Source organism: Undibacterium sp. TC9W (assembly GCF_049339865.1).
Lineage (GTDB): Bacteria > Pseudomonadota > Gammaproteobacteria > Burkholderiales > Burkholderiaceae_D > Undibacterium.
Map to the genome: position 1 here is coordinate 114,774 of NZ_JBMPPJ010000003.1, position 115,343 is coordinate 230,116.

Consider the following 115,343-nt stretch of genomic DNA (forward strand, 5'->3'; position numbering starts at 1 on the left):
GAACTGCCCTATGACTCGGATGAGGATGTGCGAAAATTATCCCGAAAAATAAAACGCCAGCGCAGTGCTGTTGTGATGAATCAGGATAAGACGGTTTGATCCCGGTTTGCATGCATATCCAAAATGCATGCAAACCCAGTTTAGTTCGTTAACTCAAGCGGCGATAGCTGCTCTGAGTGCGCTTCTTTCCTGCTCAGTAAAGTCAAGTGCCGTCAGATCATCATTGAGCAGGACGATATGTGGTGAGCCAGTGAGCCTGACGGCCAGTGCCATATCTTCCTGATGCGGCAGGAACAGAGGACTTTCTTTTTTGCGCATGATATGACGGAGTTTTTTCTTTACGCCATCTATATCGGTTTCAAAAAATATCGTACGTTGGTTTTGTATGTCTTTGACTTTGACCATCACCGGCAGCAAGCCCGGTTTTGTTTGTATCAGACGATTAAAGAGATGGCTTAGCCAGGCCGCGTACAGGCAACCGAAAGTCATGAAACCAAACAGCAGGGCAAAAGTCAGTATCATGAAAAAACGATTGGTGATATGTTCGGTCGCCATGGTCGTTGTGATCATGCCGGGATTGGATCGAGACCTGACGGCTTCGGTGGACATCGACGGTTGAAAACTGACAAACCAGAAGCTGTGTTTGATCTCTTTTGCTACGGTATCTTGTGGTGTTGGCAGGTAGCGAATTTTGACGTCGCAGTCGATAAAGATGACTTTGCGGCTCTTGCAGCTACCGTGGATTTCTGCGCGTTCATCCACGACAGGGTCTTTGGATACTTTGTAGTCATATAAAAAATCCGGCACCGTCATATAGACCAGGCCGACCAGGAAAAGCAGCCCGGCCATGGACAGGCCTATCAACATCAGCACCCCTTGTTTTCCGGTTGCGAGTATCTGCATGCGTCGCTTGGGGAAGGCAGCGTTGATGGATGCAAGTTGTGCTTCCGCAGTTGTGCCGCGTGTTTGAAATTGTGTCTGGGACATGTCTGGTTTTCCTGGCAGTATAAAGATACTTCTGCATGTATCTTTGACAAGCTGGCAGTATCTGAAAACCAGACAAACGGGGGTAGGATTATTTCAATTTTTTACACGCAGGTTCCTGGCCTGAAATTGTGATTATCATTCGGCAGCCCCTTGTTTGCCTGTGGGCAAATGGAAAAGTGTCAGTGTGATCAAGCTGCTCCTGAAAGGCCCATTTTTGCCCGAATGTTTTTTGAGGCAATGGAGAAAATCAGCCTGATACCGGTCGCATGCAAGAAAATTTCTTCATTGCTAACTGACCGTCATCGCTCTGACCAGGCCATTCGAGCGGTTGACTTCCACCAGCCGCCCTGCGCGGTCAAACAGCATGATGTAATCACGCTGCACATGTACCCCAGGATGATCAGCAGAGGGTAAGGCCAGTTTTAACAGGGTTTTCCCCTGTGCCAGTTGCCTTATCTCCCACATGCTCATACCGTCATTGCTTGATGCAACAAAAATCATGCCATCTTCGAGGTGAACTTCAGGGGCTTGTGCTGCTGCACCTGTATTCACTTCGAAAGAGGCAACCATGCTGGATTTGGCCAGCAGTACTGCATTGCTGGTTTCATTGCTTTTCAAATAGAGCCTGGCGGGCTCGTCAGCATTCTCGACTGGCAGGATGCGCCATACATCTGAATCTGGCAGGGCCCAGGAATCACGCTGGTTGAGGCGACGGCTGGGCAGCAGGTAGCGCCATTGCTCTATGCCGTCGTGCGCACCTATCAACAGGGTTTGTGCCTGGGCGCTTTCTGAATAGGCAAAAATTTTTCCTGGCAGGTCAGCAATTTGCCAGACTACCTGCAATTTATCGACACTGGTATCGATGGCCAGCAGGCGGTTATGCATGACCACATTCCAGTGTATGCCATCATAGCGGCGTGACCAGAATGAGACTGGCAGGGTCAGCCAGTCAGCAACACTACGGCTGGCCAGGTCTATGCGGCTGATGCGCATGGTGTTATCCCTTTTAGCCAGCACCAGTGCCCTTTGACCATTGTCTGACAAGACCAGATGATGTGCCGGTACGGGATAGTGCGCCAGTTGCTTGCCGACCTGGTTGACTATACTGACACCACTCTCACCCAGGGCCAGCAGGTAATGCGCATCTGGCAGGCGACAGGCATCATGGATGCGCATGAGACCACGCTCTTCAAACAACATTTCAAGCGGAGTCGATCTGGCATTGAAAGGCGCGAGATACACATCATGAGGCAGATTCAGTGCAGGCAGATCAGTGCGCATGACGGCGGCATCGGCAAATTCAATCAGGCGGGTGATGTCCTGCTTCTGTAATTGATTCAGGCCTGCCGAACGCTCCGCCAGCACATGACGCAATACTTCTGCCGCAAGCCTGGTACTGGCGGGCGAGCGTTCTTTGAGTGTGATTAATTCCTGCGCCAGCCGGGCGCGCAATTGTGCTCCCGGTTCACCGGCCATATTCAGTATATGCCTGATACTGGCTTCACTCTGTTTCAAGTCGGAGACTTGTAGCGACAACTTCCTCGTCAATGCGCGTACGCCCAGTATGCCGCCCGCACGTTCAGCCTGGGATAGCCAGGACAGGGCTTGCTCACGTTCTTCTTCCAGTGGCCAGAGAATTTCAGCGGCATCCGCCAGGTCACCCCTTGTTGCCACAGCGTGTGCCCAATGCTTGCGTAATTCCCGCCCTTCTGTCGCCTGCTTTTTTTCCAGTAAATGCACTGCTTCTGCAAAGCTGTTGAACAGGCGTGCAAGCTTTGCGGCCCGTAAAAAATCACCAGCCAGCCACCATAGCCTTACCCTAATTTCCGGTGATAATTCCAGGGTATCGGCCAGTTCAGCGGCTTGCTTTATCCTGTCTTTGCTTTCCAGATAATTGACCGCTTCTGTGCCTGATTTCAGCAATTCTGCCAGGACAAATACTGCTTCATCGATTTTTCCTTCACGGTCCAGGCGTTCAAAAGTACGGCGATACAATTGCCGCAAATGCTCTTGCACATCGCTGGCAACGTGGATGCTTGATCCCAGTCCGCTACTATTGCTGATGCTGAGATTGTCGCGCCTTCTGGGTGTGCCAAATGCCTGGCGGGTATTCTTTTTTTGCAAGGAATCCAGGGGCACGGCGTGGCGCAATGCTTCGTTCAAATCGCCACGTTCAAACATCTCCATCATTTCGCGCAGGAATCTGGCCTGGCGTTCGCCCAGCAATTTTGACATCCTCGTCATATTCGCGATTTTTGCGGCAAAATTGGCGAGTTTTTGCGCCAGAGGGGAGAGCTTTTCCGGAGCACCTGAGTTACCCCATGCGTGTTCTTTGGCCGGTCTGCGAAAATCAATCAGATTGCTGAGCCAGCTGGCTATCAAACCCAGGGCGCCAAGCGCAACAGGCCCTGCTCTTTGCGACCAGGATTTTTTCTGAGTAGCATCAACCGGGAGCTTGCCTCCTTCAATGAGCTCTGCCGCTTCATCAAGAAAGGCTTTTTGTTTGTCACTGGCCTGCGGAATGGCATCGCCCAGGATGTCACGTATATCTTTGCCTGGCGCAGGTTCATCTATTCCGGATGTTCCTCCCGCTGTGGGGAATTTCAAGGGCTTGCGCAAGCTGATTGCACTCAGGTCCAGCCATGCCGATGGATCAATTCTGTCAGACTGTGTCAGCCTTGCCGTCAGAATTTGAGCACCGGCTACCAGGCAGAAGCTATTACCGGAAATGGCCGCCAACTCGTCCTCGTGCAAAGGCGCACTGCTCAAGATGCCATTGATTTCTGCGATGGCCAGGCCATCCAGCCCGGCGCAATGCAGGTATTTTTTTTCTGGAAATTCAAGAAAATATCCTTTGAGCACCTGGTACAGGCGTGAACCTGGACGCCAGTGGTGCAGGATGCGTGACCGTGCCTGGCTCTCACCGATGAGCTCAGGGTCGAACCAGATGCCGCGCAATTCGCGCATGCCATCAAACAAGGGGCGTCGTACAGTTGGCATCATACTGACACTCCATCTGCAGTGACTTTAAGTAACAGGGCTTCTTCATCCAGACCCCGTACCTTGATATCCAGGGTATTTTGCAAGATCCAGGCCAGACGGCTGCTGACAGAATCCATGCTGATTTTCGCGATGGGCTCTGCTGAACGGTGAATTTCTATCTGTTTTGCCTGCCCTATGAATTGTATGCTGTGCCTGTCTGCGCTCAATACGACCAGGCCAAATTCGTCTTCACCGTATTGCCGCCTGTTGGTAACGCCCAGGACTTTTACAGAAGCAGGGACAGATTTTTTTATATATGACTTTGAAGTACCTATCCACCATTCATGCTCACCGATTTGCAAAGCCAGTAGCCCGTGCTCAAAATTGTTGACATGAGTCCAGGATATTTCATTGCCAAAGAAAATAGCCTGGCCAGCATGGGAAATATTTGCAACAGCCAGAGGCGCATTTTCGTGTGCATGCCAGCGGAAAATTTTTGTACTACCATTTTCACTGACTGCGTATAACAGGCGCTGCCCAAAAAAGTCCGAACCTATGACATTGCTGGCAATGGGTTTAAAGTGTGGTTCTGACGGTTCCGGCCTTGCGCTTGTTGGTTTGCCTGCCGCCTGTGGTAATTCCAGACTTGATTCCCAGCAAACCAGGTGCTGGTCTATGTCCTGCACGATGACCCTGGCCAGGCTGCGTGCGTTTTTTCTGACTTCCATGAAGTAAGCCGGCAGCCAGCGCGTACCACCGGTCGGTGCCCTGAAATACTTCATTTCTGGTCTTTGCACGACTACTTTTTTACAAGAAAAATGCTGGCTGGGGAAACCATGAAAACTCAGGTCCGTTCCATCGGCTGAAATATAAGCGAGGTTCTTGCCCATCGCCGCTGCAGCCAGGATACTGCCTTTAGTTGGCTGCCTGATCGTGCGGAATTTGCCTGGCGCAGCCCGCACGGATTGAGGTACGTTGTAGATGATGATGTTACCATCGAGTTGTGGTACTGCCAGCCAATAGCCCTTGCTGGCAAAGCGTGGTGCCTGCTTCAGTGAAGGGCGGTTTTTTGCATTACGCACATGGGCCAGGCCATCGATACGTTTGAATTGCTCACGCAAGATGCGTATCGCCACATCTTCCGCAGGCAAATCAAGTATGACATCACGCTGGTTGCTGCGCTGGCTTAACTGCAGGTGCAGGCGGCGGTTCTGCTCATCACTGAATAGATCAACATGGCTGGTAATCAGGCTGGTGGCGCGCTGCAGGCGTGCCGTGTGCGTCCCTGAAATTTGCCAACAATCACAGGTGTTCTTGTCCTGCTGTTTTAGCAGGGTATCCCAGCTATCCAGCTCAACCGTAGTGGCGTTGCGCAAGCTCTTGCTGTTCAGCAGGGCTTTCATTGCCTCGCGTCCCTGGGTTTCATGCAAGACACCTGGGTGTTGCAATATCCCCCACTTGAAATGGGCACCCGCTTCTTCTGCGCGGCGGGATAGCAGGATGAACAGCGCGATATGGGCCAGGCGCGGTTCGCCCAATTGCATGGGGCCTGCATCAAACAGGGCGATGCACAATTGCGAACGCAGACGTATGTCAGGCTCCGTGCCCAAAAACAAGAGTTCGTTGCTGGCAGCACGCCGTATGAATTCATCCGGTTCGGCCTCGGCGTACAGCCACTCTGTCATGAGTAGGCGGTCATAGTTCCCACGTTGCACGATATTGCCTATGCCTACGGGTTCATCATTGGTCCTGTGGGATGCAAATTTCAGGCGGCCAACCAGAGGGTCAAGCCGCAACAGCATCTGCCCTATGGCATCTGTCAATTCGGGCGGGAACAGGGTCAGCCAGTCACGCCAGGCTTCCAGTGCCTGCGGTAGTGCTCGCGGTGCTGACTGTGCTACTGACTGCGGTACAGTCTGTGTTAGTGGCAAACTTTGTGATGTCATTCCAGCTCCTGCAGTAACCAGAGCAACATATCTGCGGACAGATAAGCAGCGTCAGCGAGCGGGATGATTTGTTCCGGCTCATTCAACAAGAGCAATGCTTGCGTACCCAGGCGCCGTGCCAGCGCAGCCTGCACCAGATCACAGGAGAGAGCCGGACCAGTATGGGTAGGCAACCAGAGATCACGCGCCTGCGGATGTGGGGCGCAATATTGCACGCCATCCAGCCATGGCAAAAGCTCAGGCGGTCCCATGAGCACCAGCAAGTCACGGCTGGCGACCACTGACAGATGGCTCAGCTCATCGGCTGCCAAAGTCTGCAGTTTGTGCAGCAATTGCCTGGCAATACCGGCGCTGGCAATCAGGCCCGCCGGTGAGGGCGCATGCTCACTGGCCCGCCATTCCAATACGGTCATCAGTCTGTTTCCAGGGCGGCGATCAGTTGCGTGCGGCGTTCTTCCAGCTCGGCTGGCAATTCTGCCTTGACAAAATTGGCATCAATCTCGCGCAACAGGGCTTCTGCTAATTTCTGAAAGTCTTCGCTTTCAGTGTTCGTCAGTAAACTGTCTGCCGTTTCTGCCAGTCGTGTTATACGGGCCAGCGGCTGTTGTACGGCTTCTTCCACCACAGCCTGTAATAAGGGATGACGGGCCTGTGCCAGCAAGTCGCGCAATACTTCACGGGCATTGCGCTGGCCAGCTGCGGTGGGAATGACATACACCAGTGGCCATAAGTCTGCCCTGCTCGCGACCTGACGGCCAGCCAGCACGGTTGCAGCGGCGATCAATTGTTGCGCCTTGACGATGCGGCGGTCGGATAATAAGACATTCGCCTGGCGCAATTGGCGTATTGCCTGGGCCAGGTCGCCGCGCACTTCTGCCATATTTACCAGCGGCACTGCACGATTCAAAATGTCCAGGCTGGACAGGTCTGCCCTGGCTGCCACGGGACGGTGATTGACTTGCCAGCCACCTTCCAGCAAATCTTCCAGGCGCGGGTCTGGTACCGGTTCTACAAATACATGCAGCAAGAAACGGTCGGCAAAAGCTGCCAGGCCTTCATCTTCAGGCAAGCCATTGGCTGCGCCTACACAAATACGCAAGGGGCATTTGACGCGTGTATGGCCGCGCTTGAACTGACGTTCATTGAGCACACCCAACAGTGTGTTAAGGATGGCTGTTGAACCAAGAAAGACTTCATCCAGAAAAGCAATCTCTGCTTCCGGCAGCATGCCTGCGATATCGGTTTCTACCGTGCCTTCACGCAGTTTTGTCAGATTGACAGGGCCAAACAATTCTGAAGGTTCAGTAAAACGGCCCAGCAGGTATTCAAAATACTGCCCGCCCAGACTTTGTGCAACCCGTCGTACAACGGCACTCTTTGCCGTACCCGGTGGCCCAACTACGAGCAAATGTTCTTGTGCCACTGCTCCCAGTATCATGAGTTCTGCAAGTTGGTCGCGGTCTATCAAACCCGTAGTGGCTTCGCGGATGGCATCTCTGATGCGTGACGAAGCCTCCTGCGTTGCTTCACGTATTCTTTCCTTCAGACTTGCTGTTGACTCTTGCATGGGTGGATTTACTTTGCTAAGGGATTGGCTGATGCCAGGGATGGCTGATTATAAACCTTGCAGTGCCGGCGCTTTGACTGTCCGTTATACCTTGACGGAGTACCAGCCTACATTTGCTGGAACAAATGCGTGTGGTTACGGCTGACTTCGAGTTTTTCTGCATGGCCTTTCAGGCCTATCAACTGGCGGCCACGGAAATCACGTGTGACTTCGGCAATCGCAGAGACGCGCACCAGGGTAGAGCGGTGTATGCGCCAGAATTCTTTGGGGTCGAGTTCGTCTTCGAGCTCTTTCAGTGATTTGCGTATCAGGTACTCTGCCTGCTCTGTCTGCACCAGCGTATATTTTTCATCAGAGCGGAAAAATAAAACCTCTTTGGTGCTGACCATGCGCAGGCTGCTGCCTACGCTGGCCTGTATCCAGCGCAGGTATTCACGCTTCTGGCTTTGCTGCTGCATTAATTGCGTCAGCATTTGTTCGACCTGCTTTGCCTGATCGCTGGCGGCATTAGTTGGCGCTGTCTTTTCTTGCTGGCGTTGCTTTAATCTTTCTTGCAGGCGCTGGCAGGTGCCTGCCAGTCTTTCGGTCTCTACCGGCTTCAACAGATAGTCCATGGCACCGCGCTCGAAAGCCTGTATCGCATATTCATCATAGGCAGTCACAAACACTACCAGTGCCTGCTTGGCCAGTATGCTTGCAGCTTCTATGCCGTTCTTGCCCGGCATGCGTATATCGAGAAAGATAATATCGGGGTGCAGTTCTTCTGCCTGTTCTATGGCGACTATGCCATTCGCAGCTTCAGCAATGATGGACAAGTCTGGCCATGCTTGTTGCAGGCGTGCGCGTAGCTGATCGCGCATCGGGCTCTCATCATCGACTATCATTGCCGTTGCTGCTGTTGTTGCTGCAGTTGCTAATGCTGGCATGCTGTTCCCTGATACAGGATTGTGGAATAAGCAATAAGAATAATGTTCTTATTGTTTCGTGTCTATAGGCACCATTATGCCGACCACTGCGCCACCAGCCTGAGGTGCTTCAATGACCAGCTGTGCCTTGCCTGAATACAGCACTTTCAGGCGTTCACGTATATTCGTCAGGCCCATGCCATCATCTGCATGCATGTCAAAACCCATGCCATTGTCGCTGACTTCGACCAGCAATTGCCCATCGACTTTCTTTGCCGTGATGCGGATATGCCCGCCTGTGGTCTTGGGTTCCAGGCCATGCTTGATGGAATTCTCCACCAGGGTTTGTATCATCATCGATGGGAAGGGTAAAAATTCCAGCTCGGATGGCAAGTCTATCTCGTAAGTCAAACGCTCTTGCATGCGTGCCTGCATGATATTCAGGTAGGCACGGCACATGTCCATTTGCAGGCCCAGCTTGCCATTGCCCTTGTCACGCATTTGCGGCATGGCCGAGCGCAGATATTTGATCAGGTGCTGGTGCACGATGGTGGCTTGCGCCGGATTGGTTTCGATGAGCTGACCTATCAGTGCCAGGGTATTGAACAAGAAATGCGGCTCTATCTGTGCCTGCAGTGCTGCCATTTCTGCTTCCAGCAAGCGGCGTTCCAGTGCTTCGACATCGGCACGGGTTGCAGCAGCAGTGGCGGCTATCTCGGCACTACGCTTGCCGCCTGCCAGGCTTTTGATGATGAAAGATGCGAATACCAGCGCGGGCATCAGGCCACCCAGGCCCAGGGCACCACCTACTATCATGGCGACCAGCGAGATGCCCAGTAAAGAGGACCAGGGCACTACTGCCAGCCAGTCAAAGAACTTCCACCAGACCACGGTCACCGTGTCGGTGATATCCATGATCAGGTCGAGTACCTTGTTATCGTCGCGATGTTTCATACCATTTCCATTCGCCGCCAGTTTTGCCAGGCCGCTTATTCAGTTTGTGGGTTGCTTGCTGTCTTGTCTTTATCAGCAAATATTTTGGCAATGATAGCGCCAAACACCAGGCCATTTGCCAGTGATGATAAGTGCAGTATGCCGCCAGTGATCAAAGTCAGCAAAGAAGTCAGCAAGAGCTTCTTCCATGATGCCTGCAATATCCAGTCAAGAGCATGGCGGCCTGCATAGACCAGCGTGTCTGCCAGGTTTTTGGCAAAGTCCAGAACCGGGTTGTGGTTTGTGTTGTTCATGTTATCGCTCCTGTTAGTTGTTGTTTCAACGGTGACCAAAGTGTTTTCTGTTTGCGTATGCATTTTTCTCTCCTGTCTGCCGGATGATTTTCTTCATCCATGTACGCAGAATAGCAGGCACTTTTACAAGGCCGTAGCCGGTTGCGACTAACAGTAACTTGACAGGGTCTAACGGCTATTTATGGGGATGAATGGGACAAGAAACTTGAAAGAAGCTCGCCGCACCAATGCTCGGCAAGCTTCCTTTTTAGGGTGGATTTTATGTATTACACAACATCAGCCTGTCAAAACCCAGGCCAAAACCTATGCCCTGCTGATAGCTGCCACCGCCTACCACTTGCTTCTGCGCGCCTAGTGCAGGAACAGAGATTTCAAAACCAGCTTCAGTGTAATAATCCAACCCACGTTTGACTGAGCTAGCGACTTCATAAGCACCGGTTTTCAAAGCCACCATCTGTTCAGCCATGGCCAGCAACTCTGCACGACAGGCAGGATTGTCAGGATTGATGATTTCCACACCAAACTGGAAAAATTCGCGGTAGCGTCCTTCCTGTGGTTTTTCATAGCGCCAGCAACGTTCGAAATACCAGAGCTTCAGATTTTTCTTTTGCTTGAAGTGTTTGTCGGCGAGCAGTTGTACTGTCGCCGTCGCTTCGGGGCGCAGGCACAGCGACCTGCCCTTTTTATCCGGGAAGACATACATCTGTGACAGCACTTCAGGGCCAGCCTTGTTGACATAGATATTCGCCGGTTCCAGCGATGGCAACATGATTTCGTTAAAACCATTAGCTTCAGCGATACCGATCAGGGCGTTAAGGAGACGGCGTCTTTCCCTGACTTCGTCACCTGCCAGGATGCGTACACCCCTGCTTTGTTCTTCTATCCTCAATTCCATATTTCACTCCATCATTGCATTGCACTAGCCGCCACGCACTGATTCAGGTTTGCATGCGAGCGGAAACAAAAAAGCCCTCTGTGCAGGCTGAGAGGGCTTTCTTGGTGATGGGGCTTAACATTCATCCAGGCAATAGCTCTCCCAGCCAGCGATGTGACTGATGTTGCGCTGCATGCAAAACGGATGTGGAAAAGGTATTCATGCTCTGAGCATAGAGTTGCTTGCGGACTATGTCAACAGCGGCGATGAACAGAAAACAAATAAAATTTTGCGACTTAAGAAAATTCAATCTTGTTACGTCTAATTACAACTTTTCAAAACATTATTCTTTCCATTTAATCATTCAAAACTTAAAATTCCGCCCTGCTTAACAAATGCCCAATTTTCTGGCTTTGTTAAAAATGATCTAGATATTTATAAAATATATTACTAATATATTTCAACCAAGTCATAAGCAAATTTAGTAAATGCGATTTGGTTAATGCAGTATCCGGCGCTATTGAATAGGGAGCTGACGGATATTGCTAAAGGGAAGCAGAAGCAGCGGCATGCGCATGCATGTCTGCTGCTTCTACATATATGGGGGCTGGTAAAGACCTTCTTTGAATTATTCGGGCGACGACAGCTTGCAAGCTGGCGGATGAAAAAGCCTGAAGGGGATGGTATTGCCCAAAACTCTACAATCATCAGGGAGACGTATTACATGTTATATCCACATAAAATAGCAAGCATGGCGGGGCTGATGGCCCTTAGCTTCACAGGTCTGGTTCAGATGGTGCATGCGGCGGATGCCGAAGACCATACACGTCTGAAGCAGGCGCCTATGCCACATCAAAGGCAAAGTTTGCCGCCAACGGCAGAACAAAAGAAATTCAATCTGCCACCAACCAATGCGACACGCCTGGATCTGGGCATCGTCAACAAGCAAAAAAATCTGATGGCACCACCACCATCAGATGATTGCAAAAACATGGCGACGCTGGCGAATTACAGCGGCGATGCATTGGCGACTTACATCGTCAACTTGCCCAGCTATGAATGCCACTATGGTCTGTTTTCGTTGAATGCTACTGATGCAGCGAAGGTGTATTCACCAGCCAATTTTACTGCTGTCATCAATCGCTTTGCGCAAGAGGCGACCAACTACAACGCCACCAATATGGCATTGGTCAACCTCATCATTTACCTGCGCGCCGGTTATTACCTGGCAGGCAGCAATACCATACCTGCACCATCGGCAAATTACCTGACAAGCATGCGTGGGCCCATCAAGCAACTGGTCGATGGCAATCAGTTGTTCAAGACCAACAACGTTGGCCCAAGCACCGCAGCTGAGACCTTGAAACTGGTGACCAACCTGCATGATGAAGCTTACTACCTGAGCAGCGTCAAAAACATCATCACGCGCTACACGAATACTTCATCCAATCCGGCAGCAACGGATGCATTGAAGTCTTCCACTGTTGCTGACGCTTACACGGCTGCATTGACCATCCTGTTCTACGGCCATTCACGCCCAGATGCCTTGCCTATCTTGCGTAACGATATATCCTACGCGACTGCACTGAACAATTTTGTTGTCAACAACAAGGCAGCATTGCTGGGCACCAGTCTTGAGTATCAACTCAGCGATACCGAGAATGAAGCTTTCCGTTTCATGCAGTATGCCAACCTGCAGCCTTCGGTCAAACCCATGGTCAAGTACCAGCTCAGCCATTCGAGCATGACAGGCAATGACAGCATGTTATGGCTGAATGCAGCATCTGCCGTCAAGTACTATGACACAGCCAATTGCGCAGAATATGGCACCTGTAATTACGAAACAACGCTGGCCAATACCATCCTCAAAAACAACTATACGTGCAGCCCCAGTCTGAAGATTCGTGCCCAGGACATGACCACGGCACAGTTGCAGGATTCCTGCTCCATGCTGGCAACCGAGGAAAATTATTTCCACACCATGCTGCAAAGCAAGCGTCAGCCAGTAGCAGGTGACAACAACACCGCGCTCGAAGTAGTCGTGTTTGATGACTATACCAACTACAGCAAATATGCATCCATCCTATACGGTATCGACACCAATAATGGCGGCATGTATCTGGAGGGTGACCCTAGTGTTGCTGGCAACCAGGCCCGTTTCGTCGCACATGAGGCGTCCTGGCTGCGCCCGGCTTTCCAGGTCTGGAATCTGCAACATGAATACGTCCATTACCTTGATGGCCGCTTCGACATGAAAGGTGATTTTGGTGCAGGCACTGCCAAGCCTACCGTCTGGTGGATAGAAGGCATAGCCGAATACCTGTCACTGAAAAACAATAACCAGAAAGCCATAGACGTAGCAAAAACCGGCACCTACAAGTTGAGCCAGATTTTTGGCAACACTTACTCCATGGCTGACTATGTAACACGCGCCTATAGCTGGGGTTATATGGCGACCCGCTTCATGATGGAAAAACACCGCAGTGATGTAGATGCTGTCATCGCCAAATTCCGCGTTGGTGATTATGATGGCTACCAAACCTATATGGCCAATATAGGCACACGTTACGACAATGAGTTCACAGCCTGGGTTGCTGCCGCAACTACAACAGGTGAGCCACCATTGCCAGTCGATAACAGCCTGCCTGATTGCCCTGCCGGTAGCTATCTGGCTAAAAACTGCGTGAAGCGTAATTTTGCTTCCAGTACCCAGGCCTATACCTACATCATGGTTCCAGCCGGTGCGAAGAATCTGAAACTGACAACCAGTGGCGGTACCGGTGATGTGGACTTGTATGTATCCATGGACAAATACCCAAGTACAGGTATCTACGACTACGGTTCAGTCAAGAGCGGCAATGATGAAAGTGTGACCATCGCCAACCCGGTTGCCAATCGCTGGTACTACATCATGCTCAACGCCAGACAGAGTTTCTCCGGCGTGAGTGTGTCAGCGACTTACGACTGATAGCAATCAACTGAAATTGCGTAAACAAGGCTTGCAAACCAAGGCCTGTAAACACAGATAAGCCACCTATAAACAAGCAACTGAGTGTTGGGGCAGACGTGCAAAATGTCTGTCCTTTTTTTATTTGCCAGAAGGTGAAAAAGTACGCCAGGCCAACATCCTGTTTTTTTGCTATTCTTTGTAGATGCCTGAACTCGCTCAGATACACAGAATAAACAAATCACAGGAGATCAAGATGCATAAAAGTCGATTGGCATGTTTTGTGATTGATTGCCAGGTGGATGATATTGAGCCTGGAACCAATTTCTGGGCCGGGGCCTTGGGTTATCCTGCGGGAGATGCGGATGAGAAATACGCGGTACTGGATGCCACCCCTACCGGCCCGAAAATGCTGGTGCAAAAGGTTGAACACCCCAGCCGCATACATCTCGATATAGAAACCGACAATAAGGAAGCTGAGGTCCAGCGTCTGGAAAAACTCGGTGCTAAAGTCGTCAAAGTCATGGAGCGCTGGGTCGTCATGGAAGCACCGACGGGACACCGGTTTTGTGTTGTCAATCCCCAGCGCCCCGATTTTCATACAGCCAGCGATGTCAATATCTGGGAGTAAGCTTAGACTTGGATCAGGGCTGCGGCCAGATCTCGGCTATCCGCAATAGATTGGTGGAGCCGGGCTGGCCAAAAGGCACGCCTGCGGTAATCGCGATCTGTTCACCGACTTGTGCCAGGCCTTCCTGCCACGCAGTGCGGCAGGCTGTGGCGACCAGCATGTTTTCATCCGGTACAGCATCGCTGACGGTGGAATGCACACCCCAGACCAGGGCCAGACGGCGTGCTGTCGCTGGCCTCGGGGTGATACTCAGTATCGGTGCCATCGGTCTTTCGCGCGCGGCGCGCAGGCTGGTGTGACCGGAACTGGTATAAGTGACCGTGGCAACTGCACCGACTATTTGAGTCACTTTACGTAAGGCTGCGCAGATGGCATCGCCTTTGTTGTTCTGTGGTGTCTCATGCTGGGCCGCGATCATGTTTTTGTACAGCGGGTCGCGCTCTACTTCGCTGATAATACGGTTCATGATTTCAACTGCGGCAACCGGGTAGGCGCCACTGGCAGATTCTGCCGACAGCATGACCGCATCGGCCCCATCATAAATCGCACTGGCGACATCCGAGGCTTCGGCGCGTGTGGGTACTGGTGCGGCTATCATGGATTCCAGCATCTGGGTGGCGATGACGATGGGTTTGCCATGGCTGCGGCAAACGCGCAGTATACGTTTTTGTACGCCGGGTACGCGTTCTGGTGGCAATTCCACACCAAGATCACCGCGCGCCACCATGATGGCATCTGAGACGGCGACGATTTCTTCCAGCCTGTCCAGCGCTGCCGGTTTTTCAAGTTTGGACAATACTCCGGCACGCCCTGCTACCAGTGTCTTTGCTTGTGTCACATCTTCCGGCCTTTGTACAAAAGACAGGGCGATCCAGTCTGCGCCCATATCCAGCGCGAAAGCCAGATCACGCCTGTCTTTCTCAGTCAGCGCCGGGATGGGTAATACCGCATCTGGCACATTCACGCCTTTACGGTCAGACAGGCTGCCACCGACAATCACACGGGTGCGTATGCAGTGGACATCACTGCCCAGGACTTGCAGGCGCAGCTTGCCATCGTCCAGCAGTAGCGACTGCCCGGCAGTGATGACGGCAAACAATTCAGGGTGAGGCAAGCAAACGCGTTTGACGTCACCAAGCGTGCTGTCACTATCAAGTACAAACTCCTGTCCCGCAGTGAGTATCACCCTGCCATTGTTGAACTGGCCTACGCGCAGTTTGGGCCCTTGCAGATCGGCCAGGATGGCGATAGGGCGGCCCAGTTCAACTTCGATCTCACGCACGATATTGCAACGCAACTGATGGTCAGCATGGCTGCCGTGGCTGAAGTTGAAACGGAATACATCGGCACCGGCTTCAAACAATTCCTTGATGATTTCTTTGCTACTGCTGGCAGGGCCCAGGGTAGCGACTATCTTTGCTTTGCGGTTGCGGTTCATGGCTTGCTTTCATTTGTTATAGACGACAGCCATCCCGGCGCGTTGCGCCGTGATTCTTGCTGTCTTTGAATATTTGGGTGAGAGCTACAGTATTAGAATGGCGCGGAAGTCGTTGACATTGGTGCGCGTAGGACCACTGACGACGAGGTCATCGAGTGCGCTGAAAAAACCATAGCCGTCATTGTTTTCCAGCAGGCTGCGCGCACGTATCTGCTTCGTTGTAGCGCGGGCGATGGAATCCGGCGCATACAGTGCCCCGGCATTGTCTTCCGAACCATCTATGCCGTCAGTATCACAGGCGATGGCGTGGATATCTGCGTGACCGTCGAGTGCCACAGCCAGGCTCAGCAAAAATTCTGCATTGCGGCCACCACGACCTTTGCCGCGTACGGTGACGGTGGTTTCACCGCCTGAAATCAATACGCAAGGCTTCTGGAAGGGTTGGCCATGCTTGGCCACCTGCTTGGCCATTGCCGCATGTACCAGGGCGACATCACGGGCTTCGCCTTCTATGCCATCGGACAAGATATACGGCGTGATACCAGCTGCACGTGCTGTCGCAGCTGCGGCTTCGAGTGCTTCCTGTGCCGTAGCAATCACATGATGGCTGTGACCGGCAAAACGCGCATCATCCGGTTTGGGTGTTTCGCCCTTGCCGCTTTCCAGATGCTGCAATATTTCTGCTGGAATAGCGATGTCGTATTTGCGCAAGATCGCCAGCGCTTCTGCGCAAGTCGTGGCATCGGGCAAAGTAGGGCCGCTGGCGATGATGCCAGGTTCATCACCAGGTACATCGGAGATCAGCAAGGTCACCATGCGTGCCGGGGCACAGGCCAGTGCCAGACGCCCGCCCTTGATGGCCGACAAATGCTTGCGCACGCAATTCATTTCAGAGATCGCTGCACCGCTTTTCAACAAAGCCTTGTTGATGGCCTGCTTCTGTTCGAGGCTGATGCCATCCGCAGGCAGGGCCAGCAGGGCAGACCCACCGCCAGAGATCAGACAGAGCACCAGGTCATCCTTGCTCAGCCCTTGCACCATCTTCAATATACGCGCTGCAGCCTGCTTGCCTGCTTCATCAGGTACAGGGTGAGCAGCTTCTACTACTTCTATCTTGCGGCAGTCTGCACCGTGGCCGTAGCGGGTGACGACCAGGCCTGAGAGTTCACCCTGCCAGTGATCTTCCACTACCTTGGCCATGGCTGCCGCGCCTTTACCTGCACCGATGACCAATGTTCTGCCTTTTGCTGGTGGTGCTGGCAGAAAGGCGGGCAGGCATTTCTCGGCGCTTACGGCAGCGACGGCGCTGGTGTAGAGGTCGAGCAAAAACTGGCGTGGGGCTAGGATGGTCATGTCGGGGCTTTCGTGAAAAACTATGTATTGCTTCGTAAATCGTAGGTTGGGCCTGGTCTCGTAGGTTGGGCTACGTTTCATCAGCCCAACACTCGGCGGTTCAATGACGTACGTGTTAATTCAAGGCCCAGTGTTGGGCTGGTAAACCGTAGCCCAACCTATAAGATAATTTCAAATCCAAGTATGCCTTCAAACAGCTTATCGCCACGTGAAATTTTTTCGTGCATCCAATGTTGAAGGCTAACAACGATCAAACCTTGGCTATCTCGTGATTAGACATGATCTCTATCGCCCGGCACAGGGCTGAGTGATCAAGGCCGCGCATACCATTGGCCGAGCAGGCATTCATCAATTCCTGCGCGGTTGCCGTGTTTGGCAAAGAGACACCCAGAGCTTTTGCCCCTTGCAAAGCTAGGTTCAAGTCTTTTTGATGTAGCTCTATCCTGAAGCCGGGATTGAAGGTGCGCTTGACCATGCGTTCACCATGCACTTCCAGTATGCGCGATGCTGCAAAACCACCCATCAGTGCCTGCCTGACCCTGGCTGGATCAGCACCGGCTTTCGATGCAAACAGCAGGGCTTCCGCCACGGCTTGTATATTCAGCGCAACGATGATCTGATTCGCAACCTTGGTGGTCTGGCCATCGCCATTGCCACCGACCAGGGTGATGTTCTTGCCCATTAGCTCGAACAGGGGTTTGACTTTGTCAAAGGCAGCTTCCGGGCCGCCGACCATGATGGTCAGGCTTGCTGCCTTGGCACCTACTTCACCACCGGACACTGGCGCATCAAGGTAATCACATTTCAGGGCATTGATTTTCTTGGCGAAGTCCTTGGTGGCAATCGGTGAGATGGAACTCATATCGACCACGATCTTGCCAGCGTCGAGGCCTGCAGCAACACCGTTTTCACCAAACAGCGCAGCTTCTACATGCGGTGTATCCGGGACCATGATGATGATGATGTCCGCACGTCTGGCGACTTCTTCGCCGGAAGTACAAACGGTGGCACCGCGTTCTATCAATTCAAACGGCGGGTTCTTGATGTCGTGCAAATACAGCTTGTGCCCACCCGTCTGCAAATGCCCGGCCATAGGTGCACCCATGATACCCAAACCTATAAATCCAATTTTAGCCATGATAGTTCCTGATAATGTTAATAGTTTGCTTAAGACCTTTGTGGGTAATGGTCTTGATCTCAAAGTCCGTGCGATTTAATCCAGCCCAAACCAGCGACAGTGCCGTTCTGCGGTTTGTATTCGCAGCCTACCCAGCCCTGGTAGCCCATGTCGGCCAGTGCGGCGAAGATGCTGTGATAATTGATTTCGCCTGTGCCCGGCTCAAAGCGGCCCGGGTTGTCGGCCAGTTGGATATGTTTGATCTTGTCCAGATTGATCTTGATGGTATTAATCAGTTCACCTTCCATGCGTTGCATGTGATAGATGTCGTATTGCACGAAGATATTGTCTGAACCTGTAGCAAGTATCAGATCCAGCGCCTGTTGTGTGCCGGATAAAAAGAAGCCGGGTATGTCGTAGGTATTGATGGCTTCGATGAGCAGACTGATATTCGCTGCCTTCAGTTTGTCAGCCGCATAACGCAGGTTGGCAACCAGGGTTTGCTCTGCTTCTTGTGCACTGACATTTGCCGGACGTATGCCGACCAGACAATTCAGTTGCGTGACATTCAAGGCTTTTGCATAAGCGATGGCTATGTCGACACCCTGGCGGAATTCATCGACACGGTCAGGGTGGCAGGCGATACCGCGTTCACCGGCTTCCCAGTTGCCAGCGGGCAGGTTGTGCAGTACCAGTTGTAGATTATTTTCCTGCAGTTTTGCTGCGATCTGTTTCACTTCAAATGCATAGGGGAATAAAAATTCCACAGCTTTGAAACCTGCCTGTGCGGCAGCGGCAAAGCGGTCTAGGAATGCATGTTCGGTAAACAACATACTGAGATTGGCGGCCAGTCTGGTCATCGCATATCCTTGTAGATGAGTGACCGTAAGCCTCCCGCAGGCATGCTGCGGGAGTTCACGGGGTGCCAGACGGGGAGGCCCGGCACCTGAAAATTTTTCGCTAATTGTTTAATCGAGCAGGGCGATAGCCGTTGGCGCATGAGCATCTTCCGTCGCCAGCTCTTCAAATTCATTGATATTGCTGATCTCGGTGCCCATGGCGATATTGGTCACGCGCTCCAGTATGATTTCCACGACAACCGGCACGCGGAATTCCTGCATCCAGCGCTGGGCCTGGGCAAAGGCATCTGCAATGGCACTTGGTTCCGTCACACGTATGGCCTTGCAACCCAGTCCCTCGACTACGGCGATGTGATCGACGCCGTAACCATTCAGCTCTGGTGCATTGATGTTTTCAAAAGCCAGTTGCACGCAATAATCCATGTCAAAGCCACGTTGCGACTGGCGTATCAAACCCAGATAAGAATTGTTGACGACCACGTGCAGGTAAGGCAGCTTGAATTGCGCACCAACGGCCAGTTCTTCTATCATGAACTGGAAATCATAATCGCCAGAGATGGCAACCACCTGGCGTTGCGGGTCAGCAGCGCAAACGCCAAGGGCTGCCGGTATGGTCCAGCCGAGAGGACCGGCCTGGCCGCAATTGATCCAGTGGCGTGGGTAATACACATGCAGGAATTGTGCAGCAGCGATTTGCGACAGGCCTATTGTGCTGACATAGCAGGTTTCGCGGCCAAAGGCTTTGTTCATTTCTTCATACACGCGTTGCGGTTTCACCGGCACATTATCAAAATGCGTGCGGCGCAACATCGTGCGTTTGCGTTGCTGGCAATCGGCTACCCAGGCAGAACGGTCTTTGAGTTTGCCTGCTGCTTTCCATTCTTTGGCAACTTCGATGAAAAGTTTTAATGCCGCGCCTGCATCAGAGACGATGCCAAAGTCCGGGCCAAACACACGGCCAATTTGCGTGGGTTCTATGTCGATGTGGACAAACTTTCTGTCTTTGGTAAACACATCAATGGAACCAGTGTGACGATTCGCCCAGCGATTACCTATGCCCAGCGCAAAGTCAGATGCCAGCATGGTGGCATTGCCATAGCGGTGGCTGGTTTGCAAGCCGACCATGCCTGCCATCAAAGGGTGGTCATCTGCTATTGCACCCCAGGCCATCAGGGTAGGAATGACAGGCACGCCAGTCAGTTCGGCAAATTCCACCAGCAAGGCTGAGGCATTGGCATTGACGATGCCGCCACCAGCGGTGATCAGCGGGCGCTCTGCATCATTGAGCATGGTGAGCGCTTTTTCTATCTGGGCGCGGGTGGCCTTGGGTTTATACACTTCCAGCGGTTGATAGGTATCCGGGTCAAATTCTATCTCGGCCATCTGCACATCAAATGGCAAATCAATCAATACTGGGCCAGGGCGGCCAGAACGCATGATGTGAAAAGCTTGCTGGAATACCATGGGCACGAGAGCCGGTTCACGCACCGTTACCGCCCACTTGGTGACAGGTTTGGCAATGGATTCGATATCCACCGCCTGGAAGTCCTCCTTGTACAACCTTGCCCGCGGTGCCTGGCCAGTAATACAGAGTATGGGTATGGAATCTGCTTGGGCAGAATACAGACCGGTAATCATGTCAGTACCCGCCGGGCCGGAGGTGCCTATACAGACACCGATGTTGCCAGCCTGGGCGCGGGTATAGCCTTCTGCCATGTGGGAAGCACCTTCGACGTGGCGCGCCAGTATGTGTTTGATGGTCCCTTGCTTCTTCAAAGCCGCATAAAACGGGTTAATCGCCGCACCCGGCACCCCAAATGCCTGATGCACGCCTTCTTTTTCCAACACATAAGCCGCCGCTTGCGCAGCCGTCATCTTTGCCATTTTGTTCTCCAGTTTTGCTATTAGTCGTGTGTATGCAGATGTTGAAACACATGCTAAAGGCAAAAAGGGTGGCTGATAAGAAGACAAATTCTCGCTGTATTCGATACTATAAGTATGGAATAATAGCTCTTCAAAGATTTTCTCAGTGTCCCCTCTGTGGTGTAGCAGGGAATTCATGCGGCATGCCGCACGCCTGCGAAACGGAGACTTCTTGCAAGAAGTCTTTCCTTCCTCTGTGCCTCTGTGGTGAGGGGTTTCTCGCAAATTACGCCGGAACCAAAAATGGACAAACTCACCCAAATCGAAGCCTTCGTCGATGTCGTCGAAAAAGGCAGCCTGGCCCGTGCCGCGCTGGGCCAGAACATCACCCCTGTCATGCTGGGGCGCCGCATCGATGCGCTGGAAAAACGCCTGGGCGTGAAGCTCATGCACCGCAGCACCCGCCACCTGACGCTGACCGAGCAGGGCACGGTGTATCTCGATCATTGCCGTAAATTGCTGGCAGACCTGGGTTATGCCGATCAACTGGTATCCGAGGGGCGGCACAAGGCTACCGGTCATCTTATCGTCTCAGCCCCTGCTGCCTTCGGGCGCAAGCATGTGGCACCGCATGCACCGCAATTCGTGAAGGCCAACCCTGCCGTGCAGATTTCCTTCAACCTGACAGACAGGGTGGTCGATCTGATACGTGAGGGTTATGACCTGGGTATACGCATAGGCGGCAATATCGATCCCAACTTCGTTGCAGTGAAGCTGGCTAGCAACCGCCGTGTGGTTTGCGGTACTCCAGCCTATTTTGAGCGACATGGCATACCGCGCACGCTGGAAGACCTGGCCCAGCACAATTGCCTCGCGTTTAACTTGCAAGGCGGGCAACAGCGCGGCTGGTATTTCCAGCAAAACGGCAAGCCTGTGACCATCAAGGTGGCTGGCAATCTCGATTGCAATGATGGTGAATTGCTACACCGCTGGGCTTGTGAAGACCTGGGTCTGGCCTGGCGCTCTTCCTGGGAGATACAGTCGCAACTGATCTCTGGCGAGTTGATTACCGTGCTGGATGACTATGCCCTGCCGCAATACGACATCGTTGCGGTGTACCCTCAACAACGGCATTTGCCTGTGAAGACGCGGTTTTTCATAGATACGCTGAAGGCGATTTATGCACAGCCAGATTACTGGTTGAAAAATTGATGTGGCCGGGCACATATTCAAATTCAAATAGCATCTATAGAAATTCCTTAGCCTTGATATGGAAATAATTGCGCTATCGTCTTTTCACAAACAAAAATTGGATTATCCATAATCAAGGAGACAAACGTGTTAACTTCCGAGCAAATTCCGGCTGCGCAAGATAGCAACAGGCCTGTCAATCACAGCCCTGTGCAGCTTTCCTTTCTCGACAAATTTTTCAAGTTAAGAGAAAACGGTACCGATGTACGTACAGAATTACTGGCAGGTCTGACGACTTTCCTGACCATGGCGTATATCATTTTCGTCAACCCATCTATCCTGGGTGATGCTGGCATGCCCAAGGATTCTGTCTTTGTCGCCACCTGCCTGGCTGCATCGATAGGGACCATGATCATGGGCCTGTATGCCAACTACCCTATGGCATTGGCACCAGGCATGGGTTTGAATGCCTACTTCACTTATGCAGTCGTCAAGGGTATGGGCATACCGTGGGAAGCAGCACTGGGCGCAGTCTTCATTTCCGGCTGCCTGTTTGTTGCCGTCAGTGTATTTAAATTACGCGAGATGATCGTCAACGGCATACCACAATCGATACGTACTGCCATCACAGTGGGCATAGGTCTTTTCCTTGGACTGATCTCGCTGAAGAATGCCGGTATTGTCGTCGCCAATCCTGCCACCATGGTAGGCATAGGTGATATACACAAGGCTCCTCCCATTTTGGCGGCGCTGGGTTTTTTTTTGATTGTCACGCTGGATAAATTCAAGGTGCGTGGTTCCATCCTCATTGGTATTTTGACGGTGACGGTGTTGAGTTTTTTCTTTGGTGGCAACACCTTCCATGGCGTGGTATCCATGCCACCTTCTCTCGATCCTACGCTGTTTAAACTCGACATCATGGGAGCATTGTCAGTAGGTATCCTGAACGTGGTACTGGTGTTTTTCCTGGTGGAGCTGTTTGATGCAACCGGCACGCTGATGGGTGTCGCCAACCGTGCGGGCTTGCTGGTGAATGGCAAGATGGAAAGACTGAACCGCGCTCTGCTGGCCGACAGTACTGCAATTGTTGCCGGCTCATTCCTTGGTACCTCCAGCACCACTGCTTACATAGAAAGTGCTGCCGGTGTACAAGCTGGTGGCCGCACAGGTCTGACAGCTGTGGCAGTTGGTCTGTTGTTCCTGGCTTGCCTGTTCATTGCACCACTGGCTGGCGTTGTGCCTGCTTATGCGACAGCGCCAGCCTTGTTCTACGTCGCCTGCCTGATGTTGCGTGAACTGGTAGAGATCGACTGGAGTGATACCTCTGAAAGCATACCTGCAGGTATCACTGCCCTGTTCATGCCGTTCACCTACTCGATTGCACACGGCGTAGCGTTTGGTTTTATTTCTTATGCGACACTGAAGTTATTTACAGGTCGTGCCAAAGAAGTGAAAGTGATAGTCTGGGCGATAGCTGCGGTGTTCTTGTTCAAATTTATTTATCTGGGTGTTGGCTGAATTATTGTTTCAAAAATCCATGTAGAAAGCAGTGCAAGAAATTGCACTGCTTTTTGCATTCTGAACCCAGAAGTATGATCCAGATAACATATATGTCCAAGTCAACTCTCATACAAATTTCATGTCTCACCCCATCTGTGGCATCATCCTGAACATGGCGAAATTCAGGGGAATTCATGTTGGTTGTAAGAAATGCACAGCAAGCTGATAATGTACGGATACGCAACATAGTACTAACCTCACTCAGTGATTTTGGTATCGAAGTCGAATTCGATGGGTTGGATGCCGCAATTGGTTCAGCAGGTTTAGCCGACGCAAAAAATGCCATAGAACTGGTGGCGGAATTTGATGGGCGTATCTGCGGCTGCATCGCGTTGGAAGCTATGCATGATCAGCAAGGGAAAGTGTTTGGTTTTCATGTCGATAAAGGCCTTCGTGGCAAAGGCATAGGCCGCGCGTTGATGGTGCAACTGGTCGAGCGCGCCAAACAATGTGATTTGAAGATCTTGCATCTGGATACCTGGGACACGATGTACAGCGCGGTAAGGCTGTACACGTCACTGGGGTGGGTGGCCGCACCAGACCCATTGCCAGAGTCAGGTGCAAATCGATCTTTCCGTCTGGAAATAGGCTGATCTGTTTTTCAATATTTCTGATCGTTCGCTCATTATGTTCACTTTCCTCTTTGCACCCGCGTGGTGGTTTGCATTTCATCCATTTGCCTGTGGTTTTGTGGCCCTGCTGATGAGCTTCACAGCGTGCCTTAATAACTACCGCAAGAGCAGCCGCCTGTTGTTTGCTGTCACTGCTTTTTTCTGGTGGATTTTTACATACACCGAAGCGACGTTCACTGTGCATGCCATGCGAGTTGATTTGGTATTCATGGCACCGGTTTACCAGATTCTTGCGCTTTGGAGCTGCTGGAAAATATATACAGATCCTGCTGACCGACATGTAGCCGAAAAACAAACAGATCAGGACGAGTAGATGTGTGAAGTTGGCGACCTTGCTTGCGCGGCAGCCGCTATGAAAATGTTATAGATGCGGTTCAGTTGAAGCAGCACAAAAGGTGCAAACAACAAGAATCTCTATCATTAAATTTTTATTTATTTGACCGCTCATTATCTTTGCGTAAGGCCTCAACGGTTTCGCATTTGCTGGCTAAATGTAGTAGCGCGTCATTGTGAATAATAGAACAATTATTTTCTGGCGGTGTTGCTACATGAAGCGAGTGATTGATTTGCCGGTTATGCAGGAAAAACGTCAGAAATGTGTTGCTCGCGCCGGAAATGCGACTGCTACGGTAAGGGGCAATGCATCCAAATCATCAGTTCGCGGATGTTTCGTCCCATCACTGACATCAGTTTGCCTTTCTCGTATCGAGTACCAATATGTACTGAAATTCTGTTAAAAAGAATTTGGCCTGGACAGGATTTGCGCTAAAGTAACTGGCGCTATTAACTTGAACTGTACATGAAGAAGATGTCAATGCGATTGCAAATATACGCACTATTTTTTGCCACAATTCTTTGTAGCCCGATAGCTGCAAGTGCCAGCACTGAAGCGCGTTGGGTGCACGGTTCATGGGTGAATGTCAGGGAAAAACCAGAGGCCAACGCGCAAGTGGTGGCGCATCTGGTGACTAATACTCCGGTACAGCTTGATACATCAGCGCCTAATGGAAAATTTTGTGCAATTACCTGGGGTCAGGGACAGCAGGGTTTTATTGCCTGTAATTTATTGGGTGAAAAGGCTTTGCGACTAGAAGACTTTGTCGATAGCTATCATCGCAGCAGTGAAAGCACGAATTACTTCCCGGCACGTGCTTTCTGGATGGCGCCCAGCTTCAGACGTTTACAAGATGCCGGTTCCTATTTCCAGGAAACCATGCTGAGTCCACAACAAAAAGCGCTGGAAACGGTAGACAGTAATTTTGTGTGGGAAAAACGGCCAGCGCTCAAGCGCTACCCTATCCCTGAATTTGAAGCCATGAAGCATCGCATGATGGCCGGTATCATCGAGCCAGCTTCGCCTTATTTCCAGCCTCCGGCTCCATGGGAAGCATTACTGAAGCTGGCAAAGTCTGAGGAATTACCCGGCAAAAAGACCACAGAGGTTGCTGCCCGTTTGCATTCATCCCTGTTTTATCCCGGCGTGCTGGTCATGTTACGCCAACTGAATTTACCTGCTGCAGCACCCTCGTATTTCAAATCACTGGATGAACTGGGCAGACCGTCTGCCAGCCCTGAAGAAATTTCCAGGCAATATCAGATACCGTATGCCATCAAGCCCCTGAGTGGCCCGTATTGGGATAACTATGAGCCTGCAGGCATCAATGTCATAGGCTGGTGGGACCTGGGCAAGGTTGAGGTGTTTTTGCAAAGACTTGTTATCAAAAACATCTTGATGCTGAATGGCCACATCAAATCGGCAAGCTCGGATTTGAAATATAGTCTGGGTGTGGATAGTTGCCAACAGGGTTTTCGTTTTATAGGACCTGGAGATCAAGCTGAACCTGTAAAAAGCCTGGCGCAAAGAAGACTGGAAAGTTTGCAAACCAAGGCGAAAGATGAAGCGATCCTGCATTTTTATTCTCGTAAGGAGCTACCGTCATTGAATAGTCCTGCGAAAGTGACGACACAGGCACCGGTCAAACTGCAATACGATAGCAAGGCAAAATCGAATACCTTCGAGCATTTCTCTCAGGCCAGTATTACCAGTATAGACATGGACAATGATGGCATCGCTGATTTTGCCATTGCTGAAGCCTGGCATCGTGGAGCCATGCTGGAAAGCGCTACCCATCAGCCTGCTTACAGATTGATATTCGTCAATGCGGGTGGACGCTGGTATTTATTCGACATTGACCAGTTCCTGATCTGTGGCTGTTAAAACCTGTGTTGCAATAAACCTTCTGCCAGAAAATCAAACACCGTCCGTATACGCTTGCTGGACTTGAGTTCGCGATGCGTGGTAAGCCATACCGGCAGGGATGGCAGTTCCTGTTCGGCCAGCACCTGTTCCAGGTCAGGATTTCGCTCAGCCAGCCATTGCATGGCGATGCCTATCCCCAGGCCTTGCTGTATTGCCTGCCAGTTGACCAGATAGTTATCGCAACGGAAGTCGAAGAAACTGCGGTCTATTTGTATGCCCGCCGCGCGAAAACCAGCGATAAACTGGTCAGACTGATCCAGCCCCAGCCAACGGAATTTTTGCATCAAGGCCAGTGTGGCTGCCTGGTTTTTTGAAGGTAGTGCAGGCAGGCCTGCCAGATAATCCTTGTGACCATACATGCCTATGGGCCAGTCTGTCAGGTGACGGGCAATCAGGGCAGACTGTGCTGGCCGTATCATGCGTATGGCGATATCGGCTTCACGTTCGAGTAAATTGCTGACCTGATTACTGGCGACCAGTTCTATCTGGATTTCCGGATGCAACTGCGCCAGCTCGCGCAGCAGCGCTGGCAAGACAAAGCCGGACACCATCTCGCTGGCGGTGATCCTGACCGTACCTCGCAAGCCATTATCCTGGGTCGCTGCAGCCATGCCCAGTGAGCGCGCCGCCGCCATCATGTAACGGGCAGGTTCGACCAGGTTTTCACCAGTACTGGTCAATTTCAGACCACGCGCTACTCTCTCAAACAAGGCTGCACCCATGCTGCCCTCCAGCTCCGCGATCTGGCGTGACAGGGTAGGCTGGCTCAGACCCAATACCTCGGCAGCACGCGTCAGCGAACCCTGTTCTACGACCGCAACAAAGCTGCGTATCAGGTTCCAGTCAGTCTGGCTTGGGTCGAAAGTGAGTTTGGACATGTGATTCCATCATGGGGACAGGTCAAAAGATACGCAAAAATTTGCAAGTCAAAGTATTCAAATTTGAATAGGACTTATGTATTTATGTCGATTGTAAATACATCCTGCCAGATTGAAAATGCCTGCATTACTTATTTTTTCTGACACGCACATCACCGGAGCCTCTCATGAATTTTGCATCCAAAGCAAACAATGCTCAATCACCCTCAGTGCTGGTACTTGGTGCCAAAGGTCGCCTCGGGCAGGCTGCGGTTGAGGCCTTTGCCGCAGCAGGCTGGCGCGTGATCGCTCAGGCACGTACAGCCAGCCATGACAGGCCGGAGCAAAATATAGAGTTCCTGCAATGTGATGTACTTGACACCGCGAGCATACTGGCTGCAGTACCCAGGGTGGATGTGGTGGTGCATGCGGTGAATCCCGACTATACCCGCTGGGACAGCCTGTTGCCACCGACCACAGATGCCGTCATACGCATTGCCACCGCCACCCGGGCCTTGCTGATGGTGCCCGGCAATGTGTATAACTTTGGGGCTGATTTGCCTGCAGTGCTGGCAGAAGACACGCCTTTTGTCGCCAATACCCCCAGGGCGGCACAACGCATAGCCATGGAAGAAAGCCTGGCTGCTGCCACCCAGCAGGGCTTGCGCTGCGTGATTTTACGCGCCGGTGATTTCATTGGCGGCACCGGCACCTGGCTGGACATGGCGATCACCAAGTCACTCGCCAAAGGTGTGGTCACTCACATGGGGCCAGATGATTTGCCACATGCCTGGGCTTACCTGCCCGATCTGGCCAGGATATTCGTGCGCGTCGCAGAGCAGCGTGATCGTTTGCCTGCTTTCGAGGTCATGCATTACCCTGGCATTACTGCCAACGGCAAGGACGTGCATGCCGCACTGGAGCAATTGAGTGGCCGCCCACTCAAAGTCAAAGCCATGCCCTGGTTGCTGATGCAGGCCATCAGCCTGTTCTCTCCCATGCTGCGCGCTGCGATCAAAATGCGCTACCTGTGGCAGCGTCCGCATCAATTGCAAGGTGAAAAACTGGAAAATTTACTTGGCAAGATAGCGACCGGCAGTCTGCAGGATGCCCTGCGTAGCTATGTGAAGAAACCACAGGCAGGCAAAGATTTCTTGCTGGAGGCCGATATAGGCAAGCGAAGCTGATTTTGACGGGTGCAGGCAGCATGCTCGCATATTTTCTGCGGAGGACTGCTCTGCAAGAAATGCCATAGCGGAGTATATTCAGCTTTCTTTCTTGTTGATTGTGTATCGCAACCATGCCTGAAACCCGCACCGTTATTATCGTTGGCAGTTCCAGAAGCACGGGCAATACTGCTGAACTCGCCATCGCTATTGCCAGCAAACTCAAAGCCAGTGTCATCGATCTTAATCAATACCAGATAGCTCCCTTTGATTATGAATTCAGGAACCGCGATGATGATTTCCTGACGCTGATGAAGCAGGTACTCAGCTTCGACCGCATCATACTTGCGACCCCGATGTACTGGTACTCTCCCAGCGCCATCATGAAAACTTTCATGGACAGGATTTCTGACTTGCTGAAAGTTGAAAAAGACCTGGGGCGGCAATTGCGCACAAAGAAAGCTGCACTGCTGGGCACGGGTTACGACGCCATACCCGCCGCCTGTTTTGAGCAAGTGTTCCAGCATACTTTTGACTATCTCGGCATGGGATATGAAGGCATGTTGTATGCAAGCTGTCAGGATGATTTCATTCATGCCGAGCATGCGCTTGCGATAGAAAAATTCACGGAGGCCCTGCATGCTGAATGAAGCACAACTTGATGCCTATATGCACAGGCTCGCCTATCAGGGCTCACGCCATGCTGATCTGGCGACACTGACCGCATTGCATCAGGCACATATGCAAAAAATCGCTTTTGAAAACCTGGATATCAGCCTCGGTAAGAAGCTGGATTTATCGACCGATGTCTTACTGGATAAATTATTGCGGCAAGGCCGTGGCGGTTTTTGCTATGAGCTGAACCAGGCCTTTGCTCTGTTGCTGGAAACCCTGGGCTTCACTGTCAGCCGCTTGTCTGCCCGAGTGCATAATGGCAAGGACTATGGGCCTGATTTTGATCACATGCTCTTGCTGGTACATGTGGATGGGCAGGATTATCTGGCTGATGTCGGTTTTGGTGATTGCTTCCGTACACCGCTGCAATTAGGTGGCGAGGGTGTACATGAACTGGGCTTGCACTATTATCTGCTTGCGGATGGTCAGCATCATTATGTGCTCATGCAGGCCAGGGATGCTGGTGCAGGGCATGCACAATACCGCTTCAGTTTGCAGGCGCATGCGATCAGCGATTTTTTTGCAATGTGTGAGTATCAGCAGACTTCGCCTTTATCGCATTTCACGCAAAAATCAATATGCTCTATTGCCACCGCCAAGGGGCGCATCAGCATATCCAACAATAAATGCATCATTACCGATGAGCATGGGCGGCATGTGCATAGCATCCGTGATGAAGATGAATACCGCACCTTGCTGTTGGAGCATTTTGGGATGAAATTGGCGGGGGATGTGAATGTTCGGAAGTTATTGGTGAGGCGGGCGTAGGAACTGTCTTCTTCAATTCCTGACAATTTCATTAACGTCAGTCCTGAGTGCTTTTGGCAGGAATCCAGCGGCGTTTGTGGCATACTGTAAGGTAAATTAATTTCAGATACATCATAATTGCATATCTGATTTTAATGCCCCTATACGTTATTTAAGAGTGCCGGCCGGGGGTAGCCCGGCAGCTACTCACTTTTCTTGTCTCGCCAAGAAAAGTAAGCCAAAGAAGGCGACCGAGGCGTCGCTGCCCCCTAAAGGGGGTTCCCTTTGCTGCAAGTCAAAAAATGGGAAATACCCGAAACTCGCTTCGCTCAGACAACGTTCATTTCTTTATCCATTTTCTGCCTTGCAGCAAAGGCATCGACACATCGGAACTGCAAAAATCAAAAACAACTTCAAAGTCAACAACAGCGGCAACGTCAAAAGCAGACCCATAACACCATCAATCAACAATCCGCATCCTGAATTGCCTGCCCTTGATATTGGTACGGCTCAGCCTATCTACCGTTTTTTCAGCAACCTGCCTGTCTATGGCGACGTAGGTGACAAATTCCGAGACATTGATTTTGCCTACCTGTTCTTTTTTTAAACCCAGATCAGCAGTCAGTGCGCCGAGTAAATCGCCGGGGCGGAGTTTGTCTTTTTTGCCGCCCATGATGCATATGGTCATCATCGGGGCTTGCAGGTCTCTTTCCGGGCCTGCTTCAATTGCGTGGATATCGCCCCAACTGACGGATTCACCCTGATACTCTTCGATCAGTTTGACCCACTTCTTTTCACCGGGTGTAGCCAGGCTCAGGGCCAGGCCTTTTTCACCGGCGCGGCCTGTGCGGCCGATGCGGTGGATGTGGACTTCGGTGTCTTTGGATACATCGACATTGATGACGGCACCCAGCGTTTGTATGTCGAGACCGCGGGCGGCGACGTCGGTGGCGACGAGGACTGAGCAGCTTTGATTGGCGAAACGTATCAAGACCTCGTCGCGGTCGCGTTGTTCAAGGTCGCCGTGCAGGGCCAGGGCGCTGATGCCCTGAGCGTGCAATTCTTCTGTCAGTTCGCGGCAGTGTATCTTGGTATTGCAAAAGGCAATCGTGGATGTCGGCTGGTAATGATGCAGCAGCGTGGCGACAGCGGTATTGCGTCCCTCAGCTGTGACCAGGTAAAACATTTGTTCGATATGATTGGCGGCATGCTGGGATTCGACCTTGATCTCCACCGGGTCGCGCAGCAGTTGTTCGCTGGCCTGGCGTATATCGTCCGGGTAGGTTGCCGAGAACAGCAGGGTTTGCCGGCGCGTAGGCGTGGCGGCAACGATGTCGTAGATATCATCATAAAAGCCCATATCGACCATGCGATCGGCTTCATCCAGCACCAGGGTTTGTACGGTTTTCAGGTTGATGGTGTTGCGGCTGATATGGTCGATCAGGCGACCAGGTGTGCCGACCACGATGTGGGCACCATATTCGAGCGAGGCAATCTGCGGGCGCATGGCCGTGCCACCGCACAGGGTGACGATCTTGACGTTTGGCATGGTCCTGGCCAGACGGCGCAATTCATTGGCGACCTGGTCAGCCAGCTCACGCGTCGGGCAAATCACCAGGCCCTGGACGGCAAAATAAGTGGGATTAAGCTTGGCCAGCATGCCTATGCCAAAAGCAGCGGTCTTGCCGCTACCGGTCTTGGCCTGGGCGATCAGGTCTTGCTGCTGCAGGATAATGGGCAGGCTGGCTGCCTGTATGGCTGTCATTTCCTTGTAGCCCAGGCTGTCCAGGTTGGCAAGCATGGGGGCGGATAGCGGCAGGGTGTTGAAGGCGGTGGATTCTGACATGGGATGTATTTTGTATGAAGACGACGACAGCAGGCCGCTCTTTCATGAGCAGCCCGGCGGATATGTCGTCATTGTAGGGTAAGCTGCCGCCAGCGTGGCGGGCTTTGAGGTATGAAAGACTGAAAGTGGCTATTACTGCGTGTTTATGCAGGCCAGACCAGGTATTCAATGCCATTTTGTATAGAACCTATGACCAGAGCCTGGTTTTCGGCGCTTTCACAAAAGCTGGCGAGGGCACCGGCGGCAGTGATTTTATTGGTGTTGAGCTGATCCAGCCAGTAATTGAAGCCAGCCTGGTCTGGTGTACGGTGCAAGACATTTTGGTAAAAATTGGTCACCAGCACGGTATTCGTGGGTTTAGTGCCATACAGTTTCTGGAATTCAGCCGACAACATGAAGCCCGCTGCAACCGTCGTCAGGCTGGAACCCTGGTCCATATCATTGATCCAGTAACCCAGGCCTTTCAAGTCTGGCTTGCGGTCAAAGGCCGCCTGGTAAAGGCGGTAAGCCTGCCCGGCAATGCCATTGATATCAAGGGCGATGTTTTCATCGGTGAAATGCAGGCGTTCTACGTTGACCAGGGTATCCGTGCCTTCAGTACCAGTTTTAGCAGCGACTACCGCGGTGCCCCCTTTGACGCTGACACTGTAATTTGTGTGCAGACCGTTGTAGATGGCGGTATCAAGGCCGAGGTCACCATCAATTGCATCGTTGCCGCCATTGCCTGTAAAACTGTTGTTGAGCTTGTTGCCATACAAAGTGTCATTGCCAGCACCGCCTATTGCATTCTCTATATAGGCACCATAGGCGATGCCGAGATTTTGCCTGCCGTCGTAAGTTGGTACCGTGCCACCGGTATAGCCAGGCGGATTGGGCGCAGACACCATGCGTATGTCAGAATAACTGCCGGGGCTGAGGTCGATCATGCAACCCAGAGTAAAGTTGGCGACAGAAATTGTGTCATTGCCACCAGCATCCCAGATGGTTTTCAGGAAAGGAGTATTCGGGTCGAAGGTATACACATCGTTGCCCGTCCGGTAACTGTTATTGGCACCATACGCAAATTGCATGGCGGCGATATCCAGCACCATCGGTGTTTCTGGCACGATGTACTTGAAACTGAATGAAGGCTTGCCTGAGGCATCGTAAGTGATGGTCCTGAACATGTCATTGGCTTGTTCCGTGTAAGACATGATGGAATATTGTGCCGTATCAAAGGCCGTAGGCAAGACCACATCACCCTCGAAAGGGTGCTTGAGCCCGAGCGCATGACCAAGCTCATGTATCAATGATGAATAATTGAATGAACCCACGCTCCAGTTGGTATTGGTTTTATTGCCATTGCCAGACAGCCAGATGTCCCCGCCAGAAGGGCTGACACTGCTTGGCCTGTAGGCCCAGCCCCAGGCACTGCCGCCTGTTGATGTGGTGTCTGCGAATGAAGTCCAGGCAACGCGGATATTTCCTGCGCTGGTGTTGTTGTCAGCAACCTGTACAAACTGTATGTCAGCGACATTGGCCCAGGCCTGCATGGCAGCCTTGGTGGCGGTTTGCTGTTCCAGGCTGAGCGCCATGTGGCTGGCACCCGGTTCATTGTCCGAGGTGTAGCTGCTGGAACTGTTGCGCCCATAAAAATAGGATTCGCCCGCAGTCCATGGGAAGCTGTAAGTAACAACTGCACCATTCAGGCCACCCCATTTGATGCCATGGAGCAGCGCATCAATCAGCGTGACGCCGGTTAGCGTAAAGTTGGTGGTCTGGCCTGCATCGCTCGGTAATGGCATAGGAATATGGATAAATTAATGGAGAATGGTCTTAGTATAGCCAGTTTGTTGCCTGAAAAACAGCAAGCGCAGGTCCTGGATTTCGCTTTGACAGTAAATTTTGTAAGCAAAATATACTAGGGCTTGCATGCAATGCTGGTAAATAGGCCTCAGGCAAATTAAGCTATTAGCTCAATATTGAGGAGACGTCTCATGATCATTGCCATTGTCGTGCTTTTGTTCGCTGCCTTCTTATTGTATGCCGCCAGCTTGCCGGATCATTTTCGTGTCGAGCGTTCTCTCGTATTCCAGGCCAGGCCTGAACAGATTTTCCCCCTGATTAATGATTTCCATGAATGGGAAGCCTGGTCTCCCTGGGAAAAGGCCGACCCGGCTGTGCAGCGCACCTATAGCGGTGCTGCCCAGGGGCAGGGAGCGGTTTATGCTTGGAAGGGGAACAAAGACCTGGGTGAAGGCAAGATGGAAATCCTGGAAACCCGGCCGCATGATTACCTGCGCCTGCAAATCAATTTCTACAAGCCATTTGCTGCGCAAAACACTATCGAGTTCCGCCTTGAAGAAAAAGATGGCGGCACGGTCGTCAGCCATGCCATGTTTGGCCCTTGCAACTTCATGTCCAAACTCATGAGTCTGTTTTTCAGTATGGATAAAATGGTGGGTGGCAAATTTGATGAGGGTCTGCATAGCATCAAAAATATCGTCGAAAAAAACTGAACAGACTTACCGTAAGAGCAGCAATTTTGAAAGGACAGCACATGGCAAGACAGCGAAAATTCTATACCTGGTTATGCCAGCATAGTCTTGCCAGTTTTTTGCTGCTGACTCTGAGCTTCGTTGTGTTTGGCAAGCTGTCTTTCGATATCGTCCATCTGTTCAGTGCCAATGCTGAATATCTGCTCGATAATGGCTGGATAGGCCTGGTCGAAGGTGGTTTGCAGCAATTGCTCGAACTTGTATTGTCAGCCTGCGCTGCCATGGCTGCCTACATGCTGTTCAAACTCTGTGAACAGGCTTTGCTGGAACGCCTGCGTCACCGGCATGACTGACGCAGAAAGACAGAACTGAGCAAGAACTATCATGCAGCATCGCTGGAGGCTGTTTATTCTGCAGTCTGTCAGGGAGAAATCATTGAGTGAATCCAATTACCAACAGCGCATGCTGCGTGTGTTGCAGTACATCGATACCCATCTGGATGAAGACTTGTCGGTGGAGCGTTTAAGTGCAGTTGCGGCTTTCTCAAAATTTCATTTCCACCGGCAGTTTTCTGAATATTTTGGTCTGGCGGCATTTCGTTATGTGCAGCTATTGAGACTTAAAAAGGCCATGTATGAACTGGCATTCCGTAGCCATAAACAGGTGATCCATATCGCCCTGGATAATGGCTATGAAAGCAGTGAAGCTTTTTCCCGTGCTTTTAAAAAAAGCCTGGGACTGAGCCCGGCACAATTCAGGAAGCAACCTCAGTGGGACAACTGGCAAGAAAGCAATTCAACCTTGATCCAATTGAGAGAACAGCATATGCCCATGACTTATCAACACAGCGATGTACGCATCGTCGCCTTCCCTGAAACCCGTATTGCCGTGCTGGAACATCGCGGCGCGCCCGGCTTGCTGCCCAATAGCATCCAGCGTTTCATTGCCTGGCGCAAGCTCAACAAACTGCCACCCAGCGTCAGCGCGACTTTTAATCTTATCTATGATGATCCTGAGCAAACACCCGCTGCCGATTATCGTTTTGACCTGGCAGCGGCAGTCACTGCGCCAGTAGCAGAGAATAAGCATGGCATCATCGACAAAACTATCCCCGCCGGAGAATGTGCAGTAATAAGGCATACCGGCAGTGATGCTGAGCTCGGAAATGTCGTGCGCTTTTTGTATAACAGCTGGTTGCCACAAAGCGAGCGCAATTTGCGCGACTTTCCCCTGTTCTTCCAGCGCATCAGCTTCTTCCCTGACGTGCCTGAACACCTGATGGTGACCGACATCTTCCTGCCTTTGCAATAATAGCTTTACAGATCAAGCACCAGTTCACCCTCTTGTGCACGCGAGACACAGATGCAGATGCGGTCTTTTTGCTCTGCTTCTGTCAACACCGCATCCCTGTGCAGTGCCTGCCCGCCCAGCAATTTCACGGCGCAAGTGCCGCAATTGCCAGTTTCGCATTCTGCCTGCGCTACTACACCATGGGAGCGCACGGCTTCCAGAATGGTCTGATCAGCGCGGACATGGAAGACTTTTTTACTGCGTGCCAGCTCCACCCGTATCTCTTCGTCCTGATTTGATTTTTGTACCGCAAATCTTTCATAGCGTACTCTTTGCGGGTCTATGCCCAAGGCCGCCGCAGCACTTTGCGCGGCAGCGATCATGCTGGCTGGGCCGCAGATATAGAACAGGCTGTCCTGACCGGCTTCTTCCATGATGTTGTGTATATCCATGCGTTGCTGCAGATCTGCCGCATACAGATGCAATGAGGCACCCAGTTGAGTTTGCAACTCTGCGCGATAGGCCATTGCACTGAGCGCGCGGCCTGCATAATGCAAAGTGCATGGTCGCCCCTGTGCTGACAATTGTTCAGCCATGGGTTTGATGGCAGTGATACCGATGCCCCCGGCGATCAGCACGGCGGGTGCCGCATGCGCATGCAATGAAAAGTCATTACGTGGCAAATCACAATGCAAGTGCATGCCCAGCGCATAAAGATCGTGGACTGCTATGGAGCCTCCGCGGCCCTCGGGTGCGGCAAGCACGGCAATTTCGTAACAGTTAGCTGGTCCACCAGCAGAACTGATGGAGTATTGACGTGTAGCCGCCTGCCCGTCTGCCAGCAAGACGGGTACACGCAAATGTGCGCCTGCGCTCACCGCAGGCAAATCCTTGCCTGCAGGGTCACGCAATTCGTAGGCGCGTATGTGTGGACTGAGTTGGCGCACACCTGTGATCACCAGTTCCAGTGGGCCATTACCAAGGCTGGTGGGTTTTGCCGGTGCAGTCTTTTGTGTTAACTGTTCTTCCAGTTGGTGCTTCTCAGCCAGCAGCTTCGCCAGCATGCCCTGCACTTCTTTTTCGCTAAACCTGGGTGTGATATGTTGTGGGCAATTCCACTCCACGGCTTCTACCGTGATGACAATAGCACGCTCGACACGGGCGCGGTAGCCAGGCATTTCCAACCTGGCGATCAGGCGCACATCATCCTCTTCATGAACGATTCTGGCATGGCCCCATATCTTCATGCGGCGGCGGCGGGCATAGTCCATGAGTATCAAGGATACCCTGTCGCTGGCAAGCAGATTACCCACGCTAAGGTACTGGGCATTACCAGAAAAATCTGCATAAGCGATGGTCTTGTTATCGAGGATTTTAAGGAAACCGGCTGGGCCACCGCGGTGTTGCACGTAGGGCCAGCCGTTTTCTGAAATCGTCGCCTGGTAAAAGCTGTCGCGGGCAGCGATGAATTCCATGTCCTGCGCCAGCAGGGAATCGCGTTTTTCTTCAACCAGTTCAAAACCACGATTGGCTTCGCGGCTGCCATACAGGCTTTGTGCGGCTTTGACGCTGTGGGTAAAACTGATATCGGCAAATGCGCGTGACATGATGATCTCCTCGCTGTGACGGGACAGATTTCTGGACTTAGAGGCTGACTTTAGGGAAGTCGATTTCCAGACGAGTGGCCTTGCCCAGGATATTCGTCAGGATATTCATGCCGACATGGGTGATGACTTCGATAATGTCGGCATCGCTGTAACCGTGGTCGCGCATTTCCAAAATTTCTGTCGTGCTCACTTCACCTGCATGTTCGACCAGTGAGCGGGCAAATTTCACGGCAACCGCGGCTTTCGCGTCCTGGCTGCTGCCTGCACGGTTGGCAGCCATTTCTTCATTGTTCAGGCCAGTGCCACGGCCTATGGCAGTATGGGCAGAGACGCAGTATTCACAGGAATTTTTTTGCGCGACTGCCAGGGCAATACGCTCGCGGGTTTGCGGGTCCAGGCTGCCTTCACCGGCAATTCCATGCAAGCCCAGAAAGGCGCGCAAGGCAGCAGGGGAATTGGCAAAGGCTTTCAAAAAATTCGGCACCATGCCCAGTTTTGTTTGTATCGCTTCCAGCAGGGCCAGTTGTTCAGCATTGGCAGTTTCTTTGGTGACGAGATTGATGCGGCTCATGATATTTCCATTCAATTGAGGTTGAGGTGAAGGTATTGATATGCAATTGCATGAACCACAGTTTGTACGTTTCATAGAAATATAGGAATAGACTAAATCTTGAATTCATTATTCCGATAAATGGAATAATTTAAAGTTTGCCATCTTCCCCTCGAGAAATGGAGGAACTATTTCAGCTAAGATATGTCTGTATTTGCGCCTAATTGCTTGTATTTCATGGTAATTAGTCAATTTGCTATGAATCATTTTGTTATGAAGCAATTAGCAAATCATACGTGTGACCTAAGAATTTAATTTGGAGTGTATTTTGTTTAAAACCCTTGCTCTTCCGCTGGCCCTGGCTGGTGTTGTTTCCTCTGCTTACGCTGACGAAGGTCAGTGGCAACCCTACCAGTTGCCACAACTGAAATCTGAATTGAAGCGCATAGGCATCAATGTGCCTGCAGAAAAGCTGGCGGATTTGCAAAAACACCCGATGTCAGCGATGGTGTCGCTCGGCGGTTGCTCGGCATCTTTTGTATCGAATACTGGCTTGGTCGTAACCAACCATCATTGTGCTTATGGTGCAGTACAAAGAAACTCGACAGCAGAAAAAAACTATATTGCGAATGGGTTCCTGGCAAAAACACTGGCAGATGAATTGCCCGCAGGCCCCGATGCGCGCATGTATATCACTGAAAAAGTCGAGAATGTCACTGCGCAGATCAACAAGGGGCTGACTGCCGCCATGTCTGGCCGCGCCAGGGCTGAGCATGTGGAAAACCGCATCAAAGAGTTGATTGCTGAATGTGAGCAAGACAAGGCATACCGTTGCTCGGTACCGAGCTTCCATCGTGGCCTGGAGTATTACCGCGTACGCCAGATCATGATACGTGACGTGCGACTGGTGTATGCACCCTCAGACAAGATAGGCAATTTTGGTGGCGAGATCGATAATTTTGAATGGCCGCGTCATACCGGTGACTATGCCTTCCTGCGTGCCTATGTAGGCAAGAATGGCCGCCCTGCCGATCTGTCTGTCGAGAATGTGCCATATCAGTCAAAAGACTTTCTGGTCGTATCTGCCCAAGGTTTGAAGAATGGTGACCCTATCTTGCTGGCAGGTTACCCGGGCCGCACCAGCCGCTACAAACTGCCGGCAGAAATACGCTATGCCCGTGATGTCAGCTACCCTGCCAAAGTGGCAGAAACCAAAGCTGATCTCGCCGTCATTGCCGCTGCAACTTCAGGCAATGCTGGTGCTGGTGTACGTTATGCCAGCGTAGCCAAAGGCCTCAACAATGGTTTGAAGAAAACAGAGGGCTTGCTGGAAGGCTTTGCCCGCAAGGACATCGCTGCCATCAAGGATGGCCAGGATGCAGAGTTTCGCCGCTGGTATGCCCAGCATGGCAGCGACAAGAATTTGTTGAAAGAGCTTGATACCGTCATCGCTGCCGACATGGCGATGTCAGAAGAAGAATTTGCCTGGTCGGTTGCCAGCACCAGCGAAATGCTGAAGAGTGCACGCACGCTCTACCGCCTGGCAGTGGAAAGTACAAAACCGGATGCAGAGCGCCAGCCCGGTTACCAGCAGCGCGACATGAATATCATCGCTGGCAAACTCAGCCGCCTGGAACAATCCTATCTGCAAAATGTCGATCAGGCCCGGTTCACTGCAGCGCTGCAAAGATATAGTAAATTGCCAGCAGCATCCCATCCAAAAGGTCTTGATGTATTGTTGCCGACACCAGAAAGTGTGGCCAGCCTGTATCAGCAAAGCGGCCTGGGTGAAACCTCCAAACGCCTGGCCTGGATGGGCAAGGACCGCAAGGCTTTTGAACAATCCGACGATGCTTTCGTACGCCTGGCCGTGAAGCTGCACGACACTGCCATGTCACTCGAAGAGCGCCGCAAAGAGCTCGATGGCAATCTGGAACGGGTGATTCCACAATACATGCAAGCCGTCATAGAATGGAAAAAATCCCAGGGCAAGCCAGTTTATCCAGATGCCAATTCCACCCTGCGCGTGACCTATGGCACGGTAGCACCTTACTCACCGCGTGATGGCGTCATCAAGGGCCCGTTCACGACAGTCGAAGGCATAGTAGAAAAGCACACTGGCAAAGCGCCTTTCAACATGCAGGAAAATTTATTGACTGCCGTGAAGGAAAAACGCTACGGTGTATTCAAGGACAATGTCCTGCAAACCGTGCCTGTCAATTTCCTGTCCAGTGCTGATACGACGGGCGGCAATTCCGGTTCTGCCGTCTTGAATAAAAATGGCGAACTGGTGGGTTTGAATTTTGATTCAACCTATGAATCGATTACCAAGGACTGGTACTTCGACACCGCCATCACCCGCGCCATTCATGTCGATATACGCTACATGTTATGGGTCATGAAAGAAGTTGATCATGCCGATAATCTGTTGAAGGAAATGACGATCAGGTATCAGGCGAAATAAGTGATTTGATTCATGTGAAAAGCGTGCCCCTGAAATGGGGCACGCTTTTTTGTACGTCTCAGGGTTTGCGTGGTGTCTGCTCAAAATGCCTGCTACTATCCGCTGTGCTCAGCCAGGACAGTTTATTCTCACAATAAATATCCATGCGCGGTGCCAGGCTTTCATGCTGATTGACTGTGCCCAGATACAGCATACTCAAGCCTGCATAAGTTTCCTGATTCGAGTTATACAGCGGTGTGCCGCAGTCAGTACAAAAATGACGCTGGGTACGCGATGTGACGGTATAGCTTTTCAGCAGTTCCTGACCCTGGGTGAATACCAGCTCAGCTTCCTTGACGACGACATAAGATGATAATGCTGCGCCCGTCATACGGCGGCACAGGCCGCAATGGCAGGCTACGATTTGTAATGCGGGGGCCGGGTAGTGATAGGCAATTTTTCCGCAACTGCATTGACCGCTGATTGTTTGCATAGTGTCTCCAATTTATTATTTATTCGAGCTCAGGCGCCTTCCCACTCCAGGCCTTTGCCATGTCCCCAGATCAGCGGGGCGACATAACTGCTGGCCCATGCCTCGACTTGTCCTGCTGGCATGGGGCGGGCGACACCGTAACCTTGTGCCAGTTCGCAACCCAGGCGCATCAGGGCGACACCATGTTCGGCACTTTCCACGCCTTCTGCAATCACGCCACGATTAAAGGCGCGTGCCAGGCCGATGACGGCGCTGATGACGGCCAGATCGTCCTTGTCTTCCAGCATATCACGGACAAAGCTCTGGTCGATTTTCAGGGTATCGGCGGGCAGGCGTTTCAGGTAAGACAGTGATGAATAGCCAGTACCAAAATCATCAAGTGCAAAGCTGACGCCGATTTGCTGACAGGCCAGCATGACTTCGCGCACGTGCTGTATATCCTTGATGGCTGCGGACTCCAGTATTTCTATTTCCAGGCGTTCAGGGGCGACATCGGGGTAGGCTGCCAGCACAGCACGCAGGCGTTCGACAAAATCCTTGCACTGGAAATGGCGGGCCGCGATATTCACGCTGATAACCCAATCTACATGCAGATGCGTCCATATCCGCAATTGCTCCATGGCCTGTTGCAAGACAAAATCACCAACATCGATGATTAGGTCTGTGTGTTCTATGAGTGGCAAGAAATTCAGCGGGCCGACGATGCCCTGCTCAGGATGTTGCCAGCGCAACAGCGCCTCCATGCCGACGATGCGGCCCTCGCGCATATTCACTTTGGGCTGGAAATATAAACGCATCTCGCCCTGTTGCAGGGCCTGGCGCACGCGGGCACGCTGGTTGTGATGGGTGCGCAATTGCTGGTCTTGCTCGGCGTCGAATAAATGAAATTGATTGCGGCCATTCAGCTTGGCCTGATACATGGCCTGGTCGGCACAGCGCAGCAGCGTATCGGCATTCACATCATCACGCGGAAAAATTGCCACGCCTATGCTGGCCGACAGGCTGATGCTTTGCTGTTCTATTTCATATGGCTGCGCCAGCTCTGCCAGCAGCAATGCGAGGTTTAATTCCACGCCGGCGATGTCACGCTGGTTTTGCAGCAGCACGACAAATTCGTCACCACCCAGGCGTGCCACATGGTGCTCGCTACCTGCGTTGTCTTCGAGGCGGCGTGCGACTTGCTGCAATAATTTGTTGGCAAATTCCTGGCCATGGCTTTCGTTGATGGCCTGGAAGTGATCAAGGTCGAGCAGGCAAACTGCCAGCCAGGTTTCCTTATCATGGGCAGTTTGTATCGAAGTGCTGAAGCGCTCTGCCAGCGCCGCACGGTTTTCCAGCCCGGTCAGGATATCGTGCCCTGCCTGCCAGCTGAGCTGCTGCATCAGTTGATGCTTCTCGCTGACATCGCGAAATACCAGTACACAGCCCATGACGGTGCCATCTTTTTGCCTGATCGGTGCTGCGGTGTAATCGACTTCAAACTGCTGGCCGCCACGTGCCGTCAGGAGCTGATTATTCGCTTGCAGAATCTCGGTACTCTGGCAAATCTGCTGCAAAAATTCTCTCAGCTTGTCGCGCTGCTGGACGTCGCTTAAAGCAAACACATCGGCCAGTTCATGCGCCTGTGCTTCCTTGCGGTTCCACCCGCAAATTTGCTGCGCTACCTTGTTGAGCATCAGTATGCGTCCATCGACATCCGTACTGATGACGGCATCACCGATAGATGCCAGGGTGGTTTCCACTCTTTCATTTGCTGCCGCCAGCGTGGCCTGTGCCTGGTTGCGTTCACTGATGTCGATGAGTGCGCCCACGCTGCCTGTGGCTTCGCCATCGACATTGGTGAAACTGGCCTGGTAATAAATTACATCGATTATCTCACCAGCAGCCTGTATCTGGATTTCCCTGACCAGCTTGCCATGTTCATTTTGCAGGGACGGCGTGGCGTTATTGCCCAGTGCCAGAACAGGCATGGGGCGGCCAACGACATCGGCAGCACTCAGCGCAAACAATTCTTCCCAGGCGCGGTTGATGCGTTGACAAATACCGTGCTGGTCTTGAAAGAAGATAGGAATAGGCAGGGCGTGCAGCAATTGCCAGGTGAAATGCAATTGCTCGCTATTGGCGCGCTGGCTGCGTTGCAAGGTCATGAGCAGGGTCTGCACTTCATTGGCCATGCCGTTGAAGGTGGTCGCCAGTGCGCGCGCTTCTCCCGTGCCAGTGACTGACATTCGTATCGAATGCTGGCCTTTCTTGAATTTGTCCGTAGCATCTGCCAGCCTGCGCAGGGTTTTGACATTCGAGCGCAGGATCAGGCCCAACAAAAAATAAATAGTGAAAATAATCAGCAGTGAGATCTTGGCCTGGCTCATGACTTTTTGCCAGATATGGGTATTTTCGCTGGCGATGCTGGTTTCCAGGCTCAGTGTGCCGATGTCGCCATTTGTCAGCTGGACCTGCCTGGATGTGCGTTCTGCATGCAGGGACAGCAGGCGGTTGAACCAGGCAGGGGAACTGGCTGTTGTTGCAAGCTGGTCCTGGCCCTGTATCTGTCCCAGCTTGTATTGCCAGGTGACGCGCCAGAGTACCGGGCTGGCTTCTACTTCTTGTATCAATAGCTGGCGTATGGCTTCGCTATCGCTTTGTGCTGACAGGTTGCTGAGGGTAGGTATCAGGTAGTGAGAGCTATGCCTTAATTCTGTAGAGATTCTTTGTTTTGCATCGGCGACTTCGCTGTTGATCATCAGGTAGTAGCGCAGGGCGCTGACAGCGATGATCAGGAAAAAAAGGGGCAGGAATAAACGGGTATACACTCCTCGCTGTTGCCATCGCTGTAAAAATTTTTGTAATGTTTGCACAAATTCAACAAATTTCAGTGAAGTGAACCAGTTTGGTTGAGGAGGCTTGCAGAAAGCTAATTGTGAGTAATTGTAACCTGAAGATTAATATTGCCGTATTGAAAAAAAGTAATACATGGCAAATATGTGTTGCCGCTTTTTTGTGCATACCCTGCCAGGCAGCCATCATCGAATATAATGTGCCCTCCCCTATGATCCTGCAGTTTGGAGTGCACTCATCATGAAACTCTACCGTTACCTGACTGGCCCGGACGACAAGACTTTTTGCCTGCGCGTTACCGCCGCCCTGAACCAGGGTTGGACTCTGTATGGGGGGCCTACGCTGAGTTTTAATGGTCAGCAAACCATCGCCGGACAAGCCATCATCAAGGAAGTCGATGGAGAATTCTCACAAGACCTGGACTTGTCCAGCCTCTAGGCGCGACCCTGAGCAGACTTATACGCCACAGCAATGAATCAAAAACATGAGAATTTCCCGACTGCGCTGGAAGCCTTCTTCCTGATCATTTTCTTGCTCGGGGCTGAGGTATTGTTGAACATGCTGGTACACGACAGCATGTTCATCACCGGTGTCAGCATGGAAGAAGTCGATGGCGTCATCATGGTATTGGCGAATGGCGTGCTGTTTACGGCGGTGTTGCACTACAAGGGCATGAGCTATAGAGAGCTATTCCATTCCTCCGCAGCGCTTACGCCTGCTCGTCTCTGCCTGATCATGGTGCCGGTCATGCTACTGATACCAGGGCTGGAATTATCATTGAGTTTCATTGGCGGCGCGTTGGAAGAATGGCAACCTGTACCTGCCGGCCAGCAAAGAATATTCGATGAGATGATGAGCAATGGAGTGCATTCCATCATCATTGCCTGCCTGGTTGCACCTGTGCTGGAAGAGATGCTGTTCCGCGGCCTGGTCTTGCGCAGTTTTTTGCAACAATATCCGCGCAAGCTGGCTTTTCTGGCGTCAGCGCTGTTGTTTGGCATGGCTCACATGAATATTTATCAATTCCTGTGTGCTTCGCTGCTGGGACTGGTCTGTGCCTGGCTATATGATAAAACGCGCTCCTTGTGGCCGGGCATTGCTTTGCATGCAGGTTCGAATGGCGTCGCCCTCTATGCCTACAGATGGGCAGCGGCGCGAGGTATCAGTGGCAGCTGGCATCCATCGACAGCGCTTTGTATTACGGCCCTGGTATCCACCAGCATAGGTATTTACCTGTTAAGGCGCATGCTGGTGGTGAAAGACTTGAGCTAGAGCTTGCTACAGGCACAGCAGCCTGTCCGGCTGCTATGCAGATAAGCAAGATCAACAAAATACCGGGGCAGGTGGTGTGAAAATCAGACTGGTTGCATTTCACGCTTCAGGCGGCGTGGTACTTCCCAGTCAAGTTCGGTTTCACGCTTTTTTTCCAGCGCATCGATGTGCTTGAGTTTTTTGCCTTCGACAAACTGGCCGGACAACAGCAGGCGCGGTTTGCTGGCAGCGGAGACGAAACCATGCGTGGCCCAGCGTGAGCGCGGCAGGCTTGTGGCAGCCAGGATGCCATAATCGGCACCGCAACTGATGCCTTTTTCAGCGACCAGGGATTCGCCAGTCTTGATGTATTTGGCGGCATAGATGCTGCCCTTGGTAGCAATCCAGCGGCCACTGTGAATTTCACCGCGCAGGCTGCTGACTTCGCCAGTCGCACGCAGATAACCCCAGGTACTGATATCGCCCTGGCTATGGATACTGGCCACATCAAGATTACCCTGACATATCAGATTCGCGGCAAACAGCGCACCCTCAACCTGGATATCGGTTTCACTGAACAACTCACCCTGGCAATTACAATCACCTGCAACGTGGATGGCAGCTGCCGACAAATGGCCGCCAACGAACTGGATTTCGCCCACTTCAAGCACATCATCCAGTTGTACATTGCCATGGCAATCAAGGTCGGCACAGGCAACATAACCAAGCGCCTGGATATCGCCAAAACCACCAAAGGCATCATGATGATCATAACGTTTCAGTATGGCGGGATGTACCAGGATATCCATATAGCTGCTACCATCTGCTGCCGGTTTGCGCTGGTCGAGTTCCAGCATGCGTGCCATCCAGTCGGCGCTGCAACCGGTCTTGATGAGGTATTCAACATCGATATTGCCACCGGCATCCAGCGCATGGCCCACATACAGGGATTGCACGCGGATATCACCGGTGACCGTCAGCTTGCCGAGGCAAAACACTTCTTCTGCTTCTAAATCGCCATCAATGAGGCAATCACCACCAACAATGAACTGGGTGGTGATCACGGCATCACCCTGGATATGCACGTCACCCGTGCTGGCAAATTGCTTGCGTTTCAAACGTGCGGTCTGTACCGGGGCAGGCAAGTCCAGAGCAGCCAGAACAGGCTTCTTGGTTGCAGGAGTAGTGCGCTTGGTCATGGGGGCCTTGGTGTAAAGATAAGTGATGACGGGATTACTGATCCGCATTATCCCTGAAATGCAGGTGGCTCAGCAATCCTTCAATGTTGTCAGGACGGCAGAGCATCCAGCCGTCCGCTTTCTGCCAGTTCGCGGATGATGCGCACAGTTTCGACGTCAGCTTCCTGATACGCCGACTTGCGGTATTCGTTATACATTTTCGCTTCAGCATCTTCTGCTTCAGCATTGCCACTGTCATAGGCGAAACGGACAAACAGCGCATCTGGTTGTGGTTCTTCTATGCTCATACGCAATGAAGACTGCGGGATATCTTTCTGCGCCGCGACATCATAATGTACATGTTCAAGATGGACGAGGCTGACACGGTCAGTGATTTCCAGCGCGCCATATTTCAGGGTACGCGTCATGCTGGCTTCATTGCGGTCCATGATGCTGGCGTCATCGAGATAAGAGACAAACAACCTTGGCATTTCTGCCCGCAAGACCAGGCCACGCCATAATTGTTCGCGGCTGATGACCTCGACGGCGGGATTGCCGAGGTCATTGATTTCTACTAAATGTTCAAATTTCATGGAGCACCTTTATTCTGATGCCGCCAGTTTACTCCAGCTTGCTCTTGCCTGCTCTTGCTTTCCCCAGTCTGCGAATCTGGATTCAGGTCTTGAGTATGGAATCAACCAGAGATAAAAATGCCTGGTAGCGTATCGGTTTTGCCATATAGGCATCACAGCCAGCAGCGCGGAAGCGTTCTTCATCACCACTCATGGCAAAGGCGGTCAGGGCAACAATCTTGATATGGGCGGTGCCAGCGGCAGCTTTTAGCTGCCGGGTAGCGGTCATGCCGTCTATGCCGGGCAATTGCATGTCCATCAGGATCAGGTCAGGCAATTCTATTCTGGCAACTTGCAAACCGGCCTCGGCATCGACGGCCTGCAACACTTCGTAGCCAGCATTCTGCAACAGGAATGCCGCCAGCTTCATATTGACCGGATTGTCTTCAATGATCAGTACACGCGCCATCTTACTTGCCCCTGCCTGCCATGGCTCGCCTTACTTCACCGATGAAACGGCCGTGATTGAAATCAGATTTTTCCATGACTTTTTTAACATCGCCATTCAGGCGCATCCTGTCGTCGGTGGTTACCTGCTTGGCGGTCAGGATAATAATCGGGATACTTGCTGTGACTGTATCACTTTTCAGGGCCTCCACCACATCAAAGCCATTAATTTCAGGCATCATCAAATCCAGCACGATCAGGTCTGGCTTATGCAGATGTGCCATGTCTATACCTTCCTGCCCGCCCAGGGCGGCCAGGGTTTTATAGCCGAAGATATCAAGTTGTGTCGTCACCAGACGCACGGCTTTGGGATCATCATCCACTACCAGGGCAGTTTTTTGTGCAACCGCAGAGTATTTGCCAAAGCCCATGGCACTCAGGGCAGCAGTCAGGTTTTCACGGGCGATGGGTTTTTGCATGACATGGGCAGCGCCCAAAGACAGGCCACGGCCACGGTCGGCCACGATGGAGATGATGACTACCGGGGTTGAGGAAAATAAGGGATGCTGTTTGAAATTTTCAAGAAATTCCCAGCCATCCATGCCAGGCAATAAAATATCCAGGGTAATCAGGTCCGGGTGTTCGTGCTCTGCCATGGCCAGCGCTGCTTCTGCCGTGGTGGCGCGGACGATGCGGAAGCCTTCGCTTTCCAGTTGCACGCGCAAGACTTCGGCGGCCTGGTCATCGTCTTCTATGACCAGTGCGAGCAACTCGCCCTGCACATGAATCAGATTGTTACTGGCAGCGTTGCTGTTGTTGATGTCATTGACGGTATTGCCGACAGTGCTACTGTCATCAGCATCGACATTGGCATTGATACCCGTAGCAGCTTGCGCTCTGGCTTTGAGCGGCAGGTTGGCAGTACGCCATGGCAGCAAGACGGTGAAGGTCGAGCCCTTGTCAGCAATGCTGGTCAGGGTGACACTGCCTTCATGCAGCTCGGCCATGCGTTTTACCATGACCAGGCCCAGGCCGGTGCCCTGATGTTTGCGCGACAGGCTATTGTCTATCTGGGTGAAAGGTTTGAACAACAGCACTTGAGACTCTTCTGGTATGCCTATGCCGCTATCGCTGACCATGATTTCCAGATAATGTTCAAACCGTCCGCCCGCCACCAGATAACCATCAATCCGGCGCGCCGAGATATGCACACGGCCACCCTCAGGAGTAAACTTGACGGCATTTGACAGAAGGTTGTAAATTATTTGCTTGACCTTGACTTCATCGAGCCAGATATCGTGCAGGTTGTCCTGGATTTTGGCTGTGACCTGCAGATTCTGCAGACTGGCCTGCTCACGTACCACTTGCAAGCTCGATTGCACGACTGAACCGATATCCGTAGGTTCCAGATTGATCTGCATCTTGCCTGCTTCTATTTTTGACAAATCGAGAATGTCATTGATCAGCGCCAGCAAATGTTTACCGCTATTGAAGATATCTGCCGAGGCATCTTTTTGCTGGGTGGACAAGCTACCCAGCAAGCCGTCCTTGAGTATTTCAGAAAAACCGACAATCGCATTCAACGGGGTGCGCAATTCATGGGACATATTCGCCAGAAATTCAGATTTCATGCGGCTGGCCTGTTCCAGTTGCTGATTCTTGGCAGCGATTTCTTCGCTACTACTGCGTAATTGTTCTGCCAGTAGTTTAAGGTCATTGTATTGCCGTAGATTATGCAGGGCGACACCGAGCTGGCTGGCCAGCCTTTCCAGAAATGCCTGTTCGCCGGCAATGATATCGTTGGTGGTTGCCAGCACCATGACTGCCAGACGGTGATCCTGGTACAACACCGGTACCATCAACACATGCCTGGGGCTGAAATTTCCCAGCCCGGTTTGCAGGCTCAGGCGGCTGGCATCAAGCGAATTGGTTTTACCGGTCAGCGCAACCTGGCCCAGCATGCCCTCGCCCAGCTCAAATTCACGCGGAATATCGCTGGCCAGCCCATAGCTGGCTTCACAGCGAAAGTGTGCATACCATTCGTCGAAACCATACAGTGCCGACATCAGGTAGCCATGCCTTTCGGCCAGAAGGTTCAACAGGCCATCAAAGATTTTACGCCGCTCAAAGCTGGCGGCAAACAGGTTCTGCGCCTTGACCTGGGTGTCGTCATAATGCGCCGCGGTGCGCAGTTTACGTTCGGTAAGTATGAAATCCGTCACGTCCACATTCACCGACAAACCACCGATCAGCTTGCCAGCATCATCGCGCAAGGGAGCAGTGCTGTTGGAAATGGTTTTACGGGTGCCGTCAAAGCAGCGAATGTCTGCCAGTTCATTGAGTATGGTTTCACCTGTTCGCAGGGTACGTGCCATGGCCCATTCATCAGACTCGATACGCTTGCCACTGTCTGGCCACCAGCCTGCATATTCACCATACTGATCTGCACTGACAAAACGGCTGCCGCCCCAGATGATTCTTGCACCGGGGTTGATGGTAGTCAGCATGCCGTCGACGTCAGAGATCAGGACACCGACCGGCAAAATGTCGAGCACCTGCTTCAACAGGGATTCGCTGTCACGTACGGCAGTTTCTGCCAGCATGCGCTGGTTGACATCTCGCTTGAACTGCCAGCAAAGCAAGGCACCGCCCGCCAGTGTAATGAGGAGTACCAGTATGCCAATATTGCGGGCCTGCAAATAATTGTTTTCGACTTGAGTCTTGCGTTGTTGCAGCAAGACTCGCTCTTCTTCTTCTATGCTGTTGATCTGCGCCAGCAGGGCTTCCATGATGATACGCGGCGTACCGCTGATCAATTGCCTGCGTACCGCTGCATAGCCATCTACCTGATAGACCTGCAAGGTATTGTCCAGTGCGTTCAGCCTTTCTTCGAGTTTTTGCATCAGATTTTTATACAGCAATTGCTGGCGTGGATTATCCGCAGTCAGCTCGGCGATGTTCTTGGCCGCCTCACGTACCTGCCTGGACTTGCTGTCGCGCTGACCGGTGAAGACATCATCGCCAGTGATGAAATACAGGCGTTGTATGCTTTCCAGTTCCAGCACTCCTGACCTGACGTCATTCAACTTGTCCAGCACCTGGTAGGTATGCGTAACCCATAAGGAATTTTCACGATAGTCTTGCAGTGAGCGGTACATTTGCCAGCCTGCGGACAACAGTAAGAACAGCCCGAACATAAGCCCTGCGAGCAGTCTAAATTCGGTACTGAGTTTTTTCATGATGCATTTTCCATGGTGAACACGGGTGAACTAGGACTTCATGTAAAACTTCTTGCAAATCGTGCTAATGATCTGGTGGCCTGCCCAACCTGGGTTCAGGCGCAAATGCGATCAGGGTACCCACGCTTAGGTCCAGTACAAAATAGTCCAGCCTGTGTTGCCCGTCCAAGCGGGTCTGTACCCGCCGTTTGCGTACAGCTGCATAGGCATCCTGCAAGACTGCTGGCAACTCTTCAATCTGCGCACCTATATTGATCTGTGTCTGATCAAGCTCCTTGAGTACGCGGATGGCAGTACTGTTAAATTTGCTGACGACGCCATCGACCATCAGGCATGCACCCATGGGCAGATTATCGATGGCATCTGCCGTCATGTCCTTGTGGATGGAATACATGAGTGCATCCAGGGTACGGAAGGCGTGTGCAGTGCCTGCATTATTGAGAATACCGTTGTATTCTTTCAACAGGCGTTCACGTTCACGGTTTACTGCATATTGTTTCAATGCCAGATTCACCGTTGCCTGCAATTCTTCATCCTGCCAGGGTTTGGTCACCACCATGAATGGATGGGCCTGGTTGACGACTCTCAGCACACTGTCCAGATCGGGATAGGCAGTCAAGATCAAACGCACGATATCCGGGTGCTTTTCTTTGCTGCTGATTAAAAAATCAGCAGCAGCCCTGTCGCGCGGTTCGCAGATCAGTACGCCTATATGGTGCTCTGCCATGATGGCTTGCGCTTCCCGTGCATTGCTGGCGCTGCGCAGAGGGTGTGGTAAAGAATTAAGCAATCGTAATAATGCTTGCAGCAGACTGGCATCGTCATCAATCAGCAGGATAGCGGGAAGTTGGGTTTCAGGCATCGGCATGCAGTTCGTAAATAGCAGCAAAGCGGTGGGCCTCTGCGACAAAGCAGGACAATACTGCCGGATCAAAATGCTCAGGCTCGGTACGGCCATCGCCTTTGATAATGATGTTCATGGTGTGCTCATGATCCAGTGCCGGCTTGTAGGGGCGGCGGCTGCGCAAGGCATCATACACATCGCAAATCTGCATGACCCTGGCCGCAATGGGGATGGCTTCACCCTTGAGCCCATTTGGATAGCCTGTGCCATCCCACCGCTCATGATGGTTCAGGGCGATCTCTGCACCCATTTCGGTATACGGTGAAGTGCCGCTGGACAGTATGCTGGCACCCAGCGCGCAATGGGTGCGCATGATATTCCACTCGTCATGATTAAAACTGCCGGGTTTTAACAGCACATGATCAGGTATGCCTATCTTGCCTATATCATGCATGGGGCTGGCCTGGAAAATTGCATCATGAAATTCACCAGGTAAATCCATGGCTTCTGACAGCGCGCGGCAGTAGTAACTGATGCGGCGTACATGATGACCGGTTTCTTCATCCTTGTGCTCAGCCGCACGCACCAGCGTGAACACGGTATCGCGGTAAGCGTCTTCCAGTTGGGCGGTGCGCTTTACTACCTGGCTTTCCAGAATACGGTTATGGTCATTCAAAAAATCACCGTATTCCTTGAGACGTAGGAGATTGCGTACGCGCACGCTGAGGTCGGCACTGTCTATGGGTTTGGTCAGGAATTCTTCGGCGCCTGCCTGCAGGGCGCGTAGTTTGGAGGCACGGTCATCCAGTGCAGTCAGCATGATGACAGGTACAGGCTGGGTCAGGGGATTGGCCTTGAGTTCGGCAACGGTGGCAAAGCCGTCCATGCCCGGCATCATGATATCGAGCAGGATAAGGTCAGGCTGGGAAAAGGCAGCAATTTTGAGCGCGTCAGCGCCATTGCCCGCACTCAGTGTAGAATAACCCTCAGCACGTAGGAGTACTTCCAGCAAGCGTATATTTCTTGCTTCGTCGTCAACCAAAAGGATACGAGCAGATTTCTGGTCTTTCATAAAAGCCATCCCCCTGAGTAAAAGAATAGTCTTAGCTTAATCAATTGTCTAGCCTTTATTTCTATCTTTTTGGCAACAATTTTCCTATTGTCAGTATGTGATTGTGCTTGTCAGCTTGCTGGTTTATCTGTGCGGATGTTCACATATGGCGTAAGTCGTCGTGTGATTAATCATGCAAATAAGCCCTCAAGTAAGTGTCCGGTCTTAAAGGTTCCCTGGCTATTGCAGGCTACAATAGCGCCTGCAAGTTTTTGCGGATCAAACCGTCTCCCCTTATTGTTTTCCCATATTTTCGCCCCCTATGTCGCATGGCCTGAACACCCCCCAAAGTAATGCAGTCAAGTATATGGACGGCCCCTGCCTGGTGCTGGCCGGGGCGGGCTCGGGCAAGACGCGGGTGATTACCCAGAAAATCGTTAACCTGATAGAACTGCATGGCTATGATCCAAAGCATATCGCCGCCCTGACCTTTACCAACAAGGCCGCGCTGGAAATGCAGGAGCGTATCGCCAAACTGTTGGCCGAGCCGCGCCAGGCCAGGCAGTTGACGGTATCCACTTTTCATTCGCTGGGCGTCAAGATACTCAGGCAGGAAGCACAGGCTTTGGGCTTGAAAGACCGCTTTTCCATCATGGACAGTGATGACTGTTTTTCACTGGTGCAGGATCTGGCGATCACCACCGACAAGCAATTGATACGCCGCATACAGACTGCCATGTCCCTGTGGAAGAATGGCCTGGTCGATCCTGAGCTTGCGTTGAAGCAGGCGCAGGATGAAGACGAGGCGATTGCCGCCAGGGTCTATCGCAGCTATGTCGCCACCCTGTCAGCCTATCAAGCGGTGGATTTTGATGATTTGATACGCCTGCCGGTAGAGCTGTTCCGCAGCAATGAACAGGTGCGCGACAAATGGCAGCGCCGTCTGCGTTACCTGCTCGTCGATGAATACCAGGATACCAATACCTGCCAGTATGAACTGGTGAAATTGCTGGTTACTGGCGTGGGCAAAAAGCCCATGTTCACTGCAGTGGGTGATGATGACCAGGCTATCTATGCCTGGCGCGGCGCCACCATAGAAAACCTGACGACCCTGCAAGTGGATTTCCCTAATCTGGAAATCATCAAGCTGGAACAAAACTATCGTTCCAGCACCCGCATCTTGCAGGCGGCCAATTCTGTCATTGGTAATAATCCCAAGCTGTTTGAAAAATCGCTGTGGTCTGAGCATGGCCTCGGTGATCCGGTCAAGGTATTGGGCATGCAGGATGATGAGCAAGAGGCCGAGCAAGTCGCCATCATGATCTCTGCCCACCGCTTTGAGCGCCAGGCCAAGTATTCGGATTACGCGATCCTGTACCGTGGCAATCACCAGGCGCGCGTCATCGAGCAGGCCTTGCGGCGCGAACGTATCCCATACACGATATCTGGTGGCCAGAGTTTCTTTGACCGTGCCGAGATCAAGGACATCATTGCCTATCTGCGCCTGATCGCCAACGAAGACGATGACCCGGCTTTTATCCGCGCCATCACTACACCCAAACGCGGTGTCGGCCTGGCCACGCTGGAGGTGTTGGGTGAATTTGCCGGGCAATGGCAATGCTCGCTGTTTGCTGCCGTCTTCAAAGGCGGCATAGAAGCCAAGCTGCCTGACAAACAGCTAAGGCCATTACGGAATTTCTGCACCTTCATCAACCAGGTCGAAGCGCATGCCCACAGGGAAAGTCATGCCAGCGAATTGCTGGATGACCTGATGAAAGAAATCAATTACGAAGGCTATCTGTACGACAGCTTTGAAGACCGTGCTGCACAAAGCAAATGGCAGAACGTACTCGACTTTACCCAGTGGCTGAAAACCAAGGGTAGTGGCGGCAAGGACGGCAATGACGATCACCGCAGCCTGCTCGACCTGACCCAGATGGTGGCCCTGATGACCATGATGGAAGGCAAGGATGAAGAGCCGGATGCCGTGCGCATGTCCACCCTGCATGCATCCAAGGGATTGGAATATCCGCATGTGTTTCTGGTTGGCGTCGAAGAGGGCATCTTGCCGCACAAGGGCGACCCTGATGCACCGCCAGAGACCTATGCCGCGCGCATAGAAGAAGAGCGTCGTCTGATGTATGTGGGCATTACCCGCGCCCAGCGCAGCCTGCACATTACCTGGTGCAAAAAACGCAAACGTGCGGGTGTGCAGGTACATTGCGATCCATCCCGTTTTATCAAGGAAATGAAACTTGATGAAGGTGATGCCGTACCCGCAGAAGGCGAAGTCATGACACCCAAGGAAAGGCTGGCTGGTTTAAAAGCCTTATTGAGCAAACCCAGGGAATAATGCGCTGATTTGGTGCATTTTGAGCTCATGTTCAGGCAAAAATGTTAATATTGCCTCAGGCGCAAGGATAGTTAGCTCAGACAGCGTAGGTAAAATAGCTGGCGTCTCAAAAGAGTAGTCGTACTTTGCAAAAGGGATTTATGCACCGTTTGCTTGCTTTGCTTATGATGATGTCCTGCAATTTGCTCATGCAGCCAGCACAGGCGCGGGCGGCTTGTGAACGTGTGATCGTCTCGGCAGACCCTGCCTATCCCCCCTTGCACTGGTATGATGGCAAGCAGTTCCAGGGTGCCAGTATTGCCATCGTCACCCGCATTCTGACTGATCTGGGTTTGCCTTATGAATTACGTTATCTCGGGCCGTGGAAGCGTGTATTGAATGCCGCCCAGAATGGCAACATCGACATCATCGCCACCCTCAAAAATACCCCGGAACGCCGCAGTTTTTTATTGTTCAGTGAACTGGTGATGAATAATCCTGTGGCTGCCTTTGTAAAAAAAGACCGCCCTATGTCCTATGCAAAATGGGAAGACCTGGCAGGTTTGCGTGGTGGCATCGCGCGCGGCAACCGTTTTGGCTCCGCGTTTGATGAGTACATGGATAAGCGCCTGCACATCAACGAGACAGATAACCTGGAAACGGCCTTCAATATGTTGCTGGCAAACCGCTTTGATTATGTGATCACTGGTTATCATGTCGGTCAGGCTTATATGGCCTCGGCAAATATCGATGACAAGCTGGTTCCCCTGCAACCGTTTTTGATAGACTCACAAAACCTGTTTGGTTTTGTTGCACAAAGCCCCTGCGCTATTCATTTATCCGCTTTCAACAAGCAATTGGAGAAATTGCATAAAGAAGGTTTCATTGAACGTGCTTTGCTGCAGGCCCGCGCCGACTGGCGTAAAGCACCCGTTATAGGAAAAAACTGATTTCATGTCGAATTCACCATCAATATCTTCACCACCATCGCACCTGATCACCACGAGCGAACAACTGCAAGCCTTGTTTGATGTCGTCGGTGCTACATCCATCAAAAAGGAAGTGCCATATATTCACCCTCATTACCAGGCCATGATAGTAGCCTCACCCTTTGCGGTACTGGCGACACGCGGCCCTGATGGACTGGACGCATCACCCCGTGGTGATGCGCCTGGCTTCATCGTGGTTGAAGATGAAAAAACCTTGTTATTGCCTGAGCGCCGTGGCAACAACCGCGTTGATAGCTTGCGCAATATCCTGTTTGACCCACAGGTTGGGCTATTGTTTTTAATTCCCGGCGTGGGCGAGACTTTGCGCGTCAACGGCAAGGCCAGCATTTCTGTTGAGCCTGCTTTACTGGACAGGTTTGCCGTTGATGGCAAAGCACCCAAATGCGTGCTGCGCATCGCTGTTGATACCGTTTACTTTCAATGCGCACGCGCGATTATCCGCTCACACTTGTGGCAAAGTGCCGGTGAAAAAACGCCCGGCTTACCCAGCCCAGGCACGATACTGGCTGCACTGACCAATGCTGAAGTTGATGGCGATAAATATGATAGTGAGTTGCCCGCAAGGCAGCGTGCCACTTTGTATTGAACGCGACAATTGCAAGCGCGCCGCTGTTTTTAAGCAGTGTGCGAGCTTTCTGGTATCCTGTGCCGCCTGGCGCAATATCGTAACCAGCTCAGAACCAGCTCAGGGCCAGACCAAATAATGACATGGAACTTATGATAATGAAATTCAAGCCTACGCTTACTCAGTTAACACTCAAATATCTGGCCGCATTTGGTATTGCCATTGCCACCAGCAGTGTTTTTGCCCAGGCAGAGACGCCTGCCAAAGGTGTTTTCTGGGAAGTCAAATCAGATAAAAATACTGCCTATCTGTTTGGTTCCATCCATCTCGCCAAAGCCAGTTTCTATCCCCTGCCTGAGGCCGTTGATGCCGCGTATAAACAGGCTGACACCCTGGTAGTGGAAGTCGATACGACTGATACCAAGGCAGCAGAGAAAGCCATGCCTTTCTTTACCTATGCAGCACCAGACAAACTGGAAAACCATATCAGGAAGAGCACCTTTGAAAGCCTGCAATCCATGGTCGGCCCCGCGGCTGCGCAATTCCAGAGCCTGAAACCCACGATAGTCGCCACTGCACTGAGCATAGGCGTATTCAGGCAGCAAGGCTATGACGCTTCCAAAGGGGTTGATCTGCATTATGTCTTGCGTGCCAAGCAGGACAAGAAAAATATCATCGAACTCGAAAGCACGGCATTTCAAGCCAGTGTGCTGGGCGGCCTGGCCGACGAAGATGCAGACGCCATGCTGGCACAAACCCTGGATGGCTTGAAAAGTGGCGATACCCTGCGTGAAACCGCGGGCATGATCGCCGCCTGGAAAAGTGGCGATGCAGAAGGTCTGGCAAAAATCCTGCAAGAGGCAGCCAGCAAGGATGTCGGTTCGAAAAAACTCATGAAATTATTGCTCGATGACCGCAATCAGGGCATGGCAAAAAAAATCCTGGGCTTGCTGGAAGAAGGCAAGAAACTCTTTATCGTAGTCGGCGCAGGGCATTTGTCAGGTGCCAACAGCATTATCGAATTGCTGGAAAAGCAGGGCCTGGAAGTGAAGCAGATCAAATAGGCTGCTACACGCAATCTGCAAAAGGCGCGGGGCATGAGCTCTGCGCCTTTTGTTTTTATAGGTGTGTTGTTAGCCCAGCCACAAATTATATTCTATGCCGTTTTGTATGGAGCCCAGCACCTGTGCCTTGTTCTCTGCACTTTCACAAAAGCTCGCGAGTGCACTGGCAGGAGTGCTGACGCCGGAACTGAGTTCCTTATTCCAGTAATCAAAGCCAGCCTGGTCAGGTGCCCTGTGCAATACATTCTGGTAAAAATTTGTAATCAGCGTCGTTGTGGACGGGGTTGCACCATACAGCTTTTGAAATTCCGGTGACTGGAAGAACCCGGCAGCCACTGTCAGCAGGCTGGAACCCTTGTCCATGTCCGCTATCCAGTAACCCAGACCTGCCGCATCGGGTTTGCGGTCAAACGCTGCCTGATACAGCCGGTACATCTGTCCGGCGACACCTTCAATATCAAATGCAATCATCTTGTCGTTCAGTTGCACTCTTTCCACATTCAAGATAGAGGTGATGTCGCTGCTTACCATGTTGCGCAAGCTGATGTCCGTCGCATTTTTCTGTATCGTGAAGTTGGCGCGGTTGTCCTTGATGACGAGCAGGTCAAAACCCGCACCCCCATCCACGGTATCACCACCGCCATTGCTTTCAAACCTGTTGTTCGCGCTATTACCTGTCATGACATCGCTGAAACGTGTGCCAACCACGTTTTCTATGACAGTATCGAAGGCAATCGACAAATTATTTTGCGACACCGTATCGCTGGCCAGCCTGCCCACCGAGCTGCTGGAGCCGGGAGTGAGATTGATGGTCGCGGCAACCGTCAGGGCCGATAAATTGATGGTATCCACGCCACCTGTGTCATTGATTATCTTCAGCAGGCGGCCATCAGCATCCGTCAAATTGTAGGTAGTTGCATCAGCGTTATAAGCCTTGCCGCCATACAGGTATTTCAGGGCGAGGTAATCAAACTTGCCAAAGAAATCCCTCTCCTGGCCTTGCGGTGCTTTCACATAAGACATGACAGTATTGGCTTCGCTGTCTTCTGTCGCCGCCAGGAAATTGTCTGCTGTGGTTGACGCTGGTTCGCCCGCATTGTAGTTACCGGGATGCTTGAGTCCGATTGCATGGCCTATTTCATGTACCAGCGTGGCCCAGCTATTGGTGCCGGGAACGATATTGCTGAGATTGTCGCTGACTTCATTATTAAGATAAATGTCGCCGCTGGCCTTGGTATCGGCAGTATCCGGGTAAGTCGCATAACCGGCACTGGTGGAACCCTGAGCATTATTGCCCAGCCTGATGAAACCATAGCTGCTGCTGGTATCCGTCACCTCCTTGAAGGTGATGCCAAATTGCTGGGAAATCAAATCGAAGATTTTACGGGTAGCGACTTTCTGCTCATCGGTGAAAGTGCTGAAACCCTTCTTGTCAGAGTCTTGCGCATAATCCGGGGCGGCACTCATGAAGCTGTAACTGACTTCAACTGCCGTGCCCACCGGGCTGCCATTATTCCAGCGCGCCGTCGCTGAAGGCAGCAGCACATCTATCCTGTAGTCGCCGCTGTAGGGATTGACGATGACGGTATTTACTTGTGTTGAGACGGTGCCAGCCATGATGTTATTCCTTATAGTTGGGATAAAAAATCATCGTTGCGGTCAGGTCGGGCACCTTTTTCTCACTGTGACCTGGTGCCAAAATCTGGGTAAGCCTGGAGTCTGCAGCTTTGAGCAGGCGTCGCCTGACGCCAATATGCAGAATAGTTCAGCGACCTGAAAATGAAAGCGCAAAGGATGTTAAAAAAAGTGACTTTATCGCATCAGCGTAAGTGCTTCGTAAGAGCAGTTTTTTGAAGAAAAGGGAAAATAAATACTGCAGCGCGCGAGAAGTCTGTACAACATCCAGCCAGGTATAAAAAATGAAAAAAGTCAGGCAAATGTGTATCTGTTACAAAAAATATGAAAAATATTTTACTGGGATCAAATAAATTTTTTTGCACCAGCATGAAGAGCAAACGCAATATTGGCGGGCTTTTCGGCAGAATTTGCACAAGCGTGGAGAATTTCGGTAGCAAATCAAACCAGCTTGCTGCACTAAATAAATGCGTCATGAGCATTATGTTTTTTGGAAATAATGCCTATACGAATTATTGATTTTTTAGCGAAGTGCTGGCGACGTATATTGCATCCATCTGCCCATGATCAGCTCAATTCAGCGATGCACACATCGTAGTGAAAGCGCAGCAAATATCATGATGCAGTTGCAAATTCATTCATAACCTGAGGAGTTTATTATGTCCCCACATTTCCGCCTGTATGCCTTCGTCACTACCCTGGCTTTTGCCCTGGTCACCTTGCCTGCCTTTGCCATGGAAGCCAATGAGGCGTTTGCCGCATCTGGTTGCGAGGCTCCGAGCTACGATCAACGTGCATTGAATGATGAAGAACAGGGCCTGGTCAAGCTCAACTACCTCCTCAATGACAAAGGTACGGTGATCGATGCAAAAATTATTGACTCCAGTGGTTTTCGCAAACTTGACAAGGCATCCTTGCGTGCGCTGAAGGCATGCCGCTTCCAGGTCGGTGCAACACCAGGCTGGAACACCCTGGCATTCGCCTGGACGCTGAAATAATTGCATTAATTGCCTGAGACCTTGCGCAGGGCTTCATTGCTTCATTGGCTTGCGCAAGCGTACCCTTGCTGTTGATGAAATCAGTTGCGGGTATTTGTGTCAAAATGCTGTTTGAGCCTCATGGCATGGAAACGAATACAGCAAAATGATGTTAAATGACAAGCAGCAATCTGATCTGGCGCAAGATTTGCCAGAGCATCCGTGGGTATCTCTTGAAACTGCACTGGATGTTGAAGCCTGGATGGATTTGCAGCACCGCGAATTACAGCAGGCCTTGGGTGACAAGCCAACTACTGGCCAAGGCATCTGCCTGACGCTGCTACATGGCGGCGAACTCTACCTGCATACCAATTCCGATGGTGATGTCATGCTGGACCTGACAGAAGAAGCACAATGGGTAACGCCGGTATTGACAGCCGTGACCCGCAGTACTCCACCCAAGGGGCAGGTATGGGGTTTGCCAGGGCATGTACTGATACAACTGATACTGGGTTTGAATAGCCTGATCTCCAGTAGCCGTCTCGTATTACGCCATCAATACAAGGGTGCCCGCATAGCCTGAGAGCACCCACTTCTGCACTCATCTCCGCACTCACCTTGGCGCATAGATACGTGCCAGTTCGCCACTCTGGTGACCTTGCATGATGGCTTTGTCGATTTTTTGCAGCAGGCTGGCGTTACCATCAGCTCGCATGGCAATATGGATATCTACCGATGACACTGGTCTCGGCAATATGCAAAACAACTTGCTGTTTTCTTTGCTGTTTATTTTTTTATCACCATATTCTGCCGCGTATTGCTGGTTGATATGGTTTTCCAGCCTGCCTATATTGCCACTTGAGCTATATAGCAAGAAGGCATCCATGCGGCGCATGCTTAATTTTCTGAAACGCCCCAGGTTATTGCCGGTGTCATTTTCTACCTTGAACAAGTCATTGCTGAGGCGGTCAAATTCTTCTCCATAGCTGGTGCCGCGTACGATACCTATGGTTTTGCCTTTCAGGTCGTTGATAGAATTGAAAGCAAACCTGGAATTGCAGAGCGTCACCAGCAGGGCCTGGTCGCTAAAGATGGGGGCGCTGAACTTGAAGCTGCGCAAGCGTTCGCGGGTTTTGGACATTCCAAAGATCAGGCCTTCACCCTTGGCCGCATTCTCCACTGCTCTTTTCCAGGGGTAGCGCCTTACTTCAAATTTGAGCTTGGTATGTTGCTCAAGGTAGCGCAATAATTCCACGACTTCAACAGTCAAGGGAATGACATTGCCTTTGCCATCCAGTTCTTCGCTCATCAACAACACCACTCCGGGTTTTGTTTGTGCATGTGCCACACTGACCCAGCCGGCGCAAACCAGCAAGATGCAACACAATAAACGTGTATAACTTGGCATTATCGACAGGGTTTGAAAGCATACTCCTCATCTTAGCGCAAATTATCTGCTTTGACTGTTGGTGGCTGTCCGCAAAAGCCAGCCGGATGTGTAAAGCTTGTTAAATATGGCAAATCATTGTTGCGCTCCCAAAAAGCAAAAAGGGTTCACGCAAGGCATGAACCCTTTTGAATTCAGATTAACTTGTTTAATTCGCTACGCCATTCCTGTCTATCTTGACGATGCGTGAGCCACCGGCTTTCTTGACATTGACCTCAGCCTCACCCGGCCCAGTAACCTTGATACTGGCACTGTCTAGCAATAAATCGCGGGCATGCAAGTCACCACTGCCAGTCAGTTTTGCGCTCAGGCTTTTGGCTGTGCCTTTCAGACGGGTTTCACCCGGGCCGTTCATCATGACTTCCAGCGCGGCTTCCGATTGCAATTCCACATCAAAATCACCAGAACCGGAATTTTCCAGCTTGAATATGCCTGTAATGCCGCGATAACTCTGGTTCGACGGACCATTGTTGACGATCTGTAAATCCCTGATTTTCAAATGATCTGCATTGACATCGCCAGAGCCGCTGCTGGTCAGGGTCAAGACGGTAATCTCACCACTCAGACTCAGCTCACCCGGGCCATTGCTGCGTATGCTGGCCTGTTCTGCCCTGATGTCCTCGATTTGTATATCGCCAGAGCCAGACATGTCCAGTTCCAGCGCCTTGATCGTTCCTCCCAGTTTCACGTCAGCAGAACCATGCTGCACCAGCTTGACGGGAACAGATTGCAGATTATCAACACTTAAGCCGCCACTACCGTTGATGCTGGCATCCAGTGACTGGCTCACAATATTCATGTGCGTATCACCAGAACCATGGAATTCGACCTCAGCCTTGCCGGCCTGCAGTTGCTGCAAATCCATGTCGCCACTACCGTTGGACATCAATTTCAGAGCATTCACCTTGCCAGTGATCTTCAGGTCGCCGGAGCCGTTCAGGTTCACGGCCAGGCTGTCTGCCTGCAGGTCACGTACCTCTATATCACCGCTGCCATTATTATTGATACGGTTCAGGCCACTGGCAGTGACCCTGATCGTGCCGGGACGGTTGGTCCAGGTAAAGCTATAGGATTTGCGCTTGCTGCGTATGATCAGGACCTTGTTTTCCACCACGGTTTCAATTTCCGGTACCAGGTTGTCGTCGCCACTGACTTCCAGCGACGGGGTAGAACCATTCGTGACGATCACATCAAAAAAACCGGAATTTTCTATGGCGCTGAACTCAGTCACCGCACGTTTCTCGGTAATCAGTTTGCCACTACCCTTGATGGCATCGCCATTGACCCTGACTTCGCAGCCGCCGAGCAAGACTGTCAACAGCGCCAGACATCCTAAAGATTTGATCATGATATCGTTTTGTAATAAGAGTTATTGGATGCTTCTAGTGTAATGTTGTTTTGTGCGGAGATCACAAGCCAAAAAGACAGAATGCAAATTCTGTGTGACCAAGCGTAAATTTGCCGGATAAAGCGCAATGCTTTGATTATCATGACGATATACACTAAGCTGGCTTTTATTTCATCTATCCCAGAAATCACAGAATGACATTGACGCGCCGCCAATTACTAAAGAAAGGGCTTTTGCTCGGCACCACCGCATTAGCCGGTCCGCATGCCATCCTGCATGCTGCTGATATTCCTAACGTTGGCAATGAAAAACATGCGCAACCAACCCCACCGCCTGATCTGTTCGACTCACAGGCGCTGGACATAGAATTCTGGGTCAAGCCCCGCACCATGGACCTGATACGCCCTGCCACAGGCGAGCGCAGCAAGATACTGTACTGGAAAGACGGCGAAGTGTTGGAGTCAGCCTACCAGCAACTGTGCCACATCCTGCGCGACGTCAATGGCAAGGAAACTGCTCCCATCGACCCCAAACTGCTGGAAACCCTGTGGGCCACCCAGGCTTACATCGCCCGTTTTGGCATGACCAGACCGCTGGAAATCCTGTCTGGCTACCGTACCCAGGCATCCAATACTCGCCTCATAGAACAGGGCGTACCCGCAGCCCGCAAATCCCTGCACATGGAAGGCAAGGCCGCCGACATCCGCATTCCCCAGCTACATGAAGAAATCCTCGGTGAACTGATACAAAGTTTCCGCCAGGGCGGCGTCGGCTTTTACTACCGCCAGACCGCCCAGGGTGGCTGGATACATACTGACACTGGCCTGCAAAGAAGCTGGAAGGGCTGAGTTTGGTCGAAAGGCTCAGCACATCGCTTGCTACGGGTTTTTTGATATTTTACTGGCATCCCCAGTGCTGACTATACTCCAGCGCTCTGGTTGCAGATATCGTTTGCTGGCCGCGTTCAATTGTTCCAGGCTCAGATTTTGCAGCGCCATGTCCCGTTTGACTTGCCATGTGTAATCAACTCCCCGGTGTAACAGCCCACTCCACTCCGTGGCCAGGTATTCATTATTGTACCTGGCTTGTAACTTCAAACGGCTTAACGCAGATTTGGCAACTTCCAGTTCATTTTGTGTAAAACCATGCGTTGCCAGCAAGTGCATTTCTTCTAGTACGGCCTGCCTGAGTTTGTCTATATTCGGGCTGGCAGCACTGGCCGTGATTTCCCAATTGCTGACGGCATCCGTGGAGTTAGGCATCAGGCTGGAAGTGACACCATAACTCCAGCCTTCCTTGAGACGTACCCGTTTGCCCAGTCTTGATACTACAGGGTGGCCACCCAACAAATAGCTGGCAACACTCAAGGCCGTATAGTCAGCATCGTTAATGCCGACTGGCACATCCAGTCTCGCCAGGAAAACACCATTATCTTTGCCTGGGGTATCAATAAATTTGTGCAACGGTGCCCGGTCGATAAAACTTTCGTGCGCAGCCTGATAGGGGGATTTGCTTTCCCATGCTTTGAATTCTTGTTCCAGTATCGCTTTGGCTTCTTCCGTATCAAAATCACCGACGATGGCAATATGACCATTGCTGGCACCATAAAACTGCTTGTGAAAATCAATCAGGTCGGTGGCCCTGACGGCATTCAAGGCAGTGATCACTTGTTGTGCCGTTTCCAGAGCCCTTACATCTCCCTGGGGATAATTATTGAAATGCCTCGCTATTTCGTCCCTGGCCTGGCGCTCCGGCGTACTTGCGGCTTTACTCCATGTCCGCTTTTCGCTGGAGATTGCATCGTAGGCATGTGCCAGGTTAGGTTCTTTCAGGTTTTTTATCATCAATTGCAGAGCTTGTTTCAGGTGCGCCCTGTCCGTGGAAAACTTGGTGATGCCGCCACGAATATGCGCTTTTTCGCGTTCAGCCTCCAGGGTTTCCTTGCCATAAGAATTCGTGCCATTCGGCAAAACCTGGGCGGTCATGCGCTCTATCCAGCGTTTGCCTGCCAATGATTTCTCATCTCCCCAGTGCAGGTTCAACTCGACCGACACTTGCTGACCACGTGTGGGTTTAGCCAGGAAGGCTGCTTCTATATTCCCTATCTTGAACCTTTGTGTGTTTTGTAGAATATTTTCAGCGGAGGTATTGAATTCGAGAACGGATGCGTATTCATCGCGATGGGAAAATTTCTTGAGTATTTCACTGGCCTGGGGAACCGGAGGTATGCTGCTATCTGTACTCTTTTCTTCTGACAGCAACATGCCAGTGGTGCGGTTTTCCCTGACAAAATAGCGTAGTGCAGCTTTTTGTATTTGCTCCGTCGTCATACTGACTATACGATCCTTTTCCAGAAACATCATGCGCCAGTCACCGGCAGCGATGTATTCTGAAATCCAGAAATTCAGAACTTGCGGGTCATTCATTGTTGCTGAAAAACCGTTCACATATTTGCTCTTGAAAAATTCCAGCTCTTGTTGCGTCCAGGTATTTTTGCCAAAACTCTCTATCACTTTGGTTATAGCTTTGGCGCTGTTTTCATCATTACTGCCAGGTGCCTTACTGTAACCAAAGAAGATTAAGCCATTCTGCGCTGACCCCTCCAAATGAAAGCCTAATCCCAAATTAGCAGGAATTATTTCACCAGCCTCATTATGCAATTCTCTGTTTGAACTCAACATGCGCGCTGCAAAATTCAAGCTGGTATGATCTGCATGCAAAAGTGACGGGATGTGATAAGCCAGTATGACTGCATCGGCATTGTCTTTTTTCCTGAGGATGATCTGGCGCTCACCTTGCTGTGCTGGCTCTATCGTAGGGATGCCCGGCAAGGCAGATTGAGGCTTGGGAATACTGCCAAAGTGGCGTGAAATAGTCTGTAGCAACTTGCCAGTATCAAACCTGCCTGCCACCAGCATTACCACATTATCAGGCCGATAATATTGATGATAGAGCTGCTGTAATGATTCCAGGTTCACATTTTCTATATCACTTTTTTCACCGATGACGCTATGACCATAGCCATGCCAGTCAAAAGCCACGGCTTGCACCCTCCGCTTCAGCGATTCATAAGCATTGTTTTCTCTTAGTTCCAGTTCATTGCGTACTACCGTCATTTCTGTATCGAGTTCAGACTTCAGTATCTGTGCATTTTGCATGCGGTCTGCTTCCATGCTCACATACCAGTTGAGGTCACTGTCGTTAGTTTCAAAGTTGGCGAAATAAAACGTACGGTCGGCAAATGTCATGGCATTTGTACGCATGCCTTTTTCACTCATTTGCTTGAAAAGTCGCGGGTAATTTTTACTGCCCTTGAATAACATATGCTCAAGCAAGTGAGCATAACCACTTTGTCCTGCACCCTCGTCTTTGGAGCCGACCAGATAAGTCATGCCCACGGTCGTAGTCGACGTGGAATGATCAGGCATCAGCAAGAACCGGAAACCATTAGGCAAGCGATATTCACTGATACCCTCAATAGTCTGCACATGCACCATGTTGGCAGGCAAGGCTGGTGTTGCCAATACCTGACTGCGTGCCGTGAGCGTGCACATGGCAAGAGTGAATACAAGAACCTGATTTCTAAAGAGCCGCATGATGATTACTTGAAATTGGAAAATAAAAAAACCGGAAATCGCTGATTTCCGGTTTGCAGGCAAGTAATAAAAATTACTTGGCAGTTGCCGCCTTGGCCTTGGCTTCATCCGCAGCAATGAAGACACTCATTTTTGCAGGGTCTATATAACGGCGGAAGGCATCGTTCACCTGCTCCACTGTCAGCGCCTGTATCTTGTCATCCATGGCTTGTGACCAGGCCCAGGTGCGTTTCAGATACAGATTGCCGTTCCAGCCGCTGGCGACGGCACCATCGTTGCTGCGGCCTTGTACGCGCTGCTGCAAGAGTCCGGATTTGGCCTTGGCCAGTTCATCGGCAGTGAAACCTTCCTTCAGAGCGCGCGCCAGTTCTTCCCTGACGGCGATTTCCAGTTTTTCCAGATTCTGTGGTGCTGCCGTGGCGCTGATACTGAAGCTACCTACCGGGTCGATTTCACCTGCAGTCAGGTTGGAACCACCACCATAAGACAGTCCATCTTTCTGGCGTATGCGCTCCATCACGCGTGAGTTCATGCCGGCGCCACCACCAAAAATATAATTGGCCACGCGCAGAGCTGGGAAGTCAGCATCGTCTTCACGCAAAGTCAGGTTCATGCGACTGGAATAGACGCCGTTTTCCTTGTCAGGTGTATTGAAAGTCTTGCGCACAGCCGGGATGTCCTCGCGCTTGCTGACCAGGCGGGAGTAAGGGGACTTGCTGGTCCAGCCATCAAATACCTTGGCAACGGTCTGTTTGGTACTATCTACATCAAAATCACCAACGATGGACAATTCACCTTTGGATATACCATAAAAATCTTTATGGAAGGCCTTGACGTCTTCCAGCTTGGCATTGCGTATGGATTCCAGTGTTTCATCCAGTGTCATGGAGGCACGTACATCGCCTTTTGGATAGGTATTGAAATGCTGTGCCATCGCACGGCTGGCAACGGCAGAAGGTTCATTGCGTGAAGCTTCAGTATTGACCAAAGCTCTTTCTTTCAATTGCTTGAATTCGCTTTCCGGGAAATTGGCTTCCTTCAGGACATGCGCCACCAGTTCCAGTGCTGCCGGCAAGTTCGCCTTGGTGGTCTGGAATGAATACAGGCCGCCGCTCATTTTCAGCTTGGACATTTCATCTGCCAACTGTGCGCGCGAATATTTGCTGGTGCCTGTGCTCAGCAAGCCGCCAGTAAAGCCCATGACGGTGGATTTGCCAAACAGGGTTTTCTCATCACCCCAGTGCAAATTCAGGGACACGTTCACAGTTTCGCCACGGGTCTTTTTAGGTAATAGTGCCACTTGCAGATTGCCGATATTGCTGACTTGCGTGCGCTTGTCGATGTTTGCCGGTGACGGGTCAAACACTTCACCCGTCAGTGTTGCTGCCTTGGGTTTGAAGTCTTTCATGACTTCTGCAATAGTTGGTGCAGCAGGTACGTCAGCGCGTTGTGGATTGTCTTCCGGGATGAAGGTACCAACGGTACGGTTGTCGCGCACCAGATATTTTTTCACAGCGGCAGTGACTTCTTCAGAGCTGACTTTATCTGCATCATCCCTGTCCTTGAACAAGTAGCGCCAGTCACCCATGGCGATATATTCAGACATGCTGACGCCTATGGATTCGTGGTTGTTCAGCAGTTTTTCATAGTAGTTGGCATTGTCGCGCTTCAGACGTTCCAGTTCTTCCTTGGTCGGTGGATTTTTCTTGAAGTCTTCTATGCCTGCCAGCAGGGCATCTCTGGCTGCATCGACAGATTCACCTTTCTTGACGACGGCACCGATAATGGTGAGGCCAGGTTCAACTTGCCCCATGCTGCTGGAAAATACTTGTACCAGCTTGCCTGTCTCTACCAGTTGTTTGTGCAGGCGGCCATGCGGTGCACTGGCCAGTATGCTGCCAGCATAGTTCAGCGCATCACGGTCATGATGCAAGCCAGCGGGTACCTTATAGGCAATCATCACCATCTGCACATCACCCTTGCGGCGCACGACAAAGCTGCGCTCGCCATCCTGGGTTGGTTCTGTGGTCCAGAACTGCGGCAGGCTGCGTGTTGGCTTGGCGATTTTGCCAAAGGAGGCACTAATCCATTGCAGGGCTTTTTCAGCTTCAAATTTACCGGCTACCAGCAGCACGGCATTGTCTGGCTGGTAGTAGTTACGGTAAAAACCCTGCAGGTTTTCTATCTTGACATTTTCTATATCGCTGCGGTTACCTATGGTCGAATTGCCATAGTTATGCCAGTCAAAAGCCACGCTCTGCATGCGTTTCATCAGTACTGCGCCCGGTGAATTTTCACCGCGTTCATATTCATTGCGCACGACCGTCATTTCGGTGTCGAGGTCTTTTCTGGCAATATTGGAGTTGACCATGCGGTCAGCTTCCATCTCCAATGCCCATTTCAGATTTTCATCGCTGGCCTGGAACAGTTCAAAATAATTGGTGCGGTCCAGAGACGTGGTGCCATTGATGCGCATGCCGCGTTTATTGAAATCTTCCGTGATTTTAGGATTGGTAGGTGTGCCCTTGAACATCAGATGTTCCAGCAAATGCGCCATGCCGGTTTCGCCATAGTTTTCATGGCGGGAACCAACCAGATAGGTGACGTTCACCGTCACGGTAGGTTTGGATGCATCTGGCATCAGCAACACGCGCAGGCCATTGGGCAGACGGTATTCCGTGATTCCCTCAACGCTGGTTACCTGGCTGACACCTTTGGGCAGGGTGTCTGCCATGGTGACGGGGGCGGTAAACAGAATAGCACCGCCCAGCACCAGAGCGCGCAAGACGGGTTTGAGAGTAAGGTGCATGCCAGAGCGTAGTTGTTGCATAAAATCCTTCTATGATGTCAGGGTACAAAAATAATAAATCCGTCGGGCGGATTACACCTGACGGATATGATTTATGAAAATAGTTAAAGTTGCAGCTATTTTGTAATAAAGATAGACGATATTTGCCGATCGGCACTAAATGGCTGTAGGCCATTTTAATTGTAACTATGTGTTAAATATAGTCATTTGTCAATTGTGCGCTTGATTGTGTGCGGACTTCACTTCCAGCGTCTGGCTGCCACTCCAGCTATCACCTGGTGCCAGCATGATGGGGCGTAATATCGTCGCTGCCTCCACGCACAGCATATTGTTTTCACCGCCGGCATGCAGGTCATTGATCTTGGCCGCGCCTGCACCGGGGTTCCAGACCACGGCATCGGCAAAACCACTGCTGCGTATGAGGGTATTTTGTTGTGGTTGACGCAATTCCAGCTGGGCCGGAACATGGCCATAGATGCGGTCGGTTTCACCGCTGATACGCAGGCAGGGCTCCGCTTCCAGGCAATGATCTGCCCCTGTAACGGTATCGCGGTAATGCAGACCCTGCAGGCCATGCAGGCTGACATCTGCAATATCCTGCACCGCCAGGTAAGTATGCAGGGCCGTGCTGAAGCTGAAATTGGTGTCGCCCGTATTGTGTATTTCCAGCAGGATTTGCAGGCTATTGCCGAGTATGCAGACGCGCAGTTCTGCGCGAAAGACATAAGGCCAGATAGTCAGGCGGGCGATGTTTTCTTTCAGTTCATAGACGGCCTGGGCCGCACCGCTTTCCAGCAAACCAGACTGCAAGAGCTTCCATTCAGAAGTGCGGGCAAAACCATGCTTGGGTAAAGTACCTTGGTTGGAAAACTGCGGGAACACCACCGGCACACCACCACGGATGGCGACACCATCCTGAAAGGCCGAGGTCTGGCTCATGAATAATTGCTCAACCCCGCCCGCAGGTATCCAGGAACACAGATGCGCGCCCTGGCTGGCAATTTTTGCAGTGGCACCGTCTTGGGATGTGAGATTGAGGAAATTCATGCAGGCTTTCTTTCAGTAAATATTGATATGCATCAGTGTAATGGATAGTTGCGCAAATGGTATGGGTTTGCTCTTACTTACTGCGCTTACCGCGACAAAAAAAGCTGGCTTTCGGTTAGTATGGCAGTCACAAAAATGTCACGGAAGTAAAACCCCATGCCCATCAGCTATCTCGCCGTTAAACACCTGCACCTGACTTGCGTGGGCTTGAGTGGCAGCCTGTTCCTGCTACGCGGTATCTGGAAAATGCGTGGCTCTGCAATGCTGGGCCAGCGCTGGGTCAAAATCCTGCCGCATCTCATAGACACACTCTTGCTGGCCAGTGCATTGACACTGGCAGTATTGAGCGGGCAATATCCGTTCCAGCAAAACTGGCTGACGGCAAAATTATTTGCCCTGATACTGTATATCGTTCTTGGCACAGTCGCCTTGAAACGTGGCAAGACGCCAGCCATACGCACTGCTGCTTTTATCGCTGCCATCCTGGTTTTTGCCTATATCATCAGCGTTGCCCTGAGCAAGCAAGTCATACCATTCTGATCAATGAGACGTAAGAGATTTTTCATGAGTATCTATTTTTGCAAACCAAAGTTCAGTCTCAGCCTGCTTGCTGCCCTGCCCCTGCTATATGGTCAGCAAGTCTTTGCCAGCGAGACCCTGCATGAGCTGGCGCAAGATTTGCAGACCGGTAAAACCACGGCACAGCAAATTTTTGATAGCTATGATGCGCGCATACAAATATATAACCAGGGCATACAGGCGGTGACTACGCGTAATCCGCAAGCCAGGGCAGACGCATTGGCAGTAGATCAGCAAAAAACACCACGTGGCAGCCTGGCAGGTTTGCCCTTGCTTTTGAAAGACAATATCGCCGCGCGCGGCATGGTGACTACCGCCGGTTCACTGGCGCTGGCAGACAATCTGGCAGTGCAGGATGCACCTGTGGTAGCCCGTTTGCGCGCCGCCGGAGCCGTCATTCTTGGCAAGGCCAATCTCAGTGAATGGGCGAATCTGCGTTCATCGCAATCAACCAGTGGCTGGAGCAGTGCCGGCGGACAAACCCGCAACCCCTATGCACCTGAGCGTAGCCCCTGCGGTTCCAGCGCTGGTTCAGGTGCTGCGGTAGCTGCGCGTTTGATCCCTGCTGCCATCGGTACAGAAACCGATGGTTCCATCGTTTGCCCGGCATCGGTGAATGGTCTGGTCGGTTTGAAACCCACCATAGGCCTGGTCAGCCGCACAGGCATCGTCCCGCTCAGCCATAGCCAGGATACAGCTGGTCCCATGACCCTGAACGTGCGGGATGCGGCGATGTTATTGAATGTCATGGCTGGCAGCGATGCGCAAGACCCGGCCACCCGCGCTGCCAACCGCCACCGCAGCAAGGACTATACCGCAGGCTTGCAAACCAGCGCTTTGCAAGGCAAGCGCCTGGGCATAGTACGCAAACTGGTAGATGGTTATGACACCGCGACCAAGATGTTGTTCGACCAGACCCTGGTCACCCTGATTGCGCAAGGCGCTACCGTCGTAGATCAGATAGACCTGCCTTATCTGGAAGAGCTGGATAAAGATGAATTGACGGTCTTGCTGTATGAATTCAAGGCGGACCTGAACGCCTACCTGGCCAAAACCCCAGCCACAGTCACAACCCGCACGATGGCAGACGTAATCGCCTTCAACAAGCAACATGCCGACACCGTCATGCCCTATTTCGCGCAGGAACTGATGGAGCAGGCACAAGCCAAAGGCAAGCTCAGCGATGCCGCCTATCGCCAGGCCAGTGCCCGTATCAAGCTGCGCGCTGGCAAGCAGGGTATAGATGCCGTACTCAAAAAATACAAGCTTGATGCCCTGATTGCACCAACGACCGGCACCGCCTGGCTCATCGACTACAAGGCCGGTGACGTGCTCGAAGGCAGCGCCAGCAGCCCGGCAGCAATCGCCGGTTACCCACACCTGACCGTACCCATGGGGACAGTCAGGGGTTTGCCGGTTGGCTTGTCACTGTTTGCCGGTGCCTGGTCAGAAGCAAAATTGCTGAACATGGGCTATGCCTTTGAGCAGGCCAGACCAGCCCTGCCCGCGCCCAGCCTGGCAATCACCGCAACGGCTGCAACGGTAGAAGTCAAATAGCCCGCCTGTTTTTGACTACAAGGCAGCCCTGATCATATCCGCCGCCTTTTCCCCTATCATCATGGTAGGGGCATTGGTATTGCCGCCGATCAGGGTGGGCATGATGGACGCATCAACGACGCGCAAGCCTGTCATGCCATGCACGCGCAATTGCGGATCGACCACGGCCATCGCATCCACACCCATCTTGCAAGTGCCTATGGGGTGATACACGGTATCGCTGGTCTGGCGCAGGACTGCACGTATCTCATCATCAGTATGCACATTCGCCGTCTGGAAGTCACTGGTACGGGCTGCTACCAGAGCCGGTGCATCCATGAGTTTGCGCGTCAGTTTAAAGCCCTTGACCATGTTTTCTATATCATCCGGATGCTCGAGAAAGCGCGGGTTGATCAGCGGCGCAGCCATGGGGTCTTTGCTGTCCAGCGTCACTTCACCGACACTCTTAGGGCGTAACAGGCACATATGGCAGGAATAGCCATGGCCCAAATGAAGTTTGCGTGCATGGTCATCCAGCATGGCCAGCACAAAATGCAGTTGTATGTCGGGCGCGCTCAGACCAGGATCGGTCTTCAGGAAGCCGCCGCCCTCAGCGCCATTCGAGGTCAGCAAGCCGCGCCGTTGCTTTTGATAGCGTCTGAACTCCTTCACCATGCGCACGCTGCCGCCAGCAGAAATACCTAATAGATCCAGGCTTTTGGCGCGGTATTTGAAAACGAAGTCAGGATGATCCTGCAAATTCTGGCCTACGCCGGGCAGGTCATGTACCACGGGTATCCCCAGCGCTTGCAAGGCCTTGCCATCACCCACGCCAGACAGCATCAGCAATTGTGGCGTCTGGAAGGCACCTGCCGCCAGCAGGATTTCCTTGCCTGCCTTCAGGGTCTTGGTCTGTCCGCCTTGCCGGTATTCCACACCAACGGCACGCTTGCCTTCAAACAGTATGCGCGTCACATGGCAGCCGGTTTCCACTTGCAAATTACTGCGCTTGCCCATATGTGGGTGCAGGTAGCCACGGGCTGCTGTCCAGCGTTCACCATTGTGCTGGGTGACCTGGTAGATGCCTACGCCCTCTTGTTCTTCACCATTGAAGTCGGTATTAATATTGAAACCAGCCTGGCGGGCCGCTTCGAGATAAATCTGCTGGTAAGGATTGTCGCTGCGCAATTCACTGACATGCATCGGGCCAGACTGGCCATGATAATGGCCGCCATGGGTTTCATTGTTTTCGGACTTCTTAAAGTAGGGCAAGACCTCATCAAAAGACCAACCAGTATTGCCCAAAGCTGCCCACTGGTCATAATCCTGCTTGTGACCACGGATATACACCATCGCATTGATGCCTGACGAGCCACCCAGCATCTTGCCGCGTGGCTGGTAACCGCGCCTGCCATTCAGGCCGGGCTGTGGCACGGTTTCAAAAGCCCAGTTATTCAGCTTGGTCGGCAGCATCGCCACTACACCCGCCGGGGTATTGACTACCCAGCTATCACCCTTGCCACCGGATTCGAGTATGGTCACATGCAGATTTGGGTCTTCCGTCAGGCGGCCAGCCACGGCACAAGCGCCGGAGCCGCCACCGACGACGATGTAGTCGGGTGTAGTAGTTGTCATATTGTCTCTTAATATTATTGTAGTTCACACTATATTGCCGAAATCTGAGTTCCGGTGTAGCTTAGGATATTAAATCTTCAGACTCCAGAACGTAAGGACAAATCCTGCCAGCTTGCAGCGAATGCGCAGATGAACAACAAAGTGCTCTCAGTACAGGATGCAGTATTTCCGGCCCACCCGTTTTCGGGTTTGCTGGCGATAGGCCGTGAGCGTGACTGGCGTTTGCAGGACATGTTCCCGGCGCTGGGCCTCAATGCAGAAGGCCGCCCGCCTGAGGATGTACGCATCAGCTATGCGCAAGCCAGGGAGAGTTTGTTGCAGGCACGGCATCATGGTGGCGCAGACCTGGGAATATTATCCGGCGCCCGCAAGTCCCTGCCAGCACTCGGTGCGATGGCGAGTGGCATGCTGGCGCAAGCGACATTGTCAGAGGCCATGTATTTTGGCCTGGAGTACCAGTTGATCGCCGGTGCCATGGTGCAATTGCAACTGGAGCCTGGTGAACACACATCGGTATTGACAGCGCGACCTCTGTTTGATGATGGCGAGTTACAGGATTTCCTGGATGCAGATCACCTGGCAACCGCCATCAACGTCAGCCGTGCCCTGTGTGGCGCGGCCCTGCACATCGACAGAGTGGAGTTGCGTGGTAACAGGCAAGCCAGCCGTTCTGTTGCCGAAGGTTTCTTTGGATGTCCCGTCGTCTATGGTGCCGATGTCAGCCGCGTCATCGTCAGCAACAAGGTACTCGATACCTTCTTGATCAACCCTGACCCTGACCTCGCCGCCAGCAGCAAAATGCGCTGCGATGCAGAGCTGGCCGCAGTCGGCCTGACAGGCAGGCAAAGCCTTTTGCACAAACTGGTCAGCCTGCAATGCGATTACCGCAGTGTGCCTGAACTGGCTAGTGCATTGAGCATCAGCGAGCGCTCCCTGCATAGACTGCTGGCGCGTGAAGGCTGCTCTTACTTCCAGATCGCAGAAAGCCTGCGCATGGAAAAAGCCAGGCATTATTTGCGTAACACCGACATGAGCCTGGACGACATCGCCGCACAATTACATTATTCAGACAGCCGCAGTTTTCGCCGCGCTTTTAAGCGGGCAGTGAATCTGACGCCTTCGGAATTTAGACAGGAATTAATGATATCTACATTGTCGAATATTTAGGAACTATGCAGCAGATTAACGGGTGAGAGGCATTCCTCAATCCTAAGTGTGTACAACAAGTATGTGTTGCTCTTTGATAAGCCGAAGGACTTCACCTTCATTAAGTGCAAGGCTTTGACCTTTTCGCTAAAAAAGTATAACCATTTCAGAGAAGACCGAAGCCTTTACTTTGTGGTGGAGAATATATTGAAACACCCCTCCTACAAAGATTAACTCATCAGTAGACTCGTTTCAACTCTTTTCGTTGCAACGAATTTAATAGATCAATTTCTTCCCAATTTACAAACCAGTAATTAAGGACTGCGGTAGTTATGAAGTTGTGAATATCAGATGTCGACGGAATGGAGTTTCCGCCAAAATTGCGACAAAATTTAGTAACCCAAGCTATTCGTTTGGATTTACTTAAGAATGGGCAACTGATGGCATCGAGAAATAAACAGGCTTGTTCAGCCTGAGTTGAAGTGCCTGAAATGCGGGTCAGTTTTTTGTCAATTAATACCGTTAATGCCCTTTTTACAGTCGCATAAATGGGTCTATTTTTTATATAAAACAAACACGTGATGATATCGAAATAAGAGCAATCTTCGTTTAGCTCGAACATTTTTTCAATTGTATTGACTGGTAACAAATAGTCGTCACCAAGCTCACTAATGGCGAGAAGAACATTTACGCTTTCTAAGTGCACGAAATTTTCGACTTTAGTGCGTTTTTTGGGTAAGCCTTCGAAAAATAGTTCAATACCTAATTCAAAGGTTCTTTGCTTAACCGTATGCTCATATTCACCAAGATACATTTCAGCAAATCGATTCACTAAAATAATCGACGCACATAATTTGTATGACGAGCTTACCGCTGGAGCAGCGGAGTAAAAAAAGAAAACTACTTCAAGAAAAATTAAGCAAACGGTTTTATATTTGCTTAGATCTTTATCATCAATTTTTGTAACATTAGTGATGCGTTTAATTCTCTCTAAAAATGCACTAATTATGTAAGACGACACATCATCGTATGTAACTTGATTTGATATACAAACTGATTTTACTGCATCTATAAAGCTTCGCTTCAAATTGTCTTGACGCCAAACGTCTTTCGGTTTTAAAGAGTTACTACCATTTTCATCAGAAAGGAATTTGTTAAAGAATTCGTTTATGACCGAATTCACGTCACGTATTACATGCGATTTTTTTGTAAAGAAGGGCCGTTCATACTTTATTGTTTTCGTCTCATGAACATGCAGATTGAATTTAAGTAGCTCTTCAGAATAAATTTCGAAAATTCTTTTTGATGTTTCTTCAGCTAGTGTGAATATGTAAATGTCGTCGACATATCGACGAATTTCATAATCGGCCCCAAGTTTTAAATTTTCACTTTCTAATTTTGTGCAGACAGAGACATCAATCTGTTGACAAATAATTTCTGCAAAAATTCGACTTACTTCTGGCCCGATGACAATCCCATTCGTTTCATTGTAATTGCATTTTTGCATTAATTTATCAAATTCTTGCCCGAAAGTTTCACTCATTCCTTTGAATAAATTATTTTTTACAAATACTTTTTCTTTTGTGGCCCACGCCATAGTGTGCGTATAAATACTGTCAAAACATTTGGCTACATCAATGGACCATAAGGAGGAATATCTTTTTTCTAGCGTGATAAAGTCATTTGAATTGAAGAACTTGTAAAGACGTTCATGACCTTGATATGCGAAGAAAGACGACGAGTGGCGAAAGACTAGATCTGTACTCGCTGCGTGAACTGACCCATATTTATATTGATTTAAATTCCCCAGAGGGTTTCTATAGAAAAATGAACTCGCAATTCGATGTGGTGCTCGTATAGATGCCTTACTTCGTGAGCAGTAGTAGCAAATTAGCTTTTCGTATTTTTCGTAAAAACTTTTGATGCGCCATTGGGACGTAGGATGTAATAACGCTAGTCTTCTATAACCTAATGCATTTTTTCGTATCTTATACAAAAATGGAATAGTGTATTTATTTTCTTGATTTTCTATAAGCGAATCAATGATTAGTTTGAGAACGGGTTCATTTGCACCAGGTTGCGATTTGACTCTTTGATAAAAACCTTCATTCGAAAATATGACTGGAGTCTCCTGTGGTAATGTCTCTGTGATCAAGACTCTACAGTAGTCAGTTTTATCTACTTTAATTGCGGTTTTTTTATTACGCATATCGCCAACATTTCTGAATTTGCTCTAAAGAGGTAGGTGGAAAATGCAAAAAAGTTTTGTTTTTGAATCCTGCGCTGAATGAAATTTTAAGAAGCGATTGCCGATGTAAATTAGATGTTAATCTACGTTGAAAGTTAGAAAAAACCGCTCCATTACTCGATAAAATTGCCGCTTTTAAAAATTTGTCGAGTTTTTCCAAGCCGTTATCAGATGAAGCGTTTACTAAGTGATAGTTATAATAGATGCCAGCCAATTTCTTTTTACCAAGATTTGAATCCATAATACTAAAATTGCCTGCGAGGAATTTAAGTCTTCGTTCAAATAAATCAAAATCTAAATCCTGACAATATCCAATTAATGCTCTTATTATTCGAGTTTTTAATTTTGCGACCTTGCTATCAGCAATATCTAAGATAACGTCTCGAAAACAATTTTTTTGGGCGGGATTTATTACCGAGAATTTATAGCCGAGATATTCGAAATCAAGGACTGATGCTGAGTCTCCCTTTACTTTATCAACGAGTTTAAAAAATTCTTTATTTCGGGACAGAGACAGTCCATTTGGCAGTTTTAAGTTGATGTTTTTAATGAAATTTGGCGGATCTTCAGTTGCGTTAGTAATGATTATGATGTCATCAACATATCTAGAATAAAAAAAAATATTTTTATTTTTTCTTATGCTTTCATCAAAATCTTTCATCATCAACTCAGAGAGAGTTGCGCTCACCGCAAGGCCTCTAGGAATTCCGGTGCCACCCATTGCCCGAAAATGCTCAAAGAGATTGATTACTAGTGCCTTCGATGGGCCACTTAGTTGGGGTATTGAGGTAACTTTTTTTAAAACGTCATTGATGTCAAAAGATTCGTAGAAACTTTTGACATCCAGTCTGTATAAAATATAATTTACACCCTCACTAACAATATTTGCAACATTCGAAATAATAGATGTTCTTGCTGGATGCCGAAAATCACAATATTGGCGAATATTATTATTAATTTTTCGGATTAATAATTCATCGTAAAAATTGGTAAAGGCATAAACAGGTTTTTTTCGTAAAACATTTACCGATAGCGGGCATACATTCCATTTGCCAATCCTAGCGCGTTCGATAGATCTTAAAACCATCTCATCTTTAATGGGCTCTTGCCGCAATGCTGGATGATCATTAAAGTCGCTTTTGCGAAGAACTCTGAGAATGGAATTTTGATTGAACGATTGATCGTACATGCCAACCTCTGTAAGAGAGCGTTTTGAAAGAACTCATTGCATCTTTGTAGACTAAAAATCGAATAAATCTCAATATTCAATATACATGGGAACTGGGTGATGTTGTTAATAAATTATATTAATTTAATATTATTTATTGGTTTTTTGATGAATATTGAAGCGCCCTCAATGGGTAAAGCTTGAATGATATTCTCGTGTTCAACGATACACATCAAACTCAAACCAGAACGTTGAGCCCTGACCCGCTGTGCTGACAAAGCCGATTTGTCCGTGCATTTTTTCCAGCATGGCTTTGGTGATGGACAGGCCCAGGCCGGTGCCGCCTTTTTGCCGGGTGTCCGTGCCATCGGCTTGGGTGAAGGGTTCGAACAGGTGTTCCTGGAATTCCGGGGCGATGCCTACGCCTCTGTCCCGAACTTCAACACGGTAACGCGGGCCTTTGCCAAATACGCGCAATAACACTGTTTCACCCTCGCGGGAAAACTTGGCGGCATTGGAGATCAGGTTGGCCATGACTTGCATGAGCCTGTCATGGTCAGCCAGTATCCAGGCTTGTTGCGGGTGGTGGTCGAGTACCAGGTTGACCTTGAGTGAACTGGCGTACGATATATGCAGTTCCAGCGCATTTTGTACCAGTGCTACGAGGTCCAGTGCTTCTGAGCGGAAGATCATTTTGCCGCTGGCCAGCTTGTCCATGTCCAGAATGTCATTGACCAGGGTGATCAGGCGCTTGCTGTTATTGTGGGCGATGCGTATCAGGTGCTCGGCCTGCTTGGGCAAGACGCCGCTGACGCCTGACTCCAGCAAGCTCAGGGATCCACGTATCGAAGTCAGTGGGGTGCGCAATTCATGGCTGACGACGGAAATGAATTCCGTCTTCAAACGGTTCATGCGCAGCCTGTCACTGATATCCATCGCAAAGGCGACCCAGCCACGCTCAGAATTTTCCAGATGACTGAGACCGACCAGGATGGGTACTCCGGTATTCCCGCTTTGCAGCAGCATGATTTCGAAAGGGGCGGTGGTGCCAGTCTGTATCAAGTCTTTATAGGCTTGCTGGCAGATCTTCAAATCCTGTGGTGACAACAGGGTTGCCCAGGCGCTGTCCTGGGTCAGCAGATAATCCCTGTCATAGCCGCTGAACTGGGTAAATACATCATTCACCTCCAGTATCTGGCCTGCTTCGTTACCCTGGATGATGCCGATCAGGCTGGAATTCATCAGCCTTTGCAGGCGCTGTTCGCTGGTGCGCAAGGCGTCCAGGGTTGCCCTTTGCTCGGTGACGTCTTCTATCATCCAGACGGCACCGCGCACATAGCTCTCGGTTGGCAGGGCACGTCCGGCCACGCGGCCAGTGAAAGATTCACCATTAAACCGCCTTAATTTCCACTCCAGTTCGACGAGTTCGTCGGCCTGCAGTCCGGGCACTACCTTTTCACTGAAGGCAGCGTAATCGTCTGGCCCCTGATACAGGAAGGTAGTCTTCACGCCTATCATGGCCTGGGCATCAGGGAAGCGGCATAGCTCTGCCAGTGCCTTGTTGGCCCGGACGATGACACCATCGCTGACAAACATGATGCCCACCGGGGCATTGGTGATGAGGATTTCCAGTTCCCTGGCAAGTTCTTTATAACGGTTTTTGTTGGACTCGAGCAGCTCCTGGTTTTGCCTCAGCATTTCCTCGGTCTGTTTGCGCTCGGTGATATCGATGTGGGTGCCAACCATGCGCAAGGGCTTGCCCTTGCTGTCCCATTCAACGATGCTGCCTAGCGACATGATCCAGCGCCACTCGCCAGCCTTGTTTTTTTGCCTGAACTCGGCGTGGTAATCGGCCGCGCCCTTTGCTGCTGCATGGGCCTTATAGGCATGTTTCAGATTCGCGACATCGTCGGGGTGGACACCAGTGCCCCAGAAATAATCCCAGAACTGTTGTGGATGGCTAAAGTCGCCAGGTTCATAGCCCAGCATCTGCAAATATTCAGGGCTGAAGCTGCCGTCACCGGTTTGCAGATTGATGTCATACAAACCCTGGTTCGAGGCTTTCATGACCAGGCTGCGCTGGCGTTCGGCGGCCAGCAGTCTTTGCTCGGTGAGTTTGCGTTCGGTATTGTCACTCAGGAAGCCATGCCACAGTACACTGCCATCAGGCAGGCGTTCCGGTGTGGCGTCGCCTACTACCCAGCGGTCTGGCTGGCCAGCGGCAATGATGCGGTATTCCTGGTGCCAGGGGCTGAGTTCGGCAAAGGACTTGCGCACGGTCGCGATCATTTTGGGCAAATCATCGGGATGCACTTTGGCGAACATTAAGCTGGCATCTTCACGCAATTGCTCTGCCTTGACACCAAAAAAGGTTTCTACTGCTTCACTGGCATAGGGCAGGCAAAAGCGGGCGTCCGGATAACGGCGGAACTGATAAAACATGCCCGGCAGGCAGCGGGAAAAATTGGACAGCAAGGCGTGACTGCGTTGCAATGCCGCCAGCTCGGTTTCTTCTGGTGCAAGCTCGGCTGACATTGCAGGTAACTCAGACATGCCAGGTAGTCTTTTCCATATCTGTTTATGCTATTCAGCGGTAAAGGGCAGTGATTTCGTCAAAAAAATCATACACGCCCTGCTCGCTCATCTTGCGTGCATTCGACAGCTCGCCACCTTTGGAGGCAAACAGCACGCTATTGTCTGGCCTCAGCAAGACAGCAGCGGGTATGCCCTTCTTGGTAGGATTGCCATAAAAATCCACCAGCTCCTTGTTCTTGTCAAACTGGCCCACGTTCACTTTAACGGTGATGAACTTGGTGGCCAGCAGAGGCTCATTCTTGCCATGCATGGATTTGTCGAGCTCCAGGCAATCCTTGCACCAGTTGGCACCAAAGATGACAAGGACTTTTTTATCGACTTTTTTGGCTTCTGCCAGGGCCTTGTTGATCGCTGCTTGGGCGTCGGCAGTTTCATCATAAGCCTGAGGTGGGGCAGCGCTGGCCGGGCTGACAGCCAGTATCAGACTGAATGCAAAAAGCAGGGAAAGCAGTTTTTTCATCATTAATCCATTAGAAAACGCAGGAAAAAGCGACAAATGCAGGATGAGTCTATCTTAGCTTAAACAGTATGTGGCTGTAATTCTCTGTTTGATGAAAAATCGGGTTTTGCTGTATGGATGTTCAGTTATTTGTGCAATTCAGGATAAAATAGCTAATTCCTGTTTTAATCCAGTTTTTGATCTTGCTTTTCATTTTATTAATTCTTTAAGTGGCGCAGTTCTTGAAAATGTTTATACAGTGTGACGTTCTTGCTACCCAGCGGCAGCTAATGATCAGTCGCACGACGCAGACCATGATGCATTGCAAGGCAATGCTTGATTGCCATGAATACTAAACCACGCAGGATTGCCCATCTGGATATGGATGCCTTTTATGCATCCGTTGAATTGTTAAGATATCCAGAGCTCAAGGGGCAGGCTGTACTCATAGGCGGCGGTTCTTCACATCGTCCGATTCCCAGAGGTGATGGCACGCATGAGTTTTCGCGCATCAAAGACTATGTAGGGCGCGGTGTCGCTACTACCTCGACCTATGCAGCACGGGCGCTCGGTATATTTTCTGCGATGGGTATCATGAAAGCAGCAAAGCTGGCACCGGATGTGTATCTGCTGCCGACAGATTTTGATTCCTATCGTCATTACTCCCGGCTGTTCAAAGAAGCGGTCGGCAAGATTGCACCGAAAATTGAAAATCGCGGCATAGATGAAATCTATATTGACCTGAGTGACCATCCGCAAGAAACGCGCGAACTGGCAAGCAGCCTCAAGCGGGCCGTTGCTGAGGCAACCGGCCTGACCTGCTCAATTTGTGTCGCTCCTAACAAGCTGTTGGCAAAGATAGGCTCTGACCTGGACAAACCTGATGGCCTGACCATATTGAATATGGAAGACGTGCCAACGCGGATATGGCCCTTACCGGTAAAAAAAGTGAATGGCATAGGGCCAAAAGCAACCGAGCGCCTGGCAAGCCTGGGTATTAACACCGTGGGCGAACTGTTCAATGCGGACCTTGGGTTGCTGCAAACGACTTTTGGCAGCAATTATGCTGGCTGGCTATATAACGCCGCGCGTGGCATTGATGACAGGGAGATTTCTACAGAGTCAGAGCCCAAGGTCATCAGCAGGGAAACCACCTTTGACCGCGACTTGCATGCCGTGCATGACAGGGCGGTATTGACCGAGATTTTTACTGATCTCTGCACCCGCCTGGCGAGAGATTTAACAAAAAAGGGTTACCGCTGCAAAACCGTGGGTATCAAGATCCGTTATACCGATTTTCGTATCTCTACGCGTGACATCACCATTCCTGTTGCCACGGCTGATCCTGCTGTCATCCGCAGGACGGCCGGGGAATGCCTGCGCCGGGTGGCGCTGGAACACCGCTTTCGCCTGTTAGGCGTCAGGGCCAGTGCGCTGGTCAGAGAGGCCGATGTCAGTAATGAGCGGCAAGTCAGCCAGGGCATGCTGTTTGATGATCTTTGATATTTGTGAAGGGTAATTCAGGGTGGGACAATGTTAAGTGCTAGTTGGATACCTGCTGCGTTCCAGTCTGTCACTGCCCCCAGCGGCTATGGTTTCAAATGCGTCGTCAAGCATGGTGAAAATATCCCAGTGATCGACTTGCTTTTGTAGTGCGATAGCCTGTATCAGTTTCATTTCGAGCTCCGCCTCGCGCTTGCCCTTCCATAACTTGTCTGCTGTAGCGACGGCTAATTCTTCCAGGCTCAAGCCTTCTCCCTGCCATTGTGCGTGAGTTACACAGCAGCGGGCGACGATACTCTGCACGCCTTGTTCCAGCAGCATTTTTTCACCAGCAGGCTCATGCTGTGAGCCAGGGCCATCCAGTTCATGGGGATGCAGGATTTTCCCGGCATCGTGTATGGCGGCGCCTAGGCGTATCAGATTTGCATCGAATGCCAGGCCCATGTCTTCAAATTGTGCGATCAGCAAATCTGCCGCTTCACCGACCAGTTTGACATGGGTAAGCAGGCGTTCTGTTGCGCCAAGTTTTGACAGCAACTGGTAAGCGTCAGTGGTGTTGTTGAGCATGATGAGCAGTGAGGATGGTAGAACTCATTTCATAAATAGGGATGAGTGCGAACAAGGCGATTTGGGATGCAGTGCAAGGCGTGGCTTGCAGCTAAGGCTCATGCCTTAGCAAAGGACGCAACGCAGCAATGCACCCAAATCGTCAGTTCCCGAAGGGTTTGCCTCATAACACGTATCAGACAACATTGGATTTATTGAAAATAGTGCCACAATTGACAACCACAAACGTGTTACCGGTCCGTGTTATGAGGCAAACGCATCTCATTCATATTTATGAAATGAGTTCTAATAAAAAAGGCTTGCACAGAATCACGTGCAAGCCCACTTTTTAAAAACTACTAAAACTGATTATTTAAAATCACCCGCAAACACGCGCACGGTTTTTTCATATCCCAAGTGTCTGGCCATGGCTTCTTTTACCTGTGCCACGGTCAGTGCCTGTATCTTTTTCTCTACTTCCGCACGGTATTGCATATTGCGGCCCAGGTAGAGATTGTTCGCCAGTGTTGGTGCCAGTGCGGCGTCCTGGCTGCGTTCGAGCTGGTATTGCTGGATCAGGCTCTTCTTGCCATCTTCCAGTTCTGCTTGTGTGTAGCCTTCAGTCAGTACACGGTTGATTTCTTCGCGTATGCCGGTTTCCAGCTTGGCACGGTTTTGCGGTGCATAAATAGCGCCTACTGAGAAAGTCGCTACTTCATCCAGGGCAGATGCATTGAAGCCGGAACCACCACCATAGCTGACCCCATCTTTTTGACGGATGCGGTTCAGTATGCGTGAATTGGCGCTGCCACCCAGCAGGTAGTTACCCAAAACCAGCGCAGGGTAATCAGGGTGCTTGATGCCCAGCGGCAGTTGCATGCCAGCATAGAAGAAGGCGTTTGCCTTGTCCGGTGTGATGATTTGTTTATCATCTGCCTTGGTGGCCTGATAAGGTCGGGCAACGCGGGTGAATTTTTTCTGCGTATTCCAGTCACCAAAGGCAGTTTGCAATTCTGCTTTTACTTTGTTGGCATCAAACTCACCCACTACGGCAATTTGCGCCTGGCCTGGATGATTGGCACCATAGAACTCTTTCCAGAATGCTTTGGCATCGGCCAGTTTGGCCGTTTTCAGGTAAGCAATTTGTTCATCGATGCTGCGATAGTAGCGCGGGTCATCGCTGGAATAAATGTTTTGGGCTTTTTTACCGGCATCAACAGCGACTGACTGCGGTTCTTTGCGGGACTCTTCCAGTTGTGCCAGTTGCGAATTCAACAGTTGTGTGAATTCAGCTTCATTGAAGGCGGGCTGGCGCAGGGAATCGCGCACCAGTTCCAGTACGCGTGGCAGATTATCGCGTATGGTTTCTACCTGGACATTCACCATCGTCGCATTGCCATTGATTTGCAGCTTGGCCTTGAGCTTGTCGAGTTCTTCGGTAAATTGCTGGTGACTCAGCTTTTCTGTGCCACGGCTGAGCATGGCAGCGGCGAGCTCGGCGGCACCGGCTTTTCCCTTCAAACTGTTTTCATCACCCAGGTTGATATGCATGGACAGCACGACAGTATTACCGCGTGTGGTCTTGGGCAATAGCGCATACTTCAAGCCATTGCTGAGCGCGCCTGTCACAGTACGTTTGTCGATATTGTCGGCAGAGGCGACAAAGTTTTCTGCCTGGGCGATCGCCACGCCGGGTTTGAATTGCTTGATTTGCTCATCCACTGCGACCTTGGCAGGTGCCGGGCTACGGTCAGGTTTCTCGGTAGGGATAAAACTGCCCGAGGTGCGGTTGCTGGATTTGAGCCAGGTAGTGGCAACGCGTTGCACATCATCCACTTTAAGTGCCTTGACGCGGTCACGGAACAGGAAGAACAAGCGCCAGTCGCCAGAGGCGATGTTTTCAGACAGGGATACGGCAAATTTTTCAGGATCATTGAAGACCTGGGCAATGTCTGAATCCAGCTTGGCTTTTGCCCTTGCCAGTTCTGCTTCAGTGACTGGTGACTTGTCAAAGCTCTCTATGGTGTCCAGCAAGATCTTCTTGGCTTCTGGCAGGTTTTGCTCGGTACGCAAGTTTGCCCCCAGCATCAAAAAGCCTGGTTCCTCGAGATTGGCTGCCCAAGGGAAGACATCCGCAGTTTTCTTGGTTTCAACCAGGGCTTTATACAGACGGCCATTCGGTGTGTCACCGAGGATCAGCGCCAGCGCTTCTGTTGCGGCATAATCTGGGTGCGCAGCAGGCACGGTGTGATACAGCGCCGCGATCACTTGTGAATCACCGACGCGGCGCACGATGACATCTCGCTCTCCATCCTGCACAGGGTCTAATGTATATGTAGGTTCCAGTGCACGTTTTGGCTTCGGTATTTTGCCAAACTGGGTGGCAATCAATTGCAGCGCCTGTTTGGCGTCAAAAGCACCCGCCACGATCAGGGTGGCATTGTCAGGCTGGTAGTATTTACGCCAGAAAGCCTGCAGGTGCGGAATGTTGACATTCTCGACGTCAGTGCGCGCGCCTATGGTGTCCTTGCCGTAGTTATGCCACTGATGGGCGGCTGACATGACGCGCTGCATGAGGATGCCGACACCGGAATTCTCATTCTTTTCCATTTCATTGCGCACGACCGAGAATTCAGTCTTCAAGTCTTCGCCAGAAATACGGGAATTGACCATACGGTCAGCTTCCATGCTGATGGCCCAGGCTAGCGTTTCAGGCTTGGCCGCAAAGGTTTCATAATAATTGGTGCGGTCCAGCCAGGTCGTGCCATTGAATTGCACGCCACGTTGCGACATTTCTTCCCACAGGCGAGGGTGGGCTTTACTGCCCTTGAACATCAGATGTTCGAGCAAATGCGCCATGCCGGTTTCGCCATAATTTTCATGGCGCGAGCCAACCCGGTAAGTAATGTTGACGGTCGTGGTTGGTTTGCTGGCATCTTGTACCAGCAAAACGCGCATGCCATTCGCCAGCTGGTACTCATCTATACCCTCGACCTGACGAACAAACTGCACACCGGCAGGCAGCACGGCTTTGGCCGTCGCCGCATTTTCAGTCGCGATGGCTGGCGGGATATGCACCAGGGTAGTAAAAGCCAGTGCCAGGGACAGACTCAAGCTGCTGAGTTGCATGCGCGATGATTTCATGTAGCGACCTTTATGAATATAGTAAATACCAAGCAATGAGGGGCGGCACCTGCATGACCAGTTATGGCAGGAACCGTGATGCAAACCTAAAGCAGTCAAGCTTAGTACAAATATATCAAGAAAAGCAACCCGGACATACAAAAATGCCAAGTGCAGCAGGGGGCAGGGAAAAGGGACGAGGGACAAGAAAATTATGGCGCGCCAGACACGAATCGAACGTGCGACCCCAGCCTTCGGAGGGCTGTACTCTATCCAACTGAGCTACTGGCGCGTAGATTATGCATAGACATGCATAAGTGATACAGGGGTGATGCAAGGGCAACATTCTAACCCAAATTAAGCCCGGCCTTACGTATCAAAGCAGGGAAATTGTCGTTAAACCAGCCAGATTTTCCGCATTCTTGGCGCGTGGTACTTGCTTTTCGTTCCAAACACGACGCTTTCGCACTATAATTCCAAGCTTTGGCGTGCGTGGTTCAATTGCCTGCCAGCATAGACGAACAGATTTTCTGTACCTAATTCATTTGCATTGAGGAAACCATGAGCGACGCGCACGACGAACACGAATCAGCGATCAAGACCCCTAAGCAACTCATCGTTGCTATCCTCGCCGGATTCCTGGTCCCCATTATCGCCATTGTCTTGCTGGTACAGTATGTATCGAATGACAAAAAAGTTGGGGCAGGTTCATCTGCACTGACGCCAGAGGCCGTTGCTGCCCGTATCGCCCCGGTGGCTGATCAGGGTTTCAATTTCAAGGATGCCAATGGTCCTAAAACTCTGCAATCTGGCGAAACCGTCTATAAAACGATTTGCGCTGCATGTCATGACAGCGGTGCCGCTGGCGCTCCGAAATTTGGCGATGCTGCTGCCTGGGGCCCACGCATTGCCCAGGGTTACGACAAGGTAGTTGCCAATGCTTTGGGCGGCCTGCGTGCCATGCCGGCCAAAGGCGGTAATCCTGACCTGGATGATATTGAAGTTGCCCGTGCCGTTGTTCATCTGGCCAATGCCGGTGGTGCCAAGTTCAAGGAACCTGAAGTCAAGGCAGCTGCACCAGCAGCAGCTTCTGCCGAAGCATCGGCAAAATAAGTTTTCAGTATTCAGTATTCGCCTGTCACTCAGGCAAACAAAAAACCCCGGTGCGCCGGGGTTTTTTGTTTGTTTTGTCTGCATTTTCCAGACAATCAAATTAAAAATCACACTGAATTTCAGTTAAATATAGTCAAAATAAGATATTTTCTGGTACAAACTGTTTTATTTTGATACATTTTGGTGCAAAATTTTCTTGAGTAATTGTTATTCCAAATGCTAGTGAATAAGCCGAAATTATTACTCTCGTGATAATGTTTCCATTAATCACTGTTCCCTAAAAAATTTCTCCTTTCTGCGGAACTTCCCTCTATATTCAGAATCAAATGCAGACGCTGCCGTTTGTCTTTATTTTGCCATAATTGCATCTTGTTGTTTTTTTGCTGCATGCATTCTATCAATATTGACAATGGAATCTCTTAGATGTTCTCATGCTGAGGCAAATTTTTTGAAAGTAATTTCTCAGAATTTCCCACGCGTAAAAAAAAATTTCCATATTATTTGGTAATTTTGCAATCTGGCAAAGTTTGTTTGGTTTTTGCCGGATTTTGTTTAGAACATATAAAGAACGGAGCGCAATAGTGATAAAAGAAAAAACAATTTCAAGATCGGTAAGAATGATCTGTTCCAGTGGTTTGTTGTTGAGCATGGGTATGATGGCTCAACCAACTTTCGCACAAGAAGGCGTACAGAAAGTTGAAATTACCGGTTCCAGTATTAAACGTACTGAAACAGAAGGTGTTGCAACGACTCAAATCCTGAGCCGCAAAGACATCGAACAAACAGGCAAAACTTCTATCGCTGATGTGGTCCGCAGTATCTCTGCTGACAATAACGGTAGTATCAGTGGCTCTTTCACTAACGGTTTCGCTGGTAGTGCTTCCGGCGTTTCCCTGCGTGGTCTGAGCGTCAGCTCCACTCTGGTGCTGATCAATGGCCGCCGCACAGCACCGTATGGTTTCGGTGATGACGGTCAACGCAGCTTCGTCGATTTGAACTCTATCCCTCTGGATGCAGTTGATCGTATCGAGATCCTGAAAGATGGCGCATCCGCGATTTACGGTTCTGACGCTATCGCTGGCGTGGTTAACGTGATCCTGCGTCAAAACTACGTTGGTCAATCTGTTGCCGCCAATATCGGCCAGTCTTCCCGTGGCGATGGCCGCAACCTGAGCGCTTCTGCTGCGATCGGTTTCGGTAATCTGCAACAAGACAAGTACAACGTCTTCATGACGATTGATGCGAAGAAACAAGAAAAAATCTGGCAAAAAGACCGCAGTGACTACATCGGCCAGGCTGATGCACGTCCATGGGGTGGCCGTGATCAACGCGGTGGTTTCATCACTTCCGGTAATGCCGGTGGTAGCAATATGCTGGGTACAGTACGTCCAGTAAGTGCAACTGGCGGCACTATCGCTGGCCGTGGCGTTCAGCAATTGCCAGGTACTTGCTCTGCTACAAACCTGGATCCAGTCGGCGGCACGTCCCTGGATAATGCTGGCGGCGGTTGCTTGTTTGACCCAGTTGCCTACCAGACTATTCAGCCAGAAACACAAAACCTGAATCTGTACGCACGCGGTACTTTTGCCATCAATGACAAAACTACAGCTTACACAGAACTCGGTTTGTTCAACAGCAAGGCAAAAACACAGACTACACCATCTGGCCTGACTGGCGCTGGTTTCGATCTGGTCAATGCACGTGTCAACAATACTGGTACAGGTCCTGACCAGTTGTTGCTGCCTATCGGCCATCCAGACAATCCATTTGCTGATGCGCGCGCACGTCCACGTTGGATTGACGCTGCACGTCCACGTACTGCCGATCTGGAAACAACTGTTACCCGTTTCCTGGCTGGCGTAAAAGGCACAGTTGCTGAGTGGGATTACGATGCAGGCTTCCTGTATGCTGAAAGCAAAACAGACAAGACTCAAAATGGTTACTACCGTCAATCTGCTTTGAAAGCAGCCGTGGCGAATGGTACTTTCCGTATTGGTCAAGGCCGTGTCAATACACCTGAAGTACTGGCACTGGTTTCTCCAACGTTGAAAAACTCTGGTGTAACGAAGAGCACTTCTGTCGATTTCAAGGCAACCCGTGAACTGACACAATTGCCAGGTGGTCCATTGGCGATTGCGGTAGGTGCTGAGTACCGTAAAGAAGAAACCAACAGCGAAGCAACACCATTCACTAACACGAATGACATCGCTGGTCTGGGTTACTCTGCTGCCAAAGGTTCACGCAACGTTAGCGCGATCTACACAGAATTGGCGATCCCGGTATGGAAATCCCTGGAATTCCAGTTGGCTGCCCGTTCAGACAAGTACTCTGACTATGGCCGCTCCACTACACCTAAAGCTGGTTTCAAATTCACGCCTACCAATACCATCGCATTCCGTGGTACGTATGCTGAAGGTTTCCGTGCTCCTAGCGCGGCAGAGAATGGTGATTCCGCTGTAGCTGCATTTACCAACATCGCCAGCGATCCTATCCGTTGCGCGGTAACTAAATTGCCAGCTGATTGCTCATCACAACAAGTTGGTGCTATCACAATCGGCAACAAAAACATCAAGCCTGAAACATCCAAGAGCTACAGCCTTGGTCTGGTTGTAGAACCGATCAAGAACTTCAGTATCTCCCTGGACTGGTGGAAAATTGTTCGTGATGGCGAAATTGGCGGTTCTGACCCAGGTGCGATTGTTAACAATCCAGCTGGCTACCCAGATGCACAAATCGTGCGTGGCGAACCAACGACCAACTTCCCTGGCCTGGTTGGTCCTATCCTGATGGTGAAAGCGCCTTACCTGAATGCTGGTAAGACACAAACGTCCGGTCTGGATCTGGATATGCGTGCGAAGTACGACATGGGCAGCAACGGCAAGTTGAATGCTGGTCTGGTCGTTACTTACATGAACGAGTTCAAGAGAACTGATGCCGATGGTACTACGCACGAATTTGCTGGTACTCACGGTGACGTGAACTTGTCTGGTGACGGCGGTACTCCACGTACTAAAGTCAGCGTTAGCATGGGTTGGGAACGTGGTCCTTGGACATTGTCCGGTAACGTTAACCATGTATCAAGTATCAGCGACACCAATGAAATCGGTGGTGACTGCCTCGACGTTGATGCCAACGGTAAGCCTTACCTCGGTTGCCGTATTGCCTCCTTCACGACAGTTGACGTGTTCGGTAAATGGAAATATTCCAAAAACCTGGAATTCACAGCATCCATCACTAACCTGTTCGACAAGATGGCACCGTTGGACGTCCAGACTTATGGCCGTATCAACTACAACCCATCCCTGCATCAGTCCGGCGCAGTTGGCCGTTACTGGAACATCGGTGGACGTTACACATTCTAATGTTGACGTAACTGACAGCATGGCCTGAGTTCTGGCATCACCAGTTTGCACTGATGATGCCAGTACCAAGGCAGGTTGAAAGACAAAACCCCCACAAGCTTGCTTGTGGGGGTTTTTTTATGACGTGCGGCATGCGTATGTGTATATGCATGCGGCTTCGCCATGGCTGTCATGTCCATGGCGTGCATTGCATATCATGTGGCGCGCTTTGATGGTGCCTGTATGCAAGCCTCAGGGGAAAATATCAATCAAAGCCGCCGCCAGAGCTGTTGCATGGCAGGCATTTCCATGAACTGAAACCTGTGAGAGCAAAGCATGCTGAACATAGACAAGACCAAACCTGTCCTTGTGACTGGCGCTACCGGCTATGTCGCTGGGTGGATAGTGAAACGATTGCTGGAAGAAGGTGTGACCGTCCATGCTGCCGTCCGTAATCCCGGGGATGTAGCAAAACTTGCCCATCTGGACCAGATGGCTCTTAAATTACCGGGAAGCATACGATATTTCAAGGCCGATTTGCTTGACGAGGGGTCCTATGCCGAAGCCATGCAGGGATGCGCGATCGTTTTCCATACCGCCTCCCCATTCCGCCTGGACGTCAATGACGCCCAGAAGGATCTCGTCGATCCGGCAAAACTGGGGACACAAAATGTGCTGGAAACAGCTAACAAAACCGAATCAGTAACACGCGTGGTGCTGACCAGCAGTTGTGCGGCCATCTATGGTGACTGTGCGGATGTTGCCAACACGTCCCGCCAGGTTTTGACGGAAGACATCTGGAATACCAGCTCTTCATTGCAACATGTACCCTATTCGTATTCGAAAACGATAGCCGAGCATTTGGCATGGGAAATTGCGAAGCAGCAGACTCGCTGGAACCTGGTTGTCATCAACCCCAGCTTCATTCTTGGTCCCGGCTTGAATGCGCAAGGAACTTCCTCGGAAAGTTTCAATTTCGTCCGTCAGTTGGGGGATGGGCGCATGAAGGCTGGTATTCCCGATATAGGCTGTGGTGCAGTCGATGTGCGCGATGTGGCCGAAGCTCATCTGCGTGCAGCTTATCTGCCAGACGCCAAAGGACGCCATATCGTTTCAGCACATGACAGCTCGCTGCCCATGATAGCCCAGGCCTTGCTGCCTGAATACAAGGACTATCCTGTACCGCGCCGCATTCTGCCAAAATGGCTGGTCTGGCTGGTCGCACCTCTTGCTGATAAAAGCATCACACGTAAAATGATTTCCAGAAATGTTGCTTATGCCTGGCGGGCAGACAATGGCAAGAGCATCCGCGAGCTCAGGATGTCTTACCGTCCCTTGCAAGTTACAATTCAGGATATGTTTCAGCAAATGATAGACAGTGGGCAGATTCCCAAGCCTTGAGTGTCAACCTGAGCAAGGTGAACTGAAAAAATGAAACGAGCGACCCATTTCTCTGTCCAGCCTGGCTGGCGACTGCTGCTCAGCGACATAGGTCTCAACCCCGATCACTTGCTGCGTCTGGCGCAGTTGCCGGCAGACCTGTTTACGCGCAAGGACAGCACGATTACTGCAGCCCAGTATTTCGGCTTGTGGCAAGCCATAGAGACCTCGGCTGGAGTAGCATTGCTGCCGTTGCTGGTTGGCGCGGCCATCTCGGTTGAAGCATTTGACCCACCGATTTTCGCGAGCTTGTGCAGCCCCAACCTGAATGTCGCCATGCAGCGCTTGTCTGCATTCAAGAAGCTGGTCGGGCCAATGACACTGAACGTGCAGGCCGGGCAGGCCAAGACTGTCATAACGCTGGAATGCTATGGCAATGAAGGCCATATTCCCAAGAGTCTGGCGATGACAGAACTGGTCTTTCTGACGCAGCTCATCCGCCTGGGCACACGCTACCGTGTCATTCCACTGGAGGTGATGCTGCCGGAAGTGCCCGCAAACCTGGATGACTATGCCGCATACTTTGGCCTCACACCAAAAAAAGGGGCGCTCATACGGCTGACATTTTCTGCCCGGGATGCAGCCATACCCTTCCTGACTGCCAATGAAGCCATGTGGGGATATTTCGAACCGGGTTTGCGCAAGCGGCTATCTACACTAGATGCGACGGCAAAGATCAGTGAACGTGTCAGAGCGGTATTGCTGGAGGGCTTGCCGGCAGGCGAATATTCGATAGAGGCTGTCGCCCGGCATCTTGCCCTCAGCAAGCGTAGCCTGCAGCGGCAACTGAGTGAAGAATCCACCAGTTTCAAGGACGTACTCAACGCCACCCGCCAGCAACTGGCGCAGCATTACCTGAGTACCGCCTCTGTCTCACAGGGAGAAATTGCTTACCTCCTGGGATTTCAGGAAGTGAATTCCTTTATCAGGGCATTTAAGGACTGGACCGGTAATACCCCTGCGGCCTACCGGCAAGACTTAAATGTCCTGGTCAGCACTACGCATTGAGTTTGCAAGATTGCCGGTTGGACTGACAAATCTGCCCGAAGTTTCAACGAAGTCTCAAACGCTGCCAGCGGCCTGCCCCTCCGCAATTGCTGAGGCTGGCACACATTTTCGACTAAGCATAGGCGGGATTTGCTGGCTTTTTGGTGACTTATTGCCAGTTTAAGCACGCATATTGCAATTTGACGATGGTGTTCCGGGAAAAGAAATTGTTATTAAAACACATAACATTTTATGGCTGACGCATAACCTGTTGTCATTAAGAGACAGCCCAAGTCATTGAATGAGGCGCTCGATAGTTCTTGTCGGAAAAATTATTCCTCATTTCAATTTGTCGAAATTAGTCGAAATTGTACATACAAATTTCAGATGATGAAAAAAGCAATAACATTTAAAGTCCAAAATAGTGCACGGTCTATAAATGCCCATTTTTTATCCTGTCATTTCAGCTTTTAGCCGCGTGCAAATTCTTGGATATGAATAATTGGCTAAATTAAATATAAATATCGCAGGGCGACGTTATTACGCAACAGTTGATCTTGCGTAATTTTATGACCTGCACATTTTTAACAATTTAACTTGATGACGAGAAAATTTACGTTTTCGAAACGAAATATGCGGTCTTGACATCAAAGTTTTCAAATGGTTCCATGACAAGGAGATTTTTTTTCGGAAAATGTAACAGTAATTGAAACAGACAAATGATGAACAAATTGCGACGAATTGCTTTTGATCATTTTCCGGCAGAAAAAATCTAAAAAAGAAATTTGGTCGCTGTGGACAAATAGGGGGTTCTGGTTACCAACCGGGATCTTGTCCAGGTGGGCCTCGCTCATTAGTTACATTTTTGGGGGTTTAGTCATGGTAGAAAAAATGTTGGCCCGATCAGTTCGCCTGATGTTCCTGGGTGGTGTCGCGGTCGGTGCAGGTTTGCTGGCACAACCAGCGATGTCGCAAGAAGTACAAAAAGTGGAAATCACAGGTTCCTCAATCAAACGGATAGCACAAGAAGGCGCATTGCCTGTGCAAACTCTGAGCCGTAAAGACATCGAACAAAGTGGTGCAAATAATGTGGCCGACCTCGTCGCTGCCCTCCCTGCCATGCAGGGCTTTATTACCGCATCTACCTCGGTCAACGGTGGTGGTGCCGGTCGTCAATCTGCCTCCATTCATGCGATTGGTACTGACTACACCCTGGTATTGTTGAATGGTCGCCGCATGGCACCGTATGGCACAGGTAGTGCCGTCAACCTTGGCAGTATTCCTTTGTCTGCTGTTGAACGCGTTGAGATTCTGACTGATGGCGCTTCCACATTGTATGGCTCAGATGCGATTGCCGGTGTTGTCAACTTCATCCTCAAAAAGAACCAGACTGACCTGAATGTAGAAGCAACTCTGACCAGCCCGCAACAAAGCGGTGGCCGTAGCGGTAACTTCTCTATTTCCAAAGGTTTTGGCGATCCTGAAAAAGACGGCTTCAATGTCTTGTTTGCGTATAGCCATGATGAACAAAAACCGTTGGAAGCAACACAACGCAGCTTCTCGAATTCTGGTGTCCAGAAGTTCATGAAGGATGGCAAGATGTACGCCACCTGGCAGACCAGTATCAACTCCACGCCAGCCAATGCTGACATCTATGATTCCCTGGGTAACAACGCGACTTTCTCGCCTGACCTGGTGAACACCAAAAAATGTAATGGCCCGAATACATTTGAGCGTGGTGGCGTTTGCCGCTATGACTACGCCGCGACAGTACAACTGTTGCCAGAACTTAAACGCGACAGTTTCTTTGCCTCCGGTAATTTGAAACTGGGCAAAGACACGACCGTGTTTGGTGAATTGGTCATGTCCAATTTCTCCAATAAAGCACGCTATGCAGCGCCAGCCCAGCCGCTGACTACTTTCAGTACAGATCCAGTCACAGGCCAAAAAGTTATCAATCCGAATTACATCGGTGCGTATAACAAGTCTGTTGTGCCATTGCTGGCCGGACAAGGCATCAATCCTAATGATGTGACTGATGCGTTCTTCTACTATCGCGCCAATGATGCAGGTGGCCGTGCCGATAATTACAAGACTGAAGCCCGTCATCTGGTTCTTGGTGTGGAAAGTAATTACCTGGGCTGGGATTTGAGCGCCAGCTATACCCATTCTGAAAACACAGAAAAAGATGATGCAGTATCCGGTTACATGAGCGCCAATCGCTTTGATGCGCTGGTCAAATCCGGTGCTTATAATCCTTACATCGTCAATGCCAATGCTTCTGCCATCCTGGCACCAGCGGTACTGCAAGAAAACCTCAGTGTCACCAAGTCCAAGATTGATGTCCTGAGCGCTCATGCATCCAAAGAATTGTTTGACATGAGTGGCGGCAAGGCACAACTGGGTCTGGGTGCAGACACAACCAAGCAGTCATTCAATGATGCGCCTACTGAACTGGTACAAGGTCCTGGCCCGCAACATCCTGCATGGACAGATGTGATCATCGGTGGTTCTACCGGTTCACAGGGTCTGGTTGCTTCCCGCAAGAGCTGGGGTGCTTTCGGTGAATTGCTGATGCCTGTCATCAAAAACATGGACCTGACAGCAGCTGTGCGTTATGACAGCTATGACGCTGTCAAGAAAGACAATGTCAGCTATGACGTCAATGGCAATGCTTCACAACCTGGTACCCAGGGCGTGTCGGTTTCCAAGGCAACTTACAAATTGTCGGCACGTTATCAGCCCGTCCAAAGCCTGATGCTGCGCGGTTCTTATGGCACAGGCTTCAAGGCACCAACGCTGAATGATATTTCTGACCCATTGAAAAACGATGGTTCTTCGAATTTCTTCCCTTGCCCTATCACCAAGGCAACTGATCCACGTTTCCCATATTGCCGTGGTACTTCTGAATACGGCCTGTTGAAAAAAGGTAATCCAAGCACAGGTGCAGATGCACTGAAAGCGGAAGAATCCAAACAGGCAGCATTCGGCTTCCGCCTTGAACCAACCAGCAACCTATCTCTGGGTCTGGACTGGTGGGATGTGAAACTGAAAAACCAGATCCAGAAATTGTCTCAGGATTTGATTTTCACGACACCTTCATTGGCTGATCAATACATCTCCCTGTACTACGATCCTATCCAGAAATCCAAAGTTCTGGTGGCTAACCGTAGCCCTGTGAATCTGGCCAGCTCCCGTTATTCCGGTGTGGATTGGGACGCGACACTCAAATCAGCAACACCTATCGGTAAGCTGAACGTGAACTGGTCTGGTACTTATATGCTCACAGCAGAAAAAGATGTGCCAGGTGCCAAGAAAGAAAGCAGCATAGGCCGTTTCGATTCTTATGATGATGTGACTTTCCGTATCATTTCCAGGCTGGTTGCTTCTCTGAAAGTGTCGGATCAGTACACACATAGCCTGACCATGAACTACCGTTCTGGTTACCATGACAAAGTCGCATCAGCTGATGATGGCTATGTCCGTTCCGTCAATGCTGATGGCAGCGTAGGTGGCTATGTAGATATGAACCGTGATGTCAGCAACTACACCACTTTTGATTACCAGTTGCAAGCCAAGGTCATCAAAAACCTGACCATCACTGGCGGTATCCGCAACCTGTTCAATGTTGATCCTCCATTCACTATCCGCAATACAGGTGGTGGTAATCAGGTTGGTTACGATGGTCGCTATACTGACCCTCTGGGCCGTACCTTCTATGTAACAGCTCAATACAAATATTGATTGAGATATTGATCAAAATACTGATTGTATTGATATTTACAGATGAACAAAAAACCCGGATGCGTCCGGGTTTTTTTTCAAAAAATTTTCAGATTTGCACAAAATTTGAAAATATATTTTCTTGACTGTCATATAAGACCACTGGTTATTCTGGCAAGAGAGTCATTTGCCAACAAAACGATATTGCCATGGGGAAAGCCGGAAAAATGTGAACAAAATTTAGTCAGCCGCAGGAGCTGGCAAGTATAGTTAATCTGCATAAAAAACAAGCAAATTTCTATCGCTGCATAAATGTAAATAAATTCGCCTGAATTTGGTTTCCACAGAGGAGGAATACCAGTAAAAAGCCCTTGCTACTGAGCAAAATTCGAGTATATTTCTAACTTTGTCGCTTGCTTTTCCCTTGCTTGACCATCGTTTTTTCAATAAATGCAGGCTTCGTCAGGTATTTGTAAAAAAAAGTGTCCTGACGGCAATTTTGTTAGCAAATGTAAGCATTCAGAGTAGTATTTCATAATACCTGTGTTCCCATCTTCCTCAACCATTTTTCACACCAGCCAAGCAAATGAATTTATCAAAAATGACAGTAAGTAGGCGTCTGGGACTGGGCTTTGCTCTGGTTTTGACGTTTTTAATTGCCGTGACCCTCGTCGGCATTTCAAGAATGTCTCAGATTCAGGGGCGGCTGGAAAAGATAGTGAACGTCAGCAATGCCGAGACCCGTCTGGCACTGGACATGCGTGCGATCGTGTATGACCGCATGGTTTCTCTGCGAAATCTGACCCTGCTCAATGATGCTGGCGATATGGAACCGGAACTGAAAAAGATTGCCGAGCAATCCAAACAGTATGCCGCCGCCGATGAAAAGTTGAGCAAGATAGTAACTGAAGAAGGTAATGTCTCAGCAGAAAAGAAAACCTTGCTGGCGAAGTTGAAGGAAACCGAAACCGCCGCCGCTGCCCTGCCTGCCAAAGCACAGGAACTGGGTCTGGCAAACAATGCAGAAGCTGCAACCATCACCCTGATCAAGAAACTGCGCCCGGTACAGAAAAAATGGCTGGATACGCTGGATGAACTCGTTACGCTGGAAGATAAACTCAATACCCAGACCGCAGAAGAGGCAAGTTCAGCCTTTAAAGCCGCGACCAGCATGATGACAATACTGGGTGTGCTGGCAGTTGCTGCCGGTGTTTTTGCAGCCTTTGTGATTAGCCGCAGCCTGCTCAGGCAACTTGGTGGCGAGCCAGATTATGCTGCCACTATCGCTGGCCAGATTGCTGCTGGTGACTTGACTGCGCCGATCGAATTGAAGCATGGTGACGATGCCAGCCTGCTGTATGAAATGAAAAACATGCGCGATAGCCTGGTGAATATCGTCGCCCAGGTACGCAATGGTACTGACACTATCGCCACGGCATCGAGTGAAATCACGACCGGTAACCTGGATTTGTCTTCCCGCACTGAGCAGCAGGCCAGCTCGCTGGAAAAAACCACGTCGTCGATGAAAGAACTGACGACTACGGTCAAACAAAATGCCGACAATGCACGTGAAGCAAATCAACTGGCTGCCTCTGCATCTGAAGTAGCGCGCCAGGGTGGTGTAGTAGTTGCCCAGGTGGTGGATACCATGGGTTCCATCAATGAGTCGTCGAAGAAAATTGTCGATATCATCAGCGTCATTGATGGCATCGCATTCCAGACCAATATCCTGGCCTTGAATGCGGCGGTAGAAGCCGCCCGTGCCGGTGAACAGGGCCGTGGTTTTGCCGTGGTTGCGGCAGAAGTGCGTAACCTGGCACAACGCAGCGCTGCAGCCGCCAAAGAGATCAAAACCCTGATCGGTACCTCGGTCGAGAAAGTCGAAATTGGCACCAAGCTGGTGGGCCAGGCAGGCGTTACGATAGACCAGGTAGTCTCCAGTGTTAAACATGTGACAGACATCATTGCCGAAATCAGTGCAGCGAGCCAGGAACAAAGCGTGGGTATTGAGCACGTTAATCACGCCATCATAGAAATGGACGGCATGACCCAGCAAAATGCCGCCCTTGTTGAACAAGCTGCAGCAGCTGCACAGAGCTTGCAGGATCAGGCTTCTGAACTGGCGAAAGTGGTCAGTGTCTTCAAACTGCAGGCAGGTGAACGCAGCCAGTATATTGCTCCGTCGATGGCACAAGCGCCGTTACGCCGTGTCGAACCTGTGGCCTCGATCAAAACCAAATCCAGAAGCAGCGCTGTCAAATCATTGCCTGCCGCTAAAACGGTAAGCAAAGCTGCACCCAAGGCAACTCCTAAAAAGGCGGCTTCTGCAAGCGCTGATGAATGGGAAGAATTCTGATGTCGCAGGTTTTCAGTGATGAGGAGATCAATCCATGTCACTGAAAACCGCAATTGTTGCGAATAGTGTCTGGCCTTGAAATCTGTTGGAAGTTTTTTATACTGAATAGAAAATGCATAAGAAGAGTCCTATGAAACCACAAATATCCTTACTCATCTCGTCCTTGCTGTTATGTGCCAGTGCCTCCGTCATGGCCGCAGAAACTTCTCCAGTCATGGACAGCAAGTCCTGCGAACCACCCAAGTATCCAAAAGCAGCATTGATGAATGAAGAAACCGGCACTGTTACCATGGGTTTCCTGATTGCGGCAGATGGCAAGGTCGTTGAATCCAAAGTAGAAAAATCCAGCGGCTCCAAGAGCCTGGACAAGGCTGCACTGACAGCATTGAGTCAATGCAAATTCAAACCAGGCACCAAGGATGGCAAAGCTGATCAATTATGGGCCAAGGTCGATTTTGTCTGGAAGCTTGAGTAATCAGTTTGAAGTTCAGTATCTTGATTAACTGAATAGCAAACCAGAATATACAAACAGGAAGGGGACACATGATCGTGTCCCCTTCCTGTTTTATGAATCAAGCTTATGAATCAAGATTCTGAATCAAAATTTGAGAAGCACTCTGGCTGACAAATAAAACCGATTCTGAGGCTCTGCGAACTGGCAGGTTTTGAAACCGCAAGTCTGTTCGCACCTTTCAGACTCGCCGTACCTCCCTGGGTAACAGCGCAGCCACCACGCCCAGTAGCGGCAGGTAGGCTATGGTCTGATAGACAAAGGCAATGCTGGTACGGTCAGCGAAGATACCCAGCACCGCAGCACCCAGTCCACCCATGCCGAAGGCAAAACCGAAGAACAGGCCAGACACCATGCCTACCTTGCCAGGCATGAGTTCCTGCGCATACACCAGGATAGCCGAGAATGCTGAAGAGAGCACCAGTCCGATCACGATGGTCAGCGCCGTTGTCCAGAACAGATTGGCATACGGCAGCATCAGCGCGAACGGCGCTACTCCCAGTATCGACACCCAGATAACGGGCTTGCGGCCTATGCGGTCACCAACAGGCCCACCCAGCACCGTACCCAAGGCAGAGGCAAACAGGAAGAAAAAAAGATGCAACTGCGCATTCTGCACCGTCAGGCCAAAACGTTCCATCAGGTAGAAGGTGTAAAAACTGCTGATGCCCGCAACGTAGAAATACTTTGAAAAAATCAGTATCAGCAAGATCGCGATAGCACCTATGACCACATTGCGGGGGTAAGGTGCGACGCTGACAGGTTTCCGGTTGCCAGCAGAAGCAATGTGGTGTGCTGCATACCAGCGACTCACTTGTAGCAGCAGTCCTATGCCCAAGATGGCGGCCAGTCCGAACCATGCCACGCTGCGCTGGCCGAAAGGCACGATAACGATGGCCGCCAGCAGTGGGCCTATCGCCGTGCCCATATTACCGCCGACCTGGAACACCGACTGCGCAAACCCATGCCGCCCGCCCGAGGCCAGCCGTGCAATGCGCGAAGACTCGGGATGGAAGATGGATGATCCTATGCCGACAAAGGCTGCTGCGAGTAGCACGAAGCCAAAGCTGGGGGCAAAGGCCAGCATTATCAACCCGATCAGCGTTGATGTCATGCCGAATGGCAGTGAATATGGTTGTGGCCGGCGGTCGGTAAAAACACCCACCAGCGGTTGCAGCAGCGAGGCCGTCAGTTGATAGGTCAGGGTAATCAGCCCCACCTGGCTGAAGCTCAGCGAGAACTCACCCTTCAAGATAGGATACATCGCCAGTATCAGCGATTGCATCATGTCGTTGATCATGTGCGCACTGCTGATGGCACCCAGGATGCCGAACGCAGGGGGCGCGGTGGGCTGGCCAGTGTCAGAGGTTGTTGCGGAAATTGTCATGGAGATGCCTTTCACTTTAGAATGGAATCAGGCTGCCGACAGTAAAACGGGTTATCTGCGCTGCTGCCTTGGTACCGGTATGGCAGAATTATCCCCCGTACTGGACAGCCTGTCTCGCGCCAATCCGCCAACAACCCTTGAGAAAAGGACATGGATACATCCCGCAAACCCAAGGCCCTGGCTCAAGCGCTTAAAGAAATTGATGAGCTGCCTTCACCTGTCAGCGGCAGGGCTACTGACTATCCAGCCAACTGGCACATTGCGCCGCATCTGCATGCCAGGCATCAACTGATTTATGCGGTACGTGGTGTGATGGTGGTGCAGACGGAAGTCGGTCGCTGGGTGGTGCCGCCTACCCGTGCCATCTGGATGGTGGCTGGCATGACGCATGAGATACGCTGTATAGGCGAAGTGCACATGCGCAGCGTGACGGTGGCGACGGATGCGGCCTCCGGTTTACCCGGCTTTACCCAGGCAGTCGGTATCTCGCCTTTATTACGCGAGCTTATCCGCGCTGCCATGGAATTAAGTCAGCCCGATTTGTCCGATTTGCCCTATATACCCGACAGCCGCGATGGCCGTGTCATGCGATTGATACTTGATGAAATACGTGTGCTGCCCGTGTTGCCTTTGCATTTGCAAATGCCGTCCGACCCGCGTTTGCTGAGAATTTGTGAGCTGCTCCAGCAGCAACTCGATGATTCCTCTACGATGGCGGACTGGGCGCGACGCCTGGCCGTGGATGTGAAGACCATACAGCGTCTGTTCGTGAAAGAAACCGGCATGACCTTTGGTCAATGGCGGCAACAGGCCCGCTTGCTGCGGGCGCTGGAATTGCTGGCAACGGGTGAGAAAATCATCGACGTCGCCCTGGCACTGGGCTATGACAGCCCCAGCGCCTTCTCTACCATGTTCCGCAAACAGTTTGACCAGACACCTAGCCAGTTCTTTGCTGAAAACTGACCGGGCTCGTCAGCGAGAAAAACCAGCGCTTATTCCTCACTGAATGAGCACTGTTGGCACTGCTTATTTAGAGCCTGATTGCAAGCCGCGACGTATCAGCAATGGTTCTATCTTTGGTTCGCGTCCGCGGAAATTACGGAAAGATTCCAGCGGGTCCATGCTGCCACCCTTGGACAATAATTGCTGACGGAACCAGTCACCATTCTTGCGGTTCAGGCCGCCGTTTTCCTTGAACCATTCCACGCTCTCGGCATCCAGCACTTCACTCCACAGATAAGCGTAGTAACCGGCTGAATAGCCGCCACCAAAGATGTGCGAGAAATAAGTGCTGCGGTAACGCGGTGGCACCGGGGCAAAATCGACGCCAGCCTGTTTCAATGCATCAGCTTCAAAGGCCAGGGCATCTTTTGGTATCTGCGCTGGTGTCAGTTGATGCCAGCGTTGGTCCAGCAGCGATGCTGCCAGATATTCCGTGGTTGCAAAACCCTGATTGAATTTATTGGCTGCCGTGATTTTATCGACCAGGGTCTGCGGTATCACTTCGCCGTTTTGATAATGTCTGGCATAGTTTTTCAATACCTCAGGCCAGGTTGCCCACATCTCGTTCACCTGGGATGGATATTCGACAAAGTCACGCGGGACATTGGTGCCAGAAAAACGCGGGTACTTCACATTCGAGAACAGGCCGTGCAGGGCATGGCCAAATTCATGGAAAGCCGTGCGCACTTCATCAAAGGTCAGCAGGGTAGGCTGGCCTGCTGGCGGTTGCGGGATATTGAGATGGTTGGCAAGCACAGGGTGAGTACCAAACAGCGAGGATTGTTCAACATAGGCATTCATCCAGGCACCACCGCGCTTGGTGTCGCGCGCATACATGTCGGCGATGAACAAGGCCATGCTCTTGCCATCTGCATCAAATATCTCATACACCTTGACGCTGGGGTGATACACCGGCAAGTCAGTGCGTTCTTTGAAAGTGATGCCATACAGTTTGGTGGCAGCAAAGAAGACACCGTTTTCCAGCACATTCTTCAATTCAAAATAAGGGCGTAACTGGCTGTCGTCAAAGCTGTATTTTGCCTTGCGTAATTGCTCGGTATAAAACGCCCAGTCCCATGCCGCCAGCTTGAAATTACCTTGCTGTGCATCGATGATTTTTTGCAGCTCTGCGCCTTCTGCCCTGGCGTTATTGACTGCTGCCGGTGCCAACTCGCCCAGCATCTTGTTGACTGCGGTGGTAGTCTTGGCGGTTTCATCTTCCAGGCCATAGGCGGCATGGTTGGCATAACCCAGCAGGGCCGCACGTTCAGCACGCAGGCGTGCCAGGTCGATGGCTACCTGACGGTTATCAAACTCACCACCATGGCTGCCACGGTTGACCGATGCTTCATGCAGGCGCTGGCGCAGGGCGCGGTTTGCCAGGCTGGCCTCGAATGGCTGGCCGGTGGTATTCATGAGCGGTATTACGAATTTGTCTTTCAGGCCGCGTGTTTTGGCTGCTTCAGCCGCGCTGGCGATTTCTTCTTCGGACAAACCTTGCAGCTCTGCCTTGCTATCAACAATGATGGACGAGGCATTGGTTTCTTTCAGTACATTCTGGCTGAACTTGGTCGCCAGGCTGGCCAACTGGGCATTCAGACTCTTGAGTTTTTGTTTATCCTTGTCACCCAGCTTGGCACCGGCGCGTACAAAGTCTGTGTAATAGCGTTCCAGCAAGCGCCCGGATTCTGCATCCAGGTTCAATGCCTGACGTGCTTCATATAATTTGCTGATGCGCTGGAACAGGCGCGCATTCAGGAAAATCTGATCCTGATGGGCCGCCAGCTTGGGTGCCAGGTCGCGTGACAGCGCTTCCAGCGTAGGGTTGGTATTCGCACCAGTCAGGCTGAAAAAGACGATGGAAACCCGGTTCAGCATCTGGCCCGCACGTTCCATGGCGACTACGGTATTGTCAAAAGTAGGGGCGGCATGGCTGCCTGCGATGAGCGCGATTTCGGCAGCATGCTGGCGCATGCCCTCGGTGAAGGCAGGGCCGTAGTGTTCATTCTTGATCTGGTCAAAAGCCGGATATTGGTAAGGCAGTTTGCTGGCATTGGCAAAGGGATTGCTCGCCAGTTTGCCAGCGGTCTTTTTTGGCGTGACGCTGGCAGAATCAGCTGGTGCGGCTGTGACATAAGTGGCAGGACCGGCCAGCGCAGTACCCAGCAAAATGAGCAGTAGATGTTTGTTCATGTAGTTTTACCAAAATCTTTGATCAAAAGGAAACACAGTGTAGCAGACCGTAAAGCTAATATATCGTTCAATCGGGGCAAAAAAATAGCGCCCTGAGGCGCTAAAAGTGCGTAGCAAAAATGGGTCTTCAACACATGACAAAACGATTCGCCAGGTCAAGTACAAAAGACGGACGCAGATAGGCGATAAACACCAGGGCCAGCACCACAACGATGATGCTGCCCCACAGTAGCCGCAATAATCTGCGTGATAATTGTTTAGTCATGAGTTATTCGACTTTGTTCAGGCCATAGCTTCACCCGCGCGGGCTATCGGTTTTTCGCTGATAGGCAAATTCACGAGTGCGGCAAAGATACCCAGACCCAGGACTATGCCCCATACCGTGTTGTAGCTGCCGGTCTTGGTGTAAATGTAGCCACCCAGCCAGACACCGATAAAACTGCCGACCTGATGCGAAAAAAACACAAAGCCAGACAGCATCGACAAATACTTCACGCCAAAAATCCCGGCAATGACGCCATTCGTCAGTGGCACGGTAGATAACCATAACAAGCCCAGTGCCGCGGCAAAAAGATAAACAGAATACGGTGACAGCGGTGCCAGCAAGAACAGGGCAATGACCAGGCTACGCGCCAGATAGATACCCGACAGCAGGTAAGGTTTAGGGAACATGCCGCCCAGCTTGCCGGCATAGTACGAACCAAAAATATTAAACAGACCAATCAGCGCCAGCGCATATACCGCCACGCTGGGATCCATGACACCTTTGTCTTTCAGATAAGCTGGCATGTGTACGCCTATGAAAACCAACTGGAAGCCGCAAACGAAATAACCGGCTACCAGCAGCAAAAATGGCTTGTAGGCAAAGGCTTCACGTATCGCTTCGCTGATACTTTGCTGCGGACCTGTGACTTGTTCAAGTGCCGGTTCACGCAACTTCATCGCCATAGGCACCATCAACAAAACGACCAGGGCAGCCAGTACATAAAAGGCATTTTGCCAGCCTGCGCGGTCTATCAATTGCTGCTCTATCGGCATCATGACGAACTGGCCAAAGGAGCCTGCGGCAGAAGAAATACCAAAGGCCCAGGAACGTTTTTCCAGCGGTGCCGTGCGGCCTATGATGCCGCTGACTGCACCAAAGGATGTGCAAGCCAGTGCACCACCTATCAGTATCCCGGTGCCGACAATGAACAGCACAGGCTGGTCTATCAGCGCCATCCATAACAACCCGGCCGCATACAAAAATGCACCCAGTATCATCATTTTTGTCGTGCCTACCTTGTCTATCACCATGCCTGCCAGTGGGCCAAACACACCCCACATCAGGTTTTGCATGGCCATCGCCATCGAGAAGGTTTCCCTGGTCCAGCCATGTTGCTGTGAGATGGGTTGCATCCAGAAACCAAAACCATGTCTGACACCCATGGACAAGGTAATCACAATACCGCTGGCCAGCAGCACGGTTTTCAGGTCGGGGGTGCGTGTCGTTGTCATGATTTTCACTTATAAGCAAACTTGCTTAGTGTATGCCAATCCAGAAAATCATGTGGACTGCCGAAAACACCATGACGGTATGGTGTCTCGCAGCAGTCAGCCTGTCTTGCCAGGGTTCATGCACTTAGGGATTAAGAGGCAGGTTCAAGGTAAGCCGCGTGCCCATGCCTGGCGCACTATCCACTGCGATATCGCCGTTCATGATGGTGGTCACCAGGTTGTGGACTATGCTGAGTCCCAGTCCGCTGCCACCCTGGCCCAGCTTGGTGGTAAAAAAGGGGTCAAATATCCTGCGCAAATCCTGTGCTTCTATGCCCTTGCCATTGTCGCTGAAGATGACCTGCACCTGATTGTCTGGCGTTTTGTGGGCACGCAACTGCATCTTGCCATTTTCGCGGTTTTCAAAAGCGTGCAGCAGTGCGTTGTTGATAAAATTGGTCAGCACCTGTCCGTAAGGGCCGGGAAAGCTGTTGAGTTCTATGTCATCGGGGATATCAATTTCCAGCGTATGGCCGCGCTTGTGTATCAGGTTGTGCAGGGTGCGTATGACTTCCAGGGTAGTCTTGCGCAAATTAAATGTGCGGCGCATCTGGCTGGTCTGATCGACTGACACTTGCTTGAAACTGCTGACCAGGTCGCTCGCGCTCATGAGGTTGCGCAGCAATAACTCATTGGCATTATTGATAGTGGCCGTGAACTGGTTCAGGTCAGAACGCTTCACGGTATTTTCTGTCAGCTTGCGCAAAAAAATGACAGACTGTTCTTGCAGCGTAGTGGCAGTCAGCAGGCTGTTGCCTATGGGGGTATTCAGTTCATGGGCGATACCCGCCACCAGTGAACCCAGTGCCGCCAGTTTTTCTTGCGAGACCAGGATTTGTTGTGCTTTTAAGAGTTGCTGGTAAGTCTCGGCATTTTCCACAGCTATTGCGGTATAAGCTGCCAGCATCATGGCAATGTCCAGATGCATGCGCTGGAAGGCATTTTTTTGCGTGCTCTGTATCGCAATGATGCCTATCGTGCGGCCCTTGATCATCAGCGGAACATAGATATGCGAGACCGGAATGACTTTTTCCATTCCGGCAAAATAGGCACTATCTACCGTCAGCTTGTGCAAGCCAGCTTCGCTGATGTAATTCTGGTATTCGCCATAGATATCGCTGATAAAGATGGGCTGCTGATGCGTGACACACCATACTGATAATAAATCCTCGTCCCTGATATCGCGTATATACGGCAACATGCGCTGGCCACGCAGGATATTGCAGGGGAACTCTATGGTTTCCTGCTCTGGCCGGTACAGGCCTACGGCGAATACTTCCGCACCCATCAGCTCATGCACGTGGCGATAGACGATCTCCATGATGGTATCGCGGTCCAGGCTGGACGTGATTTCCCTGCCTATTTCACTGAGCCGATAGATATGCTTGTGTGCCTGCTGTAATTGCTCGGTCTGCAATTGCAGGCTGGCGGTGCGCTCCAGCACCCTGGCTTCGAGTTGCTTCTGGGTCTGGGCGTGTTCCGCATGGCTGAGCACCTGTTGTACCAGGTTACCCAGGTGGCGGCCAAACAGCACATCTTCACGCGACCAGTTCCTGCTGCCGCTGGTATGGGCGAAACAGATCAGGCCTACGCTTTTACCATGCAGGCGCAGCGAGATTTTCAAGGCCGAATGCAATTCTTCCTGCCCCAGCAAAGCACGCATTTCATTTGCTACCACGTGCAAACGCATATCATGCCCAACCAGTGGCACTTCATCCTGTTGCAGTATGTGCATCAGTAATGGCAGGTTCTGGCAAGGCATTTCTGCCCTGATCAGGCCATGCCTGCTGCCAGCCCTGGCGTGACAATGCAGACCTACTCCATTGCCATCAATCAGGAAGATGGCTGCCAGCTCGGTATTCAGGATGGCCAGCGAGGTATCGGTAATCAGTTGCAATACTTCAGCTTGCTGGCCTTCTTCCAGCAAGCGGTTTGATGACAGTTCCAGTAAAATTTCTACCGGCGGCTTGTGAGACAAATCATAGGCCCGCAATTCATGGAACCTGTCCATCGTCCCCAGTTCACTGAGCTCGCTGGTGGTTTGCTGATGCAGGCGGGCAAAGTGCAGAGCCTGTTGCCAGTTGCCCTGCTGTTCATGGATGTCAGACAGTGCTGCCAGGCTGCGTACTTTTTGCCTGCGTGAAGCGACTTTATCTGAATAGCTCAGAGCCTTGCCATAGACATCCAGCGCCTCATCGAATTGCCCCGCTGCTCGCAAGATGTCGGCCAGCGTATCCAGCACGGCGCCTTTCAGCCAGACATAATTGCAGGCATTAGCGAGTTCCAGTGCAGTGCGGATATGGGTTTCAGCGACTTCCAGTTGCGCATTTTTGCTGGCGACCTGACCCAGGTACCAGTAAGTCTCAGCCAGGTATTCATGGATGGCATGTTGCTCAGCCAATACTTTCGCTTTCAGAAAGCAATCTTGAGCTTCCTGCAATTCACCGGTATGGAGTTCATTGACACCCAGGTTGATAATCTGTTTGCACAGCAGGTAAGGCTCGTTCAGTTGCTCCAGCAGGCTACCTGCATCGGTATGAAAACGCGCCGCAGTTTTGCCATCACCGAGGGCATCATAAATCTGCCCCAGCCCTATATGCGCTTCGACCAGTGTTACCTGGTCGCGGTTGAACTTGCTCAGATCAACGCAGCGCGTCCAGTACATCAGGGCGTCACGATAAGCACCCTGGGTATAATAGATACGGCCAAGGGCCAGCAACATCAGCCCGGCAGGGCGTGTCAGTTGCTGCTGTTCAGCGATGTGCAAGCCTTGTTCGAGCTCGCTTTGCATGGAATGCGCCTGCCCCAGCCTCTCCAGTATCAGATAGCGCTGGTAACAGGCGTCAAGCTGTAAGCCGGTTTGCCCGGCTGTAGCTGCCTGAAGGCTCAATTGCCCGAGTAAGCAAGTCGCCAGCCGCGGATGTCTGCGCGCGGTCTTGACGATGCGGTGTAAATTGCGATTCAAATTCAGCGCCTGGCGCATGGTTCCCGATTTGTTTGTCCGAAAATGGCTAGAAGAGTGGTTGGCACTCGCGTATAACGATTCCTGAAGATAGTAATGCAGTTTGCAAATTGGGTACATAATTTTAACTATCCCGGAATTGATTACGCACAAGAAAGTGGCGGCTATGGAACAGCAGATACCTACCATGCAGGGCAAAGCTCAGGCAGCAGTGCTACCCGATGCGACCAGCCTGATGCTGACTGAGGCCAGTGAGGGTTTGACGCAGAAGCAATGTTATTACCGTGCCCTCGCCGCCAAGGACAGCCGTTTCGATGGGGTGTTTTTTACCGGCGTTAAAACCACCGGTGTGTATTGCCGCCCGGTGTGTGGCGTCAAGACGCCGCGTGAATCGTCCTGCGAATTTTTCAGCAGCGCAGCAGCGGCTGAGGCCGCCGGTTTTCGCCCCTGCCTGCGCTGCCGCCCTGAACTGGCACCGTATGCGATACAGCAAAATCTTGCCCATGCGATCTGGCAAAGAATTGCCGATGGTGCCCTGAATGAAACCGATATAGAAAGTTTTTCTGAGCAGGTTGGCCTGTCTTCACGCCAGTTGCGCCGCGTCATGCTGCAGGAATTTGGTGTGACACCAGTCGAGTTGGCACAGACCCAGCGTTTATTGTTTGCAAAAAAACTGCTGCAAGAAACCCAGCTGGGCATGGCCGAGATAGCCTTTGCCGCCGGTTTTGGCAGCGTCAGGCGCTTTAATGCCCTGTTTTCAGAACGCTATCAAATGGCACCGGGTTCGATACGCCGCGCAGCTGATAGCGCTGGTGAAGGCGTCAGCCTGAAACTGGCCTACCGCCCGCCTTATGCCTGGGACGCAGTGATTACTTACTTTGGCGGGCGCGCCATGCCGGGGCTGGAAGCCGTCATCGATGAAAAAGGCGGCAAGGCCTATGTACGCAGCGTACAGATGGACGGCCTGGAAGGCTGGCTCAAAGTCGCCCACCTGTCAGCCAAACAGCAACTCAGCCTGCAAGTCTCACCTTCACTGGCCCCGGTACTCATGCCACTCATGGCGAGAGTCAGGCAGCAGTTTGACCTGGAAGCCAATCCCGCCGTTATCCAGAGCCATTTGCAAACAGACAGCTTGCTGGCGGGGCAAATCCTGCGCACGCCCGGCATGCGTGTGCCCGGTGCCTTCAACAGTTTTGAGCTGGCCATCCGTGCCGTGCTGGGCCAGCAAGTCAGCGTGGCCGGTGCTACTACCGTGGCTGGCAGGCTGGTGACCCGCTTTGGTCAGCCAGTGCTTACCCCGTTTGCGGCTGTTACCCATCATTTCCCCAGCCCGCAAACTATCGCTGGCTTGTCGATAGATGAGCTGGCGGGCATAGGTATACCCGGTGCCCGTGCTGCCACTTTGCAAAACATTGCCCGGTTTGCACTTGATGGCGGCTTGCAAAGGCAGTTGGCGGCCAGCTCGGACGAGATGGTAGCCAGGCTCAAGACCGTCAAAGGCATAGGTGAGTGGACCGCGCAATATATTGCCATGCGTGCCCTGCGTTTTTCAGATGCCTTTCCGGCAGGTGACCTGGGTTTGCAAAAAGCTGCCGCAATCCTGGCAACCCCGGCGACACCAACAACACCAGCAAGCGAGCGCCTGACGGAAAAACAATTACTGGCTGTCGCCCAGCCCTGGGCACCGTGGCGGGCGTATGCAGCTTTATTGCTGTGGCAATCATTAAGTCAACAATAAGGAAAGATCATGAAATACCTGAACTACAACAGCCCGGTAGGGCAATTACTGTTAGCCGCCAGTGAGCGTGGCCTCAGTGGTGTGTATTTTGAAAATCACAAACACTTCAAAGGCAGCGCAGGCTGGCAGGAAGATGAGTCTGATCCCATCCTGAACCAGGCACGTCAGCAACTGCAGGAATATTTTGCCGGCCAGCGCCAGGATTTTGATTTGCCACTGGATTTATCGGCAGGTACTGATTTTCAGCAAGAAGTATGGGCAGCCTTGCGCCGCATACCCTTCGCCCAGACCAGCAGTTATCTGGCACTGGCACAGGGTATAGCCAGACCCATGGCGGTGCGCGCTGTGGGGGCGGCGAATGGGCGTAATCCCCTATCCATCATCATTCCCTGCCACAGGGTCATCGCCAGCAATGGTGCATTGACTGGTTATGCGGGTGGCTTACAGAATAAGGAGGCCTTATTGATGCTGGAAAGAAAATTTTCTAAATAGCAATATTGCTGTGGCAGTCATGAATGATCAGTGCTTAAAGAGTAAGCAGCGAAATGAGCATCGCGGGTATTTTCGTTAAAAGCAAATGTATATCTGAAAATATCATTTAGCTAATTTTGGTGCGATGCACAAAAAGTGCTTGACGTTTTAAATTCTACGTGTAGAATCGTATTTGTTGCGGTGCACCATTCAATAATTCGTGGAAAGCGCTGCCGAACATTAACGCTGTTAAGCCACTTAATTCCATTTACCGGAGAATGCCATGACTACCAATACACCAGAACAATTTATCGCTACGACTAAAGCTAACCTGGAAGCGCAATTCGCTTCCCTGACTTCCCTGAACAAAAAAGCATTTGAAGGCCTGGAGCAGTTGTTTGCTCTGAACGTCAATGCTGCCAAGGCAAGTTTCGAAGAAGGTACTGCTACTGCCAAACAACTGTTGAGCGCCAAAGACCCACAAGAATTTTTCGCTTTGTCTGCAGCGCAAGCTCAGCCAAATGCTGAAAAAGCCCTGGCTTATGGCCGTCATCTGGCAACTATCACAACAGCAACTCAGCAAGAATTCACTAAAGCAGTTGAAGCGCACATCGCTGAAACAAATACTAAAGTGATTTCCCTGATCGACGAAGTGACTAAAAATGCACCAGCTGGTTCCGAACAAGCTGTTACAGCCTTGAAATCTGTTGTTGGCAACATCAACGCAGGTTACGAGCAACTGTCCAAAACAACCAAGCAAGCTGTCCAAACTCTGGAAGAAAACCTGACCAAGGCTACCCAGCAGTTCACACAAGCGGCTGAAAAAGCAACTGCTAAAAAGAAGTAATTTAGCAATTGCAGATTCAGACTCAATGTAAATTGAGTTGCAGTAAAAAAATCCCCTGATGTTCGCATGAGGGGATTTTTTCATGGGTAGCTGGAATTCAGGTTGACGCTTGCTGATTCGGTTGTTTACCCAATAAATAAATCAAATACAGCACCACGCAAGCACCATCAAAAAAAGCGGCAATATGCAGACCCTGCAAGGCTGGCTCTGCCCAGTTGATGGCGACCATGGTCACCAGCCCCAGTTTCTCAACTGCTGCTGCCAATAAAATCGCCTTTCTTGCCTGCGTTTGTTTAACCGCATAGATAATCAGTGCACCCAACACAAAAGCCATCAAACCCCAGTGCCGTGCAAAGAACTGGCCAGTCACATCACCTACCTGCATGCCTGATGCCTGCAGGAACAACGTGGGCGCGATAAACTGCAGGCCCGCCAGCATGGTGACAGTGCCGCTGACATACAGGATCTTGCGTATTATTTTTTCTTGCATGGTCTCCCCTACTTATTAGCTTTTTATTAGCTTTTTCTCTGTTGATATAAAAATGCAGGCCCTGGTAATTCCCTGCCCAGATCATCTCCCACTTCAGTACTGATCAATGTATTCAATCTCTGATTCAAGTCCAGCAGCAAATCCTTGTGCTGCTCAGGGTTCGCGGCCAGGTTGGTGATTTCGTTCGGGTCGGTTTGCGTATCATAAAGCTCAAGCTGGTTACGTGTTCTCAGATTTTGCCAGTCACGTGGCTGGTGATGATCGGCAGGTTTGAAATAACGGGCAAATTTATAACGGCCATCATGGATGCCGCGGAACAGAGCGGGGTTTTCCAGGCTAGGTAAAAACTGGCCGCTTTCAAAACCGATGAAAAGCGAGTTCAGCTTGTTATATATCTTGCCGATTTTTGCCCCCTTGCGTGAAAATTCCGGGTCCATATACAGAGGGATGCCGTAGTTGAACAAGATGCCTTTTTTATCGCGCTCTGTGGTCGCGCCAGTTGTGCTGATGGCGGCACTGATATCGACACCCTTCAGATAAGGATATTTTTCTGCAAGTGCACGCACATCTACGCCAGCCATGCCAAGGATAGTGGGCACCAAGTCCATATGTGAACCCAGGGCATTCGTCATCTTGCCACCCGCCACATCAGGGTGGCGCACGATGAAGGGCAGGCGCATGTTTTCCTTATACATGAAGGGCCCCTTTTGGCGCAGCTTGTGGGCACCTGCCATTTCGCCGTGGTCCGAGGTATAGATGACGATGGTGTCCTTATCCATGCCCAGCTTTTGCAGTGCCTGCAACACCGTCAGGGCATGGCTATCGACATCGCGCACGCAATTGAAGTAATAACTTTGATAGGCGCGCCAGGCAGCTTCATCGTTGGGGTCTATATGGCCGTATAGCCAGTTACACATTTCTATGTAAGAGCTGGTGGCCCAGGGTTTGCCGATCAATTTATCCTGGTAATAACTGTCCGGCAAAGGCAGGTCCCAGTATTTGTCGTAAACTCCGCCTGTGGGTGGGGTCGATAAAGGCGACAACATGTTGCGCTGCTGCCGGCTGGCCACTTGTGCATCGCCAGTGCTGACATACATGACATCATGTGGATTCACAAAATTCACCGCCAGAAACCACGATTGCTTGCCCCGCATGGCGCGCCCTTTCGTGTTCAACCACTGCACCGCATTGCTGGCGATTTGCCCGTCATAGCGGTAGCCGGTCCAGGTAGAACCATGGGGATCGCCATCGGTGTTGTAGTCAGAGAAGCCATAAGGCTCCAATGCATTTTCTGTCGTTGGATAAGGCCCATACACCAGGCCAGGGTCGGCTCGCAGGTGGCTTAAATGCCATTTGCCTTTATACGCAGTGTAATAAGCCTGTGCCCTTAACAAATGTCCGAGGCTGGGCAAGTCATCTGCCAGTTTGGGAAAAGAAGGTGGCGCATCGACATTCGCCGTCATCAGGGTGTGCTGGGTATGCTGACCAAAATACATATTCGAGCGTGAAGGCGAGCAAGGCGTGGTATTTGCATGGAAATTCATCAAGCCTGTGCCTTGTTCCAGCAACATTTCATGGGCAGACAAGCCCAGGCCAGATGGCAAGTCTTGCCAGTGACGCAACTGGTCATTCACGATCAGCAGGATATTTGGCCGCCGCTGGCGCAAACCTTGGTCTGTCATTGCTCCCGGCACCTTGGGTATGCTGCGCGGTCTGTGCTGCCGGTCGGCCACGTCGCCCAAGGCCGCTGCCAGGCCTATGCCCGCCATCGCGGCCAGTACTTTTCTGCGGCTGATTTTACCTGACCGATTGTCTGACTGATCTGCCATATCTACCCCCTTAAACTTAACCGGCTCGTGATCGGCTCGTAATACCAAGCAGTGTCCGGCACTTAAGTCCATACGTCCAGTGCATTATAATTATCGTGTTGATACCTTGAAGGTATGGCCTGCTGATGAACCTGAAAAAACTCAAACATGTCGTCGTACTGGCAGAGCAAGGCAATTTTGCCCGTGCCGCTGACAAGCTCAATCTTAGCCAGCCGGCATTGAGCCGTAGCATTTCCGGTCTCGAAGATGAACTGGGCATGCGCCTGTTTGACCGGGACCAGGCGGGTGCCACGGCCACTGCTGCTGGCAGGCAACTGATCACGCGCGCCCGTGATTTGCTGTATGCGGCAAATAACCTCAAACAGGAAATGGCACAACTGCGCGATGGTGAAAGTGGCCAGATCATTTTTGGGGCCGGGCCTTTTCCTGCAGCCAGTTTTTTGCCAGCCGTACTGACTGAACTGGCAAACACCTACCCACGCATGCGTACCGTGCTCGAAGTGAATAATAGCGACACCCTGATGGAACACCTGTTGGCAGAAAAGCTGGAATTTTTTATCGCCGACACCCGCAGCCTGACGCCGGACAAGCATATACAGCTCCGGCATCTGACCCGGCAAACAGGCGGCCTGTATTGCCGCCGTGAGCACCCACTGACCTTGAAAGCGAAGTTGAGCCTGCAAGACTTGCAAAGCGCCAGTTATGCCAGCGTGTATCTGGCAGATATTTTCCTGCCTGCCATGCGCAACGCTTTTGGCCTGGAGCCTGGCCAGGACCTGCCGCTGGTGACGACTTGCGACAATATCTATGTACTCAAACATGTGGCCAGGCATAGCGACGCAATACTCTTGTGTACTAAGGCAGCAGTGGCAGAAGAACTCAGTTCCGGTGAGCTGATCGAGCTCAAGGCTGATGGCTGGCAAACCATGCAGGCAGAAATTGGTGTGGTCAGCCTGGCAAGACGCAGCCTGTCACCTATGGCAGAACTGGTATTGGCCAGGGTCGCAGCACATATATAAAGCGCATGGTTTTGAGCAGGATCAAGAACCACACATGGCAAAACACCATCTTTTTTAAAGCCCGTAAACTCAGCCGGGCGCGAGCAGTGGTAAGCTAGAGCATGTATTCTATATGCAGGACT

At 51.1% G+C, this 115,343-nt stretch carries 88 protein-coding genes and 1 tRNA gene (1 of these 89 only partly in view); 40 read left to right on the top strand and 49 right to left on the bottom strand.

Annotation, left to right across the window (positions count from 1 at the left end):
* On the top strand, positions 1-99 hold the 3' portion of the coding sequence (locus ACO0LN_RS04720; RefSeq protein WP_422971458.1) for a hypothetical protein. 1,263 nt of this gene lie to the left of the window's left edge; only the last 99 of its 1,362 coding nucleotides appear in the window; its start codon lies off the left edge, out of view; the stop codon is at positions 97-99.
* A 54-nt stretch (positions 100-153) separates the two neighbouring features.
* On the opposite strand, the gene ACO0LN_RS04725 is transcribed toward ACO0LN_RS04720, so the two are convergent.
* From ACO0LN_RS04725 to ACO0LN_RS04765, 9 genes are all read right to left on the bottom strand, one after another.
* Entirely contained in the window at positions 154-987 is an 834-nt protein-coding gene (locus ACO0LN_RS04725) for a hypothetical protein (RefSeq protein WP_422971460.1), read from the bottom strand.
* Positions 988-1,275: 288 nt separating this feature from the next.
* A complete protein-coding gene (locus ACO0LN_RS04730; RefSeq protein ID WP_422971462.1) occupies positions 1,276-3,990 on the bottom strand; it encodes a bpX6 domain-containing protein in 2,715 nt (904 codons plus the stop codon).
* Complete coding sequence (locus tag ACO0LN_RS04735; protein WP_422971464.1) at positions 3,987-5,915, bottom strand: hypothetical protein; 1,929 nt, start codon at positions 5,913-5,915, stop codon at positions 3,987-3,989. The genes ACO0LN_RS04730 and ACO0LN_RS04735 overlap by 4 nt, the downstream gene beginning before the upstream one ends.
* Positions 5,912-6,328 (bottom strand): hypothetical protein, encoded by a 417-nt coding sequence (locus ACO0LN_RS04740; RefSeq protein WP_422971466.1) that lies wholly within the window; start codon positions 6,326-6,328, stop codon positions 5,912-5,914. The genes ACO0LN_RS04735 and ACO0LN_RS04740 overlap by 4 nt, the downstream gene beginning before the upstream one ends.
* Entirely contained in the window at positions 6,328-7,482 is a 1,155-nt protein-coding gene (locus ACO0LN_RS04745) for an AAA family ATPase (RefSeq protein ID WP_422971468.1), read from the bottom strand. Before ACO0LN_RS04745 ends, ACO0LN_RS04740 begins: the two co-directional genes overlap by 1 nt.
* A 107-nt stretch (positions 7,483-7,589) precedes the next feature.
* A complete protein-coding gene (locus ACO0LN_RS04750; protein WP_422971470.1) occupies positions 7,590-8,408 on the bottom strand; it encodes a LytR/AlgR family response regulator transcription factor in 819 nt (272 codons plus the stop codon).
* 48 nt (positions 8,409-8,456) lie between these two features.
* Entirely contained in the window at positions 8,457-9,341 is an 885-nt protein-coding gene (locus ACO0LN_RS04755) for a sensor histidine kinase (RefSeq protein ID WP_422971472.1), read from the bottom strand.
* Between the two features lie 35 nt (positions 9,342-9,376).
* Entirely contained in the window at positions 9,377-9,634 is a 258-nt protein-coding gene (locus ACO0LN_RS04760; protein ID WP_422971474.1) for a hypothetical protein, read from the bottom strand.
* 259 nt (positions 9,635-9,893) lie between these two features.
* Entirely contained in the window at positions 9,894-10,529 is a 636-nt protein-coding gene (locus ACO0LN_RS04765) for an ATP phosphoribosyltransferase regulatory subunit (protein WP_422971476.1), read from the bottom strand.
* Between the two features lie 703 nt (positions 10,530-11,232).
* Here ACO0LN_RS04765 and ACO0LN_RS04770 point away from each other — a divergent pair.
* Both ACO0LN_RS04770 and ACO0LN_RS04775 read left to right on the top strand, forming a co-directional pair.
* Entirely contained in the window at positions 11,233-13,476 is a 2,244-nt protein-coding gene (locus tag ACO0LN_RS04770; protein WP_422971478.1) for a collagenase, read from the top strand.
* A gap of 235 nt (positions 13,477-13,711) precedes the next feature.
* Positions 13,712-14,086 carry a VOC family protein gene (locus ACO0LN_RS04775; RefSeq protein WP_422971480.1) on the top strand — a complete coding sequence of 125 codons (375 nt, stop codon included), beginning with the start codon at positions 13,712-13,714 and terminating at the stop codon, positions 14,084-14,086.
* A 13-nt stretch (positions 14,087-14,099) separates the two neighbouring features.
* Here the strand turns inward: ACO0LN_RS04775 and pyk are convergent, their stop codons facing one another.
* The 5 genes from pyk to gcl form a co-directional block, all read right to left on the bottom strand.
* Positions 14,100-15,524, bottom strand: coding sequence for a pyruvate kinase (gene pyk, locus ACO0LN_RS04780; RefSeq protein ID WP_422971482.1), 1,425 nt, complete (start codon positions 15,522-15,524; stop codon positions 14,100-14,102).
* A gap of 84 nt (positions 15,525-15,608) precedes the next feature.
* Entirely contained in the window at positions 15,609-16,877 is a 1,269-nt protein-coding gene (locus ACO0LN_RS04785) for a glycerate kinase type-2 family protein (RefSeq protein ID WP_422971484.1), read from the bottom strand.
* Between the two features lie 250 nt (positions 16,878-17,127).
* On the bottom strand, positions 17,128-18,015 hold the full coding sequence (gene glxR / locus ACO0LN_RS04790) for a 2-hydroxy-3-oxopropionate reductase (RefSeq protein ID WP_422971486.1): 888 nt from the start codon (positions 18,013-18,015) through the stop codon (positions 17,128-17,130).
* 59 nt (positions 18,016-18,074) lie between these two features.
* Positions 18,075-18,854: a hydroxypyruvate isomerase gene (gene hyi / locus ACO0LN_RS04795; RefSeq protein ID WP_422971488.1), complete on the bottom strand. Its 780-nt coding sequence runs from the start codon at positions 18,852-18,854 to the stop codon at positions 18,075-18,077.
* A 108-nt stretch (positions 18,855-18,962) separates the two neighbouring features.
* Entirely contained in the window at positions 18,963-20,738 is a 1,776-nt protein-coding gene (gcl, locus tag ACO0LN_RS04800; RefSeq protein ID WP_422971490.1) for a glyoxylate carboligase, read from the bottom strand.
* Between the two features lie 282 nt (positions 20,739-21,020).
* On the opposite strand from gcl, the gene ACO0LN_RS04805 reads away from it, so the two are divergent.
* From ACO0LN_RS04805 to ACO0LN_RS04825, 5 genes are all read left to right on the top strand, one after another.
* Complete coding sequence (locus ACO0LN_RS04805) at positions 21,021-21,929, top strand: LysR family transcriptional regulator (RefSeq protein ID WP_162061520.1); 909 nt, start codon at positions 21,021-21,023, stop codon at positions 21,927-21,929.
* A gap of 189 nt (positions 21,930-22,118) precedes the next feature.
* Complete coding sequence (locus ACO0LN_RS04810) at positions 22,119-23,426, top strand: NCS2 family permease (RefSeq protein WP_422971877.1); 1,308 nt, start codon at positions 22,119-22,121, stop codon at positions 23,424-23,426.
* Positions 23,427-23,602: 176 nt separating this feature from the next.
* Positions 23,603-24,061 carry a GNAT family N-acetyltransferase gene (locus ACO0LN_RS04815; protein ID WP_422971492.1) on the top strand — a complete coding sequence of 153 codons (459 nt, stop codon included), beginning with the start codon at positions 23,603-23,605 and terminating at the stop codon, positions 24,059-24,061.
* A 34-nt stretch (positions 24,062-24,095) separates the two neighbouring features.
* Positions 24,096-24,413 (top strand): hypothetical protein, encoded by a 318-nt coding sequence (locus tag ACO0LN_RS04820; protein ID WP_162061522.1) that lies wholly within the window; start codon positions 24,096-24,098, stop codon positions 24,411-24,413.
* 501 nt (positions 24,414-24,914) lie between these two features.
* Complete coding sequence (locus tag ACO0LN_RS04825) at positions 24,915-26,318, top strand: hypothetical protein (RefSeq protein WP_422971494.1); 1,404 nt, start codon at positions 24,915-24,917, stop codon at positions 26,316-26,318.
* Here ACO0LN_RS04825 and ACO0LN_RS04830 read toward each other — a convergent pair.
* Positions 26,315-27,238 carry a LysR family transcriptional regulator gene (locus ACO0LN_RS04830; RefSeq protein WP_422971496.1) on the bottom strand — a complete coding sequence of 308 codons (924 nt, stop codon included), beginning with the start codon at positions 27,236-27,238 and terminating at the stop codon, positions 26,315-26,317. The two genes, ACO0LN_RS04825 and ACO0LN_RS04830, sit on opposite strands and share 4 nt — an antisense overlap.
* Before the next feature lie 167 nt (positions 27,239-27,405).
* Between ACO0LN_RS04830 and ACO0LN_RS04835 the strand changes: the two genes are divergently transcribed.
* The 3 genes from ACO0LN_RS04835 (at position 27,406) to ACO0LN_RS04845 (ending at position 29,826) form a co-directional block, all read left to right on the top strand.
* A complete protein-coding gene (locus ACO0LN_RS04835) occupies positions 27,406-28,404 on the top strand; it encodes an NAD-dependent epimerase/dehydratase family protein (RefSeq protein ID WP_422971498.1) in 999 nt (332 codons plus the stop codon).
* 113 nt (positions 28,405-28,517) lie between these two features.
* Positions 28,518-29,033, top strand: coding sequence for a flavodoxin family protein (locus ACO0LN_RS04840; RefSeq protein ID WP_422971500.1), 516 nt, complete (start codon positions 28,518-28,520; stop codon positions 29,031-29,033).
* Positions 29,023-29,826 (top strand): arylamine N-acetyltransferase family protein, encoded by an 804-nt coding sequence (locus ACO0LN_RS04845; RefSeq protein WP_422971502.1) that lies wholly within the window; start codon positions 29,023-29,025, stop codon positions 29,824-29,826. Before ACO0LN_RS04840 ends, ACO0LN_RS04845 begins: the two co-directional genes overlap by 11 nt.
* Before the next feature lie 439 nt (positions 29,827-30,265).
* Here the strand turns inward: ACO0LN_RS04845 and dbpA are convergent, their stop codons facing one another.
* Both dbpA and ACO0LN_RS04855 read right to left on the bottom strand, forming a co-directional pair.
* Positions 30,266-31,651 carry an ATP-dependent RNA helicase DbpA gene (gene dbpA / locus ACO0LN_RS04850; protein ID WP_422971504.1) on the bottom strand — a complete coding sequence of 462 codons (1,386 nt, stop codon included), beginning with the start codon at positions 31,649-31,651 and terminating at the stop codon, positions 30,266-30,268.
* Between the two features lie 143 nt (positions 31,652-31,794).
* A complete protein-coding gene (locus ACO0LN_RS04855) occupies positions 31,795-33,435 on the bottom strand; it encodes a DUF4214 domain-containing protein (RefSeq protein WP_422971506.1) in 1,641 nt (546 codons plus the stop codon).
* A 192-nt stretch (positions 33,436-33,627) separates the two neighbouring features.
* Between ACO0LN_RS04855 and ACO0LN_RS04860 the strand changes: the two genes are divergently transcribed.
* From ACO0LN_RS04860 to ACO0LN_RS04870, 3 genes are read left to right on the top strand one after another with little or no spacing between them, the layout of a single operon-like run.
* The gene (locus ACO0LN_RS04860; RefSeq protein ID WP_422971508.1) at positions 33,628-34,149 is read left to right on the top strand and encodes an SRPBCC family protein; all 522 of its coding nucleotides are present in this window, start codon (positions 33,628-33,630) and stop codon (positions 34,147-34,149) included.
* 41 nt (positions 34,150-34,190) lie between these two features.
* Positions 34,191-34,481 (top strand): hypothetical protein, encoded by a 291-nt coding sequence (locus ACO0LN_RS04865; RefSeq protein WP_422971510.1) that lies wholly within the window; start codon positions 34,191-34,193, stop codon positions 34,479-34,481.
* A 31-nt stretch (positions 34,482-34,512) separates the two neighbouring features.
* On the top strand, positions 34,513-35,439 hold the full coding sequence (locus ACO0LN_RS04870) for an AraC family transcriptional regulator (protein ID WP_422971512.1): 927 nt from the start codon (positions 34,513-34,515) through the stop codon (positions 35,437-35,439).
* Between the two features lie 5 nt (positions 35,440-35,444).
* On the opposite strand, the gene ACO0LN_RS04875 is transcribed toward ACO0LN_RS04870, so the two are convergent.
* The gene (locus ACO0LN_RS04875) at positions 35,445-37,025 is read right to left on the bottom strand and encodes a pyridoxamine 5'-phosphate oxidase family protein (RefSeq protein ID WP_422971514.1); all 1,581 of its coding nucleotides are present in this window, start codon (positions 37,023-37,025) and stop codon (positions 35,445-35,447) included.
* A gap of 37 nt (positions 37,026-37,062) precedes the next feature.
* Positions 37,063-37,596, bottom strand: a complete 534-nt coding sequence (locus tag ACO0LN_RS04880) for a carboxymuconolactone decarboxylase family protein (RefSeq protein ID WP_422971516.1) — start codon at positions 37,594-37,596, stop codon at positions 37,063-37,065.
* Positions 37,597-37,903: 307 nt separating this feature from the next.
* On the opposite strand from ACO0LN_RS04880, the gene ACO0LN_RS04885 reads away from it, so the two are divergent.
* Positions 37,904-40,039 carry a S46 family peptidase gene (locus tag ACO0LN_RS04885; RefSeq protein WP_422971518.1) on the top strand — a complete coding sequence of 712 codons (2,136 nt, stop codon included), beginning with the start codon at positions 37,904-37,906 and terminating at the stop codon, positions 40,037-40,039.
* Between the two features lie 58 nt (positions 40,040-40,097).
* Here ACO0LN_RS04885 and ACO0LN_RS04890 read toward each other — a convergent pair whose 3' ends face one another.
* Together ACO0LN_RS04890 and ACO0LN_RS04895 are read right to left on the bottom strand one after the other, a co-directional pair.
* Positions 40,098-40,511: a GFA family protein gene (locus ACO0LN_RS04890; RefSeq protein ID WP_422952589.1), complete on the bottom strand. Its 414-nt coding sequence runs from the start codon at positions 40,509-40,511 to the stop codon at positions 40,098-40,100.
* A gap of 29 nt (positions 40,512-40,540) precedes the next feature.
* Positions 40,541-43,321, bottom strand: coding sequence for an EAL domain-containing protein (locus tag ACO0LN_RS04895; protein ID WP_422971520.1), 2,781 nt, complete (start codon positions 43,319-43,321; stop codon positions 40,541-40,543).
* Between the two features lie 265 nt (positions 43,322-43,586).
* Here ACO0LN_RS04895 and ACO0LN_RS04900 point away from each other — a divergent pair, with 265 nt between their 5' ends.
* Together ACO0LN_RS04900 and ACO0LN_RS04905 are read left to right on the top strand one after the other, a co-directional pair.
* The gene (locus ACO0LN_RS04900) at positions 43,587-43,784 is read left to right on the top strand and encodes a DUF1737 domain-containing protein (protein WP_422971522.1); all 198 of its coding nucleotides are present in this window, start codon (positions 43,587-43,589) and stop codon (positions 43,782-43,784) included.
* Between the two features lie 33 nt (positions 43,785-43,817).
* On the top strand, positions 43,818-44,618 hold the full coding sequence (locus ACO0LN_RS04905; protein ID WP_422971524.1) for a lysostaphin resistance A-like protein: 801 nt from the start codon (positions 43,818-43,820) through the stop codon (positions 44,616-44,618).
* An 83-nt stretch (positions 44,619-44,701) separates the two neighbouring features.
* Here the strand turns inward: ACO0LN_RS04905 and ACO0LN_RS04910 are convergent, their stop codons facing one another.
* The 6 genes from ACO0LN_RS04910 to ACO0LN_RS04935 form a co-directional block, all read right to left on the bottom strand.
* A complete protein-coding gene (locus tag ACO0LN_RS04910; RefSeq protein ID WP_422971526.1) occupies positions 44,702-45,844 on the bottom strand; it encodes a hypothetical protein in 1,143 nt (380 codons plus the stop codon).
* A 41-nt stretch (positions 45,845-45,885) separates the two neighbouring features.
* Positions 45,886-46,368, bottom strand: coding sequence for an SRPBCC family protein (locus tag ACO0LN_RS04915; RefSeq protein ID WP_422971528.1), 483 nt, complete (start codon positions 46,366-46,368; stop codon positions 45,886-45,888).
* A gap of 82 nt (positions 46,369-46,450) precedes the next feature.
* On the bottom strand, positions 46,451-46,816 hold the full coding sequence (locus tag ACO0LN_RS04920) for a response regulator (protein WP_422971530.1): 366 nt from the start codon (positions 46,814-46,816) through the stop codon (positions 46,451-46,453).
* Between the two features lies 1 nt (position 46,817).
* A complete protein-coding gene (locus tag ACO0LN_RS04925) occupies positions 46,818-50,033 on the bottom strand; it encodes a response regulator (RefSeq protein ID WP_422971532.1) in 3,216 nt (1,071 codons plus the stop codon).
* 64 nt (positions 50,034-50,097) lie between these two features.
* Positions 50,098-50,895, bottom strand: a complete 798-nt coding sequence (locus ACO0LN_RS04930; RefSeq protein WP_422971534.1) for a hypothetical protein — start codon at positions 50,893-50,895, stop codon at positions 50,098-50,100.
* A complete protein-coding gene (locus ACO0LN_RS04935; protein WP_422971536.1) occupies positions 50,888-51,949 on the bottom strand; it encodes a response regulator in 1,062 nt (353 codons plus the stop codon). Before ACO0LN_RS04935 ends, ACO0LN_RS04930 begins: the two co-directional genes overlap by 8 nt.
* A gap of 301 nt (positions 51,950-52,250) precedes the next feature.
* Here ACO0LN_RS04935 and ACO0LN_RS04940 point away from each other — a divergent pair, with 301 nt between their 5' ends.
* From ACO0LN_RS04940 to ACO0LN_RS04955, 4 genes are all read left to right on the top strand, one after another.
* Positions 52,251-54,281: a UvrD-helicase domain-containing protein gene (locus tag ACO0LN_RS04940; protein WP_422971538.1), complete on the top strand. Its 2,031-nt coding sequence runs from the start codon at positions 52,251-52,253 to the stop codon at positions 54,279-54,281.
* A gap of 188 nt (positions 54,282-54,469) precedes the next feature.
* Positions 54,470-55,210 (top strand): substrate-binding periplasmic protein, encoded by a 741-nt coding sequence (locus ACO0LN_RS04945; protein WP_422971540.1) that lies wholly within the window; start codon positions 54,470-54,472, stop codon positions 55,208-55,210.
* 22 nt (positions 55,211-55,232) lie between these two features.
* On the top strand, positions 55,233-55,856 hold the full coding sequence (locus ACO0LN_RS04950) for a pyridoxamine 5'-phosphate oxidase family protein (RefSeq protein ID WP_422971879.1): 624 nt from the start codon (positions 55,233-55,235) through the stop codon (positions 55,854-55,856).
* A gap of 122 nt (positions 55,857-55,978) precedes the next feature.
* Positions 55,979-56,899, top strand: a complete 921-nt coding sequence (locus ACO0LN_RS04955; RefSeq protein WP_422971542.1) for a TraB/GumN family protein — start codon at positions 55,979-55,981, stop codon at positions 56,897-56,899.
* A 69-nt stretch (positions 56,900-56,968) separates the two neighbouring features.
* Here ACO0LN_RS04955 and ACO0LN_RS04960 read toward each other — a convergent pair whose 3' ends face one another.
* Entirely contained in the window at positions 56,969-58,516 is a 1,548-nt protein-coding gene (locus ACO0LN_RS04960) for a DUF4214 domain-containing protein (protein WP_422971544.1), read from the bottom strand.
* Between the two features lie 203 nt (positions 58,517-58,719).
* Positions 58,720-59,016 (bottom strand): hypothetical protein, encoded by a 297-nt coding sequence (locus ACO0LN_RS04965; protein WP_422971546.1) that lies wholly within the window; start codon positions 59,014-59,016, stop codon positions 58,720-58,722.
* A 177-nt stretch (positions 59,017-59,193) separates the two neighbouring features.
* Between ACO0LN_RS04965 and ACO0LN_RS04970 the strand changes: the two genes are divergently transcribed.
* The gene (locus tag ACO0LN_RS04970; RefSeq protein ID WP_422971548.1) at positions 59,194-59,532 is read left to right on the top strand and encodes an energy transducer TonB; all 339 of its coding nucleotides are present in this window, start codon (positions 59,194-59,196) and stop codon (positions 59,530-59,532) included.
* 148 nt (positions 59,533-59,680) lie between these two features.
* Entirely contained in the window at positions 59,681-60,094 is a 414-nt protein-coding gene (locus tag ACO0LN_RS04975; protein ID WP_422971550.1) for a hypothetical protein, read from the top strand.
* Between the two features lie 30 nt (positions 60,095-60,124).
* Here ACO0LN_RS04975 and ACO0LN_RS04980 read toward each other — a convergent pair whose 3' ends face one another.
* Complete coding sequence (locus tag ACO0LN_RS04980; protein WP_422971552.1) at positions 60,125-60,919, bottom strand: substrate-binding periplasmic protein; 795 nt, start codon at positions 60,917-60,919, stop codon at positions 60,125-60,127.
* Positions 60,920-61,106: 187 nt separating this feature from the next.
* Positions 61,107-62,306: a GIN domain-containing protein gene (locus ACO0LN_RS04985; protein ID WP_422971554.1), complete on the bottom strand. Its 1,200-nt coding sequence runs from the start codon at positions 62,304-62,306 to the stop codon at positions 61,107-61,109.
* Between the two features lie 194 nt (positions 62,307-62,500).
* Between ACO0LN_RS04985 and ACO0LN_RS04990 the strand changes: the two genes are divergently transcribed.
* Positions 62,501-63,154, top strand: a complete 654-nt coding sequence (locus tag ACO0LN_RS04990) for a YcbK family protein (RefSeq protein ID WP_422971556.1) — start codon at positions 62,501-62,503, stop codon at positions 63,152-63,154.
* A gap of 30 nt (positions 63,155-63,184) precedes the next feature.
* Here ACO0LN_RS04990 and ACO0LN_RS04995 read toward each other — a convergent pair whose 3' ends face one another.
* The 3 genes from ACO0LN_RS04995 to ACO0LN_RS05005 form a co-directional block, all read right to left on the bottom strand.
* Positions 63,185-65,902: a M16 family metallopeptidase gene (locus tag ACO0LN_RS04995; RefSeq protein ID WP_422971558.1), complete on the bottom strand. Its 2,718-nt coding sequence runs from the start codon at positions 65,900-65,902 to the stop codon at positions 63,185-63,187.
* Positions 65,903-65,975: 73 nt separating this feature from the next.
* Positions 65,976-68,732 (bottom strand): M16 family metallopeptidase, encoded by a 2,757-nt coding sequence (locus tag ACO0LN_RS05000; RefSeq protein WP_422971560.1) that lies wholly within the window; start codon positions 68,730-68,732, stop codon positions 65,976-65,978.
* 189 nt (positions 68,733-68,921) lie between these two features.
* Positions 68,922-69,758, bottom strand: coding sequence for a D-hexose-6-phosphate mutarotase (locus ACO0LN_RS05005; protein ID WP_422971562.1), 837 nt, complete (start codon positions 69,756-69,758; stop codon positions 68,922-68,924).
* A gap of 156 nt (positions 69,759-69,914) precedes the next feature.
* Between ACO0LN_RS05005 and ACO0LN_RS05010 the strand changes: the two genes are divergently transcribed.
* Both ACO0LN_RS05010 and ACO0LN_RS05015 read left to right on the top strand, forming a co-directional pair.
* Positions 69,915-70,298: a SirB2 family protein gene (locus ACO0LN_RS05010; RefSeq protein WP_422971564.1), complete on the top strand. Its 384-nt coding sequence runs from the start codon at positions 69,915-69,917 to the stop codon at positions 70,296-70,298.
* A 24-nt stretch (positions 70,299-70,322) separates the two neighbouring features.
* Positions 70,323-71,894, top strand: a complete 1,572-nt coding sequence (locus tag ACO0LN_RS05015) for an amidase (RefSeq protein WP_422971566.1) — start codon at positions 70,323-70,325, stop codon at positions 71,892-71,894.
* 15 nt (positions 71,895-71,909) lie between these two features.
* On the opposite strand, the gene ACO0LN_RS05020 is transcribed toward ACO0LN_RS05015, so the two are convergent.
* A complete protein-coding gene (locus ACO0LN_RS05020; protein ID WP_422971568.1) occupies positions 71,910-73,508 on the bottom strand; it encodes a GMC family oxidoreductase in 1,599 nt (532 codons plus the stop codon).
* Between the two features lie 129 nt (positions 73,509-73,637).
* Here ACO0LN_RS05020 and ACO0LN_RS05025 point away from each other — a divergent pair, with 129 nt between their 5' ends.
* Entirely contained in the window at positions 73,638-74,675 is a 1,038-nt protein-coding gene (locus ACO0LN_RS05025; protein WP_422971570.1) for a helix-turn-helix domain-containing protein, read from the top strand.
* Between the two features lie 217 nt (positions 74,676-74,892).
* Here the strand turns inward: ACO0LN_RS05025 and drt3b are convergent, their stop codons facing one another.
* The 4 genes from drt3b to ACO0LN_RS05045 form a co-directional block, all read right to left on the bottom strand.
* Positions 74,893-76,863, bottom strand: coding sequence for an antiviral reverse transcriptase Drt3b (gene drt3b / locus ACO0LN_RS05030; RefSeq protein WP_422971572.1), 1,971 nt, complete (start codon positions 76,861-76,863; stop codon positions 74,893-74,895).
* Entirely contained in the window at positions 76,856-78,091 is a 1,236-nt protein-coding gene (gene drt3a / locus ACO0LN_RS05035) for an antiviral reverse transcriptase Drt3a (protein ID WP_422971574.1), read from the bottom strand. The genes drt3b and drt3a overlap by 8 nt, the downstream gene beginning before the upstream one ends.
* Positions 78,092-78,289: 198 nt before the next feature.
* Complete coding sequence (locus ACO0LN_RS05040) at positions 78,290-80,623, bottom strand: PAS domain-containing protein (RefSeq protein WP_422971576.1); 2,334 nt, start codon at positions 80,621-80,623, stop codon at positions 78,290-78,292.
* A 34-nt stretch (positions 80,624-80,657) separates the two neighbouring features.
* A complete protein-coding gene (locus tag ACO0LN_RS05045) occupies positions 80,658-81,125 on the bottom strand; it encodes a thioredoxin family protein (protein ID WP_422971578.1) in 468 nt (155 codons plus the stop codon).
* A 324-nt stretch (positions 81,126-81,449) separates the two neighbouring features.
* Between ACO0LN_RS05045 and ACO0LN_RS05050 the strand changes: the two genes are divergently transcribed.
* Positions 81,450-82,607, top strand: a complete 1,158-nt coding sequence (locus tag ACO0LN_RS05050; RefSeq protein ID WP_422971580.1) for a DNA polymerase Y family protein — start codon at positions 81,450-81,452, stop codon at positions 82,605-82,607.
* A 33-nt stretch (positions 82,608-82,640) separates the two neighbouring features.
* Here the strand turns inward: ACO0LN_RS05050 and ACO0LN_RS05055 are convergent, their stop codons facing one another.
* The 3 genes from ACO0LN_RS05055 to ACO0LN_RS05065 all read right to left on the bottom strand — a co-directional run bounded on the left by ACO0LN_RS05055 (position 82,641) and on the right by ACO0LN_RS05065 (position 86,568).
* Positions 82,641-83,174, bottom strand: a complete 534-nt coding sequence (locus ACO0LN_RS05055; protein WP_422971582.1) for an HD domain-containing protein — start codon at positions 83,172-83,174, stop codon at positions 82,641-82,643.
* A 348-nt stretch (positions 83,175-83,522) separates the two neighbouring features.
* Positions 83,523-86,297, bottom strand: a complete 2,775-nt coding sequence (locus tag ACO0LN_RS05060) for a M16 family metallopeptidase (protein ID WP_422971584.1) — start codon at positions 86,295-86,297, stop codon at positions 83,523-83,525.
* A 194-nt stretch (positions 86,298-86,491) separates the two neighbouring features.
* Positions 86,492-86,568 (bottom strand) — tRNA-Arg (locus ACO0LN_RS05065).
* A 269-nt stretch (positions 86,569-86,837) separates the two neighbouring features.
* Here ACO0LN_RS05065 and ACO0LN_RS05070 point away from each other — a divergent pair.
* The 7 genes from ACO0LN_RS05070 (at position 86,838) to ACO0LN_RS05100 (ending at position 99,711) form a co-directional block, all read left to right on the top strand.
* A complete protein-coding gene (locus tag ACO0LN_RS05070) occupies positions 86,838-87,389 on the top strand; it encodes a c-type cytochrome (RefSeq protein WP_422971586.1) in 552 nt (183 codons plus the stop codon).
* A 653-nt stretch (positions 87,390-88,042) separates the two neighbouring features.
* Positions 88,043-90,751, top strand: coding sequence for a TonB-dependent receptor (locus ACO0LN_RS05075; RefSeq protein WP_422971588.1), 2,709 nt, complete (start codon positions 88,043-88,045; stop codon positions 90,749-90,751).
* Between the two features lie 315 nt (positions 90,752-91,066).
* A complete protein-coding gene (locus ACO0LN_RS05080; protein ID WP_422971590.1) occupies positions 91,067-92,131 on the top strand; it encodes an NAD-dependent epimerase/dehydratase family protein in 1,065 nt (354 codons plus the stop codon).
* 30 nt (positions 92,132-92,161) lie between these two features.
* Positions 92,162-93,178, top strand: a complete 1,017-nt coding sequence (locus ACO0LN_RS05085; protein WP_422971592.1) for an AraC family transcriptional regulator ligand-binding domain-containing protein — start codon at positions 92,162-92,164, stop codon at positions 93,176-93,178.
* A gap of 870 nt (positions 93,179-94,048) precedes the next feature.
* Positions 94,049-96,901 (top strand): TonB-dependent receptor domain-containing protein, encoded by a 2,853-nt coding sequence (locus ACO0LN_RS05090; RefSeq protein WP_422971594.1) that lies wholly within the window; start codon positions 94,049-94,051, stop codon positions 96,899-96,901.
* A gap of 565 nt (positions 96,902-97,466) precedes the next feature.
* Positions 97,467-99,236 (top strand): methyl-accepting chemotaxis protein, encoded by a 1,770-nt coding sequence (locus ACO0LN_RS05095; RefSeq protein WP_422971596.1) that lies wholly within the window; start codon positions 97,467-97,469, stop codon positions 99,234-99,236.
* Positions 99,237-99,426: 190 nt separating this feature from the next.
* Positions 99,427-99,711, top strand: a complete 285-nt coding sequence (locus ACO0LN_RS05100; protein ID WP_422952604.1) for an energy transducer TonB — start codon at positions 99,427-99,429, stop codon at positions 99,709-99,711.
* 217 nt (positions 99,712-99,928) lie between these two features.
* Here the strand turns inward: ACO0LN_RS05100 and ACO0LN_RS05105 are convergent, their stop codons facing one another.
* Entirely contained in the window at positions 99,929-101,134 is a 1,206-nt protein-coding gene (locus ACO0LN_RS05105) for an MFS transporter (protein ID WP_422971599.1), read from the bottom strand.
* A gap of 150 nt (positions 101,135-101,284) precedes the next feature.
* Here ACO0LN_RS05105 and ACO0LN_RS05110 point away from each other — a divergent pair, with 150 nt between their 5' ends.
* Complete coding sequence (locus ACO0LN_RS05110; protein ID WP_422971601.1) at positions 101,285-102,097, top strand: AraC family transcriptional regulator; 813 nt, start codon at positions 101,285-101,287, stop codon at positions 102,095-102,097.
* Positions 102,098-102,160: 63 nt separating this feature from the next.
* Here ACO0LN_RS05110 and ACO0LN_RS05115 read toward each other — a convergent pair whose 3' ends face one another.
* The 4 genes from ACO0LN_RS05115 to ACO0LN_RS05130 form a co-directional block, all read right to left on the bottom strand.
* On the bottom strand, positions 102,161-104,329 hold the full coding sequence (locus tag ACO0LN_RS05115) for a M3 family metallopeptidase (protein ID WP_422971603.1): 2,169 nt from the start codon (positions 104,327-104,329) through the stop codon (positions 102,161-102,163).
* A 127-nt stretch (positions 104,330-104,456) separates the two neighbouring features.
* Entirely contained in the window at positions 104,457-104,594 is a 138-nt protein-coding gene (locus tag ACO0LN_RS05120; RefSeq protein WP_174244972.1) for a hypothetical protein, read from the bottom strand.
* Positions 104,595-104,611: 17 nt separating this feature from the next.
* Positions 104,612-105,826, bottom strand: a complete 1,215-nt coding sequence (locus ACO0LN_RS05125; protein ID WP_422971605.1) for an MFS transporter — start codon at positions 105,824-105,826, stop codon at positions 104,612-104,614.
* A 124-nt stretch (positions 105,827-105,950) separates the two neighbouring features.
* Positions 105,951-108,830 carry an ATP-binding protein gene (locus ACO0LN_RS05130; RefSeq protein ID WP_422971607.1) on the bottom strand — a complete coding sequence of 960 codons (2,880 nt, stop codon included), beginning with the start codon at positions 108,828-108,830 and terminating at the stop codon, positions 105,951-105,953.
* Between the two features lie 163 nt (positions 108,831-108,993).
* On the opposite strand from ACO0LN_RS05130, the gene ACO0LN_RS05135 reads away from it, so the two are divergent.
* The 3 genes from ACO0LN_RS05135 to ACO0LN_RS05145 all read left to right on the top strand — a co-directional run bounded on the left by ACO0LN_RS05135 (position 108,994) and on the right by ACO0LN_RS05145 (position 111,883).
* Positions 108,994-110,565: a DNA-3-methyladenine glycosylase 2 family protein gene (locus ACO0LN_RS05135; RefSeq protein ID WP_422971609.1), complete on the top strand. Its 1,572-nt coding sequence runs from the start codon at positions 108,994-108,996 to the stop codon at positions 110,563-110,565.
* Positions 110,566-110,574: 9 nt separating this feature from the next.
* A complete protein-coding gene (locus ACO0LN_RS05140) occupies positions 110,575-111,057 on the top strand; it encodes a methylated-DNA--[protein]-cysteine S-methyltransferase (protein WP_422971611.1) in 483 nt (160 codons plus the stop codon).
* 262 nt (positions 111,058-111,319) lie between these two features.
* Positions 111,320-111,883 (top strand): phasin family protein, encoded by a 564-nt coding sequence (locus tag ACO0LN_RS05145; RefSeq protein WP_422971613.1) that lies wholly within the window; start codon positions 111,320-111,322, stop codon positions 111,881-111,883.
* A gap of 97 nt (positions 111,884-111,980) precedes the next feature.
* Here the strand turns inward: ACO0LN_RS05145 and ACO0LN_RS05150 are convergent, their stop codons facing one another.
* Both ACO0LN_RS05150 and ACO0LN_RS05155 read right to left on the bottom strand, forming a co-directional pair.
* Positions 111,981-112,373: a hypothetical protein gene (locus tag ACO0LN_RS05150; protein ID WP_422971615.1), complete on the bottom strand. Its 393-nt coding sequence runs from the start codon at positions 112,371-112,373 to the stop codon at positions 111,981-111,983.
* A 26-nt stretch (positions 112,374-112,399) separates the two neighbouring features.
* Positions 112,400-114,202 (bottom strand): sulfatase-like hydrolase/transferase, encoded by a 1,803-nt coding sequence (locus tag ACO0LN_RS05155; RefSeq protein WP_422971617.1) that lies wholly within the window; start codon positions 114,200-114,202, stop codon positions 112,400-112,402.
* A gap of 125 nt (positions 114,203-114,327) precedes the next feature.
* Here ACO0LN_RS05155 and ACO0LN_RS05160 point away from each other — a divergent pair, with 125 nt between their 5' ends.
* Positions 114,328-115,221 (top strand): LysR family transcriptional regulator, encoded by an 894-nt coding sequence (locus ACO0LN_RS05160; protein ID WP_422971619.1) that lies wholly within the window; start codon positions 114,328-114,330, stop codon positions 115,219-115,221.
* Positions 115,222-115,343 lie beyond the last annotated feature (122 nt).

What these genes read in the sequence shown, in the direction of transcription:
- ACO0LN_RS04775 (WP_422971480.1), top strand. Translation starts at nt 13,712, where the DNA reads ATGCATAAAAGTCGATTGGCATGTTTTGTGATTGATTGCCAGGTGGAT.
- ACO0LN_RS05095 (WP_422971596.1), top strand. Translation starts at nt 97,467, where the DNA reads ATGAATTTATCAAAAATGACAGTAAGTAGGCGTCTGGGACTGGGCTTT.
- dbpA (WP_422971504.1), bottom strand. Translation starts at nt 31,651, where the DNA reads ATGTCAGAATCCACCGCCTTCAACACCCTGCCGCTATCCGCCCCCATG.
- ACO0LN_RS04910 (WP_422971526.1), bottom strand. Translation starts at nt 45,844, where the DNA reads ATGCGGATCAGTAATCCCGTCATCACTTATCTTTACACCAAGGCCCCC.
- ACO0LN_RS05080 (WP_422971590.1), top strand. Translation starts at nt 91,067, where the DNA reads ATGCTGAACATAGACAAGACCAAACCTGTCCTTGTGACTGGCGCTACC.
- ACO0LN_RS04890 (WP_422952589.1), bottom strand. Translation starts at nt 40,511, where the DNA reads ATGCAAACAATCAGCGGTCAATGCAGTTGCGGAAAAATTGCCTATCAC.
- ACO0LN_RS04905 (WP_422971524.1), top strand. Translation starts at nt 43,818, where the DNA reads ATGAATCAAAAACATGAGAATTTCCCGACTGCGCTGGAAGCCTTCTTC.
- ACO0LN_RS04845 (WP_422971502.1), top strand. Translation starts at nt 29,023, where the DNA reads ATGCTGAATGAAGCACAACTTGATGCCTATATGCACAGGCTCGCCTAT.
- ACO0LN_RS04870 (WP_422971512.1), top strand. Translation starts at nt 34,513, where the DNA reads ATGCAGCATCGCTGGAGGCTGTTTATTCTGCAGTCTGTCAGGGAGAAA.
- ACO0LN_RS04745 (WP_422971468.1), bottom strand. Translation starts at nt 7,482, where the DNA reads ATGCAAGAGTCAACAGCAAGTCTGAAGGAAAGAATACGTGAAGCAACG.
- ACO0LN_RS04755 (WP_422971472.1), bottom strand. Translation starts at nt 9,341, where the DNA reads ATGAAACATCGCGACGATAACAAGGTACTCGACCTGATCATGGATATC.
- ACO0LN_RS04985 (WP_422971554.1), bottom strand. Translation starts at nt 62,306, where the DNA reads ATGATCAAATCTTTAGGATGTCTGGCGCTGTTGACAGTCTTGCTCGGC.
- ACO0LN_RS04805 (WP_162061520.1), top strand. Translation starts at nt 21,021, where the DNA reads ATGGACAAACTCACCCAAATCGAAGCCTTCGTCGATGTCGTCGAAAAA.
- ACO0LN_RS05100 (WP_422952604.1), top strand. Translation starts at nt 99,427, where the DNA reads ATGGCCGCAGAAACTTCTCCAGTCATGGACAGCAAGTCCTGCGAACCA.
- ACO0LN_RS05025 (WP_422971570.1), top strand. Translation starts at nt 73,638, where the DNA reads ATGAACAACAAAGTGCTCTCAGTACAGGATGCAGTATTTCCGGCCCAC.
- ACO0LN_RS05135 (WP_422971609.1), top strand. Translation starts at nt 108,994, where the DNA reads ATGGAACAGCAGATACCTACCATGCAGGGCAAAGCTCAGGCAGCAGTG.
- ACO0LN_RS05005 (WP_422971562.1), bottom strand. Translation starts at nt 69,758, where the DNA reads ATGAATTTCCTCAATCTCACATCCCAAGACGGTGCCACTGCAAAAATT.
- ACO0LN_RS04740 (WP_422971466.1), bottom strand. Translation starts at nt 6,328, where the DNA reads ATGACCGTATTGGAATGGCGGGCCAGTGAGCATGCGCCCTCACCGGCG.
- ACO0LN_RS05160 (WP_422971619.1), top strand. Translation starts at nt 114,328, where the DNA reads ATGAACCTGAAAAAACTCAAACATGTCGTCGTACTGGCAGAGCAAGGC.
- ACO0LN_RS04820 (WP_162061522.1), top strand. Translation starts at nt 24,096, where the DNA reads ATGTTCACTTTCCTCTTTGCACCCGCGTGGTGGTTTGCATTTCATCCA.
- ACO0LN_RS05060 (WP_422971584.1), bottom strand. Translation starts at nt 86,297, where the DNA reads ATGAAATCATCGCGCATGCAACTCAGCAGCTTGAGTCTGTCCCTGGCA.
- ACO0LN_RS05085 (WP_422971592.1), top strand. Translation starts at nt 92,162, where the DNA reads ATGAAACGAGCGACCCATTTCTCTGTCCAGCCTGGCTGGCGACTGCTG.
- ACO0LN_RS04760 (WP_422971474.1), bottom strand. Translation starts at nt 9,634, where the DNA reads ATGAACAACACAAACCACAACCCGGTTCTGGACTTTGCCAAAAACCTG.
- ACO0LN_RS04785 (WP_422971484.1), bottom strand. Translation starts at nt 16,877, where the DNA reads ATGACCATCCTAGCCCCACGCCAGTTTTTGCTCGACCTCTACACCAGC.
- ACO0LN_RS04920 (WP_422971530.1), bottom strand. Translation starts at nt 46,816, where the DNA reads ATGGCGCGTGTACTGATCATTGAAGACAATCCGGTCAATATGAAGCTG.
- ACO0LN_RS04980 (WP_422971552.1), bottom strand. Translation starts at nt 60,919, where the DNA reads ATGCCAAGTTATACACGTTTATTGTGTTGCATCTTGCTGGTTTGCGCC.
- ACO0LN_RS04960 (WP_422971544.1), bottom strand. Translation starts at nt 58,516, where the DNA reads ATGGCTGGCACCGTCTCAACACAAGTAAATACCGTCATCGTCAATCCC.
- ACO0LN_RS05075 (WP_422971588.1), top strand. Translation starts at nt 88,043, where the DNA reads ATGATGGCTCAACCAACTTTCGCACAAGAAGGCGTACAGAAAGTTGAA.
- ACO0LN_RS05050 (WP_422971580.1), top strand. Translation starts at nt 81,450, where the DNA reads ATGAATACTAAACCACGCAGGATTGCCCATCTGGATATGGATGCCTTT.
- ACO0LN_RS04900 (WP_422971522.1), top strand. Translation starts at nt 43,587, where the DNA reads ATGAAACTCTACCGTTACCTGACTGGCCCGGACGACAAGACTTTTTGC.
- ACO0LN_RS04875 (WP_422971514.1), bottom strand. Translation starts at nt 37,025, where the DNA reads ATGTCACGCGCATTTGCCGATATCAGTTTTACCCACAGCGTCAAAGCC.
- ACO0LN_RS04815 (WP_422971492.1), top strand. Translation starts at nt 23,603, where the DNA reads ATGTTGGTTGTAAGAAATGCACAGCAAGCTGATAATGTACGGATACGC.
- ACO0LN_RS04825 (WP_422971494.1), top strand. Translation starts at nt 24,915, where the DNA reads ATGCGATTGCAAATATACGCACTATTTTTTGCCACAATTCTTTGTAGC.
- ACO0LN_RS04970 (WP_422971548.1), top strand. Translation starts at nt 59,194, where the DNA reads ATGTCCCCACATTTCCGCCTGTATGCCTTCGTCACTACCCTGGCTTTT.
- ACO0LN_RS05145 (WP_422971613.1), top strand. Translation starts at nt 111,320, where the DNA reads ATGACTACCAATACACCAGAACAATTTATCGCTACGACTAAAGCTAAC.
- ACO0LN_RS04965 (WP_422971546.1), bottom strand. Translation starts at nt 59,016, where the DNA reads ATGCTCATGACGCATTTATTTAGTGCAGCAAGCTGGTTTGATTTGCTA.
- glxR (WP_422971486.1), bottom strand. Translation starts at nt 18,015, where the DNA reads ATGGCTAAAATTGGATTTATAGGTTTGGGTATCATGGGTGCACCTATG.
- gcl (WP_422971490.1), bottom strand. Translation starts at nt 20,738, where the DNA reads ATGGCAAAGATGACGGCTGCGCAAGCGGCGGCTTATGTGTTGGAAAAA.
- ACO0LN_RS05020 (WP_422971568.1), bottom strand. Translation starts at nt 73,508, where the DNA reads ATGACAACTACTACACCCGACTACATCGTCGTCGGTGGCGGCTCCGGC.
- ACO0LN_RS04975 (WP_422971550.1), top strand. Translation starts at nt 59,681, where the DNA reads ATGTTAAATGACAAGCAGCAATCTGATCTGGCGCAAGATTTGCCAGAG.
- ACO0LN_RS04925 (WP_422971532.1), bottom strand. Translation starts at nt 50,033, where the DNA reads ATGAAAAAACTCAGTACCGAATTTAGACTGCTCGCAGGGCTTATGTTC.
- drt3b (WP_422971572.1), bottom strand. Translation starts at nt 76,863, where the DNA reads ATGCGTAATAAAAAAACCGCAATTAAAGTAGATAAAACTGACTACTGT.
- ACO0LN_RS04725 (WP_422971460.1), bottom strand. Translation starts at nt 987, where the DNA reads ATGTCCCAGACACAATTTCAAACACGCGGCACAACTGCGGAAGCACAA.
- ACO0LN_RS04835 (WP_422971498.1), top strand. Translation starts at nt 27,406, where the DNA reads ATGAATTTTGCATCCAAAGCAAACAATGCTCAATCACCCTCAGTGCTG.
- ACO0LN_RS05120 (WP_174244972.1), bottom strand. Translation starts at nt 104,594, where the DNA reads ATGACTAAACAATTATCACGCAGATTATTGCGGCTACTGTGGGGCAGC.
- ACO0LN_RS04955 (WP_422971542.1), top strand. Translation starts at nt 55,979, where the DNA reads ATGGAACTTATGATAATGAAATTCAAGCCTACGCTTACTCAGTTAACA.
- ACO0LN_RS04730 (WP_422971462.1), bottom strand. Translation starts at nt 3,990, where the DNA reads ATGATGCCAACTGTACGACGCCCCTTGTTTGATGGCATGCGCGAATTG.
- ACO0LN_RS04830 (WP_422971496.1), bottom strand. Translation starts at nt 27,238, where the DNA reads ATGTCCAAACTCACTTTCGACCCAAGCCAGACTGACTGGAACCTGATA.
- ACO0LN_RS05110 (WP_422971601.1), top strand. Translation starts at nt 101,285, where the DNA reads ATGGATACATCCCGCAAACCCAAGGCCCTGGCTCAAGCGCTTAAAGAA.
- ACO0LN_RS04915 (WP_422971528.1), bottom strand. Translation starts at nt 46,368, where the DNA reads ATGAAATTTGAACATTTAGTAGAAATCAATGACCTCGGCAATCCCGCC.
- ACO0LN_RS05150 (WP_422971615.1), bottom strand. Translation starts at nt 112,373, where the DNA reads ATGCAAGAAAAAATAATACGCAAGATCCTGTATGTCAGCGGCACTGTC.
- ACO0LN_RS04855 (WP_422971506.1), bottom strand. Translation starts at nt 33,435, where the DNA reads ATGCCATTACCGAGCGATGCAGGCCAGACCACCAACTTTACGCTAACC.
- drt3a (WP_422971574.1), bottom strand. Translation starts at nt 78,091, where the DNA reads ATGTACGATCAATCGTTCAATCAAAATTCCATTCTCAGAGTTCTTCGC.
- ACO0LN_RS05115 (WP_422971603.1), bottom strand. Translation starts at nt 104,329, where the DNA reads ATGAACAAACATCTACTGCTCATTTTGCTGGGTACTGCGCTGGCCGGT.
- ACO0LN_RS05090 (WP_422971594.1), top strand. Translation starts at nt 94,049, where the DNA reads ATGTTGGCCCGATCAGTTCGCCTGATGTTCCTGGGTGGTGTCGCGGTC.
- ACO0LN_RS04735 (WP_422971464.1), bottom strand. Translation starts at nt 5,915, where the DNA reads ATGACATCACAAAGTTTGCCACTAACACAGACTGTACCGCAGTCAGTA.
- ACO0LN_RS05140 (WP_422971611.1), top strand. Translation starts at nt 110,575, where the DNA reads ATGAAATACCTGAACTACAACAGCCCGGTAGGGCAATTACTGTTAGCC.
- ACO0LN_RS05040 (WP_422971576.1), bottom strand. Translation starts at nt 80,623, where the DNA reads ATGTCTGAGTTACCTGCAATGTCAGCCGAGCTTGCACCAGAAGAAACC.
- ACO0LN_RS04990 (WP_422971556.1), top strand. Translation starts at nt 62,501, where the DNA reads ATGACATTGACGCGCCGCCAATTACTAAAGAAAGGGCTTTTGCTCGGC.
- ACO0LN_RS05155 (WP_422971617.1), bottom strand. Translation starts at nt 114,202, where the DNA reads ATGGCAGATCAGTCAGACAATCGGTCAGGTAAAATCAGCCGCAGAAAA.
- ACO0LN_RS05015 (WP_422971566.1), top strand. Translation starts at nt 70,323, where the DNA reads ATGAGTATCTATTTTTGCAAACCAAAGTTCAGTCTCAGCCTGCTTGCT.
- ACO0LN_RS05045 (WP_422971578.1), bottom strand. Translation starts at nt 81,125, where the DNA reads ATGAAAAAACTGCTTTCCCTGCTTTTTGCATTCAGTCTGATACTGGCT.
- ACO0LN_RS04860 (WP_422971508.1), top strand. Translation starts at nt 33,628, where the DNA reads ATGATCATTGCCATTGTCGTGCTTTTGTTCGCTGCCTTCTTATTGTAT.
- ACO0LN_RS04945 (WP_422971540.1), top strand. Translation starts at nt 54,470, where the DNA reads ATGCAGCCAGCACAGGCGCGGGCGGCTTGTGAACGTGTGATCGTCTCG.
- ACO0LN_RS04840 (WP_422971500.1), top strand. Translation starts at nt 28,518, where the DNA reads ATGCCTGAAACCCGCACCGTTATTATCGTTGGCAGTTCCAGAAGCACG.
- ACO0LN_RS04995 (WP_422971558.1), bottom strand. Translation starts at nt 65,902, where the DNA reads ATGCGGCTCTTTAGAAATCAGGTTCTTGTATTCACTCTTGCCATGTGC.
- ACO0LN_RS05070 (WP_422971586.1), top strand. Translation starts at nt 86,838, where the DNA reads ATGAGCGACGCGCACGACGAACACGAATCAGCGATCAAGACCCCTAAG.
- ACO0LN_RS04930 (WP_422971534.1), bottom strand. Translation starts at nt 50,895, where the DNA reads ATGCCTGAAACCCAACTTCCCGCTATCCTGCTGATTGATGACGATGCC.
- hyi (WP_422971488.1), bottom strand. Translation starts at nt 18,854, where the DNA reads ATGACCAGACTGGCCGCCAATCTCAGTATGTTGTTTACCGAACATGCA.
- ACO0LN_RS04750 (WP_422971470.1), bottom strand. Translation starts at nt 8,408, where the DNA reads ATGCCAGCATTAGCAACTGCAGCAACAACAGCAGCAACGGCAATGATA.
- ACO0LN_RS05010 (WP_422971564.1), top strand. Translation starts at nt 69,915, where the DNA reads ATGCCCATCAGCTATCTCGCCGTTAAACACCTGCACCTGACTTGCGTG.
- ACO0LN_RS04935 (WP_422971536.1), bottom strand. Translation starts at nt 51,949, where the DNA reads ATGAAAGACCAGAAATCTGCTCGTATCCTTTTGGTTGACGACGAAGCA.
- ACO0LN_RS04940 (WP_422971538.1), top strand. Translation starts at nt 52,251, where the DNA reads ATGTCGCATGGCCTGAACACCCCCCAAAGTAATGCAGTCAAGTATATG.
- pyk (WP_422971482.1), bottom strand. Translation starts at nt 15,524, where the DNA reads ATGAACCGCAACCGCAAAGCAAAGATAGTCGCTACCCTGGGCCCTGCC.
- ACO0LN_RS04765 (WP_422971476.1), bottom strand. Translation starts at nt 10,529, where the DNA reads ATGGAATTGAGGATAGAAGAACAAAGCAGGGGTGTACGCATCCTGGCA.
- ACO0LN_RS04865 (WP_422971510.1), top strand. Translation starts at nt 34,191, where the DNA reads ATGGCAAGACAGCGAAAATTCTATACCTGGTTATGCCAGCATAGTCTT.
- ACO0LN_RS05000 (WP_422971560.1), bottom strand. Translation starts at nt 68,732, where the DNA reads ATGCAACAACTACGCTCTGGCATGCACCTTACTCTCAAACCCGTCTTG.
- ACO0LN_RS05055 (WP_422971582.1), bottom strand. Translation starts at nt 83,174, where the DNA reads ATGCTCAACAACACCACTGACGCTTACCAGTTGCTGTCAAAACTTGGC.
- ACO0LN_RS05105 (WP_422971599.1), bottom strand. Translation starts at nt 101,134, where the DNA reads ATGACAATTTCCGCAACAACCTCTGACACTGGCCAGCCCACCGCGCCC.
- ACO0LN_RS04770 (WP_422971478.1), top strand. Translation starts at nt 11,233, where the DNA reads ATGTTATATCCACATAAAATAGCAAGCATGGCGGGGCTGATGGCCCTT.
- ACO0LN_RS04880 (WP_422971516.1), bottom strand. Translation starts at nt 37,596, where the DNA reads ATGAGCCGCATCAATCTCGTCACCAAAGAAACTGCCAATGCTGAACAA.
- ACO0LN_RS05125 (WP_422971605.1), bottom strand. Translation starts at nt 105,826, where the DNA reads ATGACAACGACACGCACCCCCGACCTGAAAACCGTGCTGCTGGCCAGC.